The sequence below is a fragment of the Photorhabdus kleinii genome (genome assembly GCF_025384885.1).
In the GTDB taxonomy this organism is placed as follows: domain Bacteria; phylum Pseudomonadota; class Gammaproteobacteria; order Enterobacterales; family Enterobacteriaceae; genus Photorhabdus; species Photorhabdus kayaii.
In genome coordinates, this window is the sequence record NZ_JAJAFY010000015.1 from 1 (window position 1) to 91,809 (window position 91,809).

Annotated in this window: 67 protein-coding genes, 1 tRNA gene and 2 pseudogenes; 42 read left to right on the plus strand and 28 right to left on the minus strand. The window is 40.2% G+C overall.

Annotated features, from left to right (window positions below; all coding sequences use genetic code 11):
• Positions 1-810: 810 nt before the first annotated feature.
• From metA to LG003_RS09695, 5 genes are all read left to right on the plus strand, one after another.
• Positions 811-1,740, plus strand: a complete 930-nt coding sequence (gene metA, locus LG003_RS09675) for a homoserine O-acetyltransferase MetA (protein ID WP_112877353.1) — start codon at positions 811-813, stop codon at positions 1,738-1,740.
• 299 nt (positions 1,741-2,039) lie between these two features.
• Complete coding sequence (aceB, locus tag LG003_RS09680) at positions 2,040-3,638, plus strand: malate synthase A (RefSeq protein WP_262980612.1); 1,599 nt, start codon at positions 2,040-2,042, stop codon at positions 3,636-3,638.
• A gap of 96 nt (positions 3,639-3,734) precedes the next feature.
• Positions 3,735-5,042 (plus strand): isocitrate lyase, encoded by a 1,308-nt coding sequence (aceA, locus tag LG003_RS09685; RefSeq protein WP_262980613.1) that lies wholly within the window; start codon positions 3,735-3,737, stop codon positions 5,040-5,042.
• A 62-nt stretch (positions 5,043-5,104) separates the two neighbouring features.
• On the plus strand, positions 5,105-6,862 hold the full coding sequence (gene aceK, locus LG003_RS09690; protein ID WP_112877358.1) for a bifunctional isocitrate dehydrogenase kinase/phosphatase: 1,758 nt from the start codon (positions 5,105-5,107) through the stop codon (positions 6,860-6,862).
• Between the two features lie 421 nt (positions 6,863-7,283).
• Positions 7,284-7,850, plus strand: coding sequence for a hypothetical protein (locus LG003_RS09695; RefSeq protein WP_049583005.1), 567 nt, complete (start codon positions 7,284-7,286; stop codon positions 7,848-7,850).
• A 258-nt stretch (positions 7,851-8,108) separates the two neighbouring features.
• Here the strand turns inward: LG003_RS09695 and iclR are convergent, their stop codons facing one another.
• From iclR to LG003_RS09710, 3 genes are all read right to left on the minus strand, one after another.
• Positions 8,109-8,939 carry a glyoxylate bypass operon transcriptional repressor IclR gene (gene iclR, locus LG003_RS09700; protein ID WP_112877360.1) on the minus strand — a complete coding sequence of 277 codons (831 nt, stop codon included), beginning with the start codon at positions 8,937-8,939 and terminating at the stop codon, positions 8,109-8,111.
• A 450-nt stretch (positions 8,940-9,389) separates the two neighbouring features.
• The gene (locus LG003_RS09705; RefSeq protein WP_262980614.1) at positions 9,390-9,902 is read right to left on the minus strand and encodes a GNAT family N-acetyltransferase; all 513 of its coding nucleotides are present in this window, start codon (positions 9,900-9,902) and stop codon (positions 9,390-9,392) included.
• Positions 9,880-10,176 carry a type II toxin-antitoxin system TacA family antitoxin gene (locus tag LG003_RS09710; RefSeq protein WP_262980615.1) on the minus strand — a complete coding sequence of 99 codons (297 nt, stop codon included), beginning with the start codon at positions 10,174-10,176 and terminating at the stop codon, positions 9,880-9,882. The genes LG003_RS09705 and LG003_RS09710 overlap by 23 nt, the downstream gene beginning before the upstream one ends.
• A 794-nt stretch (positions 10,177-10,970) precedes the next feature.
• Here LG003_RS09710 and LG003_RS09715 point away from each other — a divergent pair.
• The 7 genes from LG003_RS09715 (at position 10,971) to LG003_RS09745 (ending at position 20,078) form a co-directional block, all read left to right on the plus strand.
• Positions 10,971-12,470 (plus strand): M28 family metallopeptidase, encoded by a 1,500-nt coding sequence (locus tag LG003_RS09715; protein WP_262980616.1) that lies wholly within the window; start codon positions 10,971-10,973, stop codon positions 12,468-12,470.
• Between the two features lie 676 nt (positions 12,471-13,146).
• Complete coding sequence (locus LG003_RS09720; RefSeq protein WP_262980617.1) at positions 13,147-13,983, plus strand: alpha/beta fold hydrolase; 837 nt, start codon at positions 13,147-13,149, stop codon at positions 13,981-13,983.
• Positions 13,976-14,359 (plus strand): hypothetical protein, encoded by a 384-nt coding sequence (locus LG003_RS09725; protein WP_049583001.1) that lies wholly within the window; start codon positions 13,976-13,978, stop codon positions 14,357-14,359. The genes LG003_RS09720 and LG003_RS09725 overlap by 8 nt, the downstream gene beginning before the upstream one ends.
• Before the next feature lie 47 nt (positions 14,360-14,406).
• Complete coding sequence (locus tag LG003_RS09730; protein WP_112877370.1) at positions 14,407-15,303, plus strand: hypothetical protein; 897 nt, start codon at positions 14,407-14,409, stop codon at positions 15,301-15,303.
• Between the two features lie 50 nt (positions 15,304-15,353).
• A complete protein-coding gene (locus LG003_RS09735; protein WP_262980618.1) occupies positions 15,354-16,400 on the plus strand; it encodes an acyl-CoA dehydrogenase in 1,047 nt (348 codons plus the stop codon).
• A gap of 89 nt (positions 16,401-16,489) precedes the next feature.
• Positions 16,490-19,057: an aminotransferase class III-fold pyridoxal phosphate-dependent enzyme gene (locus LG003_RS09740; RefSeq protein WP_262980619.1), complete on the plus strand. Its 2,568-nt coding sequence runs from the start codon at positions 16,490-16,492 to the stop codon at positions 19,055-19,057.
• A complete protein-coding gene (locus tag LG003_RS09745; RefSeq protein WP_262980620.1) occupies positions 19,041-20,078 on the plus strand; it encodes a DUF2156 domain-containing protein in 1,038 nt (345 codons plus the stop codon). The genes LG003_RS09740 and LG003_RS09745 overlap by 17 nt, the downstream gene beginning before the upstream one ends.
• 212 nt (positions 20,079-20,290) lie before the next feature.
• On the opposite strand, the gene LG003_RS09750 is transcribed toward LG003_RS09745, so the two are convergent.
• The 5 genes from LG003_RS09750 to lysC form a co-directional block, all read right to left on the minus strand.
• Entirely contained in the window at positions 20,291-21,754 is a 1,464-nt protein-coding gene (locus tag LG003_RS09750) for an AMP-binding protein (protein WP_262980621.1), read from the minus strand.
• The gene (locus tag LG003_RS09755; RefSeq protein ID WP_262980622.1) at positions 21,751-22,875 is read right to left on the minus strand and encodes an MBOAT family O-acyltransferase; all 1,125 of its coding nucleotides are present in this window, start codon (positions 22,873-22,875) and stop codon (positions 21,751-21,753) included. Before LG003_RS09755 ends, LG003_RS09750 begins: the two co-directional genes overlap by 4 nt.
• 144 nt (positions 22,876-23,019) lie before the next feature.
• Positions 23,020-24,222 (minus strand): D-alanyl-lipoteichoic acid biosynthesis protein DltD, encoded by a 1,203-nt coding sequence (locus LG003_RS09760; RefSeq protein ID WP_262980623.1) that lies wholly within the window; start codon positions 24,220-24,222, stop codon positions 23,020-23,022.
• Positions 24,219-24,443, minus strand: coding sequence for an acyl carrier protein (locus LG003_RS09765; protein WP_262980624.1), 225 nt, complete (start codon positions 24,441-24,443; stop codon positions 24,219-24,221). Before LG003_RS09765 ends, LG003_RS09760 begins: the two co-directional genes overlap by 4 nt.
• A 716-nt stretch (positions 24,444-25,159) precedes the next feature.
• Positions 25,160-26,539, minus strand: coding sequence for a lysine-sensitive aspartokinase 3 (lysC, locus tag LG003_RS09770; RefSeq protein WP_262980625.1), 1,380 nt, complete (start codon positions 26,537-26,539; stop codon positions 25,160-25,162).
• A 299-nt stretch (positions 26,540-26,838) separates the two neighbouring features.
• Here lysC and pgi point away from each other — a divergent pair, with 299 nt between their 5' ends.
• The 3 genes from pgi to ubiA all read left to right on the plus strand — a co-directional run bounded on the left by pgi (position 26,839) and on the right by ubiA (position 30,194).
• Positions 26,839-28,485 (plus strand): glucose-6-phosphate isomerase, encoded by a 1,647-nt coding sequence (pgi, locus tag LG003_RS09775; protein ID WP_112877387.1) that lies wholly within the window; start codon positions 26,839-26,841, stop codon positions 28,483-28,485.
• 313 nt (positions 28,486-28,798) lie between these two features.
• Positions 28,799-29,305: a chorismate lyase gene (gene ubiC / locus LG003_RS09780; RefSeq protein ID WP_262980626.1), complete on the plus strand. Its 507-nt coding sequence runs from the start codon at positions 28,799-28,801 to the stop codon at positions 29,303-29,305.
• Between the two features lie 34 nt (positions 29,306-29,339).
• Positions 29,340-30,194: a 4-hydroxybenzoate octaprenyltransferase gene (gene ubiA, locus LG003_RS09785; RefSeq protein ID WP_262980627.1), complete on the plus strand. Its 855-nt coding sequence runs from the start codon at positions 29,340-29,342 to the stop codon at positions 30,192-30,194.
• Positions 30,195-30,246: 52 nt separating this feature from the next.
• Here the strand turns inward: ubiA and plsB are convergent, their stop codons facing one another.
• Complete coding sequence (gene plsB, locus LG003_RS09790) at positions 30,247-32,703, minus strand: glycerol-3-phosphate 1-O-acyltransferase PlsB (RefSeq protein WP_262980628.1); 2,457 nt, start codon at positions 32,701-32,703, stop codon at positions 30,247-30,249.
• Between the two features lie 129 nt (positions 32,704-32,832).
• On the opposite strand from plsB, the gene LG003_RS09795 reads away from it, so the two are divergent.
• Together LG003_RS09795 and lexA are read left to right on the plus strand one after the other, a co-directional pair.
• Positions 32,833-33,204: a diacylglycerol kinase gene (locus LG003_RS09795; RefSeq protein WP_112877394.1), complete on the plus strand. Its 372-nt coding sequence runs from the start codon at positions 32,833-32,835 to the stop codon at positions 33,202-33,204.
• A gap of 119 nt (positions 33,205-33,323) precedes the next feature.
• A complete protein-coding gene (gene lexA, locus LG003_RS09800) occupies positions 33,324-33,929 on the plus strand; it encodes a transcriptional repressor LexA (RefSeq protein WP_112877396.1) in 606 nt (201 codons plus the stop codon).
• A 284-nt stretch (positions 33,930-34,213) separates the two neighbouring features.
• On the opposite strand, the gene zur is transcribed toward lexA, so the two are convergent.
• Positions 34,214-34,726 carry a zinc uptake transcriptional repressor Zur gene (gene zur, locus LG003_RS09805; protein ID WP_112877398.1) on the minus strand — a complete coding sequence of 171 codons (513 nt, stop codon included), beginning with the start codon at positions 34,724-34,726 and terminating at the stop codon, positions 34,214-34,216.
• A gap of 219 nt (positions 34,727-34,945) precedes the next feature.
• Here zur and LG003_RS09810 point away from each other — a divergent pair, with 219 nt between their 5' ends.
• Complete coding sequence (locus tag LG003_RS09810) at positions 34,946-36,088, plus strand: DUF1266 domain-containing protein (protein ID WP_262980656.1); 1,143 nt, start codon at positions 34,946-34,948, stop codon at positions 36,086-36,088.
• 202 nt (positions 36,089-36,290) lie between these two features.
• Here LG003_RS09810 and LG003_RS09815 read toward each other — a convergent pair whose 3' ends face one another.
• Positions 36,291-37,481, minus strand: coding sequence for a lactate oxidase (locus LG003_RS09815; RefSeq protein WP_262980629.1), 1,191 nt, complete (start codon positions 37,479-37,481; stop codon positions 36,291-36,293).
• A 500-nt stretch (positions 37,482-37,981) separates the two neighbouring features.
• On the opposite strand from LG003_RS09815, the gene LG003_RS09820 reads away from it, so the two are divergent.
• The 5 genes from LG003_RS09820 to dusA all read left to right on the plus strand — a co-directional run bounded on the left by LG003_RS09820 (position 37,982) and on the right by dusA (position 41,611).
• Positions 37,982-38,818, plus strand: a complete 837-nt coding sequence (locus tag LG003_RS09820; RefSeq protein ID WP_112877403.1) for a gp53-like domain-containing protein — start codon at positions 37,982-37,984, stop codon at positions 38,816-38,818.
• Between the two features lie 2 nt (positions 38,819-38,820).
• Positions 38,821-39,246 carry a tail fiber assembly protein gene (locus LG003_RS09825; protein ID WP_262980630.1) on the plus strand — a complete coding sequence of 142 codons (426 nt, stop codon included), beginning with the start codon at positions 38,821-38,823 and terminating at the stop codon, positions 39,244-39,246.
• A gap of 444 nt (positions 39,247-39,690) precedes the next feature.
• A complete protein-coding gene (locus LG003_RS09830) occupies positions 39,691-40,002 on the plus strand; it encodes a type II toxin-antitoxin system RelE/ParE family toxin (protein ID WP_262980631.1) in 312 nt (103 codons plus the stop codon).
• Complete coding sequence (locus LG003_RS09835; RefSeq protein WP_049582975.1) at positions 39,999-40,283, plus strand: helix-turn-helix domain-containing protein; 285 nt, start codon at positions 39,999-40,001, stop codon at positions 40,281-40,283. The genes LG003_RS09830 and LG003_RS09835 overlap by 4 nt, the downstream gene beginning before the upstream one ends.
• Positions 40,284-40,573: 290 nt before the next feature.
• Complete coding sequence (gene dusA / locus LG003_RS09840) at positions 40,574-41,611, plus strand: tRNA dihydrouridine(20/20a) synthase DusA (protein ID WP_262980632.1); 1,038 nt, start codon at positions 40,574-40,576, stop codon at positions 41,609-41,611.
• A 287-nt stretch (positions 41,612-41,898) separates the two neighbouring features.
• Here the strand turns inward: dusA and LG003_RS09845 are convergent, their stop codons facing one another.
• The 3 genes from LG003_RS09845 to LG003_RS09855 all read right to left on the minus strand — a co-directional run bounded on the left by LG003_RS09845 (position 41,899) and on the right by LG003_RS09855 (position 44,407).
• Entirely contained in the window at positions 41,899-43,116 is a 1,218-nt protein-coding gene (locus LG003_RS09845) for a serine hydrolase (protein WP_262980633.1), read from the minus strand.
• A 538-nt stretch (positions 43,117-43,654) separates the two neighbouring features.
• Positions 43,655-44,053 carry a hypothetical protein gene (locus tag LG003_RS09850; protein WP_262980634.1) on the minus strand — a complete coding sequence of 133 codons (399 nt, stop codon included), beginning with the start codon at positions 44,051-44,053 and terminating at the stop codon, positions 43,655-43,657.
• 27 nt (positions 44,054-44,080) lie between these two features.
• Positions 44,081-44,407, minus strand: coding sequence for a hypothetical protein (locus LG003_RS09855; protein WP_262980635.1), 327 nt, complete (start codon positions 44,405-44,407; stop codon positions 44,081-44,083).
• A gap of 88 nt (positions 44,408-44,495) precedes the next feature.
• On the opposite strand from LG003_RS09855, the gene LG003_RS09860 reads away from it, so the two are divergent.
• Positions 44,496-45,407: a LysR family transcriptional regulator gene (locus tag LG003_RS09860; protein ID WP_262980636.1), complete on the plus strand. Its 912-nt coding sequence runs from the start codon at positions 44,496-44,498 to the stop codon at positions 45,405-45,407.
• A 558-nt stretch (positions 45,408-45,965) separates the two neighbouring features.
• Positions 45,966-48,341: a penicillin-binding protein 1B gene (gene mrcB, locus LG003_RS09865; protein ID WP_262980637.1), complete on the plus strand. Its 2,376-nt coding sequence runs from the start codon at positions 45,966-45,968 to the stop codon at positions 48,339-48,341.
• A gap of 264 nt (positions 48,342-48,605) precedes the next feature.
• On the opposite strand, the gene LG003_RS09870 is transcribed toward mrcB, so the two are convergent.
• Positions 48,606-49,589, minus strand: a complete 984-nt coding sequence (locus tag LG003_RS09870) for a quinone oxidoreductase (RefSeq protein ID WP_262980638.1) — start codon at positions 49,587-49,589, stop codon at positions 48,606-48,608.
• Between the two features lie 170 nt (positions 49,590-49,759).
• On the opposite strand from LG003_RS09870, the gene dnaB reads away from it, so the two are divergent.
• The 7 genes from dnaB (at position 49,760) to LG003_RS09905 (ending at position 58,637) form a co-directional block, all read left to right on the plus strand.
• Positions 49,760-51,169 (plus strand): replicative DNA helicase, encoded by a 1,410-nt coding sequence (gene dnaB / locus LG003_RS09875; protein WP_112877415.1) that lies wholly within the window; start codon positions 49,760-49,762, stop codon positions 51,167-51,169.
• A gap of 38 nt (positions 51,170-51,207) precedes the next feature.
• On the plus strand, positions 51,208-52,287 hold the full coding sequence (alr, locus tag LG003_RS09880; protein WP_112877417.1) for an alanine racemase: 1,080 nt from the start codon (positions 51,208-51,210) through the stop codon (positions 52,285-52,287).
• 53 nt (positions 52,288-52,340) lie between these two features.
• Positions 52,341-53,537, plus strand: a complete 1,197-nt coding sequence (locus LG003_RS09885) for an amino acid aminotransferase (RefSeq protein WP_112877418.1) — start codon at positions 52,341-52,343, stop codon at positions 53,535-53,537.
• 328 nt (positions 53,538-53,865) lie between these two features.
• Positions 53,866-55,638, plus strand: a complete 1,773-nt coding sequence (locus LG003_RS09890; protein ID WP_262980639.1) for a colicin-like bacteriocin tRNase domain-containing protein — start codon at positions 53,866-53,868, stop codon at positions 55,636-55,638.
• Positions 55,639-55,647: 9 nt separating this feature from the next.
• The gene (locus LG003_RS09895) at positions 55,648-55,902 is read left to right on the plus strand and encodes a colicin E3-like toxin immunity protein (protein WP_112877424.1); all 255 of its coding nucleotides are present in this window, start codon (positions 55,648-55,650) and stop codon (positions 55,900-55,902) included.
• 706 nt (positions 55,903-56,608) lie between these two features.
• A complete protein-coding gene (locus LG003_RS09900; RefSeq protein ID WP_262980640.1) occupies positions 56,609-57,724 on the plus strand; it encodes a PfkB family carbohydrate kinase in 1,116 nt (371 codons plus the stop codon).
• The gene (locus tag LG003_RS09905; RefSeq protein ID WP_262980641.1) at positions 57,699-58,637 is read left to right on the plus strand and encodes a pseudouridine-5'-phosphate glycosidase; all 939 of its coding nucleotides are present in this window, start codon (positions 57,699-57,701) and stop codon (positions 58,635-58,637) included. The genes LG003_RS09900 and LG003_RS09905 overlap by 26 nt, the downstream gene beginning before the upstream one ends.
• Before the next feature lie 118 nt (positions 58,638-58,755).
• Here the strand turns inward: LG003_RS09905 and uvrA are convergent, their stop codons facing one another.
• Positions 58,756-61,590 (minus strand): excinuclease ABC subunit UvrA, encoded by a 2,835-nt coding sequence (gene uvrA / locus LG003_RS09910; protein WP_262980642.1) that lies wholly within the window; start codon positions 61,588-61,590, stop codon positions 58,756-58,758.
• Positions 61,591-61,824: 234 nt separating this feature from the next.
• Between uvrA and LG003_RS09915 the strand changes: the two genes are divergently transcribed.
• The 5 genes from LG003_RS09915 to LG003_RS09935 all read left to right on the plus strand — a co-directional run bounded on the left by LG003_RS09915 (position 61,825) and on the right by LG003_RS09935 (position 68,216).
• Positions 61,825-62,358, plus strand: coding sequence for a single-stranded DNA-binding protein (locus LG003_RS09915; RefSeq protein WP_112895396.1), 534 nt, complete (start codon positions 61,825-61,827; stop codon positions 62,356-62,358).
• 635 nt (positions 62,359-62,993) lie between these two features.
• Positions 62,994-64,574 (plus strand): integrase, encoded by a 1,581-nt coding sequence (locus tag LG003_RS09920; RefSeq protein ID WP_262980643.1) that lies wholly within the window; start codon positions 62,994-62,996, stop codon positions 64,572-64,574.
• Positions 64,567-65,043 (plus strand): protein kinase, encoded by a 477-nt coding sequence (locus LG003_RS09925; protein ID WP_262980644.1) that lies wholly within the window; start codon positions 64,567-64,569, stop codon positions 65,041-65,043. The genes LG003_RS09920 and LG003_RS09925 overlap by 8 nt, the downstream gene beginning before the upstream one ends.
• A gap of 44 nt (positions 65,044-65,087) precedes the next feature.
• A complete protein-coding gene (locus LG003_RS09930) occupies positions 65,088-66,476 on the plus strand; it encodes an SIR2 family protein (RefSeq protein WP_262980645.1) in 1,389 nt (462 codons plus the stop codon).
• 12 nt (positions 66,477-66,488) lie between these two features.
• Positions 66,489-68,216 (plus strand): ATP-binding protein, encoded by a 1,728-nt coding sequence (locus tag LG003_RS09935; protein ID WP_262980646.1) that lies wholly within the window; start codon positions 66,489-66,491, stop codon positions 68,214-68,216.
• Between the two features lie 1,259 nt (positions 68,217-69,475).
• Here the strand turns inward: LG003_RS09935 and crtB are convergent.
• The 6 genes from crtB to LG003_RS09965 all read right to left on the minus strand — a co-directional run bounded on the left by crtB (position 69,476) and on the right by LG003_RS09965 (position 76,650).
• Positions 69,476-70,402: a 15-cis-phytoene synthase CrtB gene (gene crtB / locus LG003_RS09940; RefSeq protein WP_262980647.1), complete on the minus strand. Its 927-nt coding sequence runs from the start codon at positions 70,400-70,402 to the stop codon at positions 69,476-69,478.
• Positions 70,399-71,880 (minus strand): phytoene desaturase, encoded by a 1,482-nt coding sequence (locus LG003_RS09945; protein WP_262980648.1) that lies wholly within the window; start codon positions 71,878-71,880, stop codon positions 70,399-70,401. Before LG003_RS09945 ends, crtB begins: the two co-directional genes overlap by 4 nt.
• The gene (gene crtY, locus LG003_RS09950; protein WP_262980649.1) at positions 71,873-73,048 is read right to left on the minus strand and encodes a lycopene beta-cyclase CrtY; all 1,176 of its coding nucleotides are present in this window, start codon (positions 73,046-73,048) and stop codon (positions 71,873-71,875) included. Before crtY ends, LG003_RS09945 begins: the two co-directional genes overlap by 8 nt.
• Before the next feature lie 113 nt (positions 73,049-73,161).
• Positions 73,162-74,193: a type 2 isopentenyl-diphosphate Delta-isomerase gene (gene fni / locus LG003_RS09955; protein ID WP_112877447.1), complete on the minus strand. Its 1,032-nt coding sequence runs from the start codon at positions 74,191-74,193 to the stop codon at positions 73,162-73,164.
• A 20-nt stretch (positions 74,194-74,213) separates the two neighbouring features.
• On the minus strand, positions 74,214-75,116 hold the full coding sequence (locus LG003_RS09960; RefSeq protein WP_112877449.1) for a polyprenyl synthetase family protein: 903 nt from the start codon (positions 75,114-75,116) through the stop codon (positions 74,214-74,216).
• Between the two features lie 100 nt (positions 75,117-75,216).
• On the minus strand, positions 75,217-76,650 hold the full coding sequence (locus LG003_RS09965; RefSeq protein ID WP_262980650.1) for a carotenoid oxygenase family protein: 1,434 nt from the start codon (positions 76,648-76,650) through the stop codon (positions 75,217-75,219).
• A 309-nt stretch (positions 76,651-76,959) separates the two neighbouring features.
• On the opposite strand from LG003_RS09965, the pseudogene LG003_RS09970 reads away from it, so the two are divergent.
• Positions 76,960-77,936: pseudogene (locus tag LG003_RS09970) on the plus strand (transposase).
• Between the two features lie 15 nt (positions 77,937-77,951).
• Here LG003_RS09970 and LG003_RS09975 read toward each other — a convergent pair.
• From LG003_RS09975 to LG003_RS09995, 5 genes and pseudogenes are all read right to left on the minus strand, one after another.
• The gene (locus LG003_RS09975) at positions 77,952-78,281 is read right to left on the minus strand and encodes a hypothetical protein (protein ID WP_112877453.1); all 330 of its coding nucleotides are present in this window, start codon (positions 78,279-78,281) and stop codon (positions 77,952-77,954) included.
• Between the two features lie 901 nt (positions 78,282-79,182).
• On the minus strand, positions 79,183-80,031 hold the full coding sequence (gene fghA / locus LG003_RS09980; RefSeq protein WP_262980651.1) for an S-formylglutathione hydrolase: 849 nt from the start codon (positions 80,029-80,031) through the stop codon (positions 79,183-79,185).
• A 120-nt stretch (positions 80,032-80,151) separates the two neighbouring features.
• Positions 80,152-81,261, minus strand: coding sequence for an S-(hydroxymethyl)glutathione dehydrogenase/class III alcohol dehydrogenase (locus tag LG003_RS09985; protein ID WP_262980652.1), 1,110 nt, complete (start codon positions 81,259-81,261; stop codon positions 80,152-80,154).
• Positions 81,262-81,427: 166 nt separating this feature from the next.
• A complete protein-coding gene (locus tag LG003_RS09990) occupies positions 81,428-81,607 on the minus strand; it encodes a hypothetical protein (protein ID WP_262980653.1) in 180 nt (59 codons plus the stop codon).
• Positions 81,608-81,677: 70 nt separating this feature from the next.
• Positions 81,678-81,869: pseudogene (locus LG003_RS09995) on the minus strand (IS30 family transposase); the annotation flags it as partial.
• Between the two features lie 960 nt (positions 81,870-82,829).
• Between LG003_RS09995 and LG003_RS10000 the strand changes: the two are divergent.
• Entirely contained in the window at positions 82,830-86,756 is a 3,927-nt protein-coding gene (locus LG003_RS10000) for a hypothetical protein (protein WP_262980654.1), read from the plus strand.
• 4 nt (positions 86,757-86,760) lie between these two features.
• Positions 86,761-89,241, plus strand: a complete 2,481-nt coding sequence (locus tag LG003_RS10005) for a hypothetical protein (protein ID WP_262980655.1) — start codon at positions 86,761-86,763, stop codon at positions 89,239-89,241.
• Between the two features lie 904 nt (positions 89,242-90,145).
• Here LG003_RS10005 and LG003_RS10015 read toward each other — a convergent pair.
• Positions 90,146-90,222 (minus strand) — tRNA-Arg (locus LG003_RS10015).
• A 195-nt stretch (positions 90,223-90,417) separates the two neighbouring features.
• Here LG003_RS10015 and folD point away from each other — a divergent pair.
• Entirely contained in the window at positions 90,418-91,293 is an 876-nt protein-coding gene (gene folD, locus LG003_RS10020; RefSeq protein WP_112879701.1) for a bifunctional methylenetetrahydrofolate dehydrogenase/methenyltetrahydrofolate cyclohydrolase FolD, read from the plus strand.
• Positions 91,293-91,505 carry a ribosome-associated protein YbcJ gene (gene ybcJ / locus LG003_RS10025; protein WP_112879694.1) on the plus strand — a complete coding sequence of 71 codons (213 nt, stop codon included), beginning with the start codon at positions 91,293-91,295 and terminating at the stop codon, positions 91,503-91,505. Before folD ends, ybcJ begins: the two co-directional genes overlap by 1 nt.
• Positions 91,506-91,809: the final 304 nt, after the last annotated feature.

A 91,809-nucleotide genomic window follows, 5' to 3' on the forward strand; every position in this document is an offset into this window, starting at 1 on the left:
GTTCAGCACCGTATTTCAGGCGGAGTATCTCTTTCAGTTTTCTCATAGTGATAGTCGGCGTTGGCATAGTCATCCTGGAGGTCAGTTGAAATAGCCTCAGGATAGGTGAAAGACAACCTATGAGCAGGGAGAAAATCCCATTAATGGAGCTCACCCAATAACATTGGAGCACAAAAGTGATCTCCATCGATGTTATTAGGTGATCTCGTTGGATGGTATTAGATGATCTTGATGAATGTTATTGGGTGATCTGCTTGGATGAAAATACCCATCTGTTTTAGAGTCTGTAATTTGAATTGTGTAATTACCTATTTTTTCTCTTTCCATTCTTATTATTAGCATCTGATTCAAATTAGCTTCTTATTATAAGAAAAGTTCATATTCTAGTATTGAAGATAAATCTTATAACTCAATATTAATAATAAGAATATTTTATCAATTAGTCTTGTTGCTTTTTTAGAATGTATTGTTTTTAATATTGATAGCTTGTAATTTGACTTCTTATAATTTTGCCTTTTTGTTTTGGTTTTCCTCATTTCTACTGAAAATATCATTGATTTTTAATATGTTTCATTCCATTTTTAATTTAATTTACCTTATTGTTTTTTTATATAAAAAATATAATTTAAAGTATTTTCTGTTATAAATACTGAAAATTTATTAACTATTATCATGTTGAACATTGTTGTAAGACCAAAAATGAAATAATTTCAGCTTACTTGTAAATCCTCGACATTTTGTTAATACTTAGTTAGATTTAGCTATCTAGAAGTCTAAGCGTGTAAATGGATAAAAAATCGAGGTTATAGCATGCCAATTTGTATACCGGATGAATTACCCGCAGTGAATTTTTTACGAAACGAGAATGTGTTCGTGATGACATCTACTCGTGCAAATATTCAAAATATACGTCCACTAAAGGTATTGCTGCTTAACCTGATGCCAAAGAAAATTGAGACTGAAAATCAATTTTTAAGATTACTATCCAATACGCCTTTACAGGTAGATATCCAGCTATTGAGAATAGATAACCGAAAGTGCAGGAATACGCCTGCTGAACATTTGAATAACTTTTATTGTGATTTCGAGCAGATAAAACACCAAAACTTTGATGGTTTAATTGTCACTGGAGCGCCATTGGGATTAGTTGAATTCGAAGATGTGGCATATTGGAAACAGATTGAAAGAATAATTAGTTGGGCAAAGGAACATGTCACTTCTACCTTATTTATTTGTTGGGCTGTGCAAGCCGCTTTGAATATTTTGTACGGCTTACCGAAGCTTACCAGAGAAGTAAAACTATCAGGTGTTTATTATCATTCTACTTTGGAGCCTTTAGCATTATTGACTCGCGGCTTTGATGAATCTTTTTTTGCGCCTCATTCTCGCTATGCAGATTTTCCTGAGCAGGTTATTCGTGAACATACTGATCTGGATATTCTTTGCAGTTCTGAGGAGGCGGGTGTGTATTTACTGGCGAGTAAAGATAAGCGCATGGTATTTGTTACTGGTCACCCGGAATATGATGCTGGAACGTTGGCTAGTGAATATTTACGCGATTTGGCAGCAGGTTTGGAACCCAAGATCCCAATAAATTATTTTCCAGATAATAATCCAGAAAGAAAACCACTGGCATCATGGCGTAGTCACGGGCATTTATTATTTTCCAACTGGCTAAATTATTATGTGTACCAGATCACGCCATATGATCTTACCTACATGAATCCAACATTGGATTAATATCTTTATAAATGGCTGAAATTCAGCCATTTAACCCTTCTGATTTTTTCTACTTTCCTGTTATTAACACCTATCAAAATATCGCACTTTTTGTAGTTTATCTTATATAACAAAAACTTAACCAAATGATCTTATAATTTATGGAATTAATTTCTCTAATTTAAAATTGGTAATTTGCAATATAACTAATTGTTTTTCATAGAATAAAAATAAATTTTTTAAAAAATGGAAATCGTTTTTGATTTATTTTAAATTTCTATTACTCTTATTCAGGTGTGGTTTAAAATGAGGATGAATGAATGACGCAGCAAACTTTAGCGACTGAATTATCGTTTATTAAACGATTTGGAGCAGCAGAGCAGGAGGTTTTGATACCTGAGGCGGTAGATTTTCTGAAAGATCTGGTTGTTCGGTTTACTGATGTACGGAAAAAATTGTTAGTCGATCGGGATATTTGGCAGAAGAAAATTGATGATGGTGAATTGCCTGATTTTATTTCGGAAACCAGTTCCATTCGTGAAAGTGAATGGGAAATTCAAAATATTCCAGCGGATCTCCGTGATCGTAGAGTAGAAATCACTGGACCAGTAGAACGGAAAATGGTTATCAACGCTTTGAATGCTAATGTAAAAGTTTTCATGGCGGATTTCGAAGATTCCTTAGCGCCAGCTTGGGATAAGGTGATTGAAGGGCAAATCAACCTGAGTGATGCGGTTAATGGCACAATTTCTTACGTTAATGAGCAGGGTAAACAGTACCAGTTGCAATCAGATCCCGCTGTTCTGATCGCACGGGTAAGAGGGCTTCATTTACCGGAAAAACATGTTATCTATCAGAATGAGCCCATTGCCGGTGGATTGTTTGATTTTGCGCTCTATTTTTACCACAACTATAAGCAATTGCTGGCAAAGGGGAGCGGCCCCTATTTCTACTTGCCAAAGATTCAGTCTTACCACGAAGCTCAGTGGTGGAGTGATGTATTCAGTTTTGCAGAAGATCGTTTTGAGTTACCGAGAGGCACAATCAAAGCAACAGTATTGATTGAAACTCTGCCGGCTGTATTTCAGATGGATGAGATTCTTTATCATCTTCGGCATCATATCGTCGGCCTTAATTGTGGCCGTTGGGATTATATTTTCAGCTACATTAAGACACTGAAAAATCATAGTGATCGGGTTCTGCCTGATCGTCAGTCTGTCACAATGGATCAACCTTTCCTCAGTGCTTATTCCCGTTTGCTGATCAAAACCTGCCATAAGCGCGGAGCATTTGCGATGGGGGGAATGGCTGCTTTTATCCCCAGTAAAGATATTGAACGCAACAATTGGGTACTAGATAAAGTCCGGGCGGATAAAGAGCTGGAAGCACGCAATGGTCATGATGGTACATGGATTGCCCACCCAGGTCTTGCCGACACGGTAATGGAAGTTTTCGATAGGGTCTTGGCAGAGCGGCAAAACCAGTTAGATATTTTCCGTGAAGAAGATGCACCGATTACCGCAGCTCAATTACTGGAACCTTGCCCAGGCGATCGTACTGAAGAAGGTATGCGGGCCAATATCCGTGTAGCGGTTCAATACATTGAAGCGTGGATTTCAGGAAATGGCTGCGTTCCTATTTATGGTTTGATGGAAGATGCTGCGACAGCCGAAATTTCCCGGACATCCATTTGGCAATGGATTTATCACGAAAAATCATTATTTAACGGTAAAAAAGTGACAAAAAGTTTGTTCAAGCAGATGTTGGCAGAGGAAATGGAGGTTATTAAGCAAGAAGTTGGAGAAACACGTTTCAGTCAAGGGCGATTTAGCGATGCGGCCAAGTTGATGGAGCGCATTACAACTCAGGACGAGCTGATAGATTTCCTGACGTTGCCGGGATATCAATTGCTTGATTAGAGCCCATCCCATTAGGGCTACTGAGAGAAGTTTGAGCAACGAATAATAACAAAACACCATATCCGATTAATTTAACAAAGATAGGAAGTAGAAGTTATGACAATCTCCAGAACTCAACAAATCGCTCAGCTGGAACAAGAATGGAAAAGTGACCGTTGGAATGGAATTATCCGTCCGTACAGTGCGGAAGATGTGGTTAAATTACGTGGTTCGGTTAATCCAGAACATACATTGGCACAGCTTGGTGCTAAAAAACTGTGGGAATTGCTGCATGGCATGGCAAAGAAAGGCTATGTCAACTCATTAGGTGCATTGACGGGTGGGCAGGCATTACAGCAGGCAAAAGCGGGTATTGAGGCGGTTTATCTTTCTGGTTGGCAGGTTGCGGCTGATGCTAACACTGCATCCAGTATGTATCCTGATCAGTCCCTGTATCCGGTGGATTCAGTCCCGGCGGTGGTAAAACGCATTAATAACAGTTTCCGCCGGGCAGATCAGATTCAGTGGGCAAATGGTATTGGTACTGATCATCAGGAATATATCGATTATTTTCTGCCAATTGTGGCGGATGCGGAAGCAGGATTTGGTGGTGTTCTGAATGCTTTTGAATTGATGAAAGCTATGATTGAAGCGGGTGCTGCGGCTGTTCACTTTGAAGATCAACTGGCAGCGGTGAAAAAATGTGGTCATATGGGCGGTAAAGTTCTGGTTCCGACACAAGAGGCGATTCAAAAATTGGTTGCTGCGCGTTTGGCGGCGGATGTTTCTGGCGTACCTACCCTGTTGATTGCTCGTACCGATGCTGATGCAGCCGATCTGTTAACCTCTGACAGTGACACTTATGACAGTGAATTCATTACTGACGAACGGACTGTTGAAGGGTTCTTCCGCACCAAAGCGGGTATCGATCAAGCGATTAGTCGCGGTTTGGCTTATGCGCCGTATGCTGACTTGATATGGTGTGAAACATCAACACCTGATATTGAAATAGCCCGTCGTTTTGCTGAGGCGATTCATGCTAAATATCCCGGTAAATTGTTAGCTTACAACTGTTCTCCATCGTTCAATTGGAAAAAGAATCTGGATGATAAGACTATTGCGCGTTTCCAGGATGAACTGTCAGCAATGGGTTATAAATTCCAATTTATTACTCTGGCGGGTATCCACAGTATGTGGTTCAACATGTTCGACTTGGCGCATGCTTACGCGCAGGGTGAAGGGATGAAACATTATGTGGAGAAAGTACAGGAAAGAGAGTTTGAATCAATTAACCGTGGTTATACTTTCTCTTCTCATCAACAGGAGGTTGGCACAGGTTATTTCGATAAAGTCACAACGATTATTCAAGGGGGAACATCGTCAGTAACCGCATTGACAGGTTCCACAGAAGAGCAGCAGTTCTGATTGTTGTATTTCTGATCCTATTCAGCCTGCTTATTGCAGGCTGAATATATTGAGGAGTTGCGATGGAGATAGATTCAGCACATTTGATAGCACAAACCATTTTACAGGGATTCGATGCACAATATGGTCGCTTTCTGGAAGTGACTTCAGGCGCACAACAACGCTTTGAACAGGCCGACTGGCACGCTGTACAGAAAGCTATGAAAAAGCGTATCAATCTTTATGATCATCATGTTGGGCTGGTGGTTGAGCAGCTTAAATGTATACATGGTGCTTTTGGATATGATGAAGAGTACATTACCAAGGTAAAGGTTGTTTATACCGGTTTATTACCGGATTATCCCCGGTTTGAAATTGCCGAGAGTTTTTTTAATTCTGTTTATTGCCGTCTATTTGAGCATCGCAATTTGACACCGGATAAATTATTTATTTTTACCTCACAGCCTGCACGTAGATTTCGGGATATTCCTCGGCCATTATCGCGTGACTTTTTCCCTAATGATAATCTTGCGTTAATGTTACGGACAATTCTTAATGATCTGCCGCTGCGTTTACCTTGGGAAAATCTGGAAAGAGATATTTATTATATTACAGACTATCTACAACAGATATTTCCAGTCGGAGAATTATTACAGGCAACTTTTCAGATAGCTAATGAACTGTTTTATCGTAACAAAGCGGCTTGGTTAGTCGGTAAGATCCGCATGGGCGGTCAAGTTTATCCTTTCTTATTGCCGATCCATCATAACGAATCTGGGGGGATCTTTATCGATACCTGCCTGACTGATTATGCTGATGCTAGCATTGTATTTGGTTTCGCCCGTTCCTATTTTATGGTTTATGCGCCTTTGCCTGCGGCTTTGGTTGAATGGTTGAGAGAAATTCTGCCTGCCAAATCAACGTCTGAACTTTATATGGCAATCGGCTGCCAGAAGCATGGTAAGACAGAATATTATCGGGAATATCTAGCGTTTATTACCTTCTCCAAAGAGCAACTTATAATTGCTCCCGGTGTTAAAGGGATGGTGATGTTAGTGTTTACTTCGCCTTCATTTGATCGCGTCTTCAAGGTGATTAAAGATAGATTTGCGCCGCAGAAAGAGGTGACTCAGGAGCGGGTACAGGAGTGTTACCGTCTGGTCAAGGAGCATGATCGTGTGGGGAGGATGGCCGACACACAGGAGTTTGAAAATTTCGTTATTGATAAAGCCCGCATCAGTCCTGAACTAATGGCAGAGTTGCAGAAAGAAGTGCCAGAAAAGCTAGAAGATTTGGGTGATAAAATCCTGATTAAACATCTATATATGGAACGGCGGATGACACCGCTGAATATCTATATGGAACAGGTGGAAGAGCAGAAGCTGAAAGATGTCATCGAAGAGTACGGTAATGCGATTAAACAACTTGCAGCAGCGAATATTTTCCCTGGAGATATGCTGTTTAAAAACTTTGGTGTGACACGGCATGGACGAGTAGTGTTCTACGACTATGATGAAATCTGTTATATGACAGAAGTTAATTTTCGAGACATACCGCCACCGCGTTATCCAGAAGATGAGCTTGCCGGTGAACCGTGGTATAGCGTGGCGCCAAATGATGTTTTTCCTGAAGAATTCCGACATTTTCTTTGCACTGACAGTCGTATTCGCTGTTATTTTGAAGAGATGCATAGTGATTTATTTAAAGCAGACTATTGGCGGGCGTTACAGGAACGGATTAGAAGTGGTCATGTGGAAGATGTGTTTGCGTATCGCCGCAAACAGCGGTTCAGTCAACGTACTGAAATAGAAACTTACTCTATTGTCAAAGTTTCAGCCTGATTTTATTGGGAATTGGCGATTGCTGTCAGTAACCGCCATTTTCACCAATAGTTAATATTATTATCCTCATTAAATTATTTTTCTAAATTAAATATAAATTAATTCCTATTTGTTTTTATTGTGTGGGATGTGAATATTTCTAATAAAAATAAACCTGGGATTCTATATGAAATATATTTCTTATTAGGAAGGCATAATTGGAATGTGAGTTAAAAGCATATATTTAATAATTTCTTTAAGAAATAAAAATAGATCCACTTATTTGTGGAGGTTCTATAATTTTATAGAGTTTGGGAATCAAGGATTTTTAGCCACGGCTAGCGGTTGTAAAAAGAATTGATATTTTTGACTCTAAATTAAATACATGAAAATTCTCATATAACACACATATAACTTCTTGGAAGTATTTAAGGATATAATAATGGCTAGTGTAATTTTATACGGTGATAAAATCCATATTAAAAATAACTATCTTGGAAATGGTGGTTATCTGGATACTAATGGTTATGCAACCGCGCAAGGCGCAAAATATAACGTATACACGGCTACTTCGCCGACTCGTGCTCCGGGTACCGGTACGGGTACATGGCAAATTTTGTCTGCGAGCGGAAAAGGCGTAGGGGAAGAGATTTACAGTGGTGATATCGTGTTTCTTTTCAATCTTTACCAGAATAATGGGGGATATCTCGGTACTAATGGTTATGCGCCATCACCTGAACTCTATAATATTTATACATCGGATAAAGCAGCACGTCCGGTTGAGACCCTGACATGGTACATTTTTTCAGATACAACCAATGGATATGATGGTAAAGTTCGTGAAAGTGATGTTATCCGTTTTCTGAATGGTTATAATAGCGTACGTGGAGGATTTCTTGATACTTGTTTCAATGCTACTGCTGCTGGTGCATTATATAATGTATATACTTCACGTCTTTCTAATCGAGGTAACGGAACAGGCACTTGGAATTTATCAAAAGCGATTTAATCAGGATGATACTCATCGATTAGTGTTCTATTAACTAATTCTCCTATATATAAGAGTCCGGGAATATAATTATTTTCGGATTCTTTATCTCATTTTCTATTGATATTATGTCTAAACTAGTTAAATAATTTTGTTGCTATTCTATTATATTGCCGCTAATATTTTTAGCGGAATGGTAAATTAAATTTATTGGTCTGAAAAGACAGGGCACGAAAAAATCAATGCCCTGAGAATCATATGATAATTTAAGAAAAAGAATTAACGAATCCCGCCATATTCTTTACTGATCTCTTTTGCTGCCCGGATCACTAAAGCACCAAGTTCAGTGATGCGATCATCAGTGATCCGTGAGACTGGGCCAGAAATAGAAATAGCGGCAAAGGCTTGATGATGCTCATCATAAATACAGGCAGCAATACAGCGCAGACCTAAAGCATGTTCTTCATCATCGAACGAATACCCTTGTTTACGTGCCTGCTCCAGATTTTCTTTTAAACCCGAAGGAGTTGTCTTGGTATGTTGCGTATAAGAATGTAGCCCTTTTTTATGCAGTAATTGAACCAGTTGGTTATCTGATAATGTTGAAAGGAATGCTTTACCCGCTCCGGAAGCATGCATAGGCAACTTACCGCCGATAGGGGCGGACATTCTCATCAACGCATTACATTGTACTTGATCGACAATAACCGCTTCATATTCACTGTGATCAAGAATCGCCAAATTAACGGTTTCACCGGAATCTTCCATCAAACGGCGGAGGATCGGGTGAATGAGTGCCAATAAATTTCGGCTCTGTAAGAAACTGCTGCCGATAATAAAAGTGTGTGAACCGATAACCCACAGCCCTAAATCGCCAATCTGACGGACAAAACCGTGCTGTTGCAAGGTGGTCAGAAGACGGTGAGTGGTAGAATTTGGTAATCCGGCTTGTTGGGCTAAATCAGTCAGGGCGATACCGCCGGGTGAATCGGAAATATATTCCAAAAGAGTCAGACCGCGACTTAATGACTGTACTTGCCCATTAGCAACAGCATTATTCGCCGTAATCTTAGTTTTTTTTGTTTTTTTACTGGTAACGGCAGTGCTCATCGAAATACCCTCTGAATAATAAGATGGAATTCATTTTCATTTCTCATTATGGACGATAAACCTGAAAAACACTCATCCGATGTGTGGAAAATGCCACCTATCATTGAGATTTAAAGAAATTTCAAAATCTTGCCCAGAATCATTATGTATAGGTAACGCTGGCTTGGGACTTTTAGCAAATATGAGCCGGATGTACAGGAGTGGCGAATGGTCAGTAATCGCATACTTTAGTTACCTGTTGATTGCTACTTTTCCGGGTTTGCATTTCTTATCGCTTCGTGGGTTTATGTGTACTAGATCAAATTTTGACTTATATACCCGTTATCTTTCAAGTTGCCTCTTTGTTGGCTGCACTCGCTCACCCCGGTCACATAGTTACCTATGCTCCCGGGGATTCACTCTCTTGCCGTCGCGATGCATCTTGAAATCCATAGGGTATACAGAGATATGTTACATCGCATCTACTCTTTTTATCATTTCTATTGCAACAGCCATAGGTATGAATAGTTTGTTCTTTGTCTGAGGAAATTCTTCAAACCCTACGTTCATATACAGTTTTTTGGCTATGTTGTTCTTAGCATCGACGATAATCATCGGGATGGGAATAGATTTTGACGACTCTATAGCTGTTCGAATTGCATCTATAAGCAAGATTTCACCAAATCCTTGGCGTTGAAATGATTTATTTACAGCCAGTCGACCAATAAGTGCGCAATGTAGTGTTGAAGGGTACTTTTTCGATATTTTTTCTGGTAGTTCGTCTAGTTCTACCGTGCATAGAGCCAGGGAATAGTATCCCTTTATTTGAGATCCATTTTGACTACTTATAAGGACGAATGTTCTTGATAAGTCCTTTTTATCATGCTGTCCCGATACTGCTTTCAAGTAGTTGTTTAGCGCGGGTTCACCACAATCAAAATTACTTCTATCGTGTTTGTTTTTATTTAAACGTTCTATCTTCATCTGTTATTGTTTCCTTATGTCTACGAGCAGCACGAAGGAAACGTTCATTTACCTTGACTGGTTTTTCCAATGCATGGACAAACGCCAATGCATCTTCTTGACACAATTGAATACGCATATTTTGTTCAATAAGTCTTTTTGCCTCTGCTACAGCAGCATTGGCAATAAAGCTATTCAAACTTGCATACCCTGATAATGATAACGCTCTTTCGAGTAACTCTTTGGTCTCTGAACTCACCCTTGTGGTGATTCTTTCATTTGCTAACGTGGCCATAAGCCTTACTCCTACCGCATTGCGGTTATTAGTTCTTTAGTTATTAGTTCACTATAGATATCCACTACTCGCTTACATTGTTTATTCGGAGCTAGGGGAACATATTATTTGGTGAAATGCTAAGCTTCCTCCATTGATGAATTTAATATCGATTTTAACAAAAGTCAATATGTGTGCCAAAATGATGTCACATTGTGAGACTAAACAAGCCATATCAATATAGAACAAAAATCATCAAAATTCGGGCATGCAGAGTTGTTAAAGAGTGGTACGAAACTACATTTAGCTGTTGTACTAGCTCAGACTTGAGCTAACAGCTATCAAGAATGGATGTCAGATTAAGTTTGGTCTGGTGTAGTTTATGATAGTTAATTCATTATAAATGCACAATATTATTAAAATAGAAATGGTTTCCTATCTGTAACTGACATTATTGGTTCAGTACGATATAAACTGGAATTTCTGTTATCTAGGTAATCTTCGTGGAGTAGAATAATAAAATATTTTTAGGAATTGACTCATTATATTAATGGTATTTTCTTGAAAAGAATATGTAAATAATACCTTGATGAATTTATAGGAAATATGATTTTTATCTAACTATTTTTTGATTATATAATTACAAAAGAGCGTCTGTTATTGTCAAAAATAATGTTTTATATTGTTTTAAATTAGTCTGAGTTATTTGGATTGATTTTCTATATTTTCATTTTAATTATAAAAATATGAGAAAATATTATTAATTATATCAAGAATAATATTTTGTTACTATTTTGTCGGAATGGGAGAGTTTAATGAAACGCATTTTTTTGATTATCTGTTTTTTGGCAACTTTAATTGTTGCGATTATTCAGGGTATCGGTTTGGTACTTCCTGATAAAGTCCCTGTTGAATATTTTAAAGAAAGTGGATTCAAGAATGTGATGAGAATGCTTGGTGTTATTGCTGCGGAACCTCATCCTGCGGCTTCAACACAGCAAGCGTTAGTTCGGGCTTACCTGATTAACGAAATGAATGATATGGGATATAGCGTCACTGAACAGACATTTCATTACACGGCGGATGATTTGGCCTCTCGGCAGAAGAGAATGTATTCAAACTTCAATAGTCAACAACGCCGAGCTTTTGATAAAGAGTTTGCCAGGATAAATACAGGCAACTTTGCAAAACAAGTGGGGGAACAATCAGAATTAACTGGAACGAATCTTATCGCAAAGTTGGAGGTTCCTTCGCCAGAAGGAACTTTATTATTCGTTTCACATTATGACAGTGTTAGAACTGCGCCAGGAGCCAGTGATAATGGTATAGCCGTCGCCTCGGTACTCCAATTAATGCGGGATCTTGCTAAAAGAACGGATATAAAAAATAACGTTATATTCTTATTCTCTGATGCTGAAGAGTTGGGATTACTCGGTGCGCATCACTTTGTTAAGAATATTAATGAGATCGCTACTCAACCAATAGATGTTGTTTTTAATTTTGATGCTCGGGGAAATAATGGCGTGCCACTCTTATTTGAGACATCGGCAAAAAATCTTGCTCTTGTTTCAGAATGGAATCGGAATGCTTATAAGCCAGTAGCTTTTTCATTTAGTCCCATCGTGTATCAAATGTTGCAGAATAACACAGATTTTAGTGTCTTTCTGAATAGAGGGTTTACCGGGATGAATTTTGCTACGATCTTGGGTTATGAGCATTACCACCGTATGAGTGATACAGTTGAGAATCTTAACCTTGGAACTTTGTGGCGATATCAGCGAACGATTCGGGATTTGGGAGCGCATTTCGCGGTAAAAGATGAGATTAACTTGTTTAAAGAAAGTGTAGATGCAGTTTACTTTCCTGTGCCCTATATTGGGCTTATTATCATATCTATATTTTCCGCTTTCGTTACAGGTATTTTAACATTTTTACTCTCTATCTCATTAGCGATAAGAAATATATGGTTTTCATCTTCACGCCGAACTGTATCAAATATCCAGAGCATTTTAAGGATACTTGCTGGATTATTTAGCCTTGTCGCAGCATTAGTTGTACCCACAGCATCTTATCTTATTACATTACCTGTTTTGCTGTTTTTATTAACGGATTTGATGTTGAGGGAGTTCAATAAATTTAGCGTTGCGTTGATTTTATTAATTATCTGTACTTACATTACATGTATTCTCTATGCTCCAATTATATACCTTGTTTCTGTCGGATTACATGCTCCTGTAGTGGGGAGTGCGCTCGCTATTCTGCCAATGCTTATTTTGGGATTTGGTATAGCCAGTCTTTGGAAGCGAATAACTTAATTCTATAAAATTAGTCGTTATAATTAAAGTTAATATAAAACCAGTCATAGAGTAAGAGAGCAGAATGGCTGGTTAATTTCATAAACTAAATAGTGGTAATGATATAATTCATTGGTATTAATAATTTTGCCATGTAAAGTATCTAAGGAAGTAATATAAATAGATTTGTGAAAATAATGTTGGTAAATAATTTTTTGAATATATTTTCAAATTGATTCATGAATAAATTTCATTTTTTTTATGTGTTATTTAAACTAAGATTATCTCTTATTACTATTAACTGTTTGTTGTTTTATGTGGTTATAGCTTTCTATCAATATTGTTTCATGTAAATTCAATACATTTAAAATTGATATTTTATTATTGGTTTATAAATTATTTATTAATATTTAAATGGTATGATTTACATTTGAAACTAAATTTTTCTAATGTGTAAAATAATTTTTCCAGCAAATAATTTATAAAATAATATATGTTCCTTGCTTTATCTATAGCCTGTTACTAAGAAAGTATAAGGGGCTTTTATATTGGTTAATAAAAAATTAGAAAATCACTAATAACCCGGCGATATGGACAAGCATTTGACACTTATCGCATTGAAAATAAAACTTTTTTGGCGGATTTATCGCCAATGCCAGTCACCGGAGCGTGATGTAGTTATTGGGAGCATATAGATATGAAAAATAATATTAATGGTAATCATTTTAAAGTGGCTGGCAATTTTCTCTGTAATTATAAAGTTTATCAGGGAGATAGTAATGGCAGAGTTGTTATATTGTTACCTGCTATTGGTGTGGAAATCAGGAAATATGACGCTTTAATACAACAACTGGTAAAAGAGGGGTTTCAGGTTGTCACTGCTGATATGCCAGGTTATGGAGACAATCAACCTAAACCAAGTCGAAAAAATGACTATAACTATTCCGATCTGTTGCAGGATTATCTTCCGGCAATGTTAGACAAGGCTGTTGAATTAAATAGACATAAAATTCCTATTGTCTTTGGTCACAGTCTTGGAGGACATATTGCGACGCTCTTTGCCAGATCAACTGACAGGTCATTTTCTCTGTTTTGTGTGGCAACCGGGAACGTATGGTATAAGAATTGGCAGGGAATGGGGAGGGTACAGATAATAACAGCAGCTATTATTTTTAACATTCTGACTGCGTTATATGGTTATCTCCCTGGGAAAAAGATTGGTTTTGGCATAAGAGAAGCTAAGGGGTTAATGCGGGACTGGTCCAAAACTGCTTGTACGGGAAATTATGATCATGTCCGTGCTTATAAGGGGAAGGAGAATAAAAATTTATCCAAGGCTATTTATATCTGTTTTAAAGGAGATAATTGGGCTCCGTTAAAGTCTACTCAGGTATTAGCAAGTCTTATACCTAATGCAGAAGTTAGGGAAATAACTTTGTCTCTCAAAGGTAATCCTCACAGTGCCTGGATTAAACAGCCAGGAGACATTATTGCAATCATGAAAAGAGAAATAATGGAGAATAGCGATGATTAATACATTGAAAATTCTGCGTTGGGAATTTCTAGGATTGTTCTTTATCAGTTTATTTCTGACCTGGCAGCTTGAAAGTTATATAAATTGGTGGCAATTTATTTTGTTATTTTTTCTGATTGATATTATTGGCTACTACCCAGGGCGGATCTGGAGTTTACTGAATAAAAAAGAAATTCCTCCTGCTGCTTTTTATACCTTTTATAATATTTGCCATAATTTATTCACACTCAGTGTGATTAGTTTGCTCTGGATCTGGTTCTTTAAGGACAATTACAGCGTTATTGCACTGTTTGTTCATATCTGCCTGGATCGAGGTGTACTGGGAAATTTTCCTAAGTTATCTATTAATATATTTAAGCAGCCCACTGTTCATTGAAGTAAATCATTATAGAGAGATAACTTATTTGGGGAGGCATTTATATTATGAATTTAATTAAACAGGCATCGGAAGTAGAAATGCGGGCAAAAGATTGGGGCTTGGATGAATGGTTCACTGAACAGATAAATGTTGAACAAAGAAAAAGAACCCATTATGCCAATGATCCTAAATTAACCTATTTGCCGGGTGATTTACGGGAGTCTCTGATCAGGGAACTTTCTTTTAAATCGATTTCGGAATATGAAGCAACGAAAGCATTATTGTTACTTGCAGATAAGGCTCCTGACAATATCAACTTTGATTATATGCTGACTCAGATATTTGATGAAGGTAGACATGCTAAATTATTCAGAGAACATCTGGTCAGAATAGGCTTTGCGGATATCGACAATGTGGCCGGAAAAATGGAAAGCCTCTTACGAGGAAAAATGACTAATATGTTGGAAACATTGAGAACTTATTTCGATGAGTGGGTGGTGTTGAAAAATGACTACATTGCAGGCGTGTTAATCATTACTGTTGTTCTGGAAGGCGTGCTTGCGCCAACGTCAGAGCTCAGCGAAATCAAGTGGCGCCCTTTTGATATTGTCGCCGCCGAGACACAGGCCAGAGCCAATGCTGATGAATTAAGACATCTGACAGTGTGTGCAAATATCGTCAAGATGGCACTCGAAAATGATAGTTCTCTAAAGCAATCGGCTCTTGAGTGTATAGAAGAAGGGCTGGCGTTATGGAACCAGGTATCTGTTGATGACTTGTTTGTGGAGCGTGAAATGTTCTATCAACGGGGTATGCAGCACCACTTGCGCTTGATTGAAGGTTATGAATTAGTGCCTGGAATGTTGTTGTCCGATTCTACGGTGGAATCTCGTCTTGAGCTATCTCATTCCTTGGTTGAACAGATGCAGCAGTCACGCCTTAAATACATGGGCTTAGTGTAGATATTGGCCTTATTCAGCAGGTTGTTTGAATAGGTTAAGGAGAATTAAAAATGACAAATATTGTTGAAGAACTCAGGAAGAATAGCGGGAAATACCAACATTTGACACCAGATAGATTGAAAAGATTGTTATTGGGTTCTGAAGCCGCTTCACAATGCCTACGTTTGATGGCTCAATCCAATATGGATGGGCTTCATCAAGTCGGTAATACTATCCGTGAAGCCTCTGCATGGCTTCCCGCTGTTGGTATTGCCTTAACAATGCATAATCATATTGTACTGGCTTGCAGTAAATTTCCTGACATATTCGAAGACAGCAACATATTATTGAATGGCGTTATGGCATCAAAAGCGCTGGTTGCTTCTGCTTTTGCAGAGGGCCTGCCTGGAACGGATATTTTTACACCGTCACTTAAAATGCATTCTAAAGAGGGAAAACTGCTTGTTAATGGTTCGAAGAAACCTTGTTCCTTATCTTCGATTGCTGATTATTATGTGTTATCCGTCTGCGATACCGATAATAACAATGAGATGAGAATCGTGATGATTTCTAAATCGGTGCAGAATGTTAAGGTTATTCCCTTTTGGAAGTTGGCAATTTTGGCTGAAAGTGATAATCAAGAAATCAAATTCTTGGATGCCGAAGTATCACCTCAACGACTTTCTCATTATAAAGGGATTGAACAACAGATGCTGCTTTCCTGCGGTTTATCACTATTTAATTATTTTGCCGCAAATACTTATTCTGGAATTCTTGATGGGCTGACTCGTTTTATTCCTGAGAAAGTAGTAGAACAGCAACCAATTAAATATACCCTGACCCAAGCTGATTATAAGATTAATGTTATTCTCGGTCAGATGATGATTATTGCCTTTTATGCTAGCCAGGATGAAAATGCCGTCCATAAGATTCTCGCGTTACGTTATACCTTGGAAAAGATCCTTGAGGAGACTGCCAGTTTCATATTCCGATGTTGCGGTGGGATTAAGGTAATGACAACACCGGAAATTATGAATTTCTATTTGGCAGTACAGTTATTTAAATTTCATCCGATAGGAGAATTCCAAATGATTAACCAGATCATGCAGCAAACTTAATTACTTCTAGAATCACCTATTTATCACTCAAGGATTTTCCCATGCTGTTTACAGCATGACTTTGTGCACCTAAAAAAAGAGAGAAAACTATGTTTGTTAATCAATATCGTGAGAGTTTATTGAATTCTGTGGGCCTTGAATTGGATATCAAGTCTGCTCAAGATAACCAGCTTACATTATCGGATGGCCGGGTTGTTAAGGATTTTTTGGCTCAATATGGTGCTCTGCCATTTGGACATAATCCTGATTTCGCTATCGCTGAAATTGACAGATTCACTAAAGATAAAGAGCCTATCTTCTTTCAGCCCAATATTCACAAAAAGGTACGGCTATTGGCTGAAATGCTTGCAGAGCAAATAGATAAGGAAAAATATACCCACTGTACTTTTACTAACAGTGGTGCTGAAACAGTAGAAGCTGCGATTAAATTTACCCGTCTGTTTACTGGCAGAAAGCGTATTCTGAGCTTGCATCGCAGTTTTCACGGAAAAACCTATTCGGCATTATCCGCTACGGGATCAAATCGATTTAAAGCCGATTTCATTTACGATGATAAATTATATGAGCAGGTTGATAGCGAAGATTTAAATGAAATAAAAAGAAAGCTGGAGAGCCGGGAATTTGCTGCATTTATCATTGAACCGGTGCAAGGAGAAGGTGGAATGAAAGTGATTCCACCAGATACGTTGTCCAGTATTTTGGCACTGTGTAAAGACAATGGCACATTGTCAGTATTTGACGAAGTTCAGACGGGTATCGGTAGGCTCGGGGCATTTTGCGCGGCCACGCTCTATGCTTTGAAACCGGATGTTATCCTGTTTTCTAAAGCGCTGGGGGCAGGTATCTCGCCGATTGGTGCGATGTTGTATTCAGATGAGCTTTATTTATCCGAGTTCGACAGGAAACATAGCTCCACTTTTGCCAATAACGTTCTAGCCGCAACGATGGGGATTGCTGTTATCGAGCATCTGACTAAAGATGATGGTAAGGCGTTAACCCATATTCAAGAAGTCAGCCGTTATGTTGATGAATGTCTTGAACAATTGTCTGCTAAACACCCGGAGCATTTTTACTGGCAAGGGGCTGGGTTGATGCGTGGTCTTGAAATACAGGACAGCAAAGCGGCTTCCAACATATTTATCAATTTCAGTCAAAGAAGCGGGGGCCTGGCTTATATCATTTGTAGTTTCTTGTTGAAACATTATGGTCTTTTCACCATGCCGTTAATGTCTCGTCCTTGTTCTGTACGTTTTGAGCCACCGCTTAACGTTTCCAAAGAGGATATTAAGACGTTTTTCACGGCTTTTGATGAGATATGTCAACTGGTTGAGAATGGACGATATGACATTCTTTTTTCACACTTGATAGACATACCGGTTGCGGAGCTTCCACCCGCTTCGGTGAGTTATCCCATTTCAAAAAATAACAACTTGGCCCAGATTAAAGCGCCTATCCCTGGATTGATTGAGGGTAAGAAATTCGCTTTCTTGATTCATACCACTTCGGTCAATGAGCTCGCTCATTCTTATTGCTTGTCAATAAAGGAGAATTACACGCTGGAGCAGCAGAAACAGCTCGGTAATTGGATCACGCAGGTTTCCTCGATTGATTTTAATCCGGATATCGCGGTTGAGTTTGGTGTCGAGAGTTCAACGGCATATGCCAATGGCATGCTCCTTTTCTCCCCCATCAGTCCCGAAGATATGATGGCATTGTCGGCGAAAGAACGGGTGGTATTGATGAAGGAATATCTTGATGTGGCAGAGAAAAATGGCGCTGAAATTGTTGGCTTAGGTGCTTATACCTCGGTTATTACTAATGGTGGTAATAGCTTGGTGAATAATCGGCAGGGTCGGATATTGACTAATGGCAACTCTCTGACGGCGGTGGCGGTGATTGAGGGGATACGCTCAATGTTGACTGAGAATGCATCCCGGCAAACATTGGCGGTAGTGGGCGCCAGAGGCTCCGTAGGCAGGCTTTCAGTCATTGGTTTAGCTCATAACTTTGGCCGGATTATCTTGGTTAGCCGCCCCAATAAAGCACGCGTATTGCTCTCTGAACTGACCAAGGCGCTTCTCTCCGCAGTGTTAAGGACTCATGATGTTATCCAGCCAGATTCGGTCATGGATAAGATGAGAAAATGGCTTGTTAAACAAAATCCGGGGGTGACAGATGCACAAATATTACATCAGCAAGTTCTTGAAGTTGTTGGTACCTTTGGTTTGGAAGCGATAGAGAGTTATGAACATTCTTTGAGTCAGGCTGATTTTATTGTTTCGGCAACGAGTGAAGGTAAGCCTTTCTTGAATACACATTACTTAAAAGATTCTGCCATCGTTTTTGATGCGGCCAGACCTTTCGATTTCATTCGTGATGGCAACCGTCAAATTTACGAGGGGGGATTGGTCTATCAGCCTGAGAAAGTGGCTTATAGCGATTGCAACGTGATCGATGTACCTGCGGGGGTAAATCTCGCCTGTTTATCAGAAACTATCGCTGTAGCGCTTGAAGGGGTAAGTGTTCATCAAAGCATCGGTAAATCTATTGATTATAATGATGCATTGGCGATTCGGGATATTGCGAGGAAGCATGGGTTCATCCCTGTCCAGTATTCCCGAAATAATCAAGGTGAGCGTTATGAGCATGTTGCTTGATGCTCCCCAGATTATTGCTACCGGGAACGCTCAAGATGTTCTTGGCAACAGTCATCTTAGAAAAGTGCTTTGCTATGCAAAGCACCCGTTGAGTAGCCTGTTGTTCAATAGTGAAACATATTGGTTTACTAATCAAAAGGGGGCTATTGGTTTCTTTCAGGACAAAAATCTGCATATGTGTGTAGGCGGTATTTTGGCTCCTGGCGAAGAACGAGCTGCACTTTTGCACTCTTTTCTCAACTTCACCAGAGAAAAGCGGGCTTTCCCGGTTTTTCTGCACGGTGATGAGAGCGATTTTGTGTTGTTGAAAAATAATGGTTTTTCTGTGAACCAGCTTGGCGCGAGTTATTCATTGAGCCTTGATGGATATGATATGAAAGGCAAACGGTTTCAGCAGCTTAGAAATAAAATCAGTAAATCCAGAAGAGCGGGGGTTTCCATTCGAGAGATCTGCTCGCAAGAGGAATATTATCGATTTAAACCACAACTAGAACATATTAATCAGCTTTGGCTGAAAGAAAAACACGCGAAGGCCCTGAAAAAATTGGTGATTGATTTCAATACGGTGGAAGTGAGTTCAGGCCAGCACAGAGTCTATATTGCAACACAGGGAGAACAAATTCAGGCATATATTGTTTATAGCTACACTTGGGGGGAGACATCGGGATGGTTTCATAATCTATCTCGAAAAAAACCGGATATACCCGACGGCACTATGCAATTTATTAATGAAACCGCGATTAATGACTTCCTGAAAGAGGGCGTAGTTTCCTACCTTCATTTGGGCTTCACGCCTTTGGTGGAGTTCGGCGAGGAAGGATACTTCAATGACTCGGCAATCTTTTATAAAGTTGCCAAATGGTTGTCATCAAAAGGTGGCATTGTTTATCCTGCTGCTTCTCAACGTCAATATAAAATGAGTTGGCGTCCGTCGTTAATTGAACCGGAATATATTGCTTTCCCCAGAGGAAAGGCCATGAAAGCATTATGGTCAACATTGCGAACGACTAATAGTATCTAAATTATAGAAAGTCTTCTTTTAATGTTGGGCAACAGGTGATCAGTGGGGGATGAGAATACTGAGCTGATCACCTGTCATAGTTAATATCTCTTGATTATTGATATATTTTCTATGGTGAACCTATTTTTACTGAGCATATATATTTAAAATTATTTCTTTCTTTATAGGTTGTTTATACCTTATTTTTCTTTCTATTTTCGGATTTCCGTTAATTATTTTATAATTTCACATTCATTATTATTATATATTGACAGTAAAGATTTTGTATCAACTTTACTGTTATTTGTAATTGGAAAATTATCAATATTGATGAATTCACTAGGTATCATATAAGAAGGTAAACTGTTTTTAAGCAGGTTAACTAAATTTTCCTTATCAAGGATTGTATTGAATTTACAAAAAGCAACCAAACGTACAATAGAGCCATCTTCTTTTTTTAATGGTAAAACGACAGCACTATCGACAATCGGAAGGTTCATCAGCCTTTCTTCAATTTCATGTAGCTCAATGCGATAGCCATTTAGTTTTATTTGGTTATCTTTCCTACCAAAGCAATACCAGATATTGTCAATTAATTTGCCGATATCTCCAGTTCGGAAACTTCTCGTTCCATGTTGATCAATGGTCAATCTATTATTATCTTCCGTTTTGGCTCCAATATATTTTCTCATAACATGAGAGCCAGAGATGACAATTTCGTCGTTTTCTAATGTTAGAGTAGAACCTGATCTTGACTCTCCAATTGGCAATAATTCCATATCAGAATGGAGATATTGATCATTAATTTCAATTAATGTTGTTGCTACAGTAGCTTCTGTAGGACCATAAGTGTTATAGATAATGGCAGATGGAAATCTTTTCCTTAAATGTTTAACGAGGTTTTTACTTAGAATTTCACCACAAAATAGGAAATGTTTTAGATTTTTTAAAAAGGAATAATTAAAATTTTGCGATAGCAATTGCTTATAGGAAAAAGAGGGTGTGGAAACCCATACCGTTGGCTGATAATGATTTAAAATTTGATAGAATTTTTCAGAATCAGTCGTTGTTTCTTGAGAAATGCAAATACATGTACCACCGTATACCAATGTGCCAAATGTTTCATACATGGATAAATCAAAATTAAATAGCGCTTGATTCATGAAAACAGGTTTTTCACCAAGCTTGAAATCATTGTACATCCATCGCATAAGATCATAAACGCTTTCACGTCCAATGACTACGCCTTTAGGTTTTCCTGTGCTACCGGATGTGAACATGATATAGGCAACATTATCTTCATCAAACTCAATATAATCAACGTTTGTTGTTTTGAATTGATTGTTAATCACATCGTAGTAATAAGGAGTGTTGGATAGTGATGCAATTTCTAATAAGCGTTGTATTGGATAAATTATATCGATTGGAATAAATGGGATCTTATAGGTTATACATGCATAAATTGAAACTAAAAAATTAGCTTCTTTGTGTCCGTATAAGATCAAAGGGGTGTTGCGATTTAAATTTAATTCTAAATATTTGGAATGCCATTTTTTAATCTCATGATATAAATCACGCCAATATATGACTTGATCTGAACCCACTATGGCGGGATTGTTTGGATGAGAAGGCGATATTATTTTATCGTTGATTAATAAATCAAAATTTGATTCGCTATATTCGTCAAGATATTTCATTTTATAAAACTGTATCCACTAAATATATATAAAGAAAAACAAATTAAAGTTAACGTTGTCAGTCTGCCAAAGAAAGAGATGATCTTTGTATTTAGGATATTAGCGATATTTTCTTTATCTCTGGTGTAATTAATTAAGCAGTTATGCATTACTGAGTAAGAACCAAATAAAGCACCACTTATAATGTAATTAAGTTCTAGTCCATTCCAAATACCCATACAAAATAATGTGATAAAAATACTGATATTCTGGGCAAAAAGTCTATGATGTTTGAAAAAGTCTTTTTCCATTAGCATCTTATATAATGGCATAAAGATGACGTCTCTTAACCATTCAGATAAACTAATATGAAATCTACGCCAAAAGTCCTGTGGATTTTTGGCTAAAATTGGATAATGAAAATTAATAGGTAAGTTTATTCCAAATAGCTTGCCGGCTCCACAAGCCATATTGGTATAACCTGCAAAGTCAAAATATAAGTAAAAACTATAACTTATAGCAACTACTAAGTATGATTCAATAGTGTCTTTATTAATATAGTCAGATAAAAATACGTTATAGATAATGGCGGCGAATAAAAATTTCTGAACTACACCATATAATATTTGTCCAGCACCGGCAAACCATTTTTCTAAAGAGACTGGCACTTGTAATTCAAGTAAATCACGTTTGAAGCTGTTCCATCTATACATAGGGCCAGCCAGCCAAACTAATGGTAAGAATAAATAAGCAAAATATTCATAAATTACTATTTTCTGTTGCTTGCTAGAGAATAAAATGACATCAATAGCCCTAAATGTAAAAAAGGATAAACCGATAACACTGAGTAGATGACTAAATTCCAAATTTAATTTAACTAAAAATAAAGGTGAAATTATTAGCAGAGAAGATACTAATTTATTAATTATATTCTTTTTGAAAATTAAAGTTATTAAATAGAAATAAACAGATAATGCTATAGGTATATAAATTTTATATCTAAAAATAATACACCAGCAAATAATAGAAAGTACACTTAATGCAATTTTAGGATTTATTTTTTTATTAAAAAATAGAAAAAATAAAGAAAAAACAATTGAGGCTGAAAATAGATAAATGAAAAAATTAAAATTTGCAAACATGTCTTTTTATGCCTTTTCTATTCTAAAATTTCTGATATTCATATTTTACTTTAACTTCACTGCTACCATTGACGATAGAATCAGAATGATAAAATAAGGTAAGCATTAGAAAAAGATATAATAAAAAAGCCTTTATAAAATATTTCATTTCGCAAAATGTTCCACAATAGCTTTATCAGTTAATAACCAACCATATTCCCCCATATGCATAATATCCGTTAATACTCCTGGCTGATATTGCTCTTCAATAAGATTTAAATATCCCATACCATGAGATTTTATTTTCTCTGATATAATATTTTCAACGGGTTTAAAATCGTTTGTATCTGTGTATACATAAGGGTTTAATGGCTGCATAATAAACAGAGCATCGACATTATATTTCGCTAATAAATTCAATATATTGTCAAAGGCGTTCATTTCTTTACTGTAATTGATGCCATTAGGAAATGCTTTTTTACTTTTTTTATCTTTTACATATTTTTCATAGTATTTTTTATTTACCCATTGCGTCTCCTTGCTCATATTGTTAAGTTCAATATTTTTAGCATCATTAGCTAGATCTAGCCATTGAACTTCGGTATTGGCAATTTTAAATTGTTTTTTCATTAAAGGATCTTTATGAAGGACATAAATATTGTCAGCTTTAATTTTATGATTGTCGGTTATTATATTTTTGATGTTTATTCTTGCCTCTGCTATATAGTTTAAAACATTTGCAACTGATGACACTATTATATTGTCTTTATGAATCAACTTTAATTGGGTAGCGTTTAAATTTTCAAAGTTATCTTTGTTTTCATTGAGATAGCTAGAAAATATATTTTTTGCATTTTCATCATTTGCGAGTTTATTTGCGATATAGGATGGAAAGTGAGAATAGTATGCTTGTGGTAACAAGTCTGTTTTTTCAAACCATCCTGGCGACAGAATAATGGCTATTCTGCTATCTTTATTTAAATATTCTTGATAAGCTGATAAATAACCGTAAATTGCTAATAATTCAAAATGTGCTTTACCAATACCTATTGTGGGAATATTTAAATTTTTTGTTAAGAAATTATATGGAATGAATTGATGCGCTCTATTTGTTAATTCAGAAGATCCAAATAAAATGACATGATTATTTTTAAATCCATATTCAAGTGATTTTTCTTTTGAGAAATCAATAGCATTGTGTTGATCTGTAATCGTAGGTATATAATTATTCGATTTATTATCGTCTTTAATATATTTGTATTCTACTATTTTCGAAGTGAAATTATTAATAAATAATATAATAGATGAAAAAATAATTGCTGCGAATAATAACGCCGCGATATTAATGGATATCTTTTTTAACATCATTTTAAGTTGTTTAAATAGTGGATAATTGACTCAGGGGTTTCGAGAATAGATTCAGCATCAGTTGCTGATATGTAGCAATCGAATTCCTCTTGTAATGCCAGGATGAGATCGACTGTAGTAATTGAATCTATTAAATTTTGCTTCAAAAGTTCATCATCTAACTCAATATTTTTTCTGGCAATTTTGTTGACTATCGATAATACTTGCTGTTCAAGTTCCATATATTATCCTTTTATACCCGTCATCTTTCAAGTTGCCTCTTTGTTGGCTGCACTCGCTCACCCCGGTCACATAGTTATCTATGCTCCCAGGGATTCACTCCCTTGCCGTCGCGATGCATCTTGAAATCCATAGGGTATATACCAAGATTGTATTTGTATGATTTGTTTATAATAGATACTGCTTGATGGCTAGAAAAAATAATAGCTACCGCACAAGCTAAAGTATATTTGCTTGCTAATATAACTGTTATTCCTTCAGTTCATTTGATTGATTTTACATATGTTATTCAACAGTATGGAATATCAATACCTTAGTTTTAATCGTGATGCATACTAATTGATAGTCCTTTTTTTATCAAGATAATATGATTGTTCTGCGTACAATTTTCTAATAAGTGAGAAAATAATATTTTGTTAAAAAATATCCTATGATTTACTATCCCTCAATATAATTAAATATGTAATTAAAAATGTTAACTAATTCACACTAGAATTTTCAGCAGAAAGCTATTTAAAAATAAATAGTAAAATCAAAAGAAAATTTTTATGATTTTGCCAGCATGAAGTAAAAATAATAATGAAGAAAGCGGGAGTCTCGCTATTATGAAAAACAGATATTCCTACACAATGAATTTGTAAGTCAAATAATGGACTTATCGTAATATCCCCCTCAGCCTTTTAACTGAGAAGGATATCAAGTACCTGAAAAACTATACTTATTCAAACAAACGCTGATGAAGCGTTTGAACAATTTGTTCTGCATCTTTGCCTTGAACAAGCAAACACAGGTTATGGTTACTGGCACCATGACTGATCATACGAAGATTGAATCTTTCCAGCACACTAAAAACCTTTTTTCCTAATCCATTGGTTTGAGAAAGCTGATTACCAATAATTGCCACCAGCGCCAGATCTTCTTCCACTTCAACCCGACACAGCGTCGAAAGCTCCGTCATCAGTGCATTGGTCAGCAGGCTGCCATTTGTGCTAGTGGAGCCAGTGGTGTCGAGTGTTAATGCCACATTAACTTCGGAGGTGGTGATCAAATCCACTGAAATATTATGACGTGACAGAATGGTAAATATTTCAGCCAAAAATCCCTGTGCGTGGAGCATTTTCAGGCTGTGTAGTGTCAATAACGTCTGTTTCTGGCGCAGGGTAATAGCGCGGAACTGTGGTGGGGCTTCTGTGGTATCACAAACCAGCGTACCGCCGGCCTGTGGTTTTTTGCTAGAGCCGACAAATACTGGAATGCCACAGCGAATAGCAGGAAACAGTGTTGCCGGATGTAGGATTTTGGCGCCAAATGTTGCCATCTCCGCCGCTTCATCAAAGGCAATCTTATCAATTCGTTGGGCAGTTGGAACGACTCGCGGGTCAGTGGTATAAATGCCCGGAACATCTGTCCAGATATCAACGCGTTTCAGGCCAAGGGCTTCTCCCAAGAGTGCTGCAGTATAATCGCTGCCACCGCGCCCCAGTGTAGTGGTACGGCCGTTCTCTTCACGACCAATAAAACCTTGGGTGACAACCAGGCTATTTTTCAGATGTGGTAAGAGATGTTCCGTTGCCAACGATTGAAGTTGTTCATGGTTTGGTTCTGCACGGCCAAAACTATCGTCGGTATACATCACTTTGCGTATATCAAACCATTCGGCATTTTTCCCTCGCTGGCGAAGCAATTCGGTAAACAATCGTGTGGACATCAGTTCACCGTGGCTGACTAATTCATCTGTCAGAGCCGCAGAGGTTGCCAGAGATGCGGCTTTAGCAAGGGTTTTAATATTTTCCAGTAGACGATCAATCTCTTGACGAATCGTATCGGATTCATGCAAACGATCAATAATTGCGTATTGAATGGAGTGGATCTGTTTCAAGTAGTCAGCCCGCTTATCTGCATCGCAGCCTTCCGCTAATGTAACTAATAAGTTTGTTATACCGGCAGAAGCAGACAGCACAACCACACGTACTGCTTTATTTGCCAGTACGATATCTGCACTGTTATTCATGGCATCGAAATTTGCCACGCTGGTACCACCAAATTTTGCGACTACATGCCCGCCAATTTCTGGGCATTGGGATGAAACAGCACTCATTGCGATAACCTTCTGTTAACTGGATAGTCTTTTAGAAATATCGGGTTAACGGGTTTGAGTCAACGGAGTGAAGAGTGACATCAATATCTTTCATGACGCGATGAGAATCATAAAATAAATTGAGGATAGTAGAGAGAGGTGATTGTTTTTTGTACGCCCCGGTAGATGGAACTAGAAAAACTTAATCGTTTTGACCAATATCAGCGATTAAAGGAAAAGAGGCTCGAATCACAGAATTACAGGTTACAATCTTTCTTTAACTCCCAATTAATTACAGTCAGTTGATAGAGAGCATAGCTATGAAAAATATCAATCCTAGTCAAACCTCAGCTTGGAAAGCGTTAGAACAACATTTTGCGCAGATAAAGGATATTCACCTACGTGAATTGTTTGAACAGGAGCCAAATCGTTTTGCTAAGTTCTCAGCGACATTCGATGACCAGATCCTGGTAGATTTTTCAAAAAATCGCATCACAACGGAGACATTAGAAAAATTACAGGCACTTGCTAAAGAGACGGATGTTGCCGGGGCGATTCGCGGTATGTTTTCGGGTGAGAAAATTAACCGTACGGAAGATCGCGCTGTACTGCATATTGCGCTACGTAATCGTAGCAATACCCCGATTGTGGTTGATGGGGAAGATGTTATGCAGCAGGTCAACGCGGTGTTGGCAAAAATGAAAGATTTCAGTGAACGCGTAATTAATGGCGAATGGAAAGGTTATACCGGTAGGGTGATTACTGATGTTGTGAATATCGGTATCGGTGGTTCAGATCTTGGCCCTTATATGGTGACGGAAGCGCTGAAACCTTATAAGAATCACTTGAATATGCATTTTGTTTCTAATGTTGATGGAACCCATATTGCGGAAACCTTGAAAGTACTTAACCCGGAAACGACGCTGTTTCTCATTGCTTCCAAGACGTTCACTACTCAGGAAACGATGACCAATGCTCACTCTGCCCGTGACTGGTTCTTAAAAAGTGCGGGTGATGAAGGACATATTGCAAAGCATTTTGCGGCGCTTTCCACAAATGGACAGGAAGTTAAGCAATTTGGTATTGATACCAAAAATATGTTTGAGTTTTGGGATTGGGTTGGTGGCCGTTATTCGTTGTGGTCAGCGATTGGTTTGTCTATTGCACTCTCTGTTGGGTTTGAAAATTTTGAACAATTGCTTAGTGGTGCACATGCAATGGATCAGCATGTTGCCAATACCCCATTTGAGCAGAATATTCCTGTATTGCTGGCGTTAATTGGTATTTGGTACAACAATTTCTTTGGCGCAGAAACTGAAGCGATTCTGCCATACGATCAGTACATGCATCGCTTTGCTGCCTATTTTCAGCAAGGCAATATGGAATCCAATGGTAAATATGTCGATCGCAATGGTCATCCAGTGGATTACCAAACCGGCCCAATCATCTGGGGAGAACCTGGAACAAATGGTCAGCACGCGTTTTATCAGCTTATCCATCAGGGAACTAAACTGATCCCTTGCGATTTTATTGCGCCAGCCATCAGCCATAACCCATTGAGTGACCATCACAGCAAATTGTTATCTAACTTTTTTGCTCAGACAGAAGCATTAGCCTTTGGTAAATCTCGTGAGCAGGTGGATGCTGAATTTGTCGCCAGTGGTAAAACGGCGGTTGAAGTTGAACATGTTGCACCATTTAAAGTGTTTGAAGGAAATCGCCCGACTAATTCTATTCTGTTACGTGAAATGACCCCATTTAGCTTGGGGGTGTTGATTGCTATGTATGAACACAAAATATTTGTGCAAGGGGCGATTCTCAACATCTTTACTTTTGACCAGTGGGGAGTTGAATTGGGTAAACAATTGGCTAACCGTATTTTGCCAGAACTTAAGGATGATAATAGGGTTGTCAGCCACGATAGTTCAACAAATGGGTTGATTAATCATTTTAAAGCATGGCGTTAGTCACTTATTCTGAGTTAGAAAGTTAATTGATATGAGCGAATTATGTTCATCATAATTCGCTTATTTTTGGTCAACAATATTTATATACCTAATAGATTTCGAGTTGCAGCGAGGCGGCAAGTGAACGAATCCCCAGGAGCATAGATAACTATGTGACTGGGGTGAGTGAAAGTAGCCAACAAAGCAGCAGCTTGAAAGATGAAGGGTATAGAATTTGTTATAACTTTTTATTCTGTATACCTGCAACGTGGTATTCTCTGCGGTTATCAATTGTACTGTCGGATGAAAGAAATTTGTCCTAATGGAAAAGCGTATGTCAACTGACTCAATATTAACAACGGTGCCTATTCAGTGGCTTTCGGTGGATTCGCCCGTTTTGCCTGATGAGGTTTTAGACTGGTTGATGGAGTTGGGCTCAATGACCCGCCGTTTTGAGCAATACTGCAACTGTGTTCGTATCATACCATTCAGAGAATGTTTTATTACCGAGGAACAACTTTCTGATGAAAATGAGTGTTTGCTAACGGGTCAAAGATATTGGCTGCGTGAGATCGTACTGTGCGGTGATAATATCCCTTGGCTATTGGGGCGGACGTTAATCCCTGAAGCAACATTAACCGGTCCTGATGAAAGTTTGGTTGATTTAGGAACAGTCCCACTGGGGCGATATCTTTTTAGTGGTAATAAATTGACGCGGGACTATATTCATGTAGGGCAGCAGGGGAACCGTTGGGCAAGACGATCATTGCTGAGGTTATCAGGCAAGCCATTATTATTAACCGAAGTCTTTTTACCTGAATCACCTGTGTATAAAAGGTAAAATTTAAAAGGGGGAAACAGAAGTGGCGGGAAGTATGGCGCAAAGTAAATGGCAGGCCTATTGCCGTTTAGTGCGCATTGATAAACCTATAGGTGCATTATTGTTGTTGTGGCCGACTTTCTGGGCTTTATGGATAGCTGGGAAAGGGATTCCAGATATGCACATATTATTGGTCTTTACTGCCGGTGTGTTTCTGATGCGTGCGGCAGGGTGTGCAATCAATGATTTTGCTGACAGAAAATTTGATGGTTATGTTGAACGCACAAAAACACGTCCCCTGCCGAGTGGTGCTATTAGTGAGAAAGAGAGCAAGATCCTATTTGTCGTACTGGCGCTGGTTTCTTTCGGGTTGGTGCTGACCCTGAATAAAATGGCTATCTGGTTGTCAGTCGTTGGGTTGGCTCTGGCTTGGCTTTACCCCTTTGTTAAACGGTTTAGTCATCTTCCTCAGTTTGTACTGGGGGCCGCTTACGGTTGGGCTGTTCCTATGGGATTTGCGGCAGTTAGTGAGTCCTTACCACTAGAGTGTTGGTTGTTATTCCTGGTTAATATCTTCTGGTCGGTTATTTATGATACACAGTATGCGATGGTCGATCGAAATGATGATCTAAAAATTGGCGTGAAGTCCACCGCCATTCTGTTTGGTCGTTTCGACAAGTTGATTATTGGGTTATTGCAACTCGCTATGTTACTGGTGCTGGTGCTGGTGGGTTATATGATGAATCTGGGCGGTATCTACTATTGGTCACTGTTGCTTGCGGGCACTTTATTTATTTATCAGCAGAAACTGATCGCTGGTCGGGAAAGAGAGCTTTGTTTCCAGGCATTCCTCAATAATAACTACGTTGGTCTGGTACTATTCCTTGGCATCTTCTTCAGCTATGTCTGAAACATCTGGTGATAATGTGAATAACAACCATTATCACCAGTATTTAAGAAGATTATCCTTCCTTAGCACTCTCGTCGGTATCGTTATGCTCTGGCGGCAGACTGACGCTCTCGATAGTAAGACGAATCTCAGGTGACATCAGTTCACCTAATACCTGATACAGCTCTTGGGTATTTGCTGTAATCGCATTACCACTGTCACTGATATAACCTTCTTCACGTAGTGTATGGACTGACGTAGTAAATACCGCCTTATCAAAGAATTCAGGTGCGTTGATGCCATGCAATACCGACAAACGTTGCGCTAACATCCGACTCTCTTTTTCCAGCACTCCCCGACTGATTACTGGATTGGCGTTCAGTAAAGAGAGTGTGATGGCGTAACGTTGCAGTGTTTCACGGATGCCCGCTGCCAGCAATTGCAGGGGGCGGATACGTGCTGGATTAAGTACCAGCATGCCATGCTCCTTGTTACAGATAAGGCACTGGCGGGTCAGTTCGTTGATCAGCGTATTAACCACTTCTGGCAGCTCTGTTTTGCTATAACGCATAAATAGCTCGGCTTTAAGGAGTGGATAAATGATCGCGACCTGGCTTAACAGCGCTTCGCGGCTGATACGGCGATGATGAATAACGATGCAGGCAATCAGTGATGGCAGTACTAATAGATGTTGAATATTGTTGCGGTAGTAGGTCATCAAAACTGCACGATCACGTGGCAGAATGATAATGTCACCCATACTGTCTTTGTCTACCTCGAACTTATCCATTTGCAGAGCGTGTTCTAGCAACTCCTCCGCGGTTTTCTTTGGTACGGTGACATCAGCAGCGTAGGGTGCATTGTGCATGAGCTGTATATAACAATCCAGTTGCTCAAGCAGTTGCTCACGAGTAAGTGCTCGCTGACGTGACGAAAGCAGGGCAGTTGAACACAAATTAATTGCGTTAGCCGCCGCTGTGTTGTTGATGTTTACCATAATCTTCTCAGACAGTTGACTGACTGTCGGATTGAACCATTCGGGGCGATGGAATTCTATTGGATCAATAGAATCGCGCCAGCTAGGAACATGGTTGTTAAGGTATTGGATCAACGGGATGGGTTCGCCAAAGTTGACGTAGCCTTGCCCCAGATTACGAAGTTTGCGCAAACCACGTATCATCTGGAAAAAGCCCTCTTTCTCTTTGGTTGCACCACGCAGCTCTTTGGCATAGGTGGCAACTTCCATCACATGCTCGTAGCCGATATAAATCGGAATAATGGTAATTGGGCGTGATTCTCCTCTCAACAGCGCCTGTAACGTCATGGACAGCGTACCCGTTTTGGGATCGAGTAAGCGACCTGTCCTGGAGCGACCGCCTTCCATAAAGTATTCAACAGAATAACCTCGGGCAAATAACTCACCTAGATATTCCCGGAATATCGTGGCGTAGAGCTTATTACCCTTAAATGTGCGGCGGATAAAAAATGCACCAAGGCGGCGGAATATTGGCCCTGCTGGCCAAAAATTTAGGTTGATGCCAGCGGCAATATGGGGCGGTACCAAGCCCTGATGGTAGAGCACGTAGGAGAGCAGCAAATAATCCATGTGGCTACGGTGGCAGGGCGCATAAACCAGTTCGTGACCATCCTGTGCCAGACGGCGGATGCGTTCAGCATTGTGAACATTGATCCCTTGATACAGACGGTTCCAAGTCCAACCCAGTACACGGCCTGACAGCCGTAACGTTTCATAAGAGAAATTCGCAGCAATCTCTTCCATCATGTTAATGGCATTCTGTCGGGCTTTCTCATGTGAGATTTTCTTGGTACGGGCCTCATCAGAGACTGACTTTTCTATTGCTTTTGAAGCCAGCAATTTGTTAAACAGCTCTTGCCGAACCGGCAGGCGTGGGCCAACGGCTGCTAAGCGTTGACGTGAATAGTGCATTCGTGCCACACGAGCCAGCTTATGGGCAATAGTCTTGTCAGTACCATGCTCAGTTGCCATATAGCGTAGAGATACTGTGTTTGAAAAGCGCACAAAACTATCTCGGCCTAGCCAGAGAATGGCAAAGAATTTTTGGATACCATTGAGTAGCCGCAAATGTGGTGTGCTCTGCCCTTCGCGCCCGGGGGAACGGCCGAACATGACAGAAACTGGCAGCATTTGAATGTCCAGATTGGGATTATTGCGATGCAGATCCAGATAAGCATGGAAAATTTTTACGGATTCCTGCTTTGGTGCACAATAGCGGAATACACGTGGACCATTATCGATAAATACATAGCTGGGAAGTTCAGTGTCACCAATCTCCAGTAAATTTAATGGGTCCGGCAGATCCTGCTCAAGACATTGCTGACGTAATGCCAGTAAGTCTGCTTTGGAGTGATACGGTAGCACGTACAGAATCGGGCGTGTCGTATCGAGCCGCAATTCAGTAATCGGATCTGTAGGAATAAGTTTGCTCTTTACCAGTATTTTTAGTGGTAAATTCAATAATTTATAATATATTTTACGCCAACTTGACATAAATATCTTGAAGCCTCTTGTTAGCAACACGTTGCCAGCATATCAGAAACGGGTGTTGAGATCTGTTGTGTTAAGACAATAATAAGAGTGGAAAGTGTCAAATAACCTCATATTTGGTGTGAATAATTTATGGCGAATCAATCCAAGGGCTTGACCCGTATCATTAAAGCAATCGTATATTCGGTGAAGGGTATTAGGGCGACATGGCAAAATGAAGCGGCTTTCCGTCAGGAAATAATTTTAGCGATATTGGCTATGATGGTTGCATTTTATCTGGATATCGGCGCTATTGAACGCATTTTACTGATTGGTTCAGTGATGCTGGTGTTGATTATGGAAATCCTGAATAGTGCTATTGAAGCAGTTGTTGACCGTATTGGCAGTGAGTTCCATGAATTGTCCGGTCGGGCGAAAGATATGGGATCGGCGGCTGTCTTTCTGACAATGATGCTGTCGTTAATTGTCTGGGGGACCATCCTTTGGCGCTATTTTATGGTCTGATTTGGTTTAATAATTAGGTATTATATTATAATTGGCTAATTTTCTGCCTTAGTAGGTTCCCAATCGTTATTTAGCTGTATATACTTACATATTGACTGTATAAACAAACAGGGGACGAAATGAAAGCACTTACCGCAAGGCAGCAGCAAGTTTATGACTTGGTGCGTGACCATATTTCGCAAACAGGTATGCCGCCAACGCGTGCTGAAATTGCAGCACGTCTTGGCTTTCGTTCGCCTAACGCGGCTGAAGAGCATTTAAAAGCATTGGCTCGTAAAGGGGTGATAGAGATTGTTGCAGGGGCATCTAGGGGAATCCGTTTGCTGTTGGAAGAATCTGGTTTACCGTTAATTGGCCGTGTAGCCGCAGGTGAACCACTGTTAGCACAGGAGCATATTGAAAGTCATTATCAGGTTGATCCTGCATTGTTTAAGCCAAGTGCAGATTTCCTGTTGCGGGTCAGCGGAATGTCTATGAAAGATGTTGGGATTATGGATGGTGATCTGCTGGCTGTGCATAAAACACAAGATGTTCGTAATGGGCAGATTATTGTTGCCCGCATTGAAGATGAAGTGACGGTAAAACGTTTTAAACAGACTGGAAATAAAGTTGAATTGTTGGCAGAAAACCCAGAATTTAAGCCAATTGTGGTGGATTTGCGTGAGCAGAGCCTGACAATTGAAGGATTGGCGGTTGGGGTGATTCGTAACGCCAACTGGTCCTGATAGTAAAATATCAAATTGTTGTTTTTGGAATTGTTAAAGAATTGCAATATTCCGGCAGAATCATGTTGTTGAATTTATCGTTGTGATTATCTTAAACGTGATTCTGCGGTTGTTTATTTCAGTCTGACTCTGTACCAAAAGTAAGTATCTACTTACTATACCTCATGAATTTCAAGATGCTTCGCGACGGCAAGGGAGCGAATCCCCGGGAGCATAGCGAACGATGTGACCGGGGTGAATGAGTGCAGCCAACAAAGAGGCAACTTGAAAGATAACGGATATATCTATTTCTTTTTACTTCCTTCAATTCTGTGGTCATGCTGGCATTCATCTCGTTTAATACAGGATTCGATCTCTTCACAAGGTGAACATAAGCCATGCGCTTCGATGATGGTATGGCGTAAACTGAACCCGGCTGTTTTTGCTAACTGTTGGATGGCGGATTCAACGGTTCCACCATCTCGCTCTGTAACAGAACCACAACGGTCACAAATAAACATTGCTGAAGTGTGGCTTGGCTGTTCAATATGGTGACATAGGACATAACTGTTGGTGGATTCTATTTTATGAATAAACCCCTGTTCCAACAGAAATTCCAGTGCCCGATATACGGTAGGCGGTTTGGCCTGTGGTTCTGCTTCCCGTAGCAAATCCAGTAAATCATAAGCACTGATTGCCCCGGGTTGCTCTGAAATGAGACGCAGAACCTCAAGCCGCTGCGGAGTAAAGCGGACTCCACGAGCCTGGCAAATAACTTCGGCCTGTTCCAGTAACTTTTTTTGATTAATCAGTTTCATTACGCCTCTTACAACCAGTACGATGATAATATTGTGATGTTATCATGTTTCTTCAATAGAAAATATTATCCAGAAAAGTTCATTGTGATTGTCCCCTGATGGAGTTAATTTGGCTAAATTGGTACTCAGTAGCAAAAATAATGTTTTCTTGAAGTTTATGATAATACAGACAAGAATTATCGTATATGACAGATAATTTTCGGAAAGGAAGCATTTGTGATGAAAGAGCTTTTACAAAATCAGCCTCATTATAGACAGTTCCCCGTTAAAGGCTATCAGGTAATGAGGCATATTATCTCTGAAAAAAGAAAGTTGCCTTTTCTAAGTGCATTATATGCGTTGATTAATATTTTATTTGTAATGGCAGTATGTACGGGTATTGTATTATCTGTAGCAATTGTTTTATTTATAATAGGTAATGTATCTGTCCCTGATACGGACTATTTACTTCTGGCACAAGTAGGCGGTATAGCATTATTTGGCGTAATGTTACTCTCGGTTATTATTTATCGCATTGTTAAGCGCCCAGAATGGGAACAACGGCGTTATTATCAACAAGCAGGTTTATCTCTTTTACCAGAAGATAAGCGTCAGGTATTACGACTAAATATTGTTAGTGACTATTGGCTAGGTTTTTGGAGTGAAACTCTAGAGCATTATCCTCTACAGTCACGGGTTGCCCATGATAGCTATCGTTACTGTCTGCTTCCATTATCTCCGACTCAGGAACATCAATCCCAACTATACAGCGACTGGGGAATTATTGATGAAGAAGGGTATATGAAAATGCTAACAGGTTTGTGGGAGGGGGTACATTCAAAACATTTTGCTATTGATGCTGCTCTTAGTGATGGGAAAATGTTTAAAGTGCTTGCCAAATTAGTTGAAGTAACACCTGACTATATTCATAAATGTGTCAAACCTATTAATAAACGCCCTCCGGCATTAGTGTGGGGATTTGATTTGTGGCTTGCAATTGTTTTAAGTCGTAACTGTTTTTGTGCCGGTTATATCAGTGAAGAAGTAGCATGGAAAAATATGCTGAAAACTGCTGATTATATTTATGAAATCTTCGGTAGTTTTGATGAGTTTTATACAAATTTTCGGCTAGGCAATGCTTACTGGAGTAATGATTTTGATCGGTCTAAAGAGCGGCTGGAACAATTTAATTATTATAAGTCACATTGTGACTGGCCAATTGCTAGTTTGCCGTGGCCTGAACCAAAAGGCGTTATTATGGAAAGGCAGATGATGACAGGTTTTTCTGCATTAGTAGAAGATGTTTTACGCAGTAACATGGAAGAACAACAAAGTTATGAATTTGATATTACTGAGCTGTCAGCGTCTCGTGTACTCCATTAATATTTACATGAAACATTTCCCCTTGAAGAACATTTCAAGGGGAAGCAAATAATTAATAATAGGAAATAATGGTGTAAAGTGAGAGAACGGATTTTTTCATTATGGTATCTATTATTTCTAAAGGTAACATAATTTACCCCGTTTCCTGAAATCACCTGTTTCAAATGAAACGGGGCCAATATTTGCTTTATTAGTTAATGGGTTAAATCAAACTAATAAATTTTCTCTCTATATCCTTAATGGCTGCACATCCTGCCAGCTTCATGCTAAGTTTCAGCTCATCCTTCAGTAGGTTTAAAATAGAAGTTACGCCTGGTGCTCCACCCAATGCCAGCGCATACAAAATGGGCCTACCGATAGCGACAGCTTTGGCACCCAATGCGAGCGCTTTAAACACATGGGTACCACGGCGGATGCCTCCGTCTAGATAGACTGGAATTTTAGATCCAACAGCTTCAACAATGTGTGGTAATGAAGCAATTGCTGCCGGGACAGTATCCAACTGCCGGCCACCGTGATTAGAAACTTGAATCGCTGCGGCACCGTGGTTAACACACTCTTTAGCATTTTCGGCAGATTGAATGCCTTTCACGATGATTGGAAGGCCTGATTCTTTAGCGAGAAACTCCAAATCATTGAAATTAAGATCCCGTTTAAATAGCGCTGTAATCTCTGATAAGGTTGCCCCTGCGGGAACGCCTGGAATATTAGGAAATGGTAATGAATGTGGGAAAACAAATTTATTACGTTTATCGGTTTCTCTATTACCACTCCACTCTAAATCGACCGTAAAGACGATTGCGGTTGCCCCCATCGCTTTGGCTCGGTGTATCATTTCGCGGTTAATGCCCATATCTTTGGTAAAATAAATTTGGAACCATTTGGGGCCATTACTCACTTTCGCTATCTCTTCAAGAGGTGAATTAGCTAGAGTTTGTGCAGTAAACAGGGTACCGGCAGCGGCAGCGCCTCTCGCTGTTCCCAATTCAGCGGTAGTATGAGATAGCCCATGTGCTGCCATTGGGGGAATGAAAATAGGCATATCCACTTTACTGCCGAGCAATTCGGTTGTTGTGTCAGGCTCTTTTACTCCTGCGAGATAGCGGGGAATAATTTGGAAATCGTCAAAGGCTCTGGTGTTTTCACGTAGAGTCCATTCATCACCTGAACCGCTGCTGATATAGCCAAATTGGGGCGCTGGAATCAATTTACGTGCTTCTTCTTCCAAGTCATAAAGATTAATAATATCAAGGGATTTTTCTGCACTATTTGTTTTATAGGCTCTTGTCGGTTTTATGTTAGCAGTTGCGGCGTTGGCTGAGGATGCAGCGGATAGTGTACTGGCAGCAGCAAGACTTAATCCTCCAACTATGACGTCTCTTCTTGATGGCATATAATTTTCCCTTACTTAGTAGGTTTAATAAGTATTGACAATAGAATTTGTCCACATATTAAGAATAGACCTATTTTGAATAATTCAAGCTAATAAATCCTCAATAATGTTTTTATAAGCTGATCGATCCTATTGGAACTGTCGGTTTTTTGTTGTGAGAGGAGCATCACAAAACTCAGATTAAAATATGGTGGCTTATTTTCTCTGCTTACCTGAATTTTTGGGGAATGGTTCAAATAGAGGGACTTTCGGATGCTGAATGTAAATGAATAGTTTAGGTATAAATTTGGCTTCAGGCATTGATCTATTAACGACATCAACTATAATAAAATAATTAATTTCTCTAAGTTATAAAAATATTTCATCATTCTTTATCAGAAAAAGACTATTATTGAAATGCGATCTGAAAATTATATACGATGATCAAGTAGATATTTTGATTTTCATTAATTCAAAGTTTTATTTAATGAAAAAATAAGTTTTTTCCTTAAGGAGAACTCATGAGTAATAAAAATGACTTTAAAGCTTTTTCTATTAGTCAGGATGCTAATGTTGTTTCTCAAGGAGAATATGAAGAAAGTCAGGAATTGAATACGGGAATTCCCCCTAATATTATTTCCATTGGTTTATTAAATAAGGTTTTGCGTCAGTCGTCAACGATATCATCGGTGGTGGCTAATTTTATCTCTACACAATGTAGTGATGATGTTTTGGATGATGGCGATATAGACAAGCTCACCACCCAATTAAATATCGCTTTAGAGCAAAAAGCTTTAACAGAGATTCCAAGTGCTTCATTAACACAAAAAGGTGTTATTCAACTTACAGATGTACTTGGTGATAGTAATACTCTGGCAGTCACGCAAAAGCTTGTCCAGGAAATGATAACTTCGTTAAGTGAAAGTATTAATAGCAGAGTACCTAATATCCGGCAGGTGAATGGTAAGGAGTTGTCTGAGGATATTGATTTGGATGCCGTGGATATCGGGGTATACACAAAAGAAGAAGTAGACAATGAAGTTAATGCCAAAGGTAATAGGAATAGTGCCAGTAAAGCGATTAATGGTTGGTGGAGATGTGGAGATACAGGCGTTATCTATCAATGGGGGCGTACTAAGGTCATTGATGCTGGCTATATAGAACGTATTCAATTACCAATTAGTTTTTCCAATACGCATTACGCCGTCAATATTAATGCTATTCAAAGTAAAATGGGTTTTATGGGGGCATCTGTTGGCTATGTAAATGTAATTGATAATTCATCTTTCGATTTATTAAATTCTTGGGTAAATGCCAAATGGGATAGCCCATTCTTTTGGATAGCGATAGGATATTAATTATGTATTATTACAGTGCAAAAACAAATGCTTTCTATCCGGTAGAATTGGAACAAAATTATATTGCTGCTGGTTCACTGCCGGATGATATTATAGAAGTCAGTAATGATATTTATCAGGAATATGCTGCTAATAATGCGCCAGAAGGAAAACACCGTGTAGCAAATAAAAACGGTTTGCCGGAATGGACAGATATTCCTCCGCCAACGAAAGATGAATTACGGCAATATGCTAAACTCCAAAAACAACAACTCATCGCTGAGGCAACAAATCAAATTGCACCATTGCAAGATGCTGTTGATTTAGGTATTGCGACTGAGGAAGAGAAAATAGCTTTATTGGCATGGAAAGAATATAGGGTAATACTGAATCGGATAGATGTTTCACAGGCAATGGATATTGATTGGCCGGAAAAACCAGAGGAATAAATAAACGCAATTTTTTAATCTACTCTCCCCAAAAAATTGACTTGTTTGATTTTTTGGGGGATATCCGGTTTTAAACTTAATTCTTAATTATCTTCTGTAAATTAACTTTATTTTGGTTGTTTAATGATTTTTTATTATGTTATTTCATGTGAAATTATAATCTATACCCTATGGATTTCAAGATGCATCGCGGCGGCAAGGGAGCGAATCCCCGGGAGCATAGATAGCTATGTGACCGGGGTGAGTGAGTGCAGCTAACAAAGAGGCAACTTGAAAGATGACGGGTATAGTCATGATTATATTCCTTCAGTCTGTTGTTTTATTGGAACAGGCAGTAATTCTGTCATCCATGCACATCCACTCTTTTATTTCTCTTTTAGAATAATTTTTATTTTTTAAATATTATTTCTTTTATAATATAATTTCCTTAATAGAGGAAAATAAATGTATACTATACTCACTCATGAAGCCGCTGCTACTGAACTGGCTACATTGCCATCTCAGCTACGTGGTAGGATGTTTAGGTTGATAGAACGCCTGGCAATTGAAGGTAATACTCTCAGGATGCCACATAGCCGAGTTATCGGCGGTGGTATATTTGAACTAAGGGTAGGAGATAAAGACATTGCCCGGTCACTGTATGCGTTTGCAAGAGGTCAGAATATCTATCTGCTACATGCATTCGTGAAGAAGACTGAGAAAACCCCGGCAGCAGCCATCAAGACAGCCCATGCGAGGCTTAAGGAGTTCAAATGAAACCAGTATCACTGAACGAATTGAAGGAGTTGATGTTGAATGACGCGGAGTCTATCGCTGCGTATAAGGAAGCCGACAAGGAATTAGAACTGATACAGATATTGTTTGAGATGCGTGAACGTTCTGGCATGTCAAAGACTGAGCTGGCAGAGAAAATCGGTATCAAACCATCAGGTATCAATAGGCTTGAAAAAAATCCTCTTGGCGCAAGTATGAAGACTTTGGAGCGTTATGCAGCAGCGTGTGGCGCGGTTATTAACTTCAACGTTCAATATCAGTAAAAGGAATGGGACTTTGGTCCCGTTTATCCCTTAAAGCCGAAATAATTATACTAAAGTAGTAAACGTACTCTGGGCTTTCCCCAAAATATTCCTGATAGCAAATTGTACGGTTCTACCTTAAATCACCTGCGATACTTCTTAACGTCAATTGTCAACGATACTTAATAGTGTCATCAGTACGGGGACGTTTCTCTATGCTATAGTAGGCCATAATTTAATATCATTCTCCGCATTATATCTCCCTATTTATGGGGTACTGAGAATGTCAAAATAATCTAAAAAGTATAGCAATGCACCAAAGTAAAGAAATTCAAAAAACGTTTAAATTCAGCGAGAAAGATAAAGAAACGGTTAAATATAGTCCTAACCGTTTCTCCGTCGCCCCGATGTTAGACTGGACAGATCGTCACTGCCGTTATTTCCATCGTTTATTAAGTCAGCAAACGCTGTTATATACCGAAATGGTGACGACCGGGGCGATTATTCATGGTAAAGGCGATTACCTGGCATACAGCGAACAAGAACATCCGATAGCATTACAACTGGGTGGTAGTGATCCGCAGGCGTTGGCGCATTGTGCGAAGATTGCACAGGAACGTGGCTATGATGAAATTAATCTAAACGTCGGTTGTCCCTCTGATCGGGTGCAAAATGGTCATTTTGGTGCTTGTCTGATGGGGGAAGCTGAACTGGTCGCTGATTGCGTTAAAGCCATGCAGGATGTGGTAAATGTGCCAGTGACAGTTAAAACCCGTATCGGTATTGATGAACAGGACAGTTACCAATTCCTATGTGATTTTATTGATGTTGTTGTGCAACGCAGTGGTTGCAATATATTTACCATTCATGCCCGTAAAGCTTGGCTTTCTGGTTTGAGCCCAAAAGAAAACCGTGAGATTCCACCGCTGGATTACCCACGAGTTTATCAATTGAAAAAGGATTTCCCTCAATTAACGATTGCTATTAATGGCGGTATTAAATCGTTGGAAGAAGCGAAACAGCATCTACAACATGTAGATGGAATTATGATTGGGCGTGAGGCTTATCAAAACCCGTCTATTCTGGCACAGGTTGATCATGAATTATTTGATACTTCAATTCCAGTGGTTGATACCGTTTCAGTGGTCAGAGCACTTTATCCTTATATAGAGCAAGAATTATCAAAAGGAACATATCTGGGGCATATTACCCGCCATATTTTAGGTATTTTTCAGGGGATTCCGGGCGCGCGTCAGTGGCGTCGTCATCTTAGTGAGAATGCACATAAACCGGGCGCTGATATTTCTGTTGTGGAACAAGCGTTAACTATGGTGACTGAGCGGATGTAATATCCGCTCGTTTTACCGCTATAAGAATTCTATCCGTGGCGCCTACAGCTCCTGGCCCAATGCCACCCAAGATACCAATTATTTTTTTCATTGTATCATTATGGAAAGTAAAATGGTTGAGACCTGAAGTTTAAAAATATTCTTTAGATCTCATACCGGGCCTTACATATGTGATTAAATATTAAATAACAGGCTTGATGTATTTAAGATAATGATGATCTTAAATAGCCATCGAAAAAATTTTAAGCTAAGAAACGTAATGCATTGATGTAAATTCAAAAAAAGCATTAGCTATTTATGGAGCAAGTGAAGCAAATGCCAGACCATTGGTATATTTTCATCAAGACGAAATCCCACATACGGCTAATCAATCCACCTTCTTCAATCGTTTCCATTATAATAAGTGGTCTTTCCTCAATGGTTTTACTGCCAATCTTAAATGTTATGGTGCCGACTACCTGGTCTTTCTTTATTGGGGCAGTAATCTGAGGGGTATTAAGAATATAGCTGGTTTTTAATTTTTTAAGTTGGTCACGAGGTATGGTAATAGAACCTTGTTTACCCACATTGAGTTTGACTTCTTTTTTATTTCCAAACCATATCCGTTGAGTAATAAAAGTATCTTCAGATTTAATAGGTGTCACTGTTTCAAAGAAGCGAAATCCCCATGTCAGAAGTTTTTCTGATTCCTGGAAACGAACAGAATCCGTCTTGGCTCCCAGAATAATAGAAATTAAGCGCATATCACCCAAGGTTGCTGATGCAACTAAGTTATAACCGGCCTCAGAGGTAGTTCCGGTTTTCATGCCATCTATATTGAGGTTGCTGTTCCATAACAGTCGGTTACGATTGTATTGACGAATCTTATTAAATGTGAATTCTTTCTCTTTATGAATTGCATATTCATCCGGGACATCATGAATGAGGGAGCGAGCTAACAATGCCATGTCTCGTGCTGTACTAAATTGCCCAGGAGCATCTAAACCATGCACTGTTTTAAACGTTGTATTGTTAAGCCCCATTTTTTGTCCATAGCCGTTCATAAGACTTATGAACGCGTCCTGACTGCCAGCTATATAATCAGCTAGTGCAACACAGGCATCATTACCAGATTGAATAACAATTCCTTTGTTAAGGTCTTCCACTGAAACCCTGTCCCCAGGTTTAAGAAACATGACAGAAGACCCGCGTAGAACAGGATTGCCTGTAGCCCAAGCATTTTTATCAATGGTTACAGTATCGGTCAGATGAATTGTACCTAACTTAAGTGCTTGTCCTACAACATAACTGGTCATGAGTTTAGTTAGGCTCGCCGGATTTATCTTTTCATCCGCATTACCTTCTGCCAGAACTTTTCCACTGTCGTAGTCCATTAAGATCCAAGCTTGCGAGTCCACTTGTGGAGTAGCTAGAGCTTCTTCAGCTTGAATTAATGGAGCATTGAGAAACAGTAAAAATGTAGCCACAAACTGGACTTTCCATGTAAAAAAGGTGATATCTTTCATAAAAAAACCAAATGTCTATTATAAAATTATTAAGCCAATCTATTTTATTTGAACTTTAGAAAACGTTTAGTCCTGAAACTCTGGAAATTCAAACATAGCACGTCTATTCCATTTCTTGGTTTATTCCTTATAGCCAAAAACTGCCGGATATGCATTATAAAAATAAGTTATTTCCACTTGCTCTTCCCTTACACCAAAAATGATTAAATAATCATGAATTCTATTTACCTAAGTAGCTTTATTTTATCGAGCTTTTATTTGGATTAAAGTATCTGATGTTATCGTTATAAAGAACCAATAACTTATTTCCGAGATCATCACTGTATTTTCCCTGCAAAGAATATGATTTTCCATTAGTTATGTTGCTGTGATTATTACAGTTGGTTAGTAATAATGATAGCATCGTTACAAATGCTAATTCGGATAATTCAAGCATATTCCCCCCATGAATATATACGTTTTAATAAAAAACTAATGTATTATACCCGTTATCTTTCAAGTTGCCTCTTTGTTGGCTGCACTTACCCCGGTCACATAGTTATCTATGCTCCCGGGGATTCGCTCCCTTGCCGTCGCGATGCATCTTGAAATCCATAGGGTATATACCTAAAATAACAGGGAAAACATTTTTATCTGGCCCTTTGTGACATTCAACCTCTTTCTTTTGATTGTAAATAAAATAATGTTTTTCATTTTCAGAATTTACAATCATCATATCTCCATTCATAAACTGATATACAAGTTTCTTTCCGTTCTTATTAAATAGTTTGGTGGGAGATGGTGATACAATAAAATCATCATCCCACTTCAAAGTCGTTATCCTATAGTTTGTATGCATGACAGTCATTTCACTACGGCCTTGACAGTTTAAAGTATACTGCTTCATAGCGTTAACTGGACATGATCTGAAAATAAGTAAAATAACGATATATTTCATAATGTTTTTGTCCATATGACTTGTTTTTCAAGAAAATATAGGGATTTTGATATCGTGTGATGCTTTTGTTCGCCTGGACAGCGCGGCTAGCGCCTTTACTTCTAGCCCCTTAAGGTCAACAGCATTATTATAACAGTTAGCAAACTCTTGCCTCCCCTCTGGTTGTCTATATCCCATGTAATTACCGAAAAAATTTCCTTTAGGATACCCGCCTAATGGAGCCTCGGGCATAGCAACTAATCGTGCTCTGTTGTTGATTTTTTTATTTTTAAAATCAATGAAATGAGGTAATTTGGCGACTTTCCATTCAGGAGATGTACCGATCGGAAGCGCAGCAACTGATATTTTGCTCATAGGTGTTTCCTTCTTCTCAAGATGTTTCTGATGCGTAATAGTGTAGATACGTCTAATATCAATCAATATTTGAAAAGGACTATCTGTTATGAATTATATTGATATTGAGAATATTGACCTCAATTTGCTCAGGGTGTTTGAGGCTTTGATCGAGGAAGGTGGGGCGAGTCGTGCCGCTATTCGGCTTGGATTAACGCAACCCGCCGTAAGCGCAGCTCTTGGGCGTTTAAGGCGCGTATACTCCGACCCGCTGTTCGAACGGACGGGTCGCGGGCTATGTCCTACGGTTAGAGCTAATGAGTTAGCACCTCTCGTTGAAGAGGCACTGACGCAATGCCGACAGGCACTAGCTTTAACTACTGCTGGAAAAGAAATAAAGGGCCGCACGGTGACTGTGGGTTTATCAGATGACAGTGAAATTGCTTTGGGGCAAAAGATACTGAAAAAAGTTGACGAGCATCTCCCTGGTTTGCATATCATTTTTCGACAAACTCATAGTGGCTTGGCTCAGGATATGTTGATGCGTCATCAAATTGACCTTGCTATCACCGCTGGTGGTTTATCATCTCACTTAGTTAAAAGTCACCGTTTAGGAAAGGGGAATTACTTGTGCATAGCCGACAAAAATACTTCGGTGCCGGTAACGGTGGCTGATTACGCACAACGCCCTCATTTATTAGTTTCCTCAGGTGGGTTCGTAGGTGTGGTAGATGAAGCATTAAATGCTGTTGGCTATAAACGCAGTGTCAAGGTTTCTACTACACATTTTGCGGCAGTGCCATTTTTGATGATTGAAACTGATTTAATCACTACGGTGCCATCACATGCAGCACGAGCAATGGAGAAGAACACATCGCTACAAATATTCCCATGCCCCGTTAGCATGCCACCCTATGAACTCGAAATAGGCACACGAGTGGGGAGCAGACATGATAAAGTTCTGCATGAATTAAAATCTATGATAGTGAAGATATGTCAAACACCAGGTTTTTTGTCATGAGCATTGGTATGAATGCCACAGGCTTTATATATACCCGTTATCTTTCAAATTGCCTCTTTGTTGGCTGCACTCACTCACCCCGGTCACATAGTTAGCTATGCTCCCGGGGATTCGCTCCCTTGCCGTCGCGATACATCTTGAAATCCATAGGGTATATAGTCATTTCGTTGTTGAAAATATTTTTATGGGCATAAAATTGGCTATCTTGCTTCGAATAAATCGTGAGAGTTACGTGTAGCGAATCAATAACAAGATGGTTTGGATTTCTGATATAAATACGATTTATTTTAGTTATATTAATAACAAGATTGATTAATAGTGCTTGTGTTAGGTAACCTGTTCCATCTTAATCGTTGAATACTGAAATCTGCGCGTTATGAAAATTTTTAATATTGAGTTTTATCTTATTAGAGTGTGATTGGTTATTATATTTAAAATAATATTCTAGCTATGTTTTAGCGATTAATGATTTCTTCAAGTGGATTTATATGCAGTAATCAAGAGTGTTAAGACGTAACATTGAAGTTGCCTTTGAGTATACATTACGGGGTGGTTTATATGAAAGAAATTAATGCAACGGAACCTTTAGGAAGAAGAAAGAAGAAAAAAAATAAAAAGATAAAATTAAGTTTCCTTTTTAAGATTATATTAGCCGTTTTATTTTTAGTGTTCTGTTTTGCATTTCTCTACATATATAATCTGGCAGAAAGAATCGATACTATGATAAATGAGAGAGTAAGTAATGGATTCTGGGATATGCCAGCTCAGGTTTATGGCAAGACATATACGTTGAAGATTGGGGAGTATAAAAAAAAAGAAAATGTAATAAAGATATTAAATGGCGCCAGATACCATCACGTTGACTCGATAAGAAGTCCTGGCGACTTTCATGAAGATAGAGATAAGGTTTTTATTTACTTACGGGAGTTCTCTTATCCAGACCATTTATCTAAGTCAGTTAAAGTGGAAGTTGAGTTTGACAAAAATAGAATTAAAAAGATAGTGAATTTAGATTTAGGACTGGCTGTTAATAACATACTCATTGAACCGAGGTTAGTGGAAATTATATATTCACCCGGTGATGAACAACGGATATTCATGCCGTTGAAAAACTTCCCTAATGATATGATTAATATGTTGATTTCCACAGAGGATCGAGAGTTTTATAATCATCATGGTCTTAATCCTTATTCTATAGCCAGAGCCTTGTACAAAAATATTAAAGCTGGAAAGCGAATTCAGGGTGGAAGTACGATAACACAGCAGGTTGTGAAAAATATGTTCTTGTCCCGGGATAGGACAATGAGTCGTAAGTTGACTGAGGCTATTATGTCTTTGGTCTTGGAGTTTAAGTTTAACAAGGATAAAATTCTTGAGCTTTATCTGAATGAAATCTATCTGGGACAGAACAGTTCGTTCGGGATTTATGGGTTTCCACTTGCTAGCATTTATTACTTTGGTAGGCCAATCAATGAAATATCTTTAGAGCAGCAAGCATTATTAATAGGGATGGCTAAAGGGGCTTCATTGTATAACCCGTGGACTAAACCGACAGTAGCTATGGAGAGACGTAATCTCGTTTTAAAGTTGTCATCGGAGAGTGGGGTTATTAATAAAGACGACTATTTATCTTCAATGAAAGAAGGTCTCAATGTCCAGGAAAAAGGTTCTGTTTTCACTAAACATCCTTCTTTCATTAGCATGTTAAAAAAAGAGATTAGGAATAATAAAAATATTGTCCTCAATGATTTGTCCGGAGCAAGAGTGTTTTCCACTTTTGATCCTGTGTCACAAGAAGATGCAGAGAATGCAGTAAAAAAAACCATGCCAATGTTAGATAAGAAAACAGGTTTAAAAGATTTGCAATCTGTAATTTTAGTTGTTGATAGAAAATCGGGGGCGCTATTGGCTATTGTGGGAGATAGAAATGTAGACTATAACGGGTTCAACAGAGCTTCAGATACTAAAAGACAAGTCGGTTCACTGATTAAGCCGGCAGTCTACCTGTCTGCACTAACTTCTCCTTACCGTTTTAATTTAAATACTTGGATTGAGGATGAACCTCTCAGTATAGATGTTGGTAAAAAAAACTCGTGGTCACCAAAAAACCCTACAAGAACGTACAGGGGGCGAGTAATGCTTTTAGATGCTCTTGCTCATTCTATTAATGTAGCTACAGTAAATTTGGGTATGTCTGTAGGAATTGATAATGTCGCAAAAACACTAAAATCAATAGGAATTCCTTCTGATAGAATAGTAATGGTTCCATCTATGCTGTTAGGCACACTTGATATGGCGCCAGTAGAACTTGTTGAAGGGATTCAGACGATATCTAATCTTGGAAAGCATACGGGTGTTTACACGTTAATTTCAATTCAAGACAGATATGGGAAAGAAATTTACCATAGAACCGAGACTCTAGCACAAGTCGTTCCAGAAGAAGCTGCTTGGCTCACGCTTTATGCTATGCAGGAGTCTGTTCGCTCAGGCACATCAAAAAGATTAGGGGCTGGATTTAAAAAATATGCTCTTGCAGGGAAAACGGGATCTTCCAGTGGCTTGCGCGATAGCTGGTTTACTGGGATTGACGGAGAAAAAGTAGTGCTTTCTTGGATTGGAAGGGATAATAACGAGCCGACTAAATTATGGGGAGCTAGTGGTTCTTTACTTCTTACTAAAGCATTTTTTGAAATTAATGGAGTGGGTAAGCTAGAGCCTGTGAAACCAAACGATATATATATGGTTGGGGTTGATGCTCAAGGTGATATTTATTGTAAAGAAAACCTTTCAGGAGATAGCATGATTGGCAGGGAGGTACGCGAAATACCTATCTGGGGCAATGATCTCAATACGATTTGTAATACCCCACCACAATTTCTTCCTGTTTCATTTAAAAAATCTTACTCTGATGAAAGTTTAGATGCTCTTTTTTAGATATCAGTAGAGCATTCAGAACATTTTCATGTTACCGAATGGAAGTAGAATGCAGGGTAGTATAGAACTCCGTTTGATTTAATAAGTTGATTTTTATTTTAATATCTGAGGTGTGATACCCCTATCACGAGGGGTATTGTTCTGTTTTATCTTTCATATATTCAGCCAGCATTGCCCTCCGGTCTAAGGTTATTCGTGCAGGCAATTGCGGCATAATGAGGTTTTAGACTTGTTGATTTGGTTAATAACCCGCTCATCTTACCGTTAAGGGATCAGTAAATTTGATCCTTGCGTTGCCCGGCTTTCTAGAATCTGATGTGCCCTTGTCGCTTCACTTAGCGGGAACCTTTGATTTTCTGGTACGTCCACATTAATTTTGCCGCTGGCAATCAGATCAAATAATTCTTTGCTCGCTTCACCCAACTCTTCACGTGTTGAAATATAGCCGGCGATAGAAGGGCGGGTAACAAACAGTGAGCCTTTCTGATTTAAAATCCCCAAATCGACACCGGTAACTGGTCCGGATGCATTGCCAAAGCTCACCATTAACCCGTGGCGTTTCAGGCAATCCAGTGAATTCAGCCAGGTCGATTTACCAACAGAATCATAAACTACACCGACTTTTTCACCGTTGGTGATTTCGTAAATTCGTTCGACAATATTTTCACGGTTATAGTTAATAACCTGCCATGCACCGGCATCTTTAGCGCGTTGTGCTTTCTCATCAGAGCCGACTGTTCCAATCAGTTTTGCACCCAAAGCTTTTGCCCATTGGCAGGCAATTAGCCCAACGCCACCCGCGGCGGCATGAAATAAAAAGGGTTCGCCTGACTGGATTTTGTAGGTACGGCGTAGAAGATAGTAGACTGTTAGACCTTTCAGAAAAGAAGCAGCAGCTTGTTCGAAGGAGATTCTATCCGGCAGAACAGCGACTTTGTTTTCCGCGACATTGTGCACTTCACTGTAAGCGCCTAAAGTTGATTGCGCATAAACTACACGGTCATCCACTTTTATGGTAGTCACAGCGGAACCCACTTTGGTCACTACGCCTGCGGCCTCAGTGCCTAGGCTGCTTGGTAATTGTGCCGGTGGGTATAGCCCGCTACGAATATAAGTGTCGATGTAATTGATTCCAATCGCTCTATTTTCTACTTGTACTTCATCGTCAGCAGGAGCTCTGGGGGTGAATTCACAATATTGCAGGACTTCGGGACCGCCAATAGAGGAAAATTCGATATGTTTTGCCATGACTCAACCTCATCAATGTAAGGGAAATGTGTGCACGTAGTAGTTGAACTCATTGTGAACAGGCTTTAGTGTGCTAGAAATAATTACAAACTATATGTAATTACTCAAGGCACTTCATAGCGTATACTCATGCGCTGTTGCAGATTTATCAGTAGATTATTGCGGGATTCATGGCGGGAAAAAAATCAACTCACAACAAAATGGCTGAACCAAAAGATCGCCAAATGGAAGGGCTGAAACTTCCGCCACACTCTTTGGAAGCAGAGCAGTCTGTGTTAGGTGGCTTAATGCTAGATAACGAACGGTGGGATAATGTTTCCGAACGTGTTACTAGCAATGATTTTTTCAGCCGCCCACATCGGCGCATTTTTGCTGAAATGCAGCGGTTGCTGGAGATGGGCAACCCCATCGACCTGATTACATTGTCGGAATCCCTTGAGCAGAGTGGGGAACTGAATAATGTAGGGGGTTTTGCTTATCTGGCCGAATTGTCCAAAAATACGCCAAGCGCGGCTAACATTAATGCTTATGCGAATATTGTCCGCGAACGTGCTGTTGTCCGCGAGATGATCGCTGTCGCAAACGAAATTGCAGATGCGGGTTATGATCCCCAAGGCAGGAGCAGTGAAGAATTATTGGATCTAGCCGAATCGCGGGTGTTCCAGATCGCTGAAAATCGTGCCAGTAAAGATGAAGGGCCGAAAGGAATAGAACAGATCCTTGAAGAAACCGTCGAGCGGATTGAGCAACTCTATCAACGCCCTCATGATGGTGTAACCGGTGTTTCAACCGGTTATCAGGATCTGGATAAGAAAACCGCAGGCTTACAAAAATCAGACTTGATTATTGTGGCTGCTCGTCCTTCGATGGGTAAAACCACTTTTGCCATGAACCTGTGTGAAAACGCAGCCATGATGCAGGATAAGCCGGTTTTGATTTTTAGTCTTGAGATGCCCGGTAACCAGATCATGATGCGTATGCTGGCATCCCTTTCACGGGTGGATCAAACCCGTATTCGTACCGGTCAGCTTGATGATGAAGATTGGGCGCGGATCTCCAGTACAATGGGAATATTGCTGGAAAAACGCAATATGTATATTGATGATTCGTCTGGCCTGACACCTACCGAAGTCCGTTCCCGGGCTCGGCGCGTCTTTCGCGAAAATGGTGGATTGAGCCTGATCATGATCGACTACCTGCAATTAATGCGGGTTCCGGCCTTATCCGATAATCGTACTTTGGAAATTGCGGAGATTTCCCGTTCATTAAAAGCCTTGGCTAAAGAGCTTCAAGTGCCGGTGGTTGCACTTTCTCAGCTCAACCGTAGCCTTGAACAACGGGCAGATAAGCGCCCGGTTAACTCTGACTTACGTGAATCCGGCTCTATTGAGCAGGATGCCGACCTCATTATGTTTATCTATCGTGACGAGGTTTACCATGAGAATAGCGACATGAAAGGTGTGGCTGAAATCATTCTGGGTAAGCAACGTAACGGCCCAATCGGTACAGTTCGCCTCACGTTTAATGGTCAGTGGTCGCGGTTTGATAACTATGCCGGGCCAAGTTATGACGACGAATAAGTATTAACTACCAAAGAATAATAAATTTAAGGAATAGAATGAAAGCGGCAACCGCAGTTATTGACCGCCGCGCTCTGCGACATAACTTGCAACGGGTAAGGGAGCTTGCTCCTAAAAGCAATCTGATTGCAGTTGTGAAAGCAAACGCTTATGGCCACGGTTTACTGGAGACAGCACATACGCTGGACGATGCCGATTGTTTCGGTGTAGCGCGAATTGGTGAAGCATTGACGTTGCGTCATGGTGGTATCGTCAAACCGATTCTGTTATTGGAAGGATGCTTTGATGCGACTGACCTGCCAGTATTGGTTGCTAACCATATTGAAACTGTGGTTCACAGTGTTGAACAGTTGGAAGCACTGGAACAAGCTAAGTTATCTCATCCGGTAAAAGTATGGATGAAACTGGATAGCGGGATGCATCGCTTAGGTGTAAGGCCGGAAGATGCGGAAGAATTTTATCAACGGCTAAGTCGTTGTCAAAATGTACAGCAGCCTGTCAATATTGTCAGCCATTTTGGCCGGGCTGATGAGCCAACGGTAGATACCACTTGCCAGCAGATAGCCTGTTTTCAGGCTTTCTGTGCTGGCAAACCGGGAGAAAAATCTATTGATGCATCGGGAGGTATCCTGTTGTGGCCGGAAGTCCATCAAGATTGGGTGCGTCCTGGGCTGATGATGTATGGTGTGTCGCCATTGTCTGATAAAACGGCCGTGGATTTTAACTTGATCCCAGCAATGACCTTAAAGTCGAGCTTAATTGCTGTTCGTAAGCATAAAGCTGGCGAGTCGGTTGGCTATGGAGGGACCTGGGTCAGTGAACGTGATACTTGTCTTGGCGTTGTGGCTATCGGTTATGGTGATGGTTATCCGCGCAGTGCGCCTTCAGGAACGCCAATACATATTAATGGCCGTGAAGTGCCGATTGCTGGCCGTGTTTCAATGGATATGATCTCTGTTGATTTAGGGCCAGATGCGACAGATAAAGTGGGTGATGAAGCGGTCCTCTGGGGAGATGTGCTGCCGGTGGAGCGGATTGCTGAACGCACCGGTATCATTACTTATGAGCTGGTGACTAAACTCACTTCCAGAGTGGTAATGGAATACCTGGACGAATGATGTTGTAGGTTATATTGTTTATTAACTAACTGACTGATAAGGAGTAGAGCCTGATGTTCCAGAATGTTGATGTTTATGCTGGTGATCCTATTCTTTCGATGGCTGAAAAGTTTACAAAAGATCCTCGTGCGGAAAAAATTAATCTGAGTATTGGGCTGTATTACGATGAGCAGGGTGTGACTCCGCAATTGCAGGCAGTGGCTACCGCAGAAGAACAGCTTAGAGCGTTGTCACAGACGGCTTCTCTTTATCTGCCGATGGAGGGATTGGAATCATATCGTCTTGCGGTTCAGGAACTGTTATTTGGTAAAGATCATCCGGTGTTGAAACAGCGGATAGTGGCAACGATTCAATCATTGGGCGGTTCTGGCGCCCTTAAAATTGGTGCTGATTTTCTGCGTCGTTATTTCCCTGATTCAGAAGTGTGGTGCAGTGATCCAACTTGGGAAAACCACGCCGCTATTTTTGCGGGAGCTGGTATCAAGGTGAACTATTACCCTTATTTTGATACACAGACTAAAGGGGTAAAATTCAATGAAATGCTGGAAACATTCAGGAAGTTGCCGGCAAAAAGCATTATTGTGATGCACCCTTGTTGCCATAACCCAACCGGATCGGATCTGACCTATGATCAATGGGATCAGGTTGTTCAGATTGTTAAAGAGAGAGAACTCTTGCCATTCCTTGATATTGCTTATCAGGGGTTTGGGGATGGTATGGAAAAAGATGCTTATGCCATTCGTGCTATGGCGACAGCCGGTTTGCCTTGTCTGGTGAGTAACTCTTTCTCCAAGATATTTTCTATGTATGGTGAGCGTGTGGGTGGTTTGTCTGTTATTTGTGATGATGAACAGACCAAAGAGCGGGTATTGGGGCAGTTAAAAGCGGGTGTACGTCGCGTCTACTCTACCCCACCGAATTTTGGTGCGCAGGTTGTGGCGAAAGTACTGACTGATCCTGCTTTGAAAGCGCAATGGTTGACAGAAGTTGAGCATATGCGCTTGCGTATTTTGGAAATGCGTACGGTGCTGGTGGATGCTCTGAAAACGGCATTACCAGAGAAAAACTTTGAGTATTTTATGAAACAGCGCGGAATGTTCAGTTATACCGGTTTTAGCCAGAAACAGGTGGATCGCTTGCGTCAAGAATTTGCTGTTTATCTGGTTGGTAATGGTCGAGTCTGCATGGCGGGTGTTAACCATCGTAATGTTGCACGTATTGCTGAGACATTTGCGGCAGTAAATAAGTAATAAATTCTAATATAAATAATCTGCTATTGATGATAATGATCGACAATTTTGTAGAATAACAGTCATCCCTTCTTAGAAGCGCACCATAATATGGTGCGCTTGCTTTTTGCTTCAACTAATTGAATTTTAATATTTTTATTCTTATGTTTTTTCAGCTCGCAATTATTAGTGAAACTAGTAACTGATATCACTAATCTTAAATAGCGTTTACTATTACATAAATAATGATAATCATTATTACTTGAGATAAATCTGTTTTTGCTCTAATTTTCTGTTTGCATATACAGTGATTCTGTGTGCTTTTTATTTGATAAAAGAGGAGAATACGATGGGTGAGGGAGATAGAAAGGACCATGACCATAATATGCAGATGGTAAGTAGTAAAGGAGGGGACGGAGAGGCTCTAGCTAATCATGACACAATGACTGTGACATCAGGTCGCAGTTCTGATCGAGGATGGGGAGGTGGCGGTGGAAACTCAGGAAATAATGAACGGGTTGACCGTACAGGAAAAAATAAGGGGGTGAATCTATCCTTGTTTCCAGAGGCACAGGCATCAGCGGCTATCGGTGCTCAGCCGATGAATATTGCTCTAATTGATGGGCTGTGGGGATTTACATTATTCCAAAAGCAGATAGCTGGCACTGTGAGTTCAATATTAGCACGATTGGCAAGTGTTGCATTGGACGCTGCACCCTATGCAGGACGTTTTGCTGGTGTGGCAGTAGGAGCTATGTGGCCGAAGAGTTTAGACGTACCTGAAGATGCAAAGTTTAAGGCAGAACGGCAGAGGATGATTATTCAGGCAATGCAAGCTAGTCAGGTTACAAAAATGCCAGTATCTAAGCTAGCTACAATGTCCAGTGTAGTCACTGATATTCAAGTACAGGATGTCATTGAGAAAGATAAGCAGACATTGGCAATTGTTAGAACACCGACTAAAGCTGTGAATGTGCCTGTAGTTAAAGCGGAAAAAACTAAACGACAGAATGTTTTTACCGCAAAAGTGGTTCCGGGTATGCCTCCAGTGCATATCAGAATAAGTGATCCCCCAAGAAAAAATATATTTAGTAGAAAAGAGGTGACACCTGTAGCTAATGTGCCAGTCACATCATATACACCCACGCCGGTTAAAAATACGGTAGATGCAATTGTCCATTTTCCGGTGGGTTCAAATGCAGAGCCAGTGTATGTTTCAGTGACGACAGTACTGAAACCGGAAGAAATGAAAAAACAGGCCGCAGAAGCGAAGCGGCAGCAGGAAAAGTGGGAGAAAGAACATCCTGTTGAAGCGGCGGAACGGCGACTATATGAAGCAGAGCAGGTATTAAAACCACTTGATAAAATTTATCAGGAAAAGCTGAAGATATTAAATCAAGTAAAAAATACTCCGGAAGGAAAAGCGTTGGCAGATCCTGTAAAAAATCCACTTGTTTATACAAAGGATATTGAGATAGATGGGAAGAAACTTAAAGTAGAGATAAAAACGGATGACAAAAAAGGTTTGGATATTCTTTTAAAAGAAGGAGTAAAAGCATACATATCTGCTATGACGCTTTCAGATTTTAAGAAATTACAGGATATTAAAGATCCTAAAGAATCTCTAATACAAACGAGTGCAGCACTTTTAAAAGCAATATACTATGAACGTTTTGGTCGTCGGTTGCTAGACGCTTGGAAGAAAATAAATCCAGTGCAAAGGGAATTTAACATTGCAATGGAAAACCGTAAAAAAGCGGAACAAGCAAAAAGTGAGGCAGAAAAGAACCTGGATAAGGCCAGAAAGGAAGATAAGGACAGGAAAAGTAAAATAACTAAAGAGTATGGACATCGTTATCATGATGCTCCAGAAACGGAAGATATTAAAGGATTTAGTGATTTAAAGGAAACTCGTCCCAAAACACCACGGCAAGGAGGGGGAGGGCTAAGAAAGCGCTGGATCGGAGAAAAGGGCCGCAAGATTTATGAATGGGACTATCAAGAAGGTGAATTGGAAGGTTATAGAGCCAGTGATGGGCAGCACATCGGTTCTTTTGATCCCAATACGGGGAAACCATTAAAATCAGCTAATCCAAAACGAAACATAAAGAAATATTTGTGAGGTAGAAAAATGGGATTAAAGTTAAGACTTGAGTGGTTTGATAAAAAAACAGATTATCTTGTAGGGAAAGAAAACTCAAAGGATTTTGATGATGATGGTTCTATTATTGAAAAACTGGGTTTAGAGATTGATAAGACAATTAATCAAGGAGTTTTTGAGGTACGAGATGGATGGATTCAAGTTATTCAGCCTTATTTTGTTCATCATATTGACTTAAAAAAATATGATTATTTTGTTGGATTTGCTTACCGAGATAAATGGTAGTTATTTGTTCTGACTTAAACCTTACTAACGTAAGATGTCCAAAAAATCAGATAGATACCAAGAGCTGAGTTCTATATTTCACAGAACTCAGTTTTTTTAGTTTATTTTAATTTCGCGAAAGGAGCAATTTGGATATTAACGGATAATCATCAAGATAATAGAATGCTAGATAAATTAGGCTGTAACTATATCAATTCATTAATTAACTATAAATGAGAGGTTAATATATGCAGAGAACAATTCATCGTGTTAATATACAGATATAAATTACAGACTCGATAATCAAGCTTTGGTGAATTTAGCACTTTGCCAAAAATATTATCATCTGAGTGGGGTTCAGCTTTTGTTATTTATTGTGAAATAAATCAAATTTTCATGAAACGTGTTTCAAATGGTAAAAAACGATCCTGACTATTTCAAGGTATACCCAAACATTTGTTAGCTTCCAATAAGATTTTTCTTATTTCTTTGTTTTATTAAATCTATTTCTAGTATAAAACACTAGCCGATTCTTAATATGCTGGAGGAAGGGTTATTCCAGTAGGATTTAACTTGATGGTTATCACATAAAATAGTGTTGGTAATCCAGTCATATACTCTTACGATCGTTATCCCAACTTCATTGTAAAATAAAAAATCCTGCTTTACTGTTTTGCTTTTAACACATAAAACAAACGTGTGTTTAAGAACAAACAAGTGTCCAAAAATGACGAATCGGGAAAAACAAATATTGCAACTTCTGAGACGAGATCCGTTGATTCCACAGCAGGAAATTGCCGACGTTTTAGGTATAAGTCGCTCGGGGGTTGCTGGTCATATTATGAATTTAATGAATAAGGGATATATAAAAGGGAAAGGTTATATTTTATCTGACCACAATTATGTAGTAGCGGTTGGCTCTATTAATATGGATGTTTGCGGTTATACATCAAATAAACTCATTTATCAAGATTCTAACCCAGGAAAAATAAAATGTACCCCTGGTGGTGTAGGCAGAAATATTGCCCAAAATATCACGTTATTAGGTAAAGAATGTCATCTTATTTCTGTTGTTGGCGATGATTTCTATGGTAGCACTTTACTGGATCAGGCCAGATGCGCAGGCGTTAATATCGACTACTGCTATAAGCTTTATGGTGAAAATACCTCGACATATGTCTCCTTATTAGATGACGGTGGTGAGATGTTAGTCGCCATCAATGACATGCATATTTTGGAAAAACTGACGCCATCGTTGTTAGCGAATCATTGTGATCTTATTCAGCACGCCGGCGTATTGGTTATTGATTGCAATTTATCTGAAGAAACTTTGGTTTGGTTGTTGACTAATGCCGGAACGGTGCCGGTATTTGTGGATACAGTATCCGCATTTAAAGCACCTAAGATTAAAAACTGGCTTTCCTATATCCACACCTTAAAACCTAATTGTCTGGAAGCGGAAGCGCTGAGTGGAATGAAAATTACACAACCTACCGATGTCCCGGCAGTGGCGCGGTGGTTTCACGATCAAGGTGTGCAGCGGTTAGTACTCAGCATGGGCGTAGAGGGTGTCTACTTTAGTGAAAGCGATGGTGTGGCCGGCTGGTCACTTCCCATCAATATCAAGATTGTCAATGTAACAGGTGCCGGAGATGCCATGATGGCTGGACTGGTGAACTGCTGGCTAGAAAATATGACGTTGGCGGAAAGTGTTCGCTTTGCTCAAGGATGCTCTGCACTCACACTTTCTTGCGAATTTACCAATAATCCAAATCTGTCAAATGGCAGTGTCCAAAAACTGTTGGAATTACAATTTTATGAAAAATCATGCTATTACCAATGAATATTTGGATATTTCCCCGGAAGTTACAGAGGCCTTAGAGAATAACCGGCCAGTTGTGGCGCTGGAATCTACCATTATTGCTCATGGAATGCCTTATCCACAAAATGTAAAGACTGCGCTACAAGTTGAGCAGAAAATTAGGGAAAATGGTGCTGTTCCTGCAACAATTGCTGTTATCAATGGGATTATGAAAGCAGGTCTGTCGCATGAAGAAATAGAGTTTTTGGCTAGAGAAGGTGACAAGATAACTAAAGTCAGTCGTCGTGATTTACCCTTTGTTATCGCGGCAGGAAAAAATGGCGCGACGACGGTTGCTTCTACCATGATTATTGCTGCTATGGCCGGGATTAGAATCTTCGCTACTGGCGGTATTGGTGGTGTGCACCGTGGAGCGGAACAGACTTTTGATATTTCTGCCGATTTACAGGAATTAGCGAAAACCAGTGTCGCGGTAGTCTGTGCTGGCGCTAAATCTATTTTGGATCTTGGCCTGACAACAGAATATCTTGAAACTCACGGTGTACCATTAATTGGCTATCAGGCTCATGTTTTGCCGGCGTTTTTCTGTCGTACCAGTCCATTTCCCGTTAATATTCGTTTGGATTCTCCAGAACAGATAGCTCAGGCGATGGCAGTAAAATGGAATACTGGATTACAGGGCGGTTTGGTGATTGCCAATCCTATCCCTGAGCCATACGCCATGCCGGAAGCGGAGATCAACGCTGCTATCGAACAGGCAGTACGCGAATCCATAGAACAGAGAGTAAATGGAAAAGCGTGTACGCCGTTTTTGTTATCCAGAGTGGCTGAATTAACTGGGGGTGATAGCCTGTCTGCCAATATGCAGTTGGTACTTAATAACGCTGAATTGGCAGCGAAAATTGCTTGTTGTTATTGGGAAAACCGTGGGTAAAACAACGGTGTTATGCTTTAAGTTCCATCCTCAAGTTGGTTAAATGGGGTCTACCTTGAAGGCTTGAGGAGTCGTCGCCAGAAGGAATAAAGGGGCTTAAATCGCCCCTGTTTGCAAATTATTTTTCTTTCTTCAATATAGGTTTCAGGAAACGCGCAGTATGTGATGTCTCACATTCGGCGACCTCTTCTGGTGTACCAGAAATCAGAATCTCACCACCACCGCTACCTCCTTCTGGGCCAAGATCCACGATCCAGTCAGCGGTTTTAATCACATCAAGGTTATGTTCAATAACCACAATGGTGTTCCCTTGATCGCGTAACTGATGCAGAACGGCTAATAGCTGCTGAATATCAGCAAAATGCAAACCTGTTGTTGGCTCATCGAGAATATATAACGTCTGCCCAGTTCCGCGTTTGGATAGTTCGCGTGCCAGTTTTACTCGCTGCGCTTCACCACCTGATAACGTTGTTGCTGACTGACCCAGACGGATGTAAGAAAGGCCAACGTCCATGAGGGTTTGCAGTTTACGGGCCAGAGCAGGAACTGCATCAAAGAATTCACGCGCTTCTTCGATCGTCATATTCAATACTTCATTGATATTCTTGCCCTTATATTTGACTTCCAGTGTTTCACGGTTATAACGCTTACCTTTACACTGATCGCAAGGGACATAAATATCAGGCAAGAAGTGCATTTCTACCTTAATAACGCCATCACCTTGGCAAGCTTCACAGCGCCCACCTTTGACGTTAAAACTGAATCGTCCGGGTGTATAACCACGGGCGCGTGATTCAGGTACGCCAGCGAACAATTCACGGACGGGTGTGAATACGCCGGTATAAGTTGCCGGGTTAGAGCGGGGAGTTCGGCCAATCGGGCTTTGGTCAATATCAATCACTTTATCGAAGTGCTCTAGCCCTTGAATATCGATATAAGGCGCAGGGGTGATATTGGTTGCGCCATTTAACTGGCGTTGGGCAATTGGAAACAGCGTATCATTGATTAACGTCGATTTACCGGAACCAGAAACCCCGGTAATACAAGTAAATAACCCAACTGGCAGATTGAACGTCACATTTTTCAGGTTATTACCTTTCGCTCCGATCAGTTTCAGCACCTTTTTCGGATCTGCCGGGATACGCTTCTCTGGGATGGTAATTTCACGCTTTCCACTCAGGAATTGACCTGTTAGTGAATCTTTGCTCACCATAATGTCTTTAACTGTGCCTTCCGCGACGATTTCACCGCCATGAACACCTGCACCGGGGCCGATATCAATGATATGGTCGGCCGCCCGGATGGCATCCTCATCATGCTCAACCACAATCACGGTATTTCCCAGATTGCGCAAGTGGATTAGCGTTTCCAGCAGGCGTTCATTATCCCGTTGGTGCAACCCGATAGAAGGTTCATCAAGTACATACATCACTCCCACTAAACCTGCACCAATCTGGCTGGCAAGGCGGATACGTTGAGCTTCGCCCCCGGACAGAGTTTCGGCAGAACGGGAGAGCGTCAGATAATTCAGACCAACATTAACCAGGAATTTCAGACGGTCATGGATCTCTTTCAGTACTTTTTCAGCAATTTGTGCACGTTGACCGCTGAGTTTAATGTTTTGGAAAAAATCCATCGCATGGCCGATACTGAAATCAGAGATCTCCGGCAGAGTGGTATTCTCAATAAATACGTAACGGGCTTCTTTACGTAAACGAGTTCCGTGGCAGGAAATACATGAACGATTACTAATATATTTCGCCAGTTCCTCCCGAACGGCGGTGGATTCCGTCTCTTTATAACGGCGTTCCATATTATGCAGTACACCTTCGAACGGATGGTTACGCACTGTGGTATCACCACGGTCATTGGTGTATTTAAATTCGATGGATTGTTTACCGGAACCGTACAACACCACTTTCTGAATATTGGTGCCGAGGGAATTGAAGGGTGCTTCGATATCGAATTTATAATGTTCTGCCAATGAACATAGTATCTGGAAATAGTAGAAATTACGGCGATCCCAGCCACGAATTGCTCCACCGGCTAGAGAGATATCACCATTCTGAATGACTCTATCAGGATCAAAAAATTGCTGAATACCTAAACCATCACAAGTTGGGCAAGCACCGGCAGGATTGTTAAAAGAGAATAGGCGAGGTTCCAGTTCACTCATGCTGTAGCCACATGCAGGACACGCAAAGTTAGCGGAGAAAATCAGCTCTTCGGCTGTATTATCATCTATATTGGCGACAATAGCGGTGCCGCCTGAAAGTTCCAGCGCTGTTTCAAAAGATTCAGCGAGGCGTTGTGCCAGATCGGCACGAACTTTAAAGCGATCAATGACCACGTCAATGGTGTGTTTCTTCTGTAATTCTAATTTCGGCGGATCGGATAGATCACAGACTTCACCATCAATACGGGCGCGGATATAACCTTGTGCTGCCAGATTATCCAACAATTTAGTATGCTCGCCTTTTCGCTCTTTGACGATAGGCGCCAGCAACATCAGGCGATGACCTTCTGGCAGTGTTAGCACATTATCTACCATCTGACTAACAGTTTGTGCCGTCAATGGAATATTGTGGTCTGGGCAACGAGGTTCACCTACGCGGGCAAACAGCAAACGCAGATAATCATGAATTTCGGTAATAGTCCCTACGGTTGAGCGTGGGTTATGGGACGTGGATTTCTGCTCAATAGAAATGGCCGGGGATAATCCTTCAATATGGTCAACATCGGGTTTCTCCATCAGTGACAGAAACTGGCGCGCATAAGCTGAAAGCGATTCTACATAGCGACGTTGCCCCTCGGCATAAAGCGTATCAAATGCCAGAGAAGACTTACCTGAGCCGGACAAACCGGTGATAACGATCAGCTTGTCTCGGGGAATTATCAGATTGATATTTTTGAGATTGTGGGTACGTGCGCCCCGAACTTCGATGTTATCCATGAATCATTTCCCGGATTATTCATACGTGCATAATTAAATAAGTGAGTTATTATTACACAGAGTTGACTGATTAGATATACAGTGTTTAAGTGAAATAATGTAATAAGTACGGAATTAAATTACGGTGAGCTTCGCAAAGTCTGCTTTAAAGCGGTTGCGTTTCATTTTTAGCGTCGCATGTTAAACTGTGTTGCTTAATAATTGTAGAAATTCATTTCATCAGGAGTATTCCCAATGGCCAGCAGAGGCATAAACAAAGTTATTTTAATCGGTAACCTGGGGCAAGACCCGGAAGTCCGCTATATGCCAAACGGCGGTGCAGTGACTAACATTACTCTGGCGACTTCTGAAAGCTGGCGAGATAAACAGACCGGCGAGATGAAAGAGAAGACTGAATGGCACCGGGTTGTTTTATTTGGCAAACTGGCGGAAGTCGCGGGTGAATACCTGCGTAAAGGTTCACAGGTTTATATTGAAGGTTCTCTGCAAACCCGCAAATGGCAGGATCAGAACGGTCAGGAGCGTTACACCACAGAAGTGGTGGTAAACATGGGTGGTACCATGCAGATGTTGGGAAGTCGTGCTGGTGGTGGTAGTTTCCAGGATAGCCAACCACAAGGCAGCGGTTGGGGACAGCCACAGCAGCCACAACCACAGCAACAATCTCAGCAGTTCAGCGGCGGCGGCGCTCCTTCGCGTCCTGCTCAATCCTCTGCTCCACAAAGCAATGAGCCACCAATGGATTTTGATGATGATATTCCGTTCTGAGTGCGCCGTTTTTCTTTGTAAATCAAATGCTTATGTTTATTTATAATCACAAGTATAGGCTGTTGGAAAGCCTATTGCAAGCCTGACTTATCCTTGCCTAGTAATAGGCTTGAACCTCGAAAGAGGAAGGGGAGTGCAGCATGTCAGGGAAAAGGCTGGTTGCGGGGAAACTATCTACTTTGCGCCAGTCATTGCAAGTCCTATAAGGTTAAGCCTGATTGGTTGAATCATAGTTCATAGTGGGTTTCGGGATATCTTTGACTCACGATAGTTTAGGAGTCTTACCAAAGTTTATGACAATTATAGCTAGAAGGTTATAGCTAGAAGGTTGTCATATCCAACAACTTTGGCACCTGCTCGGTGAGAGTGGAAATTGGACGTAAGTGGAACCTAAGTAGGACACATCTTGACTACAGAGAAATGCGGGATCATCTAAGTTGGTTTGAACTAAACAACCAATATGATGACAGAGTCTCCATAGTACCCAATGTAGCTCTGTAATGGAGTAGCAATCGGTTTCAATCCGATCTGAAATCCGAGTATAAGTGACTGAGTAATTTGTCTCGAAAGCTTGGGTGTAAGGGGGAAAGGAGGCAGTTAGACACGATACTAATAGAAGCGAGGTTCGATAGTCAGTGCTATCAGAAAGAACACTCAAAGCTCTAAGTGGTATTAACAAAGCAAGTGTGCAAGGTCATAAGGTTAAAAAGCTGCATAAATTGATGTGTAGTAATCTCGACCTATGGGCAACGGCATATGCCAACATTTACTCTAATCATGGTGCCACATCACTCAATCATAAAAGGTTGGATGATCCTGAGGTTCTGGAGACGAAATCGGACAAACTTATCAATCCTGCTGTGTTTCGAGTCATTGGCGAGCTTTATTTAAATGTTCCCAAAGATCATAAATATCGATTTTATGTTCAGATGTTGACGCTGCTTGCTTGCACTGGGCGTCGATTCAGTGAAGTTTCATTGATGCCCAATCAACAGCTGTCTTTTGATGATGAGGGTAATGCCTATATTGAATATTTTCCGAGAAAAGCTAGCCGAGGTGATACGTTCACGCCAAAGCGTAGGCTCTACTTGCCGACAGAAGTGATCTCGATCGTCGGTGATGTGCTTGTTGAGTTGGCAGACATCACTAAACAGACGCGTTCAACAGCGAAAGAAATGTGCGAGGTCGGTGGGCCAGACTTGAGGTTCTTGGCTGCCATACCTGAAGACAAAAGACTATATGCTGCTGATTTAACAGAAATGGGTATAAGTCATACGGTGCTGGTTTCTACGGGTTGGCTCAGGAAGAAAAACCTTGCTTGGCCAGATCGTGGCGCCTTGACTAAACGGGGAGTTAAGCCTAGCAACCCCATTTACTACACCAATAAAGCGGGTATAAAAAAATATTGTTTTCGTGATTTCTCTGGCGCGTTGCTATCAGTCTTGCACACTGATCAGTTTGGCAAAGAATACTATTTAAAAGATCTTTTATTCATCCGTACGCTCGGGCTTTCCAGTGGAACCTACGCCCACTGGCTGGCGACAAGCTGTAGTCAGTCTATGTTCACCACCTTCCTCCGCTATTTCCCCGTGCTTGCCGCCGAATACGCTTCAAACAGTATCGAGGTAGACTTTACCAGTCATCACTTCCGTCACACGCTCAATACCCTGCTTGATGAAGGTGGTTTAAGCGATCTGCTGCAAACTGAATGGTTTGGCAGAACTAATCCCAGAGATACCAAAGCCTATCAGCATACCTCCCGTGAAAAACGAGTGTTGATGCTCCGCGAAGACATTAAGAAAGGCTTGGTCGGTGGGCTGTTGGCTGAGAAAATCAAAGTGGTACCAGTGGAGGTGCAAGATGCCATTCTCAAAGCACGAATTCAGGCCGTGCATGATGTGGGTACGGGTATCTGCATTCACAACTTCTCTCAAACACCTTGCGAGCGCCATCTACAATGTTCGGCAGACTGTAAAGACTACATATGGGCTAAAGATGATAAAGGTCGATTGGACGAGCAGAAGCGACAATATGCGCTTACCATGCTGGCACGCCAAAATGCTGAAAAACAGTTGAGCAGCAATAAGCCAAAAAAGAGTGCTGATTGGTTGGCCCACAACGACAAAAAACTCAAAACGCTGGCCGCACAACTGGCCGATAACGGGGTGAAGCACTTCGACCCTGAGCAATATTTGAATGAGGTAGAGAATGGTTAAGCGCTTCAGACGCATGTCCGACAGTGACATCAACTCCATCATAGCCGATCTGGAACGATGGGCGTTGGGTGAATTTGGATCAAAGCTCACTTGGGCAGTGCTGGAAGAACGCTTTGGCTTTAGCCGGCAATCGCTTCAGGCCAAGTCCGAAATCAAAGCTGCTTATGACAACGCCAAGAGACTATTGTCAGGGGGGTTGGTCAAAACCAAGGATCAGGCAACAAAAGAAGCTAAAGAGCTTCAAGTTGAGGTTGAACGGCTTAAAACCGAGCTAGAAGCTTATAAACTCAAAGAGGAGCGATGGTTGCGCCGCTGGCAGCAGATTGCCTTCCATATTCGTCAAAAGGGTATACAAATGCTCAGTGTTGACAAAAAACCACTGGAAGAGGCCATGTTGCCTTCACATACCGAAACTGCTCAGATCCTGAAGCCGTTTGATAAGGAGATCCCGCCATCTGGGCGTTTATAGGCGTTAGATGTTCCATTAAAAATGTTTTAAGCTACTCGTATTGAATGCAGCAAAATGATTTAATCGGTTTGCTTTACATCTTCATGTTTTACGTAGTAAAAAGTGATTCTAATGCTTGCAAATGCAAAGTTAAAAATTTCTTAAGTTTTATCGTTTCTATTAATTCCGTGAGAGGAAGTATGGAAAATAAAAACAAGATCGGTTTTATATCTTCTGATATAAAAAGAAATCCTGATTCAAATCAGGTTGAACCAATTGAATTGAACCTAGATAGTGATGATTTCGATGAGGAGTTTACTCCATATTATCGATTTGTAAATAAACTGTTGGATGCTGAAAATCTTGTTGTTTTAGCAGGTTCAGGCACTTCGTTAACTTTTAACAAGCAGGGACTTCATCCTGTAGCTCCAAGCATGTGGCATCTTTGGGATTACTGCCAGGAAGATGATATACATTTATTTGGACTGGTTTTGGCAGCAACGAAATATAACGCACTTCAGCATGTAAAAGATGAGCATGGTAAGGTTAAACCAGATATTGAATTGTTGCTGTCACTTTGTGATTCGTCATTATCAGTTGGTAATCTCTCCGCTCAACGGAAAAATCAGGTTGAACGTTTTCTTGAAAGAGCCAAGAAAATAATACTAGAAAGAACAAACTTTGCAGATAAAATACACGATGCGACTGACTGGATTAGCCATGACAAATTTATCCGGGCAGTAGCTAGGAGGAGTGCCCAGCAACAAAGGTTGAAAATATTTACAACAAACTATGATTTAGCTTTCGAGCAATCGGCATCTAACGTTGGTTTCGTTGTTATTGATGGTTTTGAATTTACCAATCCCTCATTTTTTAACCCAATGTGGTTTAATTATGATGTCGTCAATAGACGGCATTCTAGAAATAGTGAGGGTGCTTATATTCCTAATGTACTGCATCTTTATAAGATGCATGGTTCTGTTGACTGGAGGAGAGTTAATGGCCGAGTCCAGAAATTAGGAGTCGAGAGTCAGAAAGGAGAGCCGGTTTTTATCTATCCAAGTAGTAGTAAGTATCAAACTTCCTATGATTCCCCTTACTTAGATATGATGACGTCATTTTTAGAAATGTTAAAGCAACCAAGAACTGCTGTTCTATGCCTTGGATTTGGTTTTAATGATAAACATATAAATAACGCCTTGACAATGGCTCTCAGGACAAATCCTGAATTCATGTTAATGGTTGCAACAAAAGAACCATTCAATGAAAATGGCTCTTTTAACCATGAAATCAGAAAGTTATTAATAGCTGCGGTAAATCAAGGGGACGGAAGAATAGCTATTGTTGATTCGACATTTGAACAATTTTCAAAACTACTTCCTGAGCGCAGATCTACGACCCCAGAAGATGAGCTTTTTAAGGCGTTTGAGAAGATAACAGCGAACTTAAAATAGAAGGGGGTGCTTATGGAACAGAACAAATGGTTTTCCCCGTATGATCCAATTAGACGTATAGGAAGTGTAATCAATGTTTCTGCCACAGAACTAATTGCGAATCTTTCTAAGGCGGGCTCTGGTGAACCAAGTTGGTCTTTTGGAAATAGAATTGCAGCAGGGGAAGTCAATGAGTTTGTATTTATTGACGTGGGTGAAACTGCGATACTCGGTCGTTTAGTTAAAGTATGGATAGAAGGTGGTGAAAGATTAAGTGTAGATGGCTTAGCAGATAAACCCTCAGAAAATCATCCTATTGGCCTTATTCAACTGTTGGTTAGTTTAAATCCTATAAATGGTAGAAATTATAAAGGAATCAAACAACATCCAAGATTAGGTAGTCAAATATACTCAGCGCATCCTGAATTGGTATCTGTAATTGCAGAGGGAAAGCAAGATGACTCACGCGACAAAATATATTTACCACTTGCAACTTTTCCTAATGACTCATCTGTAACCATACATATCACTCCTGAGAAATTATTTTCAAGACATTGTGCAATTTTAGGTGCCACCGGCGGAGGTAAAAGTTACTCAATGACAAATATCATTGAGCAAGTACGCGATGCTGGGGGGAGGGCAATTATAATAGATCCTACTGGTGAATATGAGTCATTGAATTGTGAAAGTTATTATGTAGGTAATCATGTTAATGCTAATCAGGATAATAAATTAACCTTTCCACATTGGCAGTTTACTGATTCAGATATTCGTGCTTTTCTAAGACCATCAGCTCAGAGTCAATCACCAAAATTAGATGCTGCAATTGAGAGTCAGAAAATAGTTTGGCAGTATAATAATCAAGTTGGACATAATCTTCATATAACGGAACAGAATCTTCTTAATAAATCTGGGCAACAAAAACTTCCATATGAGACAGCTTTGTTATCTATGAATGATTTTATTCAATCGGCTCCTTGGGTCTTTAAGTGTATTGCAGATCAAATAGTGAATGAATGTGTCTGGCCGAACGGTGGAACTTCGGCGAATCCTAATTCAACAATATGGGGCGGTAGAGCGGATAATGATGTTGGGCATTGTTTGAATCTTATCTCTCGTATTAAATCTTACTCAGGTAACCAGAATTTGAAATGGATGATCGATGTTGATCATACACTTAAAACAATACCTAATCTAATCGACGAGTTTTGCGGGGTTGACAGTAAATCAAAAATTATCAGGTTAGATCTATCTGAAGTGCCATTTGAAGCGAACTCTCGTGAAATACTTGTTAATGCAATCGGAAGAAAACTTCTTTCTGTTGCTAGAAAAGGACTTATAAGTCATGAAAAACCTCTTTTGGTATTTATTGATGAAGCACATCAATTCTTGAATAAAAAAGTAGGTGAGGATTCAAACAAGTTTGAGTTGGATGCATTTGGAAATATAGCCAAAGAAGGTAGAAAATATGGTTTAAATACCATTATCGCAACTCAGCGCCCACGTGATATTCCAGAAGATGTTTTGAGTCAGATAGGTACTCTTATAGTACATAGGCTAACTAATCAGCTTGACCAGGATATTGTTAAAAAGGCTGTAGGTGCAATTGATCAGCGTTCTGCCTCTTTTCTTCCTGTTTTAGGACAAGGTGAAGCCTTAATGCTGGGTGTGGATTTCCCATTCCCCATGACAGTAAAAATGAAAAAGCCTTTACATGCTCCAAGCTCTAAAAATGCCAATTTTTCAGGAAGTTGGAAATAAAAAGCCTTTAGGTTTTCAATCTACTATGATGTACACGGTATTGAATATGTATTTTGGTTTTACTACTTATCCAGCACCGTGTCATCTTATTGGAAAACGGTGTTATGTGAACAGCAGTCGCGCTCGTCGCTCTTGAATATTCTGACCATGATGTATCCGTTGGTGTCCGCAAAGGTAACAGGAACATGGGCAGGGAGTGGTATAAACTTTCCCTATATCGTTATGAGTTTGGTGCACTGACAGAAGATACTTTACTCGCTTAGCTTTTAAACGAACAATTTGATGGCGCCGCCATGCTCTGCTTCTAACCAATTGAATTTACTCCAATGAATGAGTGCGGCGATATGCCGCGCCCGTATCATTTGATGGACTCTCATATTGAAGTAATTGTTCATGATTTTCTCAATTGTAAACTTTGATAGTGTTCATTATATAAGTTTAAATCGGTATGAAAAGATATTGATCTTAGTTGTGTCATCCTAAGCTCAACTTTTTACCTTAAGCAAAGCTTAACGGCAAGAGAGTATTAGGCAGAAGGCTTCAGAAGAAGAGCCTCTGTCAGAAGACGCTGATTGCTGATGTTATGCTGATTAGGGCGACATGCTAGGTGGCTTGGGGAAAAGCTTTAGAAGTTATGTATTAGTTTAGGGTTGCCCTGTCGGAAAAGTGTAAAGATTCCATCCTTACATATATCTGCCAGTTTTCGAAAAGAGTTCGATAAAAGTTCGCTAAAATAGTCTTAAAATTAACATTTTCTGGATTCTAAGATATTATTATCAATTTTTTCAATTGGTTGAGTTGTTTTTATGACAGTTTATGTGAACTACCATTTTAGGATTTACCTCAGACAATAAATGTAAAAAATATTCATTAAAGCCCTTATAAATAAGGGCTTTAATGTTTAGATGTGATAATCATAGGCTGTTGGAGCGCCTATTACAAGCCTGACTAATCCTTATCCAGTAATGGGTTTGAACCTCGAAAGAGGGAAGAATGTGTGGCATGTCAGGAAAAGGCTGGTTGCGGGGAAATAACCTACTTTGCGCCAGCCACTCTTGTTTTACCTAAACATATGCTCTTCTGCAACAGGTTGACGTCTACGCTATCGACAAGAGTTCAGACATGGGAGACGGTTGCTTGCTGGACACTTACATTCAAAATGTGGAAGGCCCATTTTTAACCCATTATTGACATTCATAGTTAACATCTCTGTTTAGGTGACGAAATGCAGGGTGCTACACAACAAAGGGTGTTAATTTTTAATGAGGCCGCTGCCACAATTTGGGATCGCGTGGCGTTATGATTGCCACCCGAGACATAAGCGCCTGCATTGCACCGGCCATTAATAAGGTAACTTTCTCTCTACGATTAGTTTTTTGTCTGCACTTCCAGGCTTGTGCTTCTGCTTGCTGTATTTTAATGCCGATTTTACGATAGATACCATGAGCAGAAGCTATGACCCAGGCTGAACGCAAAGGTAAACCAGCAAGCCCTGTCAGAGCAGAGGTATAATAAGACTCCGCTTCCACAATCAATCGGGATGCCACCCGAGCTAGCGCAGGATGGTTTTCGGTATAAATAAGTGTGTCCGGCATTAGCCCTTCTTGGTAAAGCCATTCTAGCGGAAGGTAGCAACGCCCGGTCTTCGCGTCCTCAATAATATCCCGAGCAATGTTAGTTAACTGAAAAGCAATTCCTAGATCGCAGGCCCGATCCAGCACACTCGCCTCGCGAACCCCCATCACCTTTGCCATCATCAGCCCAACTACTCCCGCGACATGGTAACAATATCTCAGAGTGTCATCTAACGTTCTGCAAGGATCGCCGCGTACATCCATCGCGAATCCCTCCAGATGTTCGAAGGCCTGTTGCTGAGGGATTTCATTACTCAGAGCAACTATCTGAAAGGCTGCAAAAGCAGGTTCGGTCATCGGCAAGCCGTCATAAGCCTGCCTCGTCAAATATTGCAGCATTTGAAGTTTCTCGTGGGCGTCATACTTATCAACATTGCTTATTTGTCTCCCCAACTCTTGCCCGTCGATTATATCATCACAATAACGGCACCAGGCGTACAGCATCATTGTGTTGTGCCGTGTTGCCGTATCGAAAAGTCGGGTGACACTGGCAAAACTTTTTGAGCCTTGCTCCATTATCTGAGTAATGTGTTTAAGTAGCGCAGGATTCATCTGGCTATATCCTCTAACATCAATGTAGCTGTGGTTTTTGCTGATCCAATTACGCCGGGAATACCCGCTCCAGGATGCGTTCCTGCGCCGACAAGGTACAGATTATCAATACGGCTGTCCCGATTGTGTGGTCGGAACCAGGCGCTTTGTGTCAGCAACGGTTCAAAGGAGAAGGCCGAACCTAGATGGGCATTTAGCTGGTCACGAAAATCAAATGGGGTAAAAATACGATGAACGACTAACTGCTTGGGCAGACCGGGCATATAGTACTTTTCCAGATACGCGAAAATACGGTCGCGTAAGCGTGGCCCCTCGATATCCCAGTTGAGATTAGCTGTCCCCAAGTGTGGTACAGGGGCCAGAACGTAGTAACTTGCGCACCCTGGGGGAGCAAGGGATGGGTCAGTAACACAGGGGGCATGGAGATAGAGCGAAAAATCCTCCGCCAGTCGGTCATGATAAAAAATATCTTCGATGAGTTCCTTATAGCGTGGACCAAAGCAAACGGTATGATGGGCTAATTGGGCATGGTGGTGGTTCAGACCAAAATAAAGCACGAACAGTGAGTTGCTCATTCGTTTACGTACCAGTGTTCGGGCGCGGGCCATTCCGACCGGATGCTGACCCAACAGATGTTTATAGGTATGAATAACATCGGCATTTGAGGCCACAACGTCACATGTCATATTTCGTCCATCAGTCAATTGTACGCCTGTGACCCGATTACCATGAGTGGTGAGGCGTTTTACTTTTGCATTAAGCTCAATTTTTCCACCAATGTCAGTAAACAATTTCACCATTGCCTCGACCAAGGCGCTGGTTCCTCCACGCGGAAACCAGACTCCCCATTCTCGTTCCAGTGCGTGGATCAAAGTATAGATAGAAGATACAGCAAAGGGGTTACCTCCTATCAGTAGCGAGTGAAATGAAAATGCCTGGCGCAGACTCTCATCCTTGATATAGTGTGCCACCTGGCGATAAACACTACGCCATGCGTGTAGACGTACCAACTGTGGAGCTGCACTCAGCATGTCGCGAAAAGAGAGGAAGGGCACTGTTCCAAGTTTCAGGTAGCCTTCATCAAAGGTCTTCCGAGAATAGTCCAGAAAGCGTCGATACCCGTTAACATCACCTGGATTGAACGTATGGATTTGTGTTTCCAGATGTTGCTGATCATTGTCGTAATCAAACATCTTGCCCGACTCCCAACAGAGCCGATAAAAAGGGCGTACGGGAAGTAAATCGACGTAATCAGCCATACGTTTACCAGCCTGTGTGAACAATTCTTCAATGACATTGGGAGCGGTGATTACGGTGGGGCCAGCATCAAAGGTGAACCCCTGTTCCTTATAAAAATAAGCGCGTCCACCTGGTTTATCCCGTTGTTCCAAAATACATGTCGGAATTCCCGCAGACTGGAGCCTTATTGCCAGCGCCAGCCCACCAAAACCAGCACCAATTACCAGCGCTTTAATCATGATAAAAACCCTGAAGCTTCTTGTGTTGTTTAAACATTGCCTTTAGGGCACCCTTTATCGGCACCGGCGGTTTACCTATGAGAATCCGGGCCTTATCGACGAAATTAAGTTGCTCTGCATAAAAACGTGCAATCAGATCTGGGGAAAGTTGATAAAAACGTTGCATCACTTTCCAACGTTGTTGTGGATCCCCAGCGAGGAAGAGCATGCGATTTAGAAGACGGAAAAAGCGCTGGTTTTGCCACTGCTGCCGTGCGTAATCCCTGAGGGTAATGAATAAGGAGGTATCGGTAAGCTCTGGCAGAGTAACAATACGATCTGCCAACCGAACAGCGTGTGGCAGAGAGTAGCCTGTTGTGGGGTGAAACAAAGCTGCACGTAACCCACTGGTGGGCTGGCCTGCTAGTTGTGCCCAGAAAGAGGTAAAATCCCCCGTAAGTGTAATCGGGAGACAACCACTCTCTTCTCGAACTAGTTTACCCAGTTTCCAACCATGCCTCTTCGCGTACTCTGCGATAGTTGCCTGTGACAAGGTTTTATCTGGTGGTTCCCGATCAACGTAATGAGTATCCTCTATCAGCAGACGAGTTGAGGAAAACGGTAGGACATAGATAAATCGATAACCTGTATTCTGTCCCACACTGGTATCCATTAAAATCGGGCGGGTTAAAGAGTGCGATTCTTCCAGTTCCCATTCCTGACCAAAAAATGCCTGGGTACCACTCCCCATAAATGGTCCTGGTCGCCAGCCTCTCCCATCAATGACTGCGCCTGCACTTAGAGCCGAACCGTCCTGTAAGTAAACCTTCTGTGGAGTTAGCTCCTTTACTAATAAACGAGTCTGTATACGCTCGCCCAAATATGCTTGGAGTATGTTTGCAAAGTGCTGGGACGTGACACTGAAATATGAATGTGGCAATGTGCGCTGAAATGCTGGAAAAATTACGTCGTAACCTGACCAGCGATAGGTGATCAGCGGTGCTATCCACCCATGTTCCGCCTCAGTAAGATCATGTTGATGAAATGACCACGTGTGATTGCCTCCTATTGTTTCTGTGTTTTCAATCATCAACACTCGGAGATGTGGTTTACACTGCTGGAGACGCATCGCGATCAGTCCGTTAGCCAATCCTCCCCCCACCAAAATCAGATCCCAGTCGTACATCATTTTGTTGATCCTCCGGCAATCACAAAGTTACTAACCTCATCAAGAGTCATATACATCACGGAAATTTGTGTTTGTTGAAAGAGATTAAAGATATGCAATCATAGCGGAAAAGCTCATGTTGGTAGCAGAACAGCTGTACGCAGCGCAGCAATATCAGTGCTTCCTGTGCAAAAGCAGGCGACTTTTATCTGCTCAATAATTAATTGGAAATGTTCTATAACTGCATCTGTGGAGAGGGCTGCACTATGTATGACGGCAGCGGCTTGGCCGACCAATTGTGCCCCCATGCAATAAGCTTTGGCAGCATCAACACCATTTCTGATACCACCAGAGGCGATCAGTGGCATATTTGGAAGTGCCTCGCGTATTTCACGCAGTGCTGTCGTGGTTGGGATCCCCCAGTCAGCAAATGCCATAGCTAATGCGCGGTGATACGGTGTGGATGCTCGTTCTGCTTCAATCGCTGCCCAACTGGTTCCTCCAGCTCCGGCTATATCCAGCATACTGACTCCAGCTTCTGCCAATTGGTGTGCGACAGGCAGCGATAAACCTGAACCTACTTCTTTAACAATTATGGGAACCCCAAGTTTTGTTACGAGTTGTTCAATAGCATATAGAATATGGCGCCAGTTACGATCTCCCCCCTGTTGCAGCGCCTCCTGTAGCGGATTCAGATGGATAATTAGAGCATCGGCTTCAATCATCTGTACTGCTCGCAGAGCATAATTAAACCCGTGTTCGCCACGAATTTGGGCTGCCCCTAAATTAGCGAAAAGGAGAATATCAGGAGCTATCTGACGTAGTGAGCGACTAAGCCCATCGTTTGCTTCATTTTCAAGAGCAACACGTTGCGACCCGACCCCCATTGAAATTCCCAATATTTGAGCTGCTTCTGCAAGATGGTGATTAATCGCATGAGCACGATGAACCCCTCCAGTCATCGAGCTTATGAGCAATGGTGCCTGCAAAATTTTTCCAAAGAGGGAACACTTAAGATCTATTCTGTCCAGATCCAATTCTGGCAGAGCACAATGCTGAAATCGCCACTCAGCAAACCCTGTTTTTACTTGGGTCTCAGTTTGAGGAGAATGGAATATAATATCCAGATGCTCATTTTTACGTTGAGTGTGATCGATCTTTTTCATTTTTTTGGCCAAGGTTGAAATTAATTAAACATCGCAATATTTTTATCAAACCAATATCGTATAAAATATCGTGAGGCTAAATTTCTGCGACACGCTACCGCCAAATATTTATCAATGTATCTGATGTGCCTGCGTAAATGCTCATGCACTTTAGATTTTCCGAGCAGTGTAACCATTGTTAACTTTTCCTTATCCTGAGACATATCTTTCCCCGTATTATTTAGATCATCGCTCAAGTCATCTAGTAATTGAAATGCCTGCCCCAAATGTTGTGATACATGACGTAATGCCTGACGAGTTATATCAGGTGCATTCACAGCAATTGCCGCTAACTGAAATGTTGCGTCGAAAAGCAAACCGGTTTTTAAATCGTTGGTGGCCGCAATGGTGTGATAATTACCTGTACATAATGTATTGTTCAGATCGCGAAACTGCCCCTGGACAAGACCGTTTAAACCAACTGCATGAGAAAGTATGGCGACAGAAGCAGATTTATCGTATTCAGAAAGATTTGTTTCTACAATGAGACCAAAAGCCCGGCTCAGCAAGGCTACAGCCGCCAGGATCGCTACACTTTCACCATACTGCCGATGAATAGCTGGGCGTCCGCGCCGATGCTCAGCATTATCCATACAGGGAAGATCGTCTAGAATTAATGAGGCTGCATGTACTATTTCAATTGCAGATGCCAGCTGTAGAAAGTCAGTCTTCCAGGGGTTTTCTCCAAGATCCAGGACTATGAGCAATAATAAGAGGGGGCGGATACGTTTTCCAGACACTAGTGTACTTTCTCGCATGGCTGCGCAGACTTTGTCATCCGGGGCTCCTGAAGGAAGTACCAGCTCTAGGTGCTGTTGTAGTGCACTCTGTAACTCCAGTAATGTCTCTTCGTAATTCATAACTCGTGCAGTACTAACGTTCATAAATATTTCCCGAATCACGTAAATAATTTCACTAAACTATTTGAAAAACAATGATAAGTTTATATTACTACTACAGGCTTTAGGCTTTAGGCTTTAGGCTTTAGGCTTCCAGCATAACTTCATTTATCCAGCAGTGATGCATTCCCATTGGAATATGGTGCGGCAAACGCAATCTGCACACCATTGAGAGATCATCAGCATTTAAAACCACGACATCTGTACAGTGCAATTTTTCGACATAAACCTTAAAAATAAGCCAACCATCATCTTCTTTAACAGAACCCTTTTTGGCTACAAAAACAGGTTCTTCAGGCAAATCATTATCAAAACTGTGGCTTATTACACTCTTGTCAAAAAAATCAAATTTAGTTATTGATTTCTCTTCACTTTCAGAATCCCCCCAGCAAACGAACCAGGCATATCTGTGCTTTCTACCACAAACTGTAGGGTTTATGGCTGGAAAATCAGTATTCCCCCTGAATAAAATTTCTTTATCGACATTCCCGGATGCAGTGCATAAAGTAAAACGACAAAGTTCTGAACTATTATTTTTAAATATATTCTGTGTAAATACTGGGAATGACCGCCAAAATGAGGCATCAAAAATCACATTCCCATCGGCATCTTCATAGCCATTTGTGAAATGAAAAATAAATCCAGGAGCTGCATCATAGAATTTCGCATCATGGCATTCTCTTGAAACTAAAAGAACCCTGCCATCTTCATTTTCACGTGAATTCATAGATGCAAGTATGCTTTCATTGCCAATTACGTTCCTCAACTTAAGATTTATATGCGGCCCACCTAAAAAAAATAAAAAGTAATTTTTTGTCACTATGAAGTCGTGAATTAAGTACCTTTTCTTAAGCGGAATGTTGCATATAACAGTCATGTCACCGGTATTGTCTATTTTGTATAGCGTCAACTTAGATCCAATACCATATGTCACACCAAATCCATATAAATTATCATTATCTGGTATTTTTTTAGGATGTGCTGTAAAGGGTACTTCACGAAGGTTAAGTTTGGGGAGGAAAGAAAATCGTGCTCTTAGCTTTCCAGAAAAGTCATATTTTGAGATTGTTTCAAGAGTTACCGGATTAATTAAATGTGGCATCCCTCCTTCCCATAACGCCAAAAGTTTATGAGAATGGTACACAATATTTGTATTTGCCGGATTTTTAATAATAAAAAATCTCATCCTGAGTTTTAGTTTTTTGGGGACGGTTCCAACTGAGCGATATAGTAACCTTTGAGTTTTTTCCTCTCTTAAGTATTCCTTTGTTAATACATGTCTGTTTCTATAGAATACCCCATTATCACTGAACGTTACTTTAAATATCATCCCATCTCCATCAAATGGATGATTATAATATTCGTCTCCCCTGTGCAGGCGACCGGGACCAATTCTAAAGAAAGTACCTTTTAACTTTGAAGGAACATCTCCCTCAATAGGAACTAATTTTGAATCAAGTTCCTCCAACTGAGATTGAAAGGGATTCAGATGGTTTTTCGAGAATACAAAATTGCTCAAGTCTTCACCTCTATATTTCCAACTGAATAATAGGTAATGATTTAATACAGAAGCTCTACAAGAAGATACAATAATACTAAAATAGCAGTACTGTGCTGAAGGTGAACAGAACTATTTTTTTTCAAATGGATTTTTATAACTGAAATCACAAAAAAGAATTCTGCCACTAACTCATATACAGGATCTTAAGCAGTAACCGTATATTTTAGATAGCAAAAAGGCTTCATTTATGATCTGATAATCGTCGCCAAACTCATATCAAAATCAAGGATGAAACCTGTGACAATTATCGCTATAAAACATCAGTTAATGCAATTCTTTAGTGACGTTTCTTTGCAAAAAATTGCCTTCCAGTGTGGGTTTATTCAGCGCGTGAGAAATATCGAGCCTCGCGTGTTGAGCCTCAGCCTTATTGCCGCGCTTAGCACGGGTAACGTGACGTCGATTGCCCAATTACATCAAAAATTTAATGGCCTGTGCCCCGATAAAAAACAACAGGTCAGTTATCGCCCTTTTTATAATCAACTCTGTAAAGCCGCCTTCATCGAATTTGTCAAAATATTGGTGAGATTTGCCATGGCACAATGGGTAGAAAAGCCTGTCGCTGTGCCCAAAAAACTGACAAAATTTCAAAATGTTATTTTACAGGATGGCAGTTCATTCAAAGTTCATCCGGCACTGGCTGACGTTTTCCCTTGTCGGTTCAAGACCACTGCCGCTGCCGTGGAATGTCATCTGACGCTGTCCCTGTTCACCCAGTCTCCGGTCAAGGTGTTGGATCTGATTTGTCGGCGTAATGGCTATGAGTTTCGCCTTATTCGTCGGTGGTTTGCCGAAGAAAAACGCTTCTGCGTGTGGCTGACTAATTTGCCTGTGGAAGAGTTTACAGCCAGTGACATCATGGATATTTATCGTTGCCGCTGGCAAGCTGGCAAATAGAACTGTTGTTCAAAGAACTCAAATCGCATACCAATTGGCGCGGGTTTACCACACGGAAAGAAACGTTAGCCACGGGGCTTATCTGGCTCAGCTTACTGGCTTTGTTGCTCAGGCGCTTGCTGGCAAGACGATTATTCCCTGCGGTCTCATTGCTTAAAGCAGCCCAAAATACAGAGAGCTGGCTTAGGCCAATAATAGAAAACCTGCTCCAAAGGGCGTGGTCGGAAACGTGTTTTTGGCTGGAAAAGGCGCAAATATATTTATGCCAAAACGCGTTCAAAACACCACAGAGAAAATCGTGTAAAGACAAGACATTAGATGCATGCTTTGAAAGGCTTAATTCTTAAGATCCTGTATATGTATTACGAGACATCAATCAAGCCAAGATCATTGCTTAATGTCGTACCACTGATATCGTAGCTGGCAAGCACTTGGCTTCCTTTTTTGTATAAAAAAGCTTTACGGGCTTCATTATCATTTCCCCATACTACAAACACATGCATAAAAACTGTTGATCCATCAGGAACCCCAAGATCGCCCGGATCAACAGTATCTGTTAATCCAAGAGTAATATCATTACCTTGCTTACTTAAATGTTTTTCACCGTCGCCATCCATATAACTAAATTGGATTCTAGCAACAAATCCGCCTGAATTTTTAAGACTCATCTTGCCAATTTCTTGCAATGTCATCACAGTCTCCTTTTGAGAAAAAACTAATAACATTTAGTTATTCAACTATATAAGTCATCTAAGGTGTGTTAAATAAAAATAAATCTTAACGAGTAAAATAAATAACACATTAAAATTGCTATAAAAATAATTATCATATGTATTCTATGAAAAAGCAAAAATTATCTTGATAAGTACCAATAATAAATAATTTCTTTTCGTTAGATATTTAATCTGGTTACTATTTTCTTTATAATACAATGAGATATTTGTTTTATATAATAACGGCTTTATTGTTTTAATTAGTAATAATTCAATTTATCATATTCGATGGTTTATCATAGTAATTTCGATATAATTACACTGTGAGTAAACAATTTCGTATTGATTTAATAATTCATTAAATTTTTTGGTATCCTGATTTTTCCTCAATCGATTATCTAATTAGTTTATGATAATAATTTATCTCTTAATACTTAATTAAAATCTGTACATTTGAATAATAAGTGCAAATGACTTTATCTAAAATTATAAGATAATTTTTTAATTTAAAAATAATTCATTAGGTGTTTTGTATTCCAATATCTAGCATGGGCGATTATTCAGTTTTTCATAACGAACCTTATTTTCCATTTTGTTACCGATGAAAAGTCTGTTTCCTAAATATCTTCTGCCCTTTTAAGCTGTTCAAGTAACTCTTCATAAAGTTGTTGCAGGGGGGATGGGATGCCGCTGGAGAACTCACTTCAAACCAGCGGCCTACTCTACAGGATTGACCCAAGGTAAATATGGTAAAAAATTTCTTAATGCCCCTAGTGTGGAACTTTTTGTCTGAACTCGTATTAAATTGACTAAATAATCACTGGCATATTGGTTTTTGGGCGCCCTTTATTGTAAAAATATTAATGGACTCGTATCTAATTTATTGATTATCAGAACAAGTTCCCTTCAATACCTTGGCATGATATGCGATATGTTCGCCGATAAAACTGGTGACAAAATAGTAACTATGATCATAACCAGTGCGTAGGTTCAGTGTGTAGGAATGCCCAGTGTCTTCGCATACATCTTTTAGCAGTTCAGGACATAGCTGTTCTTCAAGAAACGGATCATCGGTACCGATGTCAATTAACATATGCAATGGCTCGGCGTTATTAGCCAACAGCTCGACTGTATCATAGGCTTTCCATATGTCACGATCTTCACCCAGATAAGCGCGAAAAGCTTTTTCTCCCCAAGGAACTTGAGAAGGAGCAATAATCGGTGAAAAGGCCGATACGCTGTGGTAACGATCTGGATTGCGTAGCGCGATCATCAGTGCGCCATGACCGCCCATAGAGTGACCACTAATGGCCCGAGCGGCTGTTACCGGAAAGTGTGCTTCGATCAGTACTGGTAGCTCTGACACCACATAATCATACATGCGATAGTGCGGTGCCCAAGGTTCTTGTGTTGCGTTGAGGTAAAAACCGGCGCCCTGACCTAAATCATAAGCGTCATCATCTGCAACTTTCTCACCACGAGGGCTGGTATCTGGGGCGACAAGGATAATACCCTGTTCGTCAGCGTAGCGTTGAGCTCCCGCTTTAGTGATGAAATTCTGCTCATTACATGTTAGGCCTGAGAGCCAATACAGCACCGGTAATTTCTGATGTTCAGCCTGAGGAGGAAGGTAGACTGCAAAATTCATGGTGCAGCCAAGTACGGCCGATTCATGCTGATAAACATCTTGCCATCCCCCAAAACAAGCGTGGCGTTCAATTCTCTCCATTCTTTTTCCTCTCTGTAAAACATACAGGTTCACTCATTTCACGGTGAACTTGGGGCTATCGTTTCCTGTTTTATTAAAAACCGCCTATTACAGCACGGTTTTTAACTCCCTCAGAACAGCTTAGTAATGGATGACTGTGCGAATCGATTTGCCCTTATGCATCAGTTCGAATGCTTCATTAATGTGTTCGAGCGGAAAGGTGTGAGTCACAAAAGGCTTTAATTCAATTTCACCTTTCATTGCCTCTTCCACCATTTTAGGCAACTGACTGCGGCCTTTGACACCGCCAAAAGCAGTGCCTCGCCACGAACGACCAGTGACCAGTTGGAATGGTCGGGTTGATATTTCCTGACCAGCACCAGCCACACCAATAATCACTGATTGCCCCCAGCCACGGTGCGCACTTTCGAGCGCGGCACGCATAACATTGACATTACCAATACACTCGAAGGTGTGATCCACTCCCCATTCCGTCATCTCGATAATAACTTGCTGGATAGGTTTGTCATAATCATTTGGGTTCAGGCAGTCGGTTGCACCGAACTGTCTTGCCAGCTCAAATTTTGCCGGATTTGTATCGATGGCAATGATCCTGCCAGCTTTTGCCTGACGAGCTCCTTGGATCACGGCAAGGCCAATTCCGCCGAGCCCAAAGACGGCAACAGAGTCATCAGGCTGCACTTTAGCGGTATTGTGCACTGCTCCAATGCCGGTAGTGACACCACAGCCCAGTAGGCACACTTCTTCATGATTTGCTTCGGGGTTGATTTTTGCCAGTGATACTTCGGCTACGACTGTGTATTCGCTGAATGTGGAGCACCCCATATAATGATAAATAGGCTGTCCTTTATAGGAAAAACGGGTTGTGCCGTCCGGCATTACCCCTTTCCCCTGAGTTGCCCGTACAGCCACACACAAGTTGGTTTTTCCTGATTTGCAGAACAGGCACTCTCCGCATTCTGCGGTATAAAGAGGGATAACATGGTCACCGGGTTTGACGCTGGTGACGCCTTCGCCAACCTCAATGACTACACCTGCGCCTTCATGCCCGAGTATGACAGGAAAAACGCCCTCTGGATCATTCCCTGACAGGGTGAAGGCATCCGTATGACACACGCCGGTATGACTGATTTTGACCAATACTTCACCGGCTTGGGGCGGGGCTACATCGATTTCAATAATTTCAAGGGGGTGGCCTGGTCCGAATGCAACAGCAGCTCTTGATTTCATAAGCTCTCCTTTTGAATAGACAGTGCTACGCGTTTGCGAATACAGATTAATAAAGTCAATCGAGTTGTCAGCGAAGATATCTTTGTAATAATTTGTTAAGAAAATGACTTCGCATCTGTAGGAATGATACAAAAATTTTAACATTAATACGTGTTTTTAAGATAACTTATCCATCAGGAACACCAAGATCACTTGGGTCAGCAGTTTTTGTTGCTCCAAGATTAATATCATTACTTTTATTACTTAAATGCTTTTCACCGTCGCCATCCATATAACTAAATTGGATTCTAGCAATAAATCCACCTGAGTTTTTAAGACTCATCTTTCCAACTTCTTGTAATGTCATAATAGTCTCCTTTTGGGATTTTGAGAAAGATACTAATAACACTTGGATTCACATAATAAGTGCAACATCGTTAGTCGGGAAGTAAACATGTTCGTATTCCCTTAAATAATTCATTCGGTGTTTTCCCACCCCGTGTTTTCCGGGGACGATGATTTAATCGGTTTGCCACAAAATTTATTTCCTTAGCTGAGACTTTATTAAAATCGATTCCCTTTGGAAAGTATTGTCTGATTAGCTAATTTATATTTTCATTTACCTTTCTATTTCAAGAGGTATTAGAAAAGTAAGTTTCTGTTTCAGTCTGTTGCTTATAGGCCGAGTATATTTTCCTTTGGGGAGAAAGATGTTTACTATAGCAACTGATTACCCTTCCTGAGAAATGCACTTATTAGCCTAATCCAGCATAGACAAATATCATAGTTCGAATATGGAATGGATATTGACCGAAATCCTAAAATCGGGGTTGACAGGTACTTGGGAGGTTAATAAAAGCATATTTCCACTGGGCTAGAATGAAAAACACTATTTTGCCGAGGTGTTACGTGCACAACGGGTAAAGTCGGTCATGTTAGCGGAGTAGGTAGGATTTGGATTTATTTATCAGTCTGTCAGAAAAATTAAGTTGGACTGATCTGCAAGCTGAACACTGATTAGTTGATAATGATGTGCTCCGTAAGGGCTGTAAAGTAATACAATAGTTATTAACCAATCGGAAGTTTAATTTATTATTTTTACCGACCATATTCACCTATAGCATACAGAAAACCGAAATACTTATAGTTTATATTTAGATGAAAGAGCTACTCTCAATAGCCAATGTCACTATATAACAATTGTTGCAAAAGTAAAACAATTTATGGCCGATGTTTCACCTTTCTCTAGAAGCCAGCTCAGTAAAACAAGAGTGTGGCGATAATATGTAAAACTGTTTGAGCTGAGTGACTCTCCTATAATTGAAAATATTTTTTGTTTTCATATAGAGGCTGTCTTAGATAACGAACTTGTTCTAGGGGAGTTGACATAGGAAGCAGAATATGGATATATGATCTTCAATATGTTGATGGAAAATAATTGGGCACAAGAGATTGTGGTTGAGGTAGGATAAGCCAGTACTTAAAGAATTGTTGGTGTGTATTTGCCTCCAACTATATTTATAGCTATTTTCGTTTTGTTGCTGATAGCGGCTGTGACCTCAATAATCTGAGATGAATGAGGATAAAATATGATGAATGAAATATTGGACTCTTATAATGCAATTATAAAGTATACATTTGAGCGAGCTATCCTACTTGCGGAACAGTCTCCATTTAATCGCGAGTATGGTCGAAGAGAAATTGCAGGATTATGTCCTCTACAGGGGCCAACAGGTGGAGGAAAGAGTAGTTCTTTATTTCGAAAGTCCAAAGAAGATGGAATACCACCGGGGTTGGAAATTATCCAGGGAGAGGGTTATCAGGCTATATTGGTAACACACCGGTGGAATATTCTACATGATATTTATCATAATGCTGTCTCTAGTACAGATACAAACGGTAATCCGTTTAAGGTTAGCGTACTGTACGCACAGGATGAAAATATTGTCAGCGCAGTAATAAGACAGCCACTTCCACATGAACAAGGTTTGACAGATTGTAATCTACCTGATCCATTCTTATCACTGGATGAGCTTGCACAAAAAAAGATTATTGGTGAGTTTAGTATCAAGCTTCGTATTGAACAAGAATGCCGAAATGTTATTAATCTTGTGCGTAGTCTCAAATACCGAGGCAAAGATACTTCTGTTGTTAGAAAGTTTCGTCAGTATGAAGAGAGGGAATTGAAAAAGGTTTGTTCATCGATTGAACGCTATTTGTTGCGAGTTATGACTTGTTTGGAGAAAGCGGTAAAAAAGCTTAAGAAAGAGTATGGTGATGAGCATAAGTTAACTTATCAAGCCATAGAGAAACTGACTCTGTTTCGAGGTCATCCTTGGATAAGGAGGGTCTTTCCTGCTATTGCCTGGCATGATGAAAAACAACATTTACTCATTATGACCACGCAGAAAATGTTCTCCTCGTTTTATGACGGTAAAAGGAAAGTTCGTATGTCCAGCGTTGAGCTGTCAGGACATGTTATTTTTATTGACGAATTTGATTACCAGGCTGATATTTTGCAGATGTTGCTCGCTCAGGCTCAACTAGTCCAAGAACCTCCTGAATGTTTAGGACAACTGCTCGAAGGGGGACGACGCTTACTTTCAAGAATGTGCTATGTATTGACTCCTCCTGTTCCAGAATTGAATCGTGAATTACAGGCTTTTCTTGATGACCTTGAAAAAGAACTTCATGATAAAAACATTGATTTGAATCATTCACGTTCCTTAGTTATTCCCCTTCAGCAATATAAACAAGGACATCCATTTGGACAACAATATTTGTTTCGTTCGGATCATCTTGTCACTAGTAAGCCATTATCGATCAGTAAAGCAGAACATGGCTATGAAGTTTCTTTAATAGGGAGTAGCGATGATTATGAAGTTAATATCGGTGATTTCTTAAGGTTGATGGAGCAATATATTCGGAGATTTACTTTATTACTCTCTCAATTCTCGAGTGATGAATCCGAGGCTAGAGAATACCTCATTCGATTGAATCGATTGTTGTTTGATCCCGTCAATGATTATCGTCCTTCTTATTACAGCTCCGCGTTACCAAATTTATCTTTGTTCGCACTACCAAGAACAAGTTTGATTGAGTTAGATTGGTTGAGAGAAAGCAATCTTCTACCTAATTCACATGCTAATATTTATGGTCTTACCAATTGGTTACTCAAGCCAAATGAGGCTGAGGCTGATCTAGACCCACTTCGGATACAGATAAGACGGGCATTTATGCCAACAACTCCAGAAGGTTTATTGGTTTCATTAGCAAGCAGAAATCTGGTGTTTGCCATGTCTGCTACCTCGTATATTGAGCGTGCATTGGGGCATTTTGATCTCAGGTGGATTCAGTCTGCTCTCAGATATGTTGCAGAGTCGAGGAACCCTGAGATTAAGGTGAGTTTCTTGGATAACACTTTTGAGAATCGTCCAGAAGCATGGTTTAAGAAGCCGATACCTTATGTACAAACAGAGGAGGATAGAAGGCTTCAACAAAATATGATTAATGAATTGATCAAACGTAAGGCAGACGTCAGAAAAACGGATCTGTCTGTTGTTGTACACAATTTTGATGCTCTATCTGGGCAATCTGAATTTGATGAGTTCCAGTCACATTTGTTTCCAGAGTTTTTTCAACAACCTGAAGATAATATATCTGAGTTTACTTATAAGTATCGTTTGTCAATTTTGTTAAAGTTATTGGAAATTATCCGCCAGGCTGCCTCAAATCTAACACATAGAGGGCATCTTGCTTTTGTTAACTCAACTCGTTATTTAAAGAAATGGCTCTTGGATGAGCAAGCAAGTTCGAGCCGTGATGCTTTATCTTGGTTTGAATCAGATTATGATTTTTATCCCCAGTTACCTGAACAGCATGCATTGAACGGGTTTTCTGAGATTTTTGTCCCTATACGGGCTTTAAATCAGGAGATACTTATTTGTTTGCTGACCGCTGAAAGCCAAAAACAGAATGGTTTTGAGAAAGCATATCATGCAGCTTTTGATACTGGACGTATTGTTATTGTTTTAACTCAAATCGCATCAGCAACGAATGGGATCAACTTAAATTACTTCTTGCCTGAGAGCGGTAAGCCTATGGATTTAACTTGCCTTTATTTACTCGAAAGTAGGCATTTTTACTTTTCCAAATTCGAGTCAGCTGATGAAGAGTTAGATGAAATGTCGCATGCAGGTTTCCAACTTAGAAATCTAGAAAAACTACTTCGAATAGGAGAATTATCAAGAAAGAAACATCGATCTTTTATTATGCCATTGATGATAAATTCAAATATTGACATTTCGCGTTTGAATTCACTGTATAAGTTTACGGAAGATTACATAAAGAATACGGCCGCTGATATTCAACAGCAAGTAGGACGAGTTGAACGGGCCTGGACAGAAGTTCCAAATATTGAGATTCATCTTAGTGACTCAATCGCTCATGATTTGCAGCGATTTGCTTCTTTGCCAATATATGGTCAATACCGAAATCAAATATCGGACTTGAATAGGCAACTATTTGACTTTTTGCTCAATCGATTTGATAAGCAAAAAGCAAGTTTATTAAGTGTAATGATGTCGAAACACCAAACCGGTGAGCAAGCGGTTGAGGTTATTGATAATCAATTGGTTCCGGCTCTTAGAGCTGCAAGGAGTAGTGACATGGACGGCGAAATGGTTGAGAAAGTGTGGCACGAACTGGGGAGAGCCGTATTGCAGTATGATTTTTCTTGGAAACCCAAAGTATCTGTATTCGGAATTGAAAGTGAGCTTAAGCATTGGGCATGTTTTGAAAGACCCATTGATAGCTATAGAACAGGAGAAGTTTGGTATGACCCTGGTACTTGGCAATTTTTTGCGGAAAGACGGGAAGGTTTGAAATTATATAACCTTCAGCGCTTGTATCACCCCATTCAAACTCAGCCAGCAATTCTCAATTGGTTCAACAGAAAAGGGTTTAGAACATCTGTGTTTCCTTATGCAAGCGAACTAGAGCAACAATATGCATTTCACCCTTTAGTTGTTCAGCGCATTTTACAAGGTCGTTTGGGAGAGGAGGCGATAAGAGCTTTACTCGATGCTGAAAGTATTCGTACCAGACAATGTATGACCGATACTCGTCTACTAGAGCTTTATGATTTTAATGTTATTGGTACTAGATATCGAGTTGATGCTAAGTATTGGGGAACTGAAAGCTTGGATAATGCTGATGATACTTTTATTTACTGGGTTGAAACTGGAATGCCTGAAGATAAAGTGCCGATGGGATTGAAGCACAAACTATTAAATATACGCGAAATTGAAGGAAGCCAAGTAAGGCTTATTATTGCCAATTTTATAACGTCACGTGGTGATGCGTCTTTGACTGGCTTCGGTGTGGACTTTCAGACCTTGCCTATTGAAAAAGCGGATATTCTCTTTTTAAGTGGCTGTATTAGCTCTGAAAATAATCAGTTTACGTCAGGGTTTAAATGGCTAATTAGAATGATCAAGAATGAACTAATGGGGTAGGATAATGACTGAACTGAAGAAGGAAGTTATAAGAAGCTTGCCATTATCTCATCTCATATATAGAGATGACGAAGTTGATAGTGATAAGGCGAATAAGCTCGTTGTTTATCATTATCCACTGAGTAAGAGCTATTGTTGGAAAGAGTGGGAATCGAGAATCAATGATGAGCTGGATAGTCGGTATTTTTCATATCTAATGAAGAGTTACAAAGATCAATTTGGCCTTTTTATCTCCCTTAATAGTGAGTCGGATATACCACCGAAAATAACCAACTCAGATAGTGTTCAGATAAATCCGGTACGTATTTATTATTCGCAAAGTCTTAATCCTGTCTGGGTTCGACTAATAATGCGTAAAATTGCCGCTTTTGGTACGCACTGTCGTGGTTCATATAGTTTAGGAAGACCTTTACTTAAAACTGATACATGGAAAACTAAAACGAGCTCTGGTATCAATGCTATTGGAATTGATTGCCGAACGCAGCAATTGCAGGATGGCGTAACGACTGAAATTGTACTTTTTCATGAGAATGTACCATTAAGACCGTTAAAAGGAGATGAGAATCCGGAGCAAATAAAGACTTCGCTATGGGTTTATGATAAATGTAATGTATTAGTGCGATGGTATCCTTTTAAGGAAAGAAAGCTGCCGGGTGTTGCATTCAAAGAAGTCAGAAAGCAAAAGAATAAACGAAAACAACGCGCATTTATTGACGTCTCCTCACCTAAAGAGTTTTCACTGAGTTGGCCTGTTATCCTTAAACCAGTTCAAGATGAATTCATTCAACGAGCTTATGAGTTTGGTTTCAAGCTAAAGCCAAAAGTTCTCAAACTTCAACCTCTTCCTATTAAGACAAAGTATAAACAGCTGAAGAATCTTTCCGCATTTCAAAGCATATCGCTAAATGGGGAAGTAGATATTATTGATCTTAGGGTATCCGATAAGGTGGATACTAGTTCTTTTTTGAATCTATTTACTATGCTATTGAACTCGAAAGGAATAGATGTAAGGTTTAATTGGTTAGAAGATATTGGTATTGAGAATATACAAGACTATGAGCCTAGCAGCGATAGTCGGATATTGATCTTATTAGATCAGACTTCTGGGATAGTTGATGACAGGTATCCTTTGAGCGAGCCCCTGCGTTCTAAATGTGCTGTCCAACACATTAACGTTAACCCCAATGATTTTATGGGTGATGCTATAGAATCTGGTTTATTGATGGAATTTGAGGAAAAAGAAACAGGTAAATTTATTCTTTATCCAGATTTTGAACAGAAGTACTTTAATTATGGGATCTCTGAAATCAATGGAAAAGAATATCAAGAGATGTTAGTGAGGAATCTCGAAATTAGTGTTAAAGAATTATTGCTAAAACAGCTATTGCTATGTCCTGAGGTGCGGGTTTCTGAATTATTGCCTAAACAGGTGGAATGTCTTAATGAAAGGATGGCCATCATTACCGATGGCTATTTCTTTACCGTTAATCAAGATCGTCCTGTTTTGATACCTTTTAACCCTACTGATCCACAATTAGTAAAAGTCTGTGACCAATGGCTCCAAAAATTCGATACATCTGTAGTTAAACTGCTAGAATTATTAGAAGAAAAGTGGCCATATAGTTACCGTCCTCAGGAAGTGATGGATAGGTTTGAGACCGAAGTAGAGAAAGTTCGGCGTTTTGTGAAACGCTTAACTATTATTTTGAGTAAGGAATTAGCAAATGAGCGGGTGTCAATTATTTTGCAAGATCCGAAGTATGACACGCCACATATGTTACCTAAGGGGATGACCGATGTTTTGTCAGATATGAATAAGCAAGTTCAACAACATCTTGTATATCAATGGTTGTTACCTGATCTAGAAGTGCTCATTCAGCAGATAGGAGAGTTAACTGAAGAAGGAGAAATTAGCCAAGGAAAAGCGGCTACGCTTAATAAAGAGTTGCCTCAACTAGTCGGATATTGGAATAATGAATTAGCGGATTTGATGCGGAATAATATTGATAAGACAGATTACAAAACAATTAAGCAAGCAGTTTTTTCAAGGTGGTTAAAAAAGCAGAACTCGGTTTTGAAAGGAAATGCTCAGCCTAAAAAGACAGCTAGTACTTCGCTTATCTCGTCATGGGATAGCCTTTTATCTCGGGTTTTTGATAAGCCATTGAAAGATATAAAAGGTTGGTTGCGAAATGTTCCGGGAATACAACGATTGTGGTATGACAATGAACAACACTACTTTGTTGTTGGTGGTTTATCTTCACCTAAGGCTCAGCTTCAGAGACAACCTAGCATCAGGCAATGGCATGCCCTGCAAGGTAAATTAGATGTTGCACTACTGTGTGCTTTACTAGATGTAGATTGGGTTCGTATGAATCAATTAGCAGGAAATCCATGTGTGGCTACCCTAATAAAAAGATGGAAAGAATGTCATCTAGGTAAAGAAATCGCATTATTACCGAAAGGTAAGTTAGAGAGTATTTAAAAAATTTCATCAAATCTCAAGTATATCTCTATTTTGTGATTAATTGTGCAAAATAGAGATATTTCTTACGTTAAAAACTTTAAAAATTAAAATGTTAATTATAGTAGTTATCATTAGTCTTTTATTTTTATGTGCTGAATTAGACTAATAAGTGCAGAGCAAATTAGAGATTTAGCCGAATTTGTCGGTTTTCTATAACAGAAAATGGGGTTGACTGGGAAGATAAAGTTGATTGAAAAGCAGAATGTGTTATTTATGAAGGTACAATTCCAGAGTATCCCATAAGTTATTTAGTGAATATCCGTTAACCAATGATTCAGTGCGCTGTAGTCATTGTTTTGTAGAATTATATTCGTTAGCTCAGAGAGATATATGCGAAAATATTGTAATGAAAGTTGATAATAATACTTTCTAGATATTGGCAAGGAAGTGTGAAAATAGATTTGGGTAATTATGTTATTATTTATAATAACAATCAGTTCAATTTAAATATTAAACGAACGTTCCTATGATATCCTGTATTACCTAAGAACTAGGGTGATAAGTTTGGGAGATAAGTAGTCTGATATTTGAGGCTGTATGGGAAGATGAAGTAATTCTGATATTAGTGGCTAAAGCAGTTTTGGCGGTTAGTTATAGAAAGGAGTAAGCGAATGGCAACAAGGTACATTGGACTTAAAGAAATGTGCAGGCTGACGGGGAAAAGCCACCCCACATTGTGGAGAATGTGGGCAAAGCGGAATGAATTCCCTAAGCCAGAAAAAACTCCAGGAGGGACGTTTCATTGGGTGGTCTGAAAATATATATGAGGCATGGGTAAAAGAACAAAACTCTAACAGCACCTGTTAGAGCATCCGTTTTCCTAACAGCGCCCGCAGAAATGCGGGTAACTCTTTGATTTTACTGGCGCACCCTACAGGATTCGAACCTGTGACCTACGGCTTAGAAGGCCGTTGCTCTATCCAGCTGAGCTAAGGGCGCATTTTGAGACATGAGCTGCATCAGTAATGCTTTGACGCGGGGAGAGATTATACGGTGAAACCCATTGAGTCAATGGCTTTTCTGCTTATAAATCTTCATCTGGCTATTTTCTGATTATCAATAAAACTGACAGCACGTTCATGTTCTGACAAAATAGGCAGTATCCCAATGTTTGATTTATGGATTTATTCGTACATGCCAGCAAAAATTATTGACGGGAAAACGATTGCGCAGACAATCAGAAGTGAAGTCGCAGTGCGTGTTCAACAACGTGTTGCTGCGGGAAGACGCGCTCCTGGTCTTGCCGTTGTTTTAGTCGGCGAAAATCCGGCTTCTCAAATTTATGTCGCAAGCAAGCGCCGTGCCTGTGAGGAAGTCGGGTTTGTTTCCCGTTCCTATGACCTGCCAGATACCACCAGTGAAGCCGAGTTGTTGAATCTTATCGATCAGCTTAATAATGATTCAGAAATTGATGGTATTTTGGTTCAGCTCCCTTTACCTGCCGGTATTGATAATGTCAAAGTTCTGGAACGTATCCAGCCTGATAAGGATGTTGATGGCTTCCATCCCTATAATATTGGTCGTTTGTGTCAACGCGCTCCAAAGCTGCGTCCCTGTACTCCGCGCGGTATCGCAACGTTGCTTGAGCGTTGTGGAATTAATACTTATGGGCTGAATGCCGTCGTTATCGGCGCTTCAAATATTGTTGGTCGCCCAATGAGCCTGGAGTTGTTATTGGCTGGCTGTACCACCACGGTGACTCATCGCTTTACTAAAGATTTACGCCACCATGTGGAGCACGCAGATTTGCTCATTGTGGCGGTTGGTAGACCAAACTTTATCCCTGGTGAATGGATTAAACTTGGCGCTATTGTTATTGATGTCGGAATTAATCGTCTGGAAGATGGAAAAGTCATCGGCGATGTTGATTTTGAAACCGCGTCAGAGCGTGCAAGCTGGATCTCTCCGGTTCCAGGGGGGGTTGGCCCAATGACAGTCGCGACACTTATCCAGAATACCTTGCAAGCCTGCGAGGAATACCATGATGTGGAAAAAATTGAAGGTTGTTAATGGAAATTTTTTATTTAGAAGGCCATCCTCATGTGGCGCTATGTGATCTGTTGAAGTTTCAAGGGTGGAGCGAAAGCGGCGCTAGTGCTAAAGCGGTTATTGTTGAAGGTCTGGTTGAAGTAAACGGTCAGATAGAAACCCGTAAACGTTACAAAGCTATAACCGGGCAGGTTGTTACCTTTAATGGTAAATCTGTTCACATTAAAGAATGATTAAAACGGGCTCCCTTAAAAATGAAGGGAGCCGCAGATTGCGGGTAAAGTACTCGCTTTTTGGTTGGGATTGACCGAAAAGGTGTTTAATCGGTATGTTTGGAAAGTGAGTTAAAGTGCGATTAAGCTTGATTTGGTCAACCGAAGTATCTGTAGTTAAAAAGTACCTCGATGAAAAATAATGAAAATGTAAAAAGGTTATAATGGTAAATAAGAATTAAACCTTAAACTTAATGTACAAGTTAATCTCTGTTAAATGTGAAAAGCACTAATAAGTAGAAAAGGTTTTTTATATCGGAGATAA

Bases quoted from the DNA above. Each gene is read 5' to 3' on its own strand.
- LG003_RS09750 (WP_262980621.1), bottom strand. From the start codon at position 21,754: ATGAAATATCTTGACGAATATAGCGAATCAAATTTTGATTTATTAATC.
- crtB (WP_262980647.1), bottom strand. From the start codon at position 70,402: ATGAATCCTGCGCTACTTAAACACATTACTCAGATAATGGAGCAAGGC.
- mrcB (WP_262980637.1), top strand. From the start codon at position 45,966: ATGAAAGAAATTAATGCAACGGAACCTTTAGGAAGAAGAAAGAAGAAA.
- ubiC (WP_262980626.1), top strand. From the start codon at position 28,799: ATGTCAACTGACTCAATATTAACAACGGTGCCTATTCAGTGGCTTTCG.
- LG003_RS09835 (WP_049582975.1), top strand. From the start codon at position 39,999: ATGAAACCAGTATCACTGAACGAATTGAAGGAGTTGATGTTGAATGAC.
- LG003_RS09905 (WP_262980641.1), top strand. From the start codon at position 57,699: ATGAAAAATCATGCTATTACCAATGAATATTTGGATATTTCCCCGGAA.
- LG003_RS09735 (WP_262980618.1), top strand. From the start codon at position 15,354: ATGACAAATATTGTTGAAGAACTCAGGAAGAATAGCGGGAAATACCAA.
- LG003_RS09730 (WP_112877370.1), top strand. From the start codon at position 14,407: ATGAATTTAATTAAACAGGCATCGGAAGTAGAAATGCGGGCAAAAGAT.
- uvrA (WP_262980642.1), bottom strand. From the start codon at position 61,590: ATGGATAACATCGAAGTTCGGGGCGCACGTACCCACAATCTCAAAAAT.
- iclR (WP_112877360.1), bottom strand. From the start codon at position 8,939: ATGAGCACTGCCGTTACCAGTAAAAAAACAAAAAAAACTAAGATTACG.
- LG003_RS09755 (WP_262980622.1), bottom strand. From the start codon at position 22,875: ATGTTTGCAAATTTTAATTTTTTCATTTATCTATTTTCAGCCTCAATT.
- LG003_RS09825 (WP_262980630.1), top strand. From the start codon at position 38,821: ATGTATTATTACAGTGCAAAAACAAATGCTTTCTATCCGGTAGAATTG.
- fni (WP_112877447.1), bottom strand. From the start codon at position 74,193: ATGAAAAAGATCGATCACACTCAACGTAAAAATGAGCATCTGGATATT.
- LG003_RS09725 (WP_049583001.1), top strand. From the start codon at position 13,976: ATGATTAATACATTGAAAATTCTGCGTTGGGAATTTCTAGGATTGTTC.
- LG003_RS09985 (WP_262980652.1), bottom strand. From the start codon at position 81,261: ATGAAATCAAGAGCTGCTGTTGCATTCGGACCAGGCCACCCCCTTGAA.
- LG003_RS09960 (WP_112877449.1), bottom strand. From the start codon at position 75,116: ATGAACGTTAGTACTGCACGAGTTATGAATTACGAAGAGACATTACTG.
- aceB (WP_262980612.1), top strand. From the start codon at position 2,040: ATGACGCAGCAAACTTTAGCGACTGAATTATCGTTTATTAAACGATTT.
- LG003_RS09945 (WP_262980648.1), bottom strand. From the start codon at position 71,880: ATGATTAAAGCGCTGGTAATTGGTGCTGGTTTTGGTGGGCTGGCGCTG.
- LG003_RS09885 (WP_112877418.1), top strand. From the start codon at position 52,341: ATGTTCCAGAATGTTGATGTTTATGCTGGTGATCCTATTCTTTCGATG.
- LG003_RS09925 (WP_262980644.1), top strand. From the start codon at position 64,567: ATGGTTAAGCGCTTCAGACGCATGTCCGACAGTGACATCAACTCCATC.
- zur (WP_112877398.1), bottom strand. From the start codon at position 34,726: ATGAAACTGATTAATCAAAAAAAGTTACTGGAACAGGCCGAAGTTATT.
- LG003_RS09915 (WP_112895396.1), top strand. From the start codon at position 61,825: ATGGCCAGCAGAGGCATAAACAAAGTTATTTTAATCGGTAACCTGGGG.
- LG003_RS09895 (WP_112877424.1), top strand. From the start codon at position 55,648: ATGGGATTAAAGTTAAGACTTGAGTGGTTTGATAAAAAAACAGATTAT.
- pgi (WP_112877387.1), top strand. From the start codon at position 26,839: ATGAAAAATATCAATCCTAGTCAAACCTCAGCTTGGAAAGCGTTAGAA.
- LG003_RS09930 (WP_262980645.1), top strand. From the start codon at position 65,088: ATGCAGCAAAATGATTTAATCGGTTTGCTTTACATCTTCATGTTTTAC.
- LG003_RS09710 (WP_262980615.1), bottom strand. From the start codon at position 10,176: ATGGCCACGTTAGCAAATGAAAGAATCACCACAAGGGTGAGTTCAGAG.
- LG003_RS09720 (WP_262980617.1), top strand. From the start codon at position 13,147: ATGAAAAATAATATTAATGGTAATCATTTTAAAGTGGCTGGCAATTTT.
- LG003_RS09855 (WP_262980635.1), bottom strand. From the start codon at position 44,407: ATGAGCAAAATATCAGTTGCTGCGCTTCCGATCGGTACATCTCCTGAA.
- LG003_RS09765 (WP_262980624.1), bottom strand. From the start codon at position 24,443: ATGGAACTTGAACAGCAAGTATTATCGATAGTCAACAAAATTGCCAGA.
- ubiA (WP_262980627.1), top strand. From the start codon at position 29,340: ATGGCGCAAAGTAAATGGCAGGCCTATTGCCGTTTAGTGCGCATTGAT.
- lysC (WP_262980625.1), bottom strand. From the start codon at position 26,539: ATGAGTGCTGTTTCATCCCAATGCCCAGAAATTGGCGGGCATGTAGTC.
- LG003_RS09870 (WP_262980638.1), bottom strand. From the start codon at position 49,589: ATGGCAAAACATATCGAATTTTCCTCTATTGGCGGTCCCGAAGTCCTG.
- LG003_RS09715 (WP_262980616.1), top strand. From the start codon at position 10,971: ATGAAACGCATTTTTTTGATTATCTGTTTTTTGGCAACTTTAATTGTT.
- dnaB (WP_112877415.1), top strand. From the start codon at position 49,760: ATGGCGGGAAAAAAATCAACTCACAACAAAATGGCTGAACCAAAAGAT.
- LG003_RS09935 (WP_262980646.1), top strand. From the start codon at position 66,489: ATGGAACAGAACAAATGGTTTTCCCCGTATGATCCAATTAGACGTATA.
- LG003_RS09760 (WP_262980623.1), bottom strand. From the start codon at position 24,222: ATGATGTTAAAAAAGATATCCATTAATATCGCGGCGTTATTATTCGCA.
- LG003_RS10005 (WP_262980655.1), top strand. From the start codon at position 86,761: ATGACTGAACTGAAGAAGGAAGTTATAAGAAGCTTGCCATTATCTCAT.
- LG003_RS09705 (WP_262980614.1), bottom strand. From the start codon at position 9,902: ATGAAGATAGAACGTTTAAATAAAAACAAACACGATAGAAGTAATTTT.
- LG003_RS09850 (WP_262980634.1), bottom strand. From the start codon at position 44,053: ATGAAATATATCGTTATTTTACTTATTTTCAGATCATGTCCAGTTAAC.
- LG003_RS09830 (WP_262980631.1), top strand. From the start codon at position 39,691: ATGTATACTATACTCACTCATGAAGCCGCTGCTACTGAACTGGCTACA.
- LG003_RS09815 (WP_262980629.1), bottom strand. From the start codon at position 37,481: ATGCCATCAAGAAGAGACGTCATAGTTGGAGGATTAAGTCTTGCTGCT.
- crtY (WP_262980649.1), bottom strand. From the start codon at position 73,048: ATGATGTACGACTGGGATCTGATTTTGGTGGGGGGAGGATTGGCTAAC.
- aceK (WP_112877358.1), top strand. From the start codon at position 5,105: ATGGAGATAGATTCAGCACATTTGATAGCACAAACCATTTTACAGGGA.
- lexA (WP_112877396.1), top strand. From the start codon at position 33,324: ATGAAAGCACTTACCGCAAGGCAGCAGCAAGTTTATGACTTGGTGCGT.
- LG003_RS09745 (WP_262980620.1), top strand. From the start codon at position 19,041: ATGAGCATGTTGCTTGATGCTCCCCAGATTATTGCTACCGGGAACGCT.
- alr (WP_112877417.1), top strand. From the start codon at position 51,208: ATGAAAGCGGCAACCGCAGTTATTGACCGCCGCGCTCTGCGACATAAC.
- LG003_RS09845 (WP_262980633.1), bottom strand. From the start codon at position 43,116: ATGAAAGATATCACCTTTTTTACATGGAAAGTCCAGTTTGTGGCTACA.
- LG003_RS09860 (WP_262980636.1), top strand. From the start codon at position 44,496: ATGAATTATATTGATATTGAGAATATTGACCTCAATTTGCTCAGGGTG.
- dusA (WP_262980632.1), top strand. From the start codon at position 40,574: ATGCACCAAAGTAAAGAAATTCAAAAAACGTTTAAATTCAGCGAGAAA.
- folD (WP_112879701.1), top strand. From the start codon at position 90,418: ATGCCAGCAAAAATTATTGACGGGAAAACGATTGCGCAGACAATCAGA.
- aceA (WP_262980613.1), top strand. From the start codon at position 3,735: ATGACAATCTCCAGAACTCAACAAATCGCTCAGCTGGAACAAGAATGG.
- LG003_RS09990 (WP_262980653.1), bottom strand. From the start codon at position 81,607: ATGACATTACAAGAAGTTGGAAAGATGAGTCTTAAAAACTCAGGTGGA.
- LG003_RS09740 (WP_262980619.1), top strand. From the start codon at position 16,490: ATGTTTGTTAATCAATATCGTGAGAGTTTATTGAATTCTGTGGGCCTT.
- ybcJ (WP_112879694.1), top strand. From the start codon at position 91,293: ATGGAAATTTTTTATTTAGAAGGCCATCCTCATGTGGCGCTATGTGAT.
- LG003_RS09890 (WP_262980639.1), top strand. From the start codon at position 53,866: ATGGGTGAGGGAGATAGAAAGGACCATGACCATAATATGCAGATGGTA.
- fghA (WP_262980651.1), bottom strand. From the start codon at position 80,031: ATGGAGAGAATTGAACGCCACGCTTGTTTTGGGGGATGGCAAGATGTT.
- LG003_RS09795 (WP_112877394.1), top strand. From the start codon at position 32,833: ATGGCGAATCAATCCAAGGGCTTGACCCGTATCATTAAAGCAATCGTA.
- LG003_RS09820 (WP_112877403.1), top strand. From the start codon at position 37,982: ATGAGTAATAAAAATGACTTTAAAGCTTTTTCTATTAGTCAGGATGCT.
- LG003_RS09695 (WP_049583005.1), top strand. From the start codon at position 7,284: ATGGCTAGTGTAATTTTATACGGTGATAAAATCCATATTAAAAATAAC.
- LG003_RS09900 (WP_262980640.1), top strand. From the start codon at position 56,609: ATGACGAATCGGGAAAAACAAATATTGCAACTTCTGAGACGAGATCCG.
- LG003_RS09810 (WP_262980656.1), top strand. From the start codon at position 34,946: ATGAAAGAGCTTTTACAAAATCAGCCTCATTATAGACAGTTCCCCGTT.
- metA (WP_112877353.1), top strand. From the start codon at position 811: ATGCCAATTTGTATACCGGATGAATTACCCGCAGTGAATTTTTTACGA.
- LG003_RS09975 (WP_112877453.1), bottom strand. From the start codon at position 78,281: ATGACATTGCAAGAAATTGGCAAGATGAGTCTTAAAAATTCAGGCGGA.
- plsB (WP_262980628.1), bottom strand. From the start codon at position 32,703: ATGTCAAGTTGGCGTAAAATATATTATAAATTATTGAATTTACCACTA.
- LG003_RS10000 (WP_262980654.1), top strand. From the start codon at position 82,830: ATGATGAATGAAATATTGGACTCTTATAATGCAATTATAAAGTATACA.